Annotated in this window: 75 protein-coding genes and 2 pseudogenes (1 of these 77 running past the window's edge); 38 read left to right on the top strand and 39 right to left on the bottom strand. The window is 54.0% G+C overall.

Annotation, left to right across the window (positions count from 1 at the left end; genetic code table 11):
* Window positions 1-1,198 carry the 5' portion of a DNA polymerase II gene (locus QWJ10_RS11415; RefSeq protein ID WP_219653163.1) on the bottom strand. It extends 1,166 nt beyond the left edge of the window, so the window shows 1,198 of its 2,364 coding nt (coding positions 1-1,198); it begins with the start codon at window positions 1,196-1,198; its stop codon lies beyond the left edge, outside the window.
* Window positions 1,199-1,477: 279 nt separating this feature from the next.
* Between QWJ10_RS11415 and ppnN the strand changes: the two genes are divergently transcribed.
* Together ppnN and QWJ10_RS11425 are read left to right on the top strand one after the other, a co-directional pair.
* Entirely contained in the window at window positions 1,478-2,851 is a 1,374-nt protein-coding gene (gene ppnN, locus QWJ10_RS11420) for a nucleotide 5'-monophosphate nucleosidase PpnN (protein ID WP_010798949.1), read from the top strand.
* 135 nt (window positions 2,852-2,986) lie between these two features.
* Window positions 2,987-4,006: a transporter gene (locus QWJ10_RS11425; RefSeq protein ID WP_010798948.1), complete on the top strand. Its 1,020-nt coding sequence runs from the start codon at window positions 2,987-2,989 to the stop codon at window positions 4,004-4,006.
* Window positions 4,007-4,014: 8 nt separating this feature from the next.
* Here the strand turns inward: QWJ10_RS11425 and QWJ10_RS11430 are convergent, their stop codons facing one another.
* From QWJ10_RS11430 to QWJ10_RS11470, 9 genes and pseudogenes are all read right to left on the bottom strand, one after another.
* Entirely contained in the window at window positions 4,015-4,839 is an 825-nt protein-coding gene (locus tag QWJ10_RS11430) for an ABC transporter ATP-binding protein (protein WP_289926401.1), read from the bottom strand.
* A complete protein-coding gene (locus tag QWJ10_RS11435) occupies window positions 4,836-5,897 on the bottom strand; it encodes an iron ABC transporter permease (RefSeq protein ID WP_289926402.1) in 1,062 nt (353 codons plus the stop codon). The genes QWJ10_RS11430 and QWJ10_RS11435 overlap by 4 nt, the downstream gene beginning before the upstream one ends.
* Entirely contained in the window at window positions 5,894-6,898 is a 1,005-nt protein-coding gene (locus tag QWJ10_RS11440; RefSeq protein WP_122043865.1) for an iron ABC transporter permease, read from the bottom strand. The genes QWJ10_RS11435 and QWJ10_RS11440 overlap by 4 nt, the downstream gene beginning before the upstream one ends.
* Window positions 6,895-7,815 carry an iron-siderophore ABC transporter substrate-binding protein gene (locus tag QWJ10_RS11445; RefSeq protein WP_289926405.1) on the bottom strand — a complete coding sequence of 307 codons (921 nt, stop codon included), beginning with the start codon at window positions 7,813-7,815 and terminating at the stop codon, window positions 6,895-6,897. The genes QWJ10_RS11440 and QWJ10_RS11445 overlap by 4 nt, the downstream gene beginning before the upstream one ends.
* Before the next feature lie 66 nt (window positions 7,816-7,881).
* Window positions 7,882-10,098, bottom strand: a complete 2,217-nt coding sequence (locus QWJ10_RS11450) for a TonB-dependent siderophore receptor (protein WP_289926407.1) — start codon at window positions 10,096-10,098, stop codon at window positions 7,882-7,884.
* A gap of 95 nt (window positions 10,099-10,193) precedes the next feature.
* Window positions 10,194-11,545: pseudogene (locus tag QWJ10_RS11455) on the bottom strand (histidine kinase sensor domain-containing protein).
* Window positions 11,542-12,252: a response regulator transcription factor gene (locus tag QWJ10_RS11460; protein ID WP_286786773.1), complete on the bottom strand. Its 711-nt coding sequence runs from the start codon at window positions 12,250-12,252 to the stop codon at window positions 11,542-11,544. Before QWJ10_RS11460 ends, QWJ10_RS11455 begins: the two are co-directional and overlap by 4 nt.
* Before the next feature lie 216 nt (window positions 12,253-12,468).
* Window positions 12,469-13,296 (bottom strand): M48 family metallopeptidase, encoded by an 828-nt coding sequence (locus QWJ10_RS11465; protein ID WP_010798940.1) that lies wholly within the window; start codon window positions 13,294-13,296, stop codon window positions 12,469-12,471.
* A 192-nt stretch (window positions 13,297-13,488) separates the two neighbouring features.
* On the bottom strand, window positions 13,489-14,505 hold the full coding sequence (locus tag QWJ10_RS11470; protein ID WP_289926416.1) for a zinc-binding alcohol dehydrogenase family protein: 1,017 nt from the start codon (window positions 14,503-14,505) through the stop codon (window positions 13,489-13,491).
* 334 nt (window positions 14,506-14,839) lie between these two features.
* Between QWJ10_RS11470 and QWJ10_RS11475 the strand changes: the two genes are divergently transcribed.
* From QWJ10_RS11475 to QWJ10_RS11505, 7 genes are all read left to right on the top strand, one after another.
* Complete coding sequence (locus QWJ10_RS11475) at window positions 14,840-15,097, top strand: hypothetical protein (protein WP_010798938.1); 258 nt, start codon at window positions 14,840-14,842, stop codon at window positions 15,095-15,097.
* Between the two features lie 178 nt (window positions 15,098-15,275).
* Window positions 15,276-17,225, top strand: a complete 1,950-nt coding sequence (locus QWJ10_RS11480) for a DNA topoisomerase III (RefSeq protein ID WP_289926527.1) — start codon at window positions 15,276-15,278, stop codon at window positions 17,223-17,225.
* A 152-nt stretch (window positions 17,226-17,377) separates the two neighbouring features.
* Window positions 17,378-18,292: a DUF2242 domain-containing protein gene (locus tag QWJ10_RS11485; RefSeq protein WP_289926418.1), complete on the top strand. Its 915-nt coding sequence runs from the start codon at window positions 17,378-17,380 to the stop codon at window positions 18,290-18,292.
* 116 nt (window positions 18,293-18,408) lie between these two features.
* Window positions 18,409-18,654, top strand: coding sequence for a hypothetical protein (locus tag QWJ10_RS11490; RefSeq protein WP_010798935.1), 246 nt, complete (start codon window positions 18,409-18,411; stop codon window positions 18,652-18,654).
* A gap of 214 nt (window positions 18,655-18,868) precedes the next feature.
* On the top strand, window positions 18,869-20,593 hold the full coding sequence (gene poxB / locus QWJ10_RS11495) for a ubiquinone-dependent pyruvate dehydrogenase (RefSeq protein ID WP_289926420.1): 1,725 nt from the start codon (window positions 18,869-18,871) through the stop codon (window positions 20,591-20,593).
* Between the two features lie 257 nt (window positions 20,594-20,850).
* Complete coding sequence (locus tag QWJ10_RS11500) at window positions 20,851-21,486, top strand: DUF6348 family protein (protein WP_289926423.1); 636 nt, start codon at window positions 20,851-20,853, stop codon at window positions 21,484-21,486.
* Between the two features lie 340 nt (window positions 21,487-21,826).
* The gene (locus QWJ10_RS11505; protein ID WP_019364552.1) at window positions 21,827-22,390 is read left to right on the top strand and encodes a DedA family protein; all 564 of its coding nucleotides are present in this window, start codon (window positions 21,827-21,829) and stop codon (window positions 22,388-22,390) included.
* Between the two features lie 40 nt (window positions 22,391-22,430).
* On the opposite strand, the gene QWJ10_RS11510 is transcribed toward QWJ10_RS11505, so the two are convergent.
* Window positions 22,431-23,402, bottom strand: coding sequence for a dienelactone hydrolase family protein (locus tag QWJ10_RS11510; protein ID WP_289926427.1), 972 nt, complete (start codon window positions 23,400-23,402; stop codon window positions 22,431-22,433).
* A 332-nt stretch (window positions 23,403-23,734) separates the two neighbouring features.
* Here QWJ10_RS11510 and QWJ10_RS11515 point away from each other — a divergent pair, with 332 nt between their 5' ends.
* Window positions 23,735-24,469: a FadR/GntR family transcriptional regulator gene (locus tag QWJ10_RS11515; protein WP_289926429.1), complete on the top strand. Its 735-nt coding sequence runs from the start codon at window positions 23,735-23,737 to the stop codon at window positions 24,467-24,469.
* Between the two features lie 41 nt (window positions 24,470-24,510).
* Here the strand turns inward: QWJ10_RS11515 and QWJ10_RS11520 are convergent, their stop codons facing one another.
* From QWJ10_RS11520 to QWJ10_RS11545, 6 genes are all read right to left on the bottom strand, one after another.
* Window positions 24,511-25,677, bottom strand: a complete 1,167-nt coding sequence (locus QWJ10_RS11520; protein WP_074828362.1) for an oligogalacturonate lyase family protein — start codon at window positions 25,675-25,677, stop codon at window positions 24,511-24,513.
* Window positions 25,678-25,804: 127 nt separating this feature from the next.
* Window positions 25,805-27,535 carry a transporter gene (locus QWJ10_RS11525; protein ID WP_289926432.1) on the bottom strand — a complete coding sequence of 577 codons (1,731 nt, stop codon included), beginning with the start codon at window positions 27,533-27,535 and terminating at the stop codon, window positions 25,805-25,807.
* 133 nt (window positions 27,536-27,668) lie between these two features.
* The gene (locus QWJ10_RS11530; protein ID WP_289926434.1) at window positions 27,669-29,231 is read right to left on the bottom strand and encodes an MFS transporter; all 1,563 of its coding nucleotides are present in this window, start codon (window positions 29,229-29,231) and stop codon (window positions 27,669-27,671) included.
* A 185-nt stretch (window positions 29,232-29,416) separates the two neighbouring features.
* Window positions 29,417-30,151: an oligogalacturonate-specific porin KdgM family protein gene (locus QWJ10_RS11535; protein WP_289926436.1), complete on the bottom strand. Its 735-nt coding sequence runs from the start codon at window positions 30,149-30,151 to the stop codon at window positions 29,417-29,419.
* Window positions 30,152-30,304: 153 nt separating this feature from the next.
* A complete protein-coding gene (locus tag QWJ10_RS11540) occupies window positions 30,305-30,568 on the bottom strand; it encodes a hypothetical protein (protein WP_289926438.1) in 264 nt (87 codons plus the stop codon).
* A gap of 67 nt (window positions 30,569-30,635) precedes the next feature.
* The gene (locus QWJ10_RS11545) at window positions 30,636-31,790 is read right to left on the bottom strand and encodes a mandelate racemase family protein (RefSeq protein ID WP_289926529.1); all 1,155 of its coding nucleotides are present in this window, start codon (window positions 31,788-31,790) and stop codon (window positions 30,636-30,638) included.
* A gap of 779 nt (window positions 31,791-32,569) precedes the next feature.
* Here QWJ10_RS11545 and mqo point away from each other — a divergent pair.
* Complete coding sequence (gene mqo, locus QWJ10_RS11550) at window positions 32,570-34,201, top strand: malate dehydrogenase (quinone) (RefSeq protein ID WP_289926440.1); 1,632 nt, start codon at window positions 32,570-32,572, stop codon at window positions 34,199-34,201.
* A gap of 476 nt (window positions 34,202-34,677) precedes the next feature.
* Here mqo and QWJ10_RS11555 read toward each other — a convergent pair whose 3' ends face one another.
* Window positions 34,678-35,625 carry a LysR family transcriptional regulator gene (locus QWJ10_RS11555; RefSeq protein WP_289926442.1) on the bottom strand — a complete coding sequence of 316 codons (948 nt, stop codon included), beginning with the start codon at window positions 35,623-35,625 and terminating at the stop codon, window positions 34,678-34,680.
* Between the two features lie 86 nt (window positions 35,626-35,711).
* Here QWJ10_RS11555 and QWJ10_RS11560 point away from each other — a divergent pair, with 86 nt between their 5' ends.
* From QWJ10_RS11560 to QWJ10_RS11595, 8 genes are all read left to right on the top strand, one after another.
* The gene (locus tag QWJ10_RS11560) at window positions 35,712-36,140 is read left to right on the top strand and encodes a DMT family transporter (RefSeq protein WP_074828379.1); all 429 of its coding nucleotides are present in this window, start codon (window positions 35,712-35,714) and stop codon (window positions 36,138-36,140) included.
* Between the two features lie 10 nt (window positions 36,141-36,150).
* Window positions 36,151-36,639 carry a DMT family transporter gene (locus tag QWJ10_RS11565; protein ID WP_074828382.1) on the top strand — a complete coding sequence of 163 codons (489 nt, stop codon included), beginning with the start codon at window positions 36,151-36,153 and terminating at the stop codon, window positions 36,637-36,639.
* 374 nt (window positions 36,640-37,013) lie between these two features.
* A complete protein-coding gene (aroQ, locus tag QWJ10_RS11570; protein ID WP_010798918.1) occupies window positions 37,014-37,460 on the top strand; it encodes a type II 3-dehydroquinate dehydratase in 447 nt (148 codons plus the stop codon).
* 5 nt (window positions 37,461-37,465) lie between these two features.
* The gene (locus QWJ10_RS11575; RefSeq protein ID WP_289926448.1) at window positions 37,466-38,326 is read left to right on the top strand and encodes a shikimate dehydrogenase; all 861 of its coding nucleotides are present in this window, start codon (window positions 37,466-37,468) and stop codon (window positions 38,324-38,326) included.
* Window positions 38,327-38,367: 41 nt separating this feature from the next.
* Window positions 38,368-39,696 (top strand): MFS transporter, encoded by a 1,329-nt coding sequence (locus QWJ10_RS11580; protein WP_289926450.1) that lies wholly within the window; start codon window positions 38,368-38,370, stop codon window positions 39,694-39,696.
* 95 nt (window positions 39,697-39,791) lie between these two features.
* Window positions 39,792-40,340 (top strand): TRAP transporter small permease, encoded by a 549-nt coding sequence (locus QWJ10_RS11585; RefSeq protein WP_074828391.1) that lies wholly within the window; start codon window positions 39,792-39,794, stop codon window positions 40,338-40,340.
* On the top strand, window positions 40,340-41,620 hold the full coding sequence (locus tag QWJ10_RS11590; RefSeq protein WP_289926457.1) for a TRAP transporter large permease subunit: 1,281 nt from the start codon (window positions 40,340-40,342) through the stop codon (window positions 41,618-41,620). The genes QWJ10_RS11585 and QWJ10_RS11590 overlap by 1 nt, the downstream gene beginning before the upstream one ends.
* 50 nt (window positions 41,621-41,670) lie before the next feature.
* Window positions 41,671-42,681 (top strand): TRAP transporter substrate-binding protein, encoded by a 1,011-nt coding sequence (locus tag QWJ10_RS11595; protein WP_289926459.1) that lies wholly within the window; start codon window positions 41,671-41,673, stop codon window positions 42,679-42,681.
* Between the two features lie 57 nt (window positions 42,682-42,738).
* Here the strand turns inward: QWJ10_RS11595 and QWJ10_RS11600 are convergent, their stop codons facing one another.
* The 3 genes from QWJ10_RS11600 to QWJ10_RS11610 all read right to left on the bottom strand — a co-directional run bounded on the left by QWJ10_RS11600 (window position 42,739) and on the right by QWJ10_RS11610 (window position 46,645).
* A complete protein-coding gene (locus QWJ10_RS11600) occupies window positions 42,739-43,413 on the bottom strand; it encodes a TetR/AcrR family transcriptional regulator (protein ID WP_019364568.1) in 675 nt (224 codons plus the stop codon).
* 94 nt (window positions 43,414-43,507) lie between these two features.
* Window positions 43,508-45,418, bottom strand: a complete 1,911-nt coding sequence (gene quiC / locus QWJ10_RS11605) for a 3-dehydroshikimate dehydratase QuiC (protein WP_289926460.1) — start codon at window positions 45,416-45,418, stop codon at window positions 43,508-43,510.
* Between the two features lie 453 nt (window positions 45,419-45,871).
* Window positions 45,872-46,645, bottom strand: coding sequence for a glucose 1-dehydrogenase (locus tag QWJ10_RS11610; protein WP_289926464.1), 774 nt, complete (start codon window positions 46,643-46,645; stop codon window positions 45,872-45,874).
* Window positions 46,646-46,833: 188 nt separating this feature from the next.
* Here QWJ10_RS11610 and QWJ10_RS11615 point away from each other — a divergent pair, with 188 nt between their 5' ends.
* Window positions 46,834-49,092, top strand: a complete 2,259-nt coding sequence (locus QWJ10_RS11615) for a xanthine dehydrogenase family protein molybdopterin-binding subunit (protein ID WP_289926466.1) — start codon at window positions 46,834-46,836, stop codon at window positions 49,090-49,092.
* Between the two features lie 43 nt (window positions 49,093-49,135).
* On the opposite strand, the gene QWJ10_RS11620 is transcribed toward QWJ10_RS11615, so the two are convergent.
* Together QWJ10_RS11620 and QWJ10_RS11625 are read right to left on the bottom strand one after the other, a co-directional pair.
* Complete coding sequence (locus tag QWJ10_RS11620) at window positions 49,136-49,348, bottom strand: hypothetical protein (RefSeq protein ID WP_197871525.1); 213 nt, start codon at window positions 49,346-49,348, stop codon at window positions 49,136-49,138.
* Between the two features lie 162 nt (window positions 49,349-49,510).
* Window positions 49,511-51,724 carry a TonB-dependent hemoglobin/transferrin/lactoferrin family receptor gene (locus QWJ10_RS11625; protein WP_289926469.1) on the bottom strand — a complete coding sequence of 738 codons (2,214 nt, stop codon included), beginning with the start codon at window positions 51,722-51,724 and terminating at the stop codon, window positions 49,511-49,513.
* Between the two features lie 183 nt (window positions 51,725-51,907).
* Here QWJ10_RS11625 and QWJ10_RS11630 point away from each other — a divergent pair, with 183 nt between their 5' ends.
* Genes QWJ10_RS11630 through QWJ10_RS11645 form a run of 4 tightly spaced genes read left to right on the top strand, consistent with a single transcriptional unit; the run spans window position 51,908 to window position 55,645 of the window.
* Window positions 51,908-52,966 carry a ChuX/HutX family heme-like substrate-binding protein gene (locus QWJ10_RS11630; protein WP_289926470.1) on the top strand — a complete coding sequence of 353 codons (1,059 nt, stop codon included), beginning with the start codon at window positions 51,908-51,910 and terminating at the stop codon, window positions 52,964-52,966.
* Window positions 52,963-53,850, top strand: coding sequence for an ABC transporter substrate-binding protein (locus QWJ10_RS11635; RefSeq protein ID WP_289926473.1), 888 nt, complete (start codon window positions 52,963-52,965; stop codon window positions 53,848-53,850). Before QWJ10_RS11630 ends, QWJ10_RS11635 begins: the two co-directional genes overlap by 4 nt.
* Before the next feature lie 50 nt (window positions 53,851-53,900).
* Window positions 53,901-54,878 (top strand): iron ABC transporter permease, encoded by a 978-nt coding sequence (locus QWJ10_RS11640; RefSeq protein ID WP_289926531.1) that lies wholly within the window; start codon window positions 53,901-53,903, stop codon window positions 54,876-54,878.
* Complete coding sequence (locus QWJ10_RS11645) at window positions 54,878-55,645, top strand: heme ABC transporter ATP-binding protein (protein WP_289926475.1); 768 nt, start codon at window positions 54,878-54,880, stop codon at window positions 55,643-55,645. Before QWJ10_RS11640 ends, QWJ10_RS11645 begins: the two co-directional genes overlap by 1 nt.
* A 47-nt stretch (window positions 55,646-55,692) precedes the next feature.
* Here the strand turns inward: QWJ10_RS11645 and hemB are convergent, their stop codons facing one another.
* The gene (gene hemB / locus QWJ10_RS11650) at window positions 55,693-56,667 is read right to left on the bottom strand and encodes a porphobilinogen synthase (RefSeq protein WP_122043891.1); all 975 of its coding nucleotides are present in this window, start codon (window positions 56,665-56,667) and stop codon (window positions 55,693-55,695) included.
* 337 nt (window positions 56,668-57,004) lie between these two features.
* Here hemB and QWJ10_RS11655 point away from each other — a divergent pair, with 337 nt between their 5' ends.
* Window positions 57,005-57,328, top strand: a complete 324-nt coding sequence (locus QWJ10_RS11655; protein WP_019364224.1) for a DUF6482 family protein — start codon at window positions 57,005-57,007, stop codon at window positions 57,326-57,328.
* A 179-nt stretch (window positions 57,329-57,507) separates the two neighbouring features.
* On the opposite strand, the gene QWJ10_RS11660 is transcribed toward QWJ10_RS11655, so the two are convergent.
* The 4 genes from QWJ10_RS11660 to QWJ10_RS11675 all read right to left on the bottom strand — a co-directional run bounded on the left by QWJ10_RS11660 (window position 57,508) and on the right by QWJ10_RS11675 (window position 60,623).
* Complete coding sequence (locus tag QWJ10_RS11660; RefSeq protein WP_197871517.1) at window positions 57,508-57,717, bottom strand: hypothetical protein; 210 nt, start codon at window positions 57,715-57,717, stop codon at window positions 57,508-57,510.
* A gap of 215 nt (window positions 57,718-57,932) precedes the next feature.
* Window positions 57,933-58,520 carry an SIS domain-containing protein gene (locus QWJ10_RS11665; protein WP_019364226.1) on the bottom strand — a complete coding sequence of 196 codons (588 nt, stop codon included), beginning with the start codon at window positions 58,518-58,520 and terminating at the stop codon, window positions 57,933-57,935.
* A 123-nt stretch (window positions 58,521-58,643) separates the two neighbouring features.
* Window positions 58,644-59,315 carry an HAD family phosphatase gene (locus QWJ10_RS11670; RefSeq protein ID WP_019364227.1) on the bottom strand — a complete coding sequence of 224 codons (672 nt, stop codon included), beginning with the start codon at window positions 59,313-59,315 and terminating at the stop codon, window positions 58,644-58,646.
* A gap of 69 nt (window positions 59,316-59,384) precedes the next feature.
* Window positions 59,385-60,623: a hypothetical protein gene (locus QWJ10_RS11675; RefSeq protein WP_289926479.1), complete on the bottom strand. Its 1,239-nt coding sequence runs from the start codon at window positions 60,621-60,623 to the stop codon at window positions 59,385-59,387.
* 1,001 nt (window positions 60,624-61,624) lie between these two features.
* On the opposite strand from QWJ10_RS11675, the gene QWJ10_RS11680 reads away from it, so the two are divergent.
* A complete protein-coding gene (locus QWJ10_RS11680) occupies window positions 61,625-61,867 on the top strand; it encodes a hypothetical protein (RefSeq protein ID WP_074828458.1) in 243 nt (80 codons plus the stop codon).
* Window positions 61,868-62,065: 198 nt separating this feature from the next.
* On the opposite strand, the gene QWJ10_RS11685 is transcribed toward QWJ10_RS11680, so the two are convergent.
* Both QWJ10_RS11685 and QWJ10_RS11690 read right to left on the bottom strand, forming a co-directional pair.
* Window positions 62,066-63,373 (bottom strand): sugar ABC transporter substrate-binding protein, encoded by a 1,308-nt coding sequence (locus QWJ10_RS11685; RefSeq protein ID WP_289926480.1) that lies wholly within the window; start codon window positions 63,371-63,373, stop codon window positions 62,066-62,068.
* 353 nt (window positions 63,374-63,726) lie between these two features.
* Complete coding sequence (locus QWJ10_RS11690) at window positions 63,727-64,704, bottom strand: L,D-transpeptidase family protein (RefSeq protein ID WP_289926481.1); 978 nt, start codon at window positions 64,702-64,704, stop codon at window positions 63,727-63,729.
* A gap of 261 nt (window positions 64,705-64,965) precedes the next feature.
* On the opposite strand from QWJ10_RS11690, the gene mrdA reads away from it, so the two are divergent.
* Window positions 64,966-66,858, top strand: a complete 1,893-nt coding sequence (mrdA, locus tag QWJ10_RS11695) for a penicillin-binding protein 2 (protein ID WP_289926482.1) — start codon at window positions 64,966-64,968, stop codon at window positions 66,856-66,858.
* 37 nt (window positions 66,859-66,895) lie between these two features.
* On the opposite strand, the gene QWJ10_RS11700 is transcribed toward mrdA, so the two are convergent.
* Complete coding sequence (locus QWJ10_RS11700; protein WP_197871505.1) at window positions 66,896-67,822, bottom strand: TIGR03571 family LLM class oxidoreductase; 927 nt, start codon at window positions 67,820-67,822, stop codon at window positions 66,896-66,898.
* A gap of 12 nt (window positions 67,823-67,834) precedes the next feature.
* Window positions 67,835-69,040, bottom strand: coding sequence for an MFS transporter (locus tag QWJ10_RS11705; RefSeq protein WP_289926483.1), 1,206 nt, complete (start codon window positions 69,038-69,040; stop codon window positions 67,835-67,837).
* A 98-nt stretch (window positions 69,041-69,138) separates the two neighbouring features.
* On the opposite strand from QWJ10_RS11705, the gene QWJ10_RS11710 reads away from it, so the two are divergent.
* The 3 genes from QWJ10_RS11710 (at window position 69,139) to QWJ10_RS11720 (ending at window position 72,345) form a co-directional block, all read left to right on the top strand.
* Window positions 69,139-70,056, top strand: coding sequence for a LysR substrate-binding domain-containing protein (locus tag QWJ10_RS11710; protein ID WP_289926484.1), 918 nt, complete (start codon window positions 69,139-69,141; stop codon window positions 70,054-70,056).
* 287 nt (window positions 70,057-70,343) lie between these two features.
* On the top strand, window positions 70,344-72,050 hold the full coding sequence (locus tag QWJ10_RS11715) for an EAL domain-containing protein (RefSeq protein WP_286786747.1): 1,707 nt from the start codon (window positions 70,344-70,346) through the stop codon (window positions 72,048-72,050).
* Between the two features lie 142 nt (window positions 72,051-72,192).
* Window positions 72,193-72,345 (top strand): hypothetical protein, encoded by a 153-nt coding sequence (locus QWJ10_RS11720; protein ID WP_232235467.1) that lies wholly within the window; start codon window positions 72,193-72,195, stop codon window positions 72,343-72,345.
* An 83-nt stretch (window positions 72,346-72,428) separates the two neighbouring features.
* On the opposite strand, the gene QWJ10_RS11725 is transcribed toward QWJ10_RS11720, so the two are convergent.
* The gene (locus tag QWJ10_RS11725; RefSeq protein ID WP_289926485.1) at window positions 72,429-73,835 is read right to left on the bottom strand and encodes an APC family permease; all 1,407 of its coding nucleotides are present in this window, start codon (window positions 73,833-73,835) and stop codon (window positions 72,429-72,431) included.
* A 507-nt stretch (window positions 73,836-74,342) separates the two neighbouring features.
* Between QWJ10_RS11725 and QWJ10_RS11730 the strand changes: the two genes are divergently transcribed.
* Both QWJ10_RS11730 and QWJ10_RS11735 read left to right on the top strand, forming a co-directional pair.
* Complete coding sequence (locus tag QWJ10_RS11730) at window positions 74,343-75,128, top strand: hypothetical protein (protein WP_289926487.1); 786 nt, start codon at window positions 74,343-74,345, stop codon at window positions 75,126-75,128.
* A 106-nt stretch (window positions 75,129-75,234) separates the two neighbouring features.
* A pseudogene (locus QWJ10_RS11735) lies at window positions 75,235-75,408 on the top strand (hybrid sensor histidine kinase/response regulator); the annotation flags it as partial.
* Between the two features lie 119 nt (window positions 75,409-75,527).
* Here the strand turns inward: QWJ10_RS11735 and QWJ10_RS11740 are convergent.
* Entirely contained in the window at window positions 75,528-75,899 is a 372-nt protein-coding gene (locus QWJ10_RS11740; RefSeq protein ID WP_150346235.1) for a hypothetical protein, read from the bottom strand.
* Window positions 75,900-76,168: 269 nt separating this feature from the next.
* Complete coding sequence (locus tag QWJ10_RS11745) at window positions 76,169-77,047, bottom strand: glycoside hydrolase family protein (protein WP_289926491.1); 879 nt, start codon at window positions 77,045-77,047, stop codon at window positions 76,169-76,171.
* Window positions 77,048-77,734: 687 nt separating this feature from the next.
* On the opposite strand from QWJ10_RS11745, the gene yghU reads away from it, so the two are divergent.
* Window positions 77,735-78,574 carry a glutathione-dependent disulfide-bond oxidoreductase gene (gene yghU / locus QWJ10_RS11750; protein ID WP_026004143.1) on the top strand — a complete coding sequence of 280 codons (840 nt, stop codon included), beginning with the start codon at window positions 77,735-77,737 and terminating at the stop codon, window positions 78,572-78,574.
* Between the two features lie 145 nt (window positions 78,575-78,719).
* Here yghU and QWJ10_RS11755 read toward each other — a convergent pair whose 3' ends face one another.
* Window positions 78,720-79,151 carry a carboxymuconolactone decarboxylase family protein gene (locus QWJ10_RS11755; RefSeq protein WP_010798870.1) on the bottom strand — a complete coding sequence of 144 codons (432 nt, stop codon included), beginning with the start codon at window positions 79,149-79,151 and terminating at the stop codon, window positions 78,720-78,722.
* An 812-nt stretch (window positions 79,152-79,963) separates the two neighbouring features.
* Here QWJ10_RS11755 and QWJ10_RS11760 point away from each other — a divergent pair.
* Entirely contained in the window at window positions 79,964-80,539 is a 576-nt protein-coding gene (locus QWJ10_RS11760) for a GAF domain-containing protein (protein ID WP_232235466.1), read from the top strand.
* Window positions 80,526-80,813, top strand: a complete 288-nt coding sequence (locus QWJ10_RS23175) for a hypothetical protein (RefSeq protein ID WP_354669628.1) — start codon at window positions 80,526-80,528, stop codon at window positions 80,811-80,813. Before QWJ10_RS11760 ends, QWJ10_RS23175 begins: the two co-directional genes overlap by 14 nt.
* A gap of 248 nt (window positions 80,814-81,061) precedes the next feature.
* On the opposite strand, the gene QWJ10_RS11765 is transcribed toward QWJ10_RS23175, so the two are convergent.
* Entirely contained in the window at window positions 81,062-81,313 is a 252-nt protein-coding gene (locus QWJ10_RS11765) for a DUF1654 domain-containing protein (protein WP_019367167.1), read from the bottom strand.
* A gap of 175 nt (window positions 81,314-81,488) precedes the next feature.
* Window positions 81,489-82,550: a LacI family DNA-binding transcriptional regulator gene (locus QWJ10_RS11770; RefSeq protein WP_289926499.1), complete on the bottom strand. Its 1,062-nt coding sequence runs from the start codon at window positions 82,548-82,550 to the stop codon at window positions 81,489-81,491.
* 371 nt (window positions 82,551-82,921) lie between these two features.
* Here QWJ10_RS11770 and QWJ10_RS11775 point away from each other — a divergent pair, with 371 nt between their 5' ends.
* Window positions 82,922-83,845 (top strand): TIM barrel protein, encoded by a 924-nt coding sequence (locus QWJ10_RS11775; protein WP_289926501.1) that lies wholly within the window; start codon window positions 82,922-82,924, stop codon window positions 83,843-83,845.
* Window positions 83,846-83,870: 25 nt separating this feature from the next.
* Window positions 83,871-85,040, top strand: a complete 1,170-nt coding sequence (locus QWJ10_RS11780; RefSeq protein WP_289926504.1) for a Gfo/Idh/MocA family oxidoreductase — start codon at window positions 83,871-83,873, stop codon at window positions 85,038-85,040.
* A 948-nt stretch (window positions 85,041-85,988) separates the two neighbouring features.
* Here the strand turns inward: QWJ10_RS11780 and QWJ10_RS11785 are convergent.
* Complete coding sequence (locus QWJ10_RS11785) at window positions 85,989-87,917, bottom strand: EAL domain-containing protein (protein ID WP_289926508.1); 1,929 nt, start codon at window positions 87,915-87,917, stop codon at window positions 85,989-85,991.
* 519 nt (window positions 87,918-88,436) lie between these two features.
* Between QWJ10_RS11785 and QWJ10_RS11790 the strand changes: the two genes are divergently transcribed.
* The coding region (locus QWJ10_RS11790; protein ID WP_289926509.1) for a cellulase family glycosylhydrolase at window positions 88,437-88,863 on the top strand (427 nt) is incomplete at its 3' end.

Genomic DNA, 88,863 nt, shown 5'->3' on the forward strand with positions numbered 1-88,863 from the left:
CCTCCGGCACCTTTTCGCCCAGATTGGGCGCCACGAAACCCTGCCGGTGCATGAGTGGCAGGTAAAGGTGCGTAAAGGCTGCCACCGAACCCCCGCTACGGTCTACCGGCAGGCCCGTTACGCTGGCTCGCTCCAACAGGAAAGGCAGAAGCTCCGTCTTTTCAAAGATGCGGGTAACCAGCTCGCAGTCCTTGAGGTTGTAGCGTGCAAGCGAAGGTTTATCCTGCGCGAACATGCGATTGATCGATGCCATCCGTTGATAGGGATTATCGATGGCCTTGCCTTCGCCCAAGAGGCTCTGGGCAACATTCTCCAGGCTGAATGAGGAAAAGGACCACGTAGCTGAACGCAACGCTTCAATTCCATCGAGTATCAACCGTCCCGGTGCTGATACGAAATAGTGCCTATGCTCGCTCCCCTGCTCCCTCCATTCGACGGCCTCGTTGCCACGCCCCAGCATGAGTGGCATTCCGAAGCGTTGCGCATGTTCCCGCAGGATGCGTAGGTCGAACTGTACGAGGTTCCACCCAATAATGGCGTCGGGATCATGCAAGGTGAGCCAGCCATTGAGCCGCTCAATCAGCTCGGCACGTGTCTGGCAGTATTCCAGACAGAAATCAACGGCCTCGGTGTCACCGTTGGCGGGTCCGAGCATATAGACCTGCCGCTGGCCACACCCGTGCAGACCTATGCAATACAGATCGCCTCGTTCGTTGGTTTCGATATCCAGGGAGACCAGTTTTAAATGCGGTCGGTAGTCAGGCGCGGGCTTGAGCTGGGCCTGCAGGACTGCGCCGTGCGCGTCAGGAGTACCGGTGAACCAGACAGGTGCTGTAATGAAGCGCTCCATCAGATATCGCTCGGGTGGCCGGATGTCCGCTTCGTAGATATCCAGCCCGGCGTCCTTGATCTGTCTGGCAAGCTGGATCAGCTGTCGATGCTGGTGGCAATAAAGCCCCAGGACTGGCCGATGACGAAAATCGGACAGCGCCAGCGGGCGTAGTTCCACCTCCCGCTCGTGCTCAATCAGTCGACGAATCGGCTCAACCTGTTCCAGCGGCACAAATGCCACGGAACGCTGCATGGCCAGGCGTACCCGCCGTGGTCCCTGATCGGTCGCCAACCAGAACTCTACTTCCGTACCGGCCGCTGTATCACGCCAATGGCGGGTCAGGACGAAACCCTGTTGTAGATCCACCGCTACTTCCTCAGTACTAACCGCCGCATTCTACCCAGTTGCCGCGTCATGCCTGTATTGGTAACTCACGTGAACAAGGGATAGAGTGGGATACATGCGCCACTTGCGTTGGGAATCTTTTCGCGTCAGGGAGAAGCCAATGATACAAATTGCTGTGATTTCATAGCTCGCCGGTGGTCAGTACCGAAGAGAACACCCTGCACTACACGATCGCCTCGGCGATCATCATCCTGATGTTACACGCGTTAGCGTGGTGGTATTCGTCATAAGGAATCAAGCATGGCTCCAAGACACGTTATCAATGCCTCCGTCAGCCCCAAGGGGAGCCTGGAAACACTTTCGCAACGCGAAGTACAACAACTGAGTGCTGCCGGTTCAGGAAGCGTCTACACCCTGTTCCGCCAATGCGCCTTGGCGATCCTCAACACAGGCGCCCATAGCGATAATGCCAAGACCATTCTTGAGGCTTATCAGGATTTTGAGGTTCGCATCCATCAGCAGGATCGAGGCGTACGGCTGGAGCTGATCAACGCACCGGCAGATGCCTTCGTCGACGGCGAAATGATTGCCAGCACTCGTGAGATGCTGTTCAGTGCACTACGGGATATCGTCTACACCGAAAGCGAGCTGGAAAGCGTTCGGATCGACCTGAATACCTCGCAAGGCATTACCGATTACGTATTCCACCTGCTACGTAATGCCCGCACCCTGCGACCCGGTGTAGAGCCTAAGATGGTTGTCTGTTGGGGCGGCCATTCAATCAGCACCGAGGAATATAAGTACACCAAGCGGGTCGGTCATGAATTGGGCCTACGCAGCCTCGATATCTGTACTGGTTGCGGCCCGGGCGTGATGAAAGGACCGATGAAGGGCGCCACGATTGCCCATGCCAAGCAGCGGATCTCGGGCGGTCGCTATCTGGGTCTGACCGAGCCAGGCATCATTGCCGCCGAAGCCCCCAACCCGATCGTTAACGAGCTGGTGATCCTGCCGGACATTGAAAAGCGTCTGGAGGCTTTCGTACGGGTTGGCCACGGCATCATCATCTTTCCAGGTGGAGCAGGCACGGCGGAAGAGTTTCTCTACCTGCTCGGTATTCTCATGCATCCCGAAAATGCCGGCCTACCATTTCCGGTGATCCTGACCGGCCCAAGCAGCGCTGCACCGTACCTGGAACAGCTACATGCCTTCATTGGCGCCACATTGGGCGAAGCGGCGCAAAAGCATTACAAGATCATCATCGATGATCCCTCTGAAGTGGCGCGTGAAATGGCCAAAGGTCTCAAGGCCGTCAAACAGTTCCGTCGCGAGCGTAACGATGCCTTTCACTTCAACTGGATGCTCAAGATTGAAGAGGGCTTCCAGCGCCCCTTCGATCCAACCCATGAAAATATGGCGAGCCTCACCTTGAGCCGCGAGATACCGCCCCATGAGCTGGCCGCCAATCTGCGTCGGGCGTTCTCAGGCATTGTGGCAGGTAACGTCAAGGACAAGGGTATCCGGCTGATCGAGCAATACGGTCCCTACACAATTCATGGTGACCCGGCCATCATGAAACCGCTGGATCATCTGTTGCAGGCCTTTGTGGACCAGCATCGGATGAAGCTGCCCGGTGGCGCGCCCTATGTACCCTGCTACCGTGTCGTCACCTGAGCCGAATCTGGGAGAGCAGCCCATGCTCTCCCAATCCTCGAACAACAGGATGTTCCACATCCGCTCACCCGTCATCCTTTTGTCATATTCTTTGGTTTTACTCAGCGATTTATTACTCCTCCGTTTTGGGCTGGCATGGATCAATCGCTGCTTTCAGGCGTGCAATACTCTGACCTTTCCGGAATCCTTTATGGATTCATATTCCGCCCCGGCGAGCCTGGCGAACAGATCGACACACTTCGAGTAACGGAGGCACTTGAGCGACTAGAGGAGCGAGACGAGTTTGTCTGGTTGCATCTGAACCTGGCCCATGCCGCTTGCAAACGCTGGATGATGACCCACCTGGATCTGCCCGACTACTTTTTTGAAATCCTGAGTGAAGGGTCACGCTCTACTCGTCTTGAACATGTCGATGCAACCCTGCTCGCGGTTGTCAACGATGTCGTCCTGAACTTCGGACAGGCTTCCTATGATGTAGCCACGCTGTATGTCTGTGCCAACCGGCGCATGCTGATCAGCGTACGGCATCAACCGCTTCGTTCGGTGGACCGCCTGCGCGCGGCGGTCAAGAAGGGCGAGGGTTTTCGCTCCCCGCTGGAACTCCTGATCCACCTGCTGCGCGACCAAGAAGAGGTACTTACCCAGATCGTTCGAGAAACCAACCTGAGTGTTGATCGTATCGAAGACCGCCTACTTTCTACCCGACTTGCCGACAACCGCGCCGAGCTTGGCAACATGCGTCGTACCCTGGTGCGAATCCAACGCCTGCTGGCCCTAGAGCCCAACTCCCTGATGCGGCTGCTCAATCGCCCGCCGCGCTTTCTCATGGAGGAGGATGTAAGGGAGCTGCGAGCAGCGACCGACGAGTTTTCACTGGTTATCAGCGACTTGGCCGTGCTGATAGAGCGGATCAAACTCATTCAGGAAGAAATCGCCGCACAGATCAACGAACAAACCAGCCGCACCCTGTTCACCCTGACACTGGTCACGGTGCTGGCCTTGCCGATCAATATCGTGGCAGGTTTCTTTGGAATGAACGTGGGCGGCATCCCCCTCGCCGATGCGCCTCACGGCTTCTGGATATTGGTCATCCTGGTTGCCAGCTTTACCTTATTGGCAGGGCGCTGGGCCTTCAGGAAAAGAAACGACTATTGAGCGTCCCATTAGCGCTGGCTGACCCCGGCGATCAAGGGTGTTCCGCTAACCGGATCCTTCAATAGAACACAGCGGACGCCATATAAGGTCTCAACAAGCTCAGGGGTGACAATGTCGGCCGGGACACCTTCAGCAATAATACGACCAGACTGCATGGCGACCAGATGATCGGCGTAGCGGCAGGCCTGAGAGAGGTCATGCACCACCATGACCACCGTCTTGCCCGCATTAGCTAGCATGCGAATCAGCTCAAATACCTCCAGTTGATGCCCAAGATCCAGTGCAGAGGTTGGCTCATCAAGCAGGAGTAGCGGTGTCTGCTGAGCAATGGCCATGGCAATCCAGGCACGCTGGCGCTGCCCACCCGACATCGAATCAAGCGGCCGCTCGGCCAGTTCAATCAGATCCGCTGCTTTTAATGCCGCATCAACAACAGCTTCGTCATCTGTAGACCATTGCCTTAGCAAGCCCTGATGAGGCTGCCGGCCAAAGCGGATGAGGTCAGATACGGTCAATCCATCCGGTGCGCTGGCATCTTGGGGCAGCAGTGCAAGCTGTCGGGCGACCTGCCGGGAAGGCAGCTCACCGATGGCCTTCCCATCGAGTAGAACCGCACCCGCACGCGGCTTGAGCAGTCGAGCAAGACCCGCCAGAAGCGTAGACTTCCCGCATCCATTGGGCCCTACAATAGCGGTTACCCGCCCCGGCTGGACCCTAAGATTAAGCCCATTGATAATGGTCGTCTGACCATGAGAAAGCTCGAGAAGACGGGTCTCCAAAATAACCGAATGCTCGTTAGTCGCCATCAGCAACGGTGAAACAGTACTACTCATAACGACTTCCGGACAGGTTGACGCAATAAAATCCAGAGCAGGTAAGGTCCGCCGATGACAGCAGTCACTACACCTACTGGAATTTCGATAGGAGCAAACCAGGTTCTTCCCACCCAGTCTGCCAGGATCATCAGAAGGGCTCCTGCTAATGCAGAGGTCACGATAGGGACACCACGCTGTCCGACCAGATAGCGGGCCGCTTCGGGTGCCAGCAAGGCGATAAGCCCAACAGGACCGGCAACCGCGACCGCTAATGCCGTGAGCAGAACGGTCAGGATGAGGATCTGTACTCGAGCCAGGCGTATACGCACGCCCAGCCCGATGGCGACCGAATCGGAAAACCTGAGAACCTCTAGGGTGCGTCCCAAGATCTTGGCTAGCGGTAAACCTATCAGCAAACCAATAGCCAACAGTTGAATCGAGGCTGGGGAGCGCGCGTTAAGACTGCCAACCGTCCAGGGATAGGCCTGGTTGGCCGCATCGATGGACGAACGTGCCAGCATCAGATTGGTCAAGGCGCCAAACAATGCACCAACTCCGATTCCAACAACAATGAAGCGATACCCACGTGCGCCTGCACCACCGCCCAAGGCAAACGCTATGGCCGCTGCGGTTGCCGCACCACTCAAGGCAAGGGCTGATGGCGCAAGGCTTGTCGAGACAGCAACGATGGAAGCGACAGCAAAGGCCGTTGCACCATTGTCGATACCAATAACCCCGGGCGTTGCAAGCCGATTACGTGCCAGGGTTTGTAACATGCACCCTCCCAACCCGAATGCGGCCCCTGTCAAAAGTCCAGCCAGGAGCCGGGGAAAGCGAAGCTCTTGAATCAAAAATAAATGCATGGGATCGCCGTGCCCGATGACAGCCTTCAGCGCCAGCCAGGGATTAAGCCCGGTTACGCCATACGCCAGGCTGATACCGCTCATGAGGATCAACAGCACTGTCAGGCACAGCGCAACGACACTGCCTCTCCGCGATACCAGTACACTCACCTGACGGCCTGCCTGTAGCCACCAAAACCGAGCTGTTACCGGAGATGAAAAAGGTTTAGTCATAATGAAGGCAGGCGATGTTGACGGACGACTATCATCAGGATTGGCGCACCGATGAAGGCAGTCACAACACCAATGGGAAGTTCGTAAGGTTTGACCAAAAGGCGCGACAAGATATCAGCTAATAGCAGCACCGCGGGCCCCAGGACAAGTGATAATGGAAGGACACGGCGGACATCAGGCCCAACCATTCTCCGCGCCAGGAACGGCACAACCAATCCGACAAAGCCAATAGGCCCAGCTACTGCAGTGGCGGTCCCTACTAAAATGGCAACGCCTAGTAGTGCGATCAATCGGGTCAATTGAGGGTGATGCCCTAATCCAATGGCCATACGTTCTCCCAAGCTCAAGGCGGCCAGGGGTCTGACCAAAGGGGCCACGACCAACAGGCCTGCCAGTGTGCCCGGCAGCGCCCAGGACAGGGTATCTGCGGGCCTGCCTGCCAAGGCGCCAATGACCCAAAACCGAATTTCATCGGCAGTACGCTGGTCATACAGGAGCAGTAAGGTACTGGCGGCGCCCAGAATTCCTGTGAGCGCCATTCCCGCCAGGATCAAGCGAACAGGGTCGGCGTCAAATCCGCGCACTTGAGTCACTGCCACAACGAGCAGGCATCCAAGCATGGCTCCAGTAATGGCCATGCCCAGATTGACAGTAGCTGCGCTGGCGCCGAGCGCAATGGCAACCACCATGGCAAAGGATGCACCAGCGCTGACACCCAGGAGTCCGGGCTCCGCAAGCGGATTGCGGGTTGCCGTTTGCAAAACGGCTCCACCAACGCCAAGGGCCATACCCACCAGAAGGCCCAATAACGTGCGCGCCCCACGCAGTTCGAGGACAACAAAGCGAGCTTCATCGTCCCCACCCCCAAGCAAGACATTGATGCTACGGAGTACGGAAACCTCCCCGGCACCAAGCAGCAAACTGGTGAGCAAAATCACCAGCAGCGTTAGACAGCAGGCAATGAACGGACCACCCAAACGAGGCGAAGCGGACACCTTCATTTGAGAACGATACGCTCCACGTCATCCAGTACATGCTCAGCAGCCAGCGGACCTGACCCGCTGCTCCACACCTGCCCATCAACCGTGGCCACCTGCTTCGCCTGAACGGCCTTCAAGCGAGTAAAGGCAGGCTGCTTGCGAGCAGCCTCCAAGGCCTCATCACCCTTCTCATTCAAGGTAGCCAGGAAAATCCAGTCTCCATCAGCGCTTGACAGATTCTCAAGGCTCAAGATATCGCTATGAGGACGATCTTTGAGCTCTGAGGCCAGTTGCGTACTGGCAAAGCCTAGTTGCTCCAGTAACTGGCCTGCAAAGAGATGGCTCGACATGACCATCGGTCCCTGTGGATTCCAACGAACAACCGATAACACTTGCCCTGGTTTGACTTGCGTCTTCAATTTGGCAATACGCTGATCTATCTGGTCGAACTGCTTTTTCAATTCATCACTACGGTTGAGCGCCTGGGCATAAAGCTCTGCGTTGGCTCGCCAGTCAGCTAACGACTCCCCTCCTTTTGGTACTACCGTCGGAGCAATCAGGCTAAGTTTGGCGTATTGTTCTTGCGGTAGATCCTGTCGCGCCAGGATAAGGTCCGGCTTCTGGTTGAAAACCGCCTCCAGATTAATTTCACGTGCCGTACCCACGATAGCGGGCTGCCCCGCCTGATCCTGCAGATAGTTTGATACGCTGGTGCCACCACGACTTGCCAGCGTAGCGACTGGTTTAATACCTACTGCCAGCGCGGTATCCATAGCAGCCTCATCCAGCACCACGACCCGCTTAGGTGTATCCGGGGTTTTCAGCTCGCCGTGGGCAGTGGAAACAGTAGCCGCCAAAGCCGAACCTGCCGTGGTAGTTAGCACGAGACTGCACAAAAGAACACTAAGACGGAAAATACTGGAATCAACACGCTTCATGACACAACTCCACAATAGAAATACGGCACGGGCAGCGGGTTAGCCAGGCGGCCCGATTTAATAACATTAAAACGAGGCGGTAAAGGAAGCAAAATACGCACGACCCGGCTCGTTGTATGTAACCGCACCGGCGCTCGAAGCGTTGCCCTCTCGATAGATGCGCTTGTCGAAAAGATTATTCACACCAAAACGCACTTTGTAATGCTCGTTAAACTCATAACCACTGCTAACGCCTACCAACGTATACGGATCAATGCTCTTCTGGGCAGCAGCCTCATAATCCGTATTGGTACGCCGAGAGTATGAAGGAGCCTCCTGCTTTCCGTAATGGGTAACATTAAGCTGTGCAGAGAGTTTTTCAGTGACGTACCAGTCCAGCGTACTGTTGATGGTGTATTTGGGAATAATGCTTAAGGGATCGCCTGTCTGCTTATCCTTGGATTCGATCATATAGGTAAAGTTGGTGTTCCAATCCACGGTATCAGTCAGCGGAATGAACAGGTTGCCTTCAACCCCTTGGACAACCGCCTTACCGGTGTTCTCCCACTCCAGTACACGAGGCCCGGTGTCGCCCAATCGATAGATAAATTCGTTTCCGCCCACGATTTTGTTTTTGTAATCGTTACGGAAATAGGTCGCACTGGCTCTCCATGTTCCGGCGTCATAAGCCAGACCCAGCTCCTTGTTAATGCTGATCTCAGGCCTTAAGCTTTCATTACCGACCAGATAGCAGCCTCCGTTTCCAGACGTAATCGCTGTACAGCCGTTACCACGGCTGTACAGAAGATAGTTTGGATTGCTCTGATACAGATTCGGTGTTTTGTAAGCACGCGCGATCCCACCCTTGAACGTCAGTCGGTCCGTGATCTCATGGGACAAGTTAAGACTTGGGCTCCAATTATCACCATAGGTCTGATGGTCATCGAAGCGTAGTCCAGGGGTCAGCACCGTCCGGTCTGTAACCTGCACATTATCTTCGACATAAAAGGCGTAGCTGTTGGCTGTCGTCTTGGTCTGGGTGCGATCAAAACCTGCTATCTGGCCAGGCTCAGGATCAGAAGACTGAGCGCGCAGAGAACCAGGGTCACTTAGCGACTCGTGTAAATACTCGGCGCCAATGGTTAAGACCTGAGGCATTGCGCTGTCGATAGGCAGATCAAGATTGCCAAAGGCGCGGGTATTGCGCAGGCGCGACATAAACGCGCCATCCCCCTCACTTGGCCCACCCTCTGTACGGCCTGAAAGTCCCTCGTTCAGACGCCAGTTGCGGGTGTAATCATAGGAAAGGCCCAGTGTGGAATTACCCCAATCCCACGTTCCCTTATGCTTCAACGTAAAGCTGGAGCGCTGCAATACATTGGTTTCATGAGCATACAGACTTCGAACAAAGGCATCGTTGCCGCCAGAGTTATTGAGCATCGTGTCGCCGGCATAAATGTTGCCCTGGCGGCTATAGGAAGTTTCAAAATCGAGGACTTGCTGCGGATCAAGTTGCCAGCTGAGTAGCGCATTGATGTCCTTGTTGCGTACGCCTTCCCGACCCGCCGTGACACTGCCTTCCGAGGCCTGATGTCCTTCATTGATGCTCAAAGCATCTGCATCAGTCCTGGCGATATTGCCATAGACTCGAAATGCCAGAGCTTCTGTCAGCGGACCGCTCAGGTTAAAATTGGCACGGCGTCCGTTGCCTTCGTCGCCGCTTTCAGGCTCCAGGGCATAAAACGTCATCGAGCCATGCCATTGCTCCGTAGGACGCTTGGTAATGATGTTGATGACCCCACCCATGGCACCGGAGCCATAACGGGCCGCCGCCGGGCCACGCAGGATTTCGATACGCTCGACTTCTTCAGCTGGAACCCAGTTCGTCTCACCCCGCGTATCACGGTCACCGTCCCAACCATAGCGGACGGCATTTCGGGAGGTACTGGGCAGGCCATCGATCAGAATCAGCGTGTTCTCAGGCCCCATACCTCGCAAGTCGATTTGCCGATTGTTACCGCGCGCGCCACTGGCACTGTTGCCTGTGAGATTGACACCGGGCTGGCGCCGAATAATCTCCGACAGATCATTGGCCGGTGGTTGCCTGGCAATATCCTCTGCAGTAATCACTGAGGAACCCAAGGCCTGCCTGGCCTCTTCCTCGGCGGTACCCATAACCGTGGTAGCTTCCATCTCAACCGGCTCGCTGGAGCCATACTGGGCAAGCGCAAGGCCGGAATGACTGGCAAGAGCCCCACACAGTACGATGCTCAGTCGCGTGGATGAATGGGGAATACGCAGCATGACCAACTCCTGTTCTACAAATCTCGAAACGAGACCGCTCCAAAGTTGGCGCAAATGCTATTCATTCCCATTTGAGAAGAAAGCTTTTTTACAATCTATACAATTTCAGCAGCAGGCAAGCGCACGGTCACACGAAGCCCTGGATTGCAGTTTTCAGCCCAGATAGCGCCGCCCTGGATCATCAGTGCCGATCGGGCGATGGAAAGACCCAGGCCGAATCCGTCACCGCCAGGCCGGGCACCATTGAGCCGGGTAAACGGCTCGAAGATGTAGTCGAGCGCACCTTCTGCAACCCCTGGACCTTGGTCTTGTATCCACAGCAACCACTCGCTGCCCTCACAATGCCCCCCAGAATCACATCTCCTCCTTCCGGTGAGTGACGAATCGCGTTGCGCAAGAGGTTTTCCAGGGCACGGGCCAGACTATTCAAATGAGCCTGTACACAGCAATTGTCTGGTAAGCGATATACAAAAGCGTCTCGTGACCAACCCGTCTCGAAACAGGCATCCTCAATGAGGATATTCCAGAGCGACTGCATGCTGATCGGCTCGCATAGCAGCGAGGGTCTATCCGTATCCAGCCAGGCCAGCTCTAGTGTGGTCTCGACCAGCTCCTGCATACCGGCTAACTCACGCTCAAGGCGGGCACGCAACGTATTCGCATCCTCGGAGGACTCGCACAGCACACGCAGCCGTGACAGCGGAGTGCGCAGCTCATGGGACATATCTCGCAGAAGTCGTTGCTGGTACTCGACATGACCTTCCAGCCGCTCCGCCATGTGATCAAAGGCGCGTCCCAGCTCACCCAGCTCATCGCTGCGAGCGCTTACGCCGATTGTAGGCTTTCTGCCTGAGCGACAAGCAGAGGATGCCTGCTCTTGGAGCCATCTCAAAGGCACCATGAGCTGACGATAGAGCAGAATACATAACAGAAACATGGTAGCCATGGGAAACAGCCCATGGATCACCAGACGGCCCAGAACGGAAGGCTTGCCGGACCACATGCGCTCGGGCAATTCCATTGCCAGACGGCCCGCTTCAGGGTGTTGAGGAAATGGAATATCCATTACAGGCAATTCGGTAGCACGGCCACTCAACGGCCAATCCAGACGGCGCATAAAGCTGAACCGATCGGCATCACCAGGCGTCAGGGCGCGCTGACCTAACGGCTGATAAAGACGATCAACTGCTACAGCCCAAACCTGTTCTCCCTCTCGGATACGTCGTAATGCAGTTTCAACGCCCTCCTTGCCTTGTGTCCTCCATGCCTGTTCAACGGAAGCAGCATAACTCAGCAGTTCCTCTTTATCGGCTTGTGCCAGTTCGTAATGACTGTGCTCCATGCTGCGTCCCCAGCTTAAGCTCAGCCAGACGATGACCAGACAGGCGGCGATGGTAAGACCAGACAGCTTCCAGAAGAGGGAATGCCGATACGGGAGTCGTATCATGAAGACGAACACACCAGCACGTAGCCTTTCCCCCAGGCTGTACGAACTTCGCAAGCCGAGTAATCAATGCTCTGGAGCTTGCGGCGAATATGGCTGACATGCATGTCAAGACTACGATCGTAGCGTGAGTAGGCACGTTGCAGAGCTTCCTGATACAACACTGGTTTGCTGAGTACCTCTCCAGCGTGCCGGTTCAATAGCTCGAGAATACGAAATTCCGTTGCGGTCAGTTCCGCCCATTGCCCCTTATAAACCACATCGGTCCGGATAAGATCGAAGTACAGCTCTCCCTGCACGGTTGGCGCTGTCTCCATGGCCGAGCGCTCAAACGCAATGCGCCGGAGCAGCGCTCCGATTCGCACATCCAGCTCCGCCATGCTAAAGGGCTTGGGTAGATAATCATCTGCTCCCTTTTGAAAGCCGACGATACGATCAGACTCGCTACCCAGCGCCGAGACCAGGATAACCGGCACGGCACTATAGGAACGAATCTGCTCCAGTAGGTGAAGCCCATTGCCATTGGGTAACAGAATATCCAGTACTACCAGATCGAACACCTGCTCTTTCAACAATGCGGCGACTCGACAGGCATCACTGCATAGCACTACCGCATATCCCCTCGCCGATAGCTGAGCCTGCAGGTGCATACCCAACACCGGATCGTCTTCAACGACAAGAATATTGAGCAGGGAAACAAAGGAATTCATAGCGTTTGGGGAACAGCCAAAGGGTTTCAAAAGTACCCGTCCGAGGCTTTTTTCACGTAGACAGGTGTTAACACTGATGTTAACTCGAAAGCAGAAGAAGGGTATTGCTGCTCGTTAAGATACCCGGGCGGATCTTAATTAATGTCTTAAAATCGCCTGGATAAGGATATCGCAGTGCATATCCTTATCCATATAAGCCCTGGATAAAGATCGAACTCAAGACTTGCGGCTGGCTTGGTACAAGGGCATCACCTTGGGGACGGCTGCTTGAATCGAGGCCATGCGGCTCTCATCAGAGGGATGCGTGCTCAGAAGCTCAGGTGTCTTATTGCCCATCCTGGCTGAGGCTTGTGCAAATTTCTGCCAGAGGCTCAACGCCGCATTGGGGTTATAGCCCGCCCGGGCAGCCAACTCCAGGCCAATCAGATCTGCTTCATTTTCATTTGATCGACTGAACGGGAGAGATAAACCAACCTCCGTTACCTTATTCGCAATTTGCATTGACGATTGGTTAAGGCCCAGCAAGGCGCCACCAAGGCTTTGGCCTAGTTGCAATGCATACGCCCGAGACATTTTTTCCCTGCTGTGCTCACGGAGCGCATGGGCAATTTCATGCCCCATTACCGCTGCAAGCTCATCATCGGTAAGTTTTAGCTGTTGGATCAGACCGGTATAAACAAAGATCTTGCCGCCCGGACCGCAGTTGGCATTGAGTTCATCATTTTTGACCAAGTTGACCTGCCAATCCCAGGCAGCAGCATCGGGACGGAAGTAGCTAACCCTATCGATCAGCCGCTTGGCAATCGTACGGACACGCTTGCCCTCTGCTGTCTCGTTGGCGAGCGCACCGGATGATTTGGCCTTGTTGACTGAACTGGAATACGACTCTGCGTACATCTGATCAACCTGCTGGGCAGACAGCATGCTGAACATGTATTGCTTACGCTCGACCCCTACTGCTCCGCCACTGGTTGTATTGACTACCTGGCAGCCAGTAAGAAAAAGCGAAAACGAAAGACCCGTTATGAATAAGACACGACGCATATGCTTTCCCTAGCGTATGTTGAGCCGACGTACTTGTCAGCACGATAAATTAATCAAAAACAGCCTATGGCTGGTACGTTAGTGTAATCGATTTAAATTTTAGAAACCTATACCACCGCCTGATGAATAATTGACGCAGGCGCAAGCGAGGCCGTAAAGCAGAAGCGATACGGCGTCGTGGTATCGGAAAGGTTATCGCTCGATCAAAATCTTCAAGGTTGAAGCGCGCTCCGCATCCCAGTACGGCAGGGCCTGCTCGGCATCCTGGAAGGGAAACACCTTGGAAATCAGATCATCTGGAGAGTGATCCAAGGTCTCCAGATAGCGAACGACGGCTGTAAAGTCTTCGGCTGTTGCATTACGGGAGCCCATGATGTCCAGCTCCTTCAGGTTGAACAGTTGCGTCTTGTAGGAAACTGGCTCCTTGGCATACCCCACGTACACCACACGTCCAGAAAAGGACACGATATCGATCGCCTGGGTAAACGTGGCCGGCAGGCCCACACATTCGATGACGACATCAGCCCCGTCACCGTCAGTCAGTGCTTCGATCTGCTTGTCCACATGACCAGACGAGGCCACGATAGTATGTGAAGCACCGTATTTACGCGCCATTTCGGTCTTGGTCTCGGAGACATCCATCGCGATGACTGTTGCACCCCGTGACACAGCTCCGGCCACGGCGCCCATGCCTATCATTCCACAGCCAATGACCACCACTCTGTCCCCCTTGGCAACCCGCCCGCGTCTCGCGGCATGGAAACCTACCGATAGTGGTTCAACCAGCGCCAGGTGCCGTGCTGGCAAGGTATCGTTCAGGATGAGCTTCTCGTAGGACAGTACGATCTGCTCGGCCAACCCGCCGTTCTGCTGAACGCCGAGTGTCCGGTTCGTCTTGCAGGCATTCACGCGTCCCTGACGGCACGAGGTGCAGTGACCACATGCAGTGTAGGGCACCACAATGACGCGCCGCCCTGCACGATAGTCCAGCGGTACGCCCGGTCCTGCCTTGATGATTTCTCCACCGATCTCATGGCCAGGAATACGAGGCAGTGCCACTAACGGATTCAACCCTTTATAGGTATTGAGATCGCTACCGCAGAGTCCTACATGGCGAACCGCTACCTGAACCTCTCCAGGCCCTGGCTCGATGGTCTCGACCTCATGGAAGCGGCACTGCAACTCCTGTTCGATCATGAGAGCTTTCATAGGGATCCTTTCATTGTTGTGATTATTAAAGGTTTCGCCATTGTGAAACGACGTTTCATTTTAGAGTCTACTGTTAGGGGTCGGATCGTCAAGGTGCATATAGCGTTTACATTCAGCCAGGAATATCACCCTGCCTTGCAACATAGTCGTCAAGTTCTGGTCACATGAGTCGATTACCTTCAAGGTAGATCCAAGGGACTGCTGACTTGCCGGGTTGACCTGGCTCAACTTCCGACGAAGTAAGCGACAAATATGCGTTTTTGTAATACGGCCATCATTGAATCGTCATGCATATCGCATTACGCTCAGATGGTCGAAATCACTGGATTAACTCATGCGTGACGAAGCGTGCTCAGAAGGGCTAACGCGACTGGCTACCTCAGCGGTAATGAGAGGACGGCCTGAAAATGAAATTCTGGGTTGGATGCTGAACAACGGTATTCGCCCCTCTGCAGCCATCAAGGCGTTAACAAAGGCCAAGCGCCAGCGTCAGGAGTCGGGCTTGAAAAAGCTTAAACTCTCACTGGTATGCCTTTTTACCCTGATGTTCTCCACTGCCATTCTTAACATGGTGGATCTCTTGAAGTTCTAATGCAGAACCGGTTGGGCCGAATGACAGCATGATCGACGGCCCACCTCGTGTTATATCGATTCGTCCCGCCAGATAAAGCTGGCAGCGTGCATTATCTGTATGCATATACAGATTTCGATTGCCTCTGCGCTGCGGTTTAAGCATGCTTACGCTATTGTTGATTTGAATGACGATAGCTATGCGGCTCTTCCTGTGCGAAAAACCTTCCCAAGCCAAAGACATTGCCAAGGTGCTGGGCGCTACTCGCCGTGGCGAAGGCTGCTGGACAGGCCCACAGGCCACTGTAACCTGGTGCATTGGCCACCTGCTTGAAACAGCCCCGCCAGATGCCTATGACGATCGGTATAAGCGGTGGAATCTGCAAGATCTGCCTATCATCCCGGAAAAGTGGAAAATGCTCGTCAAACCCAAGACCGCAAGCCAGTTCAAGGCGGTCAAAAGGCTGCTTGGCGAAGCCCGGGAATTGATCATTGCAACGGACGCTGATCGCGAAGGCGAGATGATTGCCCGCGAACTGGTCGAACATTGTCGCTACAAAGGACCTATCCAGCGTCTGTGGTTGTCGGCACTGGACGATGCTTCCATTCGCAAGGCGCTGGCCACGCTCAAACCCGGCGCCGATACCTTCAGCCTCTATCATTCGGCATTGGGTCGCTCGCGTGCCGACTGGCTGATCGGCATGAACATGAGTCGTCTGTTTACATTACTGGGCCAACGGTCAGGGTATCAGGGCGTCCTGCCCGTAGGACGTGTGCAAACCCCTACCCTGCGACTGGTAGTCGACCGTGATCGCAGCATTGCCAACTTTGTGCCTGTACCGTTCTGGGCAATCGATGTGCTGTTGTCTGCCGAGGGCCATCAGTTTACGGCCCAATGGAAGGCTCCTGAGGATGTCTGCGACGATCAGGGCCGCTGCCTGCGTCAGGATATCGCCCAGAGTGCAGCAGAGGCGATGCGCCAGACAGACACTGCTCAGGTGATGAAGGTACAGACCGAACGCATGCGTGAGCTTGCTCCATTGCCGTTTGATCTGGGCACGCTGCAAGAGGTGTGCTCGAAAAAGCTTGGCCTGGGCGCCCAGGAAACGCTGGATATTGCCCAGGCGCTATACGAAACCCATAAGGTCATTACCTATCCGCGCAGCGATTGCGGCTATCTTCCCTTGAGCCAGCATGGCGAAGCCCCAGCCATCATGGCGGCGCTTGAGCGCTCCGACTCCTCCCTTCTGCCTCTCAAGGCGCACCTGGACCTGAGGCGTCGCTCGCGGGCCTGGAATGATGCAAAAGTCAGCGCACACCACGGCATCATTCCAACCGCAGCTATCAGCAGCCTGGATCGGCTGACGAGCAAGCACAAGGCAGTCTATACCTTGATCCGCGCCCGCTACCTGGCGCAATTTCTCCCAAACCATGAGTACGACCGTACTCAAGCCGATTTTGACTGCGCAGGACAGTTGCTCAGGGCTGTAGGCAAGCGCATCGTCGAGCCAGGCTGGAAGCGAGCCCTGCCGGAAGCACTTACGCCAGCAAAGGGAAAGGAAGCGCCAGCACCACAGCCGCTGCCCATGCTTTCCAAAGACCAGTTATGCGCTGTGGTGGATGTTCAGCTCAAAGACCTTTGGACACAACCGCCCAAGCCCTTCACAGAAGGTGACCTGATCAAGGCCATGAAGAATGTAGCCAAACTGGTGGACGACCCCAAGCTCAAGCAAAAGCTGAAGGACACCACAGGTATTGGGACGGAGGCGACACGCGCTGGGATTATTCAAGGGCTGCTGGACCGCGGTTATCTGACCAAGCAGGGTAAGGCTCTGCTCGCCACGCCTGCTGCCTTCAGTCTGATCGACGCTGTGCCTCGGGCTATTGCCGATCCCGGTACGACCGCTATCTGGGAGCAAGCGCTGGATATGGTTCAAACCGGAGAGATGAGCCTTGAAGAGTTCGTGACCAAGCAATCCGCCTGGATGAGCAAACAGGTCGAGCGCTGCATGGGGTTGAACCTGACCTTTAGCGGGCCGGCTATTCCAGCGGGGCGTAAGTCCACGCCGTTCAAGAAAAAGCGCAAGGCCTCAACCAAGACGGCATCAGGTAATGGCAAGCGGTCACGCCAGCCTGTCAGTCCGGCTTGATAAGAGGACACATCCGGTCACCTAGCACCCAATTGATATCTTTTTAGCCTTACTCTTCCGTAGTAGCATTGCATTCTGTTTAATGCGTTCTCTTCATGCCCGTTGTACGCCAAGCGTTTCTTGTCTGGCGTTGGCTGTTTTCAGGATCTGCAATGTCAAAATCGATTGGTATCGGCGCACTGGCACTGGCCACTATGCTGACCGGCCTGGCTGGCTGCTCGAACAACAAGCCTGCCGTGTACGAACACGAAAATTTCGATGACTCGGGTACGTTTTCGCGTAGCTATCCGGTAAACGATACGGCTGCCTGCGAAGCAGCTCGACGCGCGCTGCTCAGTCAGGGCTATATCATTACCAGCAATGATCCAAAGCTCGTCAGTGGCCGTAAGAGCTTTCAGCAGACCGGAGAGAACCACCTCGAAATCAGCTTTAATGTTGTCTGCACGGCCAATCCCCCCAACGATCATGGTTCAACCATCTTTGCCAACGCGCTTCAGGACCGTTATGCGCTGAAAAAGCTCAATAACTCGGCGAGCCTGGGAGTAGGTGTGCTCGGCTCGGTCTCGATGCCTATCGGCTCGACAAACGACTCCATGGTCAAGGTCGCCAGCGAGACGGTTACGTCAGGCAAGTTCTATAGCCGCTATTTCTCCCTGGTAGAAAGCTTCTTGCCGACTCAGGCCCAAAAGGCCAACAAAGGAATACATCAAACAAAAGCAGCGCCCGCGCCGAGCCCACTCGCCAGCACGCCCTCTTCTGCACAGCCCAGCCAACCTGCACAGGCGCTGGCACCCAAGCCAGCCTCAGCGGCACCTGCTTCAGAGACACGCCCGGATCATGATGCGGGGTTTTCTTCTGTACCCGTACCATTGCCGCCCCAAGCGCCGCCCATTACACCTATCGACACGTCAGCCTTCGAGCAATTTACTGCGCCAGCCGCCGCTCCAGCCTCGCCCACAACCGAGCCCGCCGCTTCGCCAGCGTCGGCTGACACGCCCACTCCATCAAGTCAGCCTGAAAACGCCACGGCACCCTCGGATGACTTGCTGGAGCTGCTTGAAGAGTGAGGGTCGGGTATGACTCTGGATTGCCGAAAGCCTGCAAGGCGTTGAGGTCAAGAACTCTAACCAGGCGCGCTACGTCTATAGCGTAACGCCGTGCAGGCAGTCGATAGAGTGACACCATGAAACAACGCACCGTTCAGGACGAAGGCAATACCACGTGGACCTGTGTAGAGGCTTTCTCGGGAGGAAGCCAGAAAACGGCCAAAGCGGCCAAGAGTCTTACCAAAGATGCCGAAGGCAACGTTACCGTGGTATGTACGCCTAGTGGTGGTGAGCAGTCAGTACGCGTGAGCTTGCCTGAAGCATGGATTGACAAGACGTCTGACCAAGCCCTGCTGGACGCCATTCAATCCGCCAAGGGTTAGTCCTGCCCTATCGTCCTCCAGAAATCGATTGAACTTAGCCTGGAACGCCTGCTTCGAAAGAGCTTCGATGGCAGGCTGATCTAGAGCGTACTTGTTTGCAGCATCGCCATCTCATCATCTGGATGGCTGCAATCCCTGGCGTTAAACCGAACCCAGCCACGTCCTATGCTGCCTTGAGCCATCGATCATTTACTTTGTCAAAGGACGAATCGTTATGGCTAAGATCACCATTGCCCAGCAGTTGGCTACCACACTGGAGCAGGCAGGCGTACAGCGTATCTGGGGCGTCACCGGAGACAGTCTGAATGGCCTGAACGATGCCTTGCGTAAGATGGAAACCGTCGACTGGATGCATGTACGCCATGAGGAAACCGCAGCCTTTGCGGCCGGGGCGGAAGCAGCAGCTACGGGCAAGCTGGCTGTATGTGCAGGCAGTTGTGGGCCAGGCAACCTGCACCTGATCAACGGACTTTATGATTGCCACCGAAACCACGTACCGGTCCTGGCAATCGCTGCGCACATTCCCTCATCGGAAATTGGCCTTTCCTACTTTCAGGAAACCCATCCTCAGGAGCTTTTCAAGGAATGCAGTCATTTCGTTGAGCTCGTCAGTAACCCGGCACAAATGCCCGAAGTCCTGCATCGTGCCATGCGGGCAGCCATCCTCCAGCGCGGCGTTGCGGTCATCGTGATTCCCGGCGATGTGGCGCTGCTGGAAGTGGACGCCGGGAAGACCGCCTGGCCGGTTCTCAATCCGCCTCGCCTGATGCCTTCGGAGCAGGATATCAACAGACTCGCCACCCTGCTTGCGGATAGCAAAGCCGTAACACTGATGTGCGGTAGCGGCTGTGCGGGCTACCACGACGAAGTCGTTGCGCTGGCCGATACGCTCGGTGCACCTGTCGTTCATGCGTTACGGGGTAAAGAGCATGTCGAATGGGATAACCCGTTCGACGTTGGCATGACGGGCCTGATCGGCTTCAGTTCCGGCTACCATGCGATGCTCAATTGTGACACGCTGATTTTGCTCGGTACTGATTTTCCCTATCGTCAGTTCTACCCAATCAATGCCAGGATTGTACAGGTCGACATCAACCCTCAGGCATTAGGCCGCCGAACCGCCCTGGACTTGGGAATCGCCGCCGATGTAGGCGAAACCATTCGTGAGCTTTTGCCACGACTGGAGCGTCGTACCGATCGGCACTTCCTTGAGGATTCGCTCAAGCACTACGCCAAGGCCCGTGAGGGACTGGATGATCTGGCCAAACCCTCCCAACCCGGTCGACCTATTCATCCGCAGTATCTGACCCGGGTCCTGAGTGAGCTGGCGGATGAGGATGCCATTTTCACGGCAGACGTCGGAACCCCAACGGTATGGGCTGCCCGATATCTGAAAATGAACGGCAAACGCCGCCTGATCGGCTCGTTCAATCATGGCTCCATGGCCAATGCCATGCCTCAGGCGATAGGGGCTCAGGCAGCTTATCCCACGCGCCAGGTTATCTCGCTGTCTGGTGACGGTGGTTTCGCCATGCTCATGGGTGATTTCATCTCGCTGGTCCAATTGGGTCTCCCGGTCAAAGTGGTGGTTTATGACAATGCCACATTGGGTTTTGTCGCCATGGAAATGAAAGCCAGCGGTTATCTGGATACTGGTACCCAGTTGCAGAACCCGGATTTTGCAGCGATGGCTAATGCGATGGGCGTCAAGGGAATTCGTGTCGACAGTGCCGAACAGCTGGAACCTGCTTTACGGGAGGCCCTGGCCCATGACGGCCCGGTACTGGTCGATGTCGTGACGGCTACGCAGGAGCTTGCCATGCCGCCCGCCATCAAGCTCGAGCAGGCCAAAGGCTTCAGCCTTTATCTGTTACGAGCGGTTATGAATGGCCGTGGCGATGAAGTCCTGGAGCTGGCACGTACCAATCTGGTGCGCTAGCGCCGCTGTGCAAAAAAGTTCACCACGCACACCGTGTGGTGAACTTGAATGTTTCAAAAGATGAGCGAGAACTCAGATCCAATAATGTAAAGGCATTTGGATTGCTCATTGCCGCTGCGCTCCCTATGATCCGCGCTTTTATGAGCCACGCGTGATCGCCGGCAGGTTTTACTCTGCGGCCCGGCCTATTGACTCTCGTCAGTTCTGAGCCCCGGCAAACTTGGCATGCTCTTCCTTATTTACTGACGGCTACTCCTATGACGACCTTGAACCCAATCGACGCACTCAAACTGATTCTGGAAAAACACGGCCTGACCGGTGCTGTATATGATGGCTGGGTAGCGCCCAACAATCAGCTCCCGGCCATACGTGCCCGCTGGTATCCCGGCGAAGGCAGCGGGCGCCTGGATATTCATGTGATGGTCGAAGAGGGCGTGCTGGTCGAAGAGATTTTTGCAGGTATCGGTGAGGGTGATGAGGGGCTGGCAAATGCCTTCGAAAACTTTATCGCCAACTCATTGCATGTCTTGTTGGCAGCGTTCTGGGAAGTCGATGCAGCCGAACACGTTTCGGTTGAAAACTGGCTGATCAATGAGCGCCGCTACCGGGCCTATGTAGGCAACCTCGGAATCCGCGCCGCCAAAGGAAGCACCAGCGAGCTGCCGGAGAATCTGGTGCCGTCGATTCATACCACCATTCAAAACATGCCGTTAAAAGGCAACACCCACTGGTTTCGTACGTTCTTCTGCAACTACAACCAGGAGCACCGCTTTGAGGCACTCAGTGACAATATTCATTGGGAAGAAGGTGCTTCGAACCTGCAGGCGCTTCCGTGGAGCCGTGACGATGGCTACTTCAGCGTACGCAATTTCGTGGTGCTGCGGGCAGTCTAACTCAACAGCCTAGCGCCAGAGCGGTTTATCCCATGAACCGCTTTGGCGCTATCGGCAGTATCGGTGAATCATACCTGTAAGCCATCAAGAATCTCGCTAAGTGATCATCAATGGCGCTTTCCTTAATCAGGCGCTAGTAACTCTCGCCAGCCAGCGGGGCAAAATGGCGACCCGTTTGCGAAATCCTTTCGTGGAGCGATACGCATAGGGGTCAGTTGCCCTTTCGAAAGGCGGTTATGCCAAAATTCCCGGATCGCTATCTCAACGAGGCCTGGTACGCGCGACCAACGCCTGGACGGTATTGTTTTTGAGACAATACCTGGATTATCAGGACCGCAACATGCTTGAACCGAACGAATGGATAACCCACTACGGCTACCTGGCCGTCATGGTCGGGCCGCTTATCGAAGGCGACGGCTTGGCCATATTGGCAGGTGTGGCTGCCCGCCATGGTTATCTGAATTTTTTCCTGACCATCCTGATGACGGCCATTGGCGCAATGATCAGTGATCAGTTCCTCTTCTTCATCGGAAGGCGATATGGTGATCCCGTCCTGAAGAAGTTTCACCGTCATCAGCATCGAATCGAGCGAGCACGCCAACTGATTCAGCGCTACCCATCGCTATGGGTGATCGGGACGCGGTTTGCGTATGGCTTCAGAACCATTGGCCCAATCATCATCGGCACCAGCGGCATCCCTGCCAGACGCTTCGTACCACTGAATATCGTTGGCGCCTTTCTCTGGGCAACCATCATGGTCAGTATTGGCTACGGTGTAGGAGAGTTTGTGCAACGGCTTTTTGCAACCCAGCCACATGCCGGACTATGGCTGGCAGGAATAGCCGCCACCTTACTGGCTATCGTTGCCGCAATCTGGTTCTTCCGTCGGCGTCGCCACGCCTGATCCTGTCACCCAGCCTTGGCAAGAGGCTGGGTAATTCGTCTTACGGTTTATCCAATACGGTTTTCAGAAACGCCAATACATCCTCTGTAGCTTGCCGTGTGGCATCGGCATTGGGCCCTACATGGGGATCATGCGCGACGCAGGCGTCGGTATAGCGGAACGGCTCCCCCGTTTCCTGATTGATCAGCGCGCCCTGCTCACCCTCGACAATCTGGCATGCCCGTACCGTCTGACTGCCTTGTGCTACACGTACAGGCTGCGAGGCAGGACTGTCGAAACCATGGTGGGCCTCAGGATAGCGAAACACCTTTACATCGGCGCCTGCCTTGGCTAGGCGATCCAGGTAAGGAGTGCACCGGGACAAGGGATCGTAGTCATCTGCCTCGCCATGAAAGACCCGAATGGGTTTGTTTACCACCTTGTCTTCATCCTTGAAGGAAATGGAGCAGTCAGGATAGAAGGCAATATAGGCCGCGAAGCGGGCGTCTCCCGCCATCCATTCCTTCTGGAAGCGAGCAAGGCTGGCATAAAGCGACGCCTGGCCGCCTCGAGAGAAGCCCATCAATACGATACGGGAGGCATCGATACGAGGTTGACTGGCCAACAGCGCCAAGGCTCGGTATTCATCCAGAATGAAATTGAGCCGTCCCAGCTGAGCTTGGTCCTTACCGGTACCGATCAGCTCGCGGCCGGTGAATCCATCGAGCACAAACGTGGCGATTCCCTGCTGGTTAAGGGTGCGCTGCCAATAGGCAATGTTATCGCCAATACCACCGGAGCCATGTTGGAGAATGACCGCCGGAAACGGCCCCTCCCCAGCTGGCAGGCTCAATCCGGCAGTTAAGGTAACAGGCCTGCCTGACTGCCCGGTAAGAAATTGGGTATCACTCAGGGTCTGGGAGGCATAGGCATAAAACTCCTGGCGCGCGGGAATATCCGAGTGCTCCTGGGCCTGGGCAACTGCCACCAGACTTCCAAGTACCGCCAGGGTGGCAAGGGCGGAACGTTTCATTCTTGTTGTCTCGCTTATGGCTATGGCTTGCACCTGACCATAACAAAACAACCCGGTAGGTTTATACCCTGCTCTGCCTTACGGTCCGAGCAGCTTGACTGATCAGTCAATAACCGAGACCGTCAATTTTCATGTGACGCAGATCGCTCTGATACCAACGTGCCTTCAGGCATGTTTCAGGCATCAAAGCTCAATAGCATCGAAAGCCATCTTCCTTGCACAACGGCACACAAAGGTGTTCGGTTTGCCATGCTTTTCTTCTGAGCGGATCAGCCGAAATGTGTATGCTTGCTGCGGAAGTCATCGAGCCCAGAAAAATAAATGAGCCCTTTATGATCGACAGGCCTTCCCAAAAGCCAAAACGTCTAGCTGAAGAACTGGTTGCCCGTTTGTCGCAGTACATTCGCGATGGGGTTTTCAAGCGGGGAGAAAAATTGCCTTCGGAACTGGAAATTTCCAGTAGCGAAGGATTCAGTCGCAGCGTGGTGCGAGAGGCGCTGCTGCGTCTGCAAGCGGCGGGTCTGGTCGAAACACGCCGCAGTGTCGGCACCTTTATTGTTGATATGCCGCCCCCGCCTACTCTGCAATTGGGACCGGAAACCATTTCCACGCTGCAGGATGTGTTGAGCCTGCTGGAGCTACGCATGAGCCTGGAAGTCGAGGCGGCTGGGCTGGCAGCGCAGAATCGCAGCCCGCAGGATCTCAAGGAGATCGAGCTGGCCCTGCTTTCCATGAAAGACAGTGGCCCGAAAACAGGCATTGCCATCCATGCGGACTCACAGTTTCATCTGCGCATTGCCAAGGCATCCGGCAACGCCTATATGTTCGACATCATGAAGCATCTGGGTACAAAGCTCATTCCACGTACCAAGATGAATTCGGCCTATGCCGCTCAGAAGGATCGCGTCGCGTATCTTGATCTGGTGTATCGCGAACACGAAAAGATTTACAGCGCCATTGCGCTGCAGAGCCCTGATTCGGCACGGGCGGCCATGTACCTGCATTTAAGCAACAGTCGTGTACGCCTCTATCAGGCTCACGAGGCTCGCCATACACTTTACGAGTAAGGGCGCTCATGCCCAGCCACTGGCTGGGCATGACATGTCAATCAGGTAAACAACGTGTCGGGCAGCGTTGCCAGATACACGGCGGGCTTGCCTTCGAAATCGGAGCTGAATAACACCTTGCGATTATCCGGCGTGAACGATGGATGTGGATGGGTCACTTGTCTGTCGCCATCCAGTACCCGCCAGGAGCTATTGTGCGCAGCCAGGCGCGCAGTTTGCTGGCGTTTCACGTCGAAGACATAAAGCCAGGGGTCGTTCTCGATTGTATATCCCTGAGTGTCCTTTACATCGACAGGCGTACCGGAACCGTCACCTACCAGCATCGTGCCGTCTTCATTGCTCATCAGGTGCGAGCAGGCCGGCATCTCCATCAGCATCTCATTGGTTTCGGTGTCAGGATCAAATCGCCAGATCTGCCGCGCCTGCTGGCCCTTTGGATAGATGACATAGATCATGGCGGAGCCATCCGGCACCCAGAACTCGTGGGTACAACTCTCCCCCGGCTTCTGCTCCCGCACCTTGCGTACATTGGAGCCGTCCTCATCGACCAGCCACATCCGGGCATCCACCATGTCATGAGGACCTTCATGGCAGAACGCAACAGTATGATCGTGATAGGGGCGATAAATGGGATGCCCGAGCCAGATCGTGTTTTCGTGAACGACACGAGCCTCTCCTGTGCCCAAATCGACGCGAATCAGTCGGCAATGGGGGTTACTGGTAAAGAATGTCCGGAACACTTCCCAGTCGGTCAGCGGCGTCCAGTCCGAGCGGGCGATCTCGATTCCAACCAGGCTTGTGCAGGCACTGTTCGCTACCCATGTACCATACCCAACCCAATCACCGGCTACCTGATAGACCGTTGTTTCCTCCAGCGTTGCCAACTCCACACGGCGTAACTGACGCTCGTTTTTCACATAATAGAGATAACGGTCATCTTGAGATAAAAAGCCTCCAAAAGTATTATCACCAGCGCCTTCCGTTAGCTGTACCGCCTGTTTTTTCTGAATATCGAGTAGATAATAATTACGGTTATTATCAAACTCGGCTGCAAATAACAGCTTGGCACCATCATTAGTAAAACATTTCTGATAAAAATAGTTTCGGTGACACACTGTATCGGTGGGTGTAAGGCGTGTTACTTCAGCACCAGTACCTTCATCACTATACGTATGGTAATCCAGTTCAATATGGGAACCCTTTGCCATAACACACCTCTGTTGTTTTCAATGATGTTCTATTGGACTGTTTATGAGCCGCGCAACAATATGGATTCGCCCTCTTCGCTATCGATAACGAAGTCTTAATTCTGAGCGTTAAACACTTATTATCTGCTTATGTTCTACTACTGCCTGCCCAATGTCGCAGTGCTAATCCTGATATCAGTACCGTTCCTACAATAGCGGCATGCAACCAGCGCCCCTGGGGAGCCTCAGCCAATAGCAGAAGTGGAAGTAAAAGCAGCCCCATACCTGTTACCAGGGCGCCTAGCCTCCTGGCTTGGGAAGGATCGACGCAGGCAATCTCATCGGGCTGCAGGGGACGATACATATTGCGAAAGAATAGCGTGAGCTGTTGCCGCCTCTCGGTGTTACGGGTAGGGCTATACCAGACGCGGGTCCCGATAAAAAAACCACCCGTGAAAACCACATGCGCCAGAACCGTCACCCCAAACTTCAGATCGCTCGCCTCACGTTCGGTGAGCGTATACCCACCCAACCATGCAGGAAGCGCCACGGGGTTGAAGCCAACATAAAAGATCAGCGATACCGCTGCGCCGACCAGCACCGTACTCCAACCCGCCCAATCCGGGGTCTGTCGTACGACCACGGCCAACAGAGCAGGAATGGAAAGGGGCAGAAGAAATAGGGAGCTGACCATCATTGCCAGCTCGAAGAGCCCTATGCCTTCCTGCTCGGCCATCCACCACGCTGTCAGGGTGGCCAGGGCGCCATTGAGCAGCGTCACCCAGCGGCCCATGGCAAGCAAGTGGGCCTCCCCATGGGCAGGACGCTGATAGACGTTACGAATAAAGATCCCCGCATTGCGATTGAGCGCAGTGCTCATGGGAGCAATGGTCGCAGCCACCATTGCCGCTAATGTAAGCCCAACCGTACCGGCTGGCATTGCCTGTTGAACAAAGTAGAGATAGGCCGCGTTTCCTGCCTGCTCGCCCAGTTGAGGGTACTGCCCCGCGAGGTCTGCACCCTGCGTGGCGGCTACCCACGGCGGAATAAACCATAGGACAGGACCAACCACAAAAAGAACCCCAGCCAGAAAGGCTGCCCGCCGAGCCTCATGCTCGTTTCGAGTAACCAGAAAGCGATAGCAGGTAATCGCGTTGTTGGTCGACAGCACCTGCTGCATCAGGATCATGGCAATCCAGAACAACAGGATCTGCCACAGGTTCATGTCGTGCCCCTGCCAAAAATCCACAGGAAAGCGCTCGACGATATTGCCTGGTCCACCGCCTGTGTATAGCGCAAAGCAACCGGTTACCAGGGTAATTGCCAAGATCAGAACCAGCTGGATGACGTTGGTTGCGTTGACTGTCCAGGCACCGCCACTGGCGGAAATGAAGGTAATGACCGTACCGGTGATGAGCAGGGTCGGTACCATGCCAAAGCCGGTCATCGACGCGAGGATATAGGCCAATCCATTAAGCCAGATGGCGGCCGTAAGGATTGAGAGCGGAAACTGCAGCCAGGTAAAGAGTTGCTCGGTCGGCTTGCCAAAACGCAGAGCAATCACCTGCATCGAGGTTTCAACCCGAAGCTTGCGGTAACGTGCCGCAAAGAACAGACAGGCGATGAAAAATCCCAGAGCATTGCCCCAGAACAGGACCAGAACGGGAAAACCATCGGTAAAGGCCTTTCCTGCGGCGCCGGTAAACGTCCAGGCGCTGAACTGCGTCATAAAGGCAGTCGCTCCGGCCATCCACCAGGGCATGGAGCCACCGCCATTGATGAACTGACTGCTGCTCTGTGCGTAACGACGAAAGCACCAGGCTGCCCATACGATGAACAGCAGATACAGAGCAATAACGGTGATATCCAAAGCATTCATCTAGACAGTCCAGTTGCAAGGATCAGCACTGCTTACATTTCGGCCCACCAAGCGGAATAGTCTTTTTATGGCGGGCGAATGCCTTGTCAGAAGAGTAAGCAGGCACCGGCACTGAGTACCGGTGCCATAGCGGTTACATGACTGTCTTGGGCGTTGGTGCGAATTCTGGCGTAATCTGCATCTTCCTGCAGAGTGCATTGTTACCCCAGCACTCTTCGTAAGGATGTCCTACCAGATCTTCAATCACCGCACGGGCATCAGGCTTGATGTCCATAGGGTTGCCACCTGCCTTCACACGAGCCACTTCATCCAGGACCACTTTGTGCGTCTGACGGTTCAGACGCATCTGCGTGCTATAGACGATTGCGATCAAGGCAAGACTGACAACACCGATACAGAACACCAGGGCGATGGCCGTCACAGCCGTTTCCGGCTGGGTCTGAGCCTTGGACTGGAACCCGTAGTAGCTCAGGATAGCTCCCATAATGAAGACAATGATGGAGCGGACGATCTTGCCGCAGAATGTCATCGAACCTGCATAGATGCCCTCGCGACGACGGCCGGTATAGATTTCGTCCACATCCGCCAGGAAGGTATAGACCGTCCACGGGATGTAATACACACCGCCCGTGCCGATACCGAAAATAACGGTGATAGTGAAGATCGCAATGGTGGCGACATGGGTTGGCAGGTCAAAGAAGTGCAACAGGCTGTAGCAGCCAACGGCAAACATCACGACGGACAAGGCAAGAATGTACGGCTTGCTGAAGCCCCACTTTACACAAAACGCTATGAAAAGTGCGGTGGAGAACAGCTGCATGATCGAACTCAAGCTGTTGAGTCCTGCAACGATAGTTGGGTCGTACTGCAAAACAAAGATCACGAAGTACGTGAATACCGTAGCAAACAGCCACTCTGCGCCAAATCCAAACAGATACATGCCAAGGTGCTTACGGAAAATCCTCAGCGCAAAGGTCGAGTACGTGTCCTGCACCAGTGACAGCAGCGTACGGCCCAAGGATTGCTTGGCCTTGCGGATCTGGGTTTCTTCGCTACTGCGTTCCCATGTTGAGAAATATAGACAGGCCACTGCACCCATGAGAATCGCGCCGTAGGTTAATCCAGTCAGGAAAAATGGCTCAGCGGAGTTCTTTCCATAGATCAGGATGTATTGGCCGGGGATGAAGGCGGCCAGAAAGTTGGCAATCTTTCCGAAGATGGCCTTATAACCTGTCAGCTTCGAACGAACAGCGAAGTCGTCCGTCATCTCGGTCGCCAGGGTTTCATAGGGGACCATGATGGAGGTATAGATCAGCTCAAAAATTACATATGTGCTGAGGTAATACCAAAAGCCGAATCCCTCTACCCAAAGCAGTGGGTAGAACACCATCAGCGGTACGCCAATCAACAGGAAAAAGCGGCGACGTCCAAAACGCCTGCCCAGCCAGGTGTTACCGAAGTTATCGGTGAGATAACCCATCAAAGGATTACTGATTGCATCGATAACGGTTGCAATGGAAAAGATCAGTGACGCTTGGATCATCGATAGACCACAGAACGTCGTATAAAAATACAATAACCAGGCGCCGCTGATAGCAAGTGCTCCGCTACCTAGTAAGTTGCCTCCTCCATACGCCAATTGATGCCTTAGCGTGATTTTCCGCCCTACGTGGTGCCCAGCAGTATCGCTTCTCATATTATTCACCGAATAAAAGAGAACATGACTTCGTTGTTCTGAAATGATGTTCTTGTTGTTTCAGAAGCACGAATGAAGGCAACGTCAATGAGTTACTTGAGATGCAAACCCGTGGGGTCTGTATTTCAAATCATCTTCATTGCGACTTCACGATTATTTATTTTGCGTTTTATAGCGATTACTTTTTAAAAGCTGTAATGCACCCCTACACGTAAGCGCATTTGGCGATCACTATCAGTAGAATTAACTTTTACATCACCCACTTCGAAGAACGGTTGCCAGCGTTTATCTAATTTATATTTAAAAGCCAATGCCTGTTCATAATCATTTTTCTTACCGTTATAACGGGTATAGTCGGCTTTGAAGTAAACCAAGTTATATTCATATGACCATTTCCCGCCCGGGGCATAGCCCAGCCAGCCATCGAAGCGATGAACGTGCTGATCACGCTTGGCTCTATCAGGCACGGAGTTGTCGACCTGATTGCGATCCAGCTTGCGGGCCTCGTAGCGGTAGCGTCCGCTGATTGTCCACTGATTGTTTACCTTGTAACCCAGGCGCGCGCCGGTTCGATAAGTCGTTGCGTTTTCCACTGCAACCAAACTTATAAAGGGTGCAATCGTCCATTGAGGAGTGAGGGAGTACCGATAATCAGCCGTAAATTCGTGACCATCCCCTACGGTGTTATCAAACGCGACGTCCTTACGGCTGCCTCCAGTCTTGTACTTCAGTTCCCCTTCGAAACCGAGTCCATTGTCCAAACGTATACCGATCAGAACGCGATCAGAGTGAAGTTTGGAGTCTTCTAGATACTGGTGCCGATAGTTGATATAACCCGAATCGGCAGCCTGAACATTGCCTGCCAAAACGGTGATTCCCAGAGAGGTCGCAACAGCTAGCGTCTTTATTGTTATCTTCATGATCTTATTCTTGTTAATAACGTACAGAGAGATTGAATAGGCTTAAGCGGTAACAGCCCGGCATTCAGGGGTGTACGGCTCCCGATCTATTCGGCGGCACGATTGGTTCAGATGGATAACACGCGAACGGCAAGCCAGGCCTGCCAGCGGCGCTTAGGCAGGACTTTTGGCCCGGCCGCGCCGACCATTACATCGGCCGGTCATCGCCAGAGGTAATGGCAGAGCAACAAGAGAACAGGAGCGGAAAGCCTGTAGCCGGTTGATACGGCAGGGTATCGAGGCGATGCACGAGGAAGACTGAGCATGAATGTGCGCTGTACCAGCCAGCCCCAGGTTATACAGTTCCGGTACTCGCCTAGAGAGACGGGCCAGGCACTCGAAGAAGACATGCGAGAGGCGAAAGGTGTTCAGGTTCATAGCTCAGTCCTTTTTTATAATTGTTCAAGACCTGCCTGGGCATGATTAGCCCAGGCACAACCGTGGATCAGTGCTGGCTCACGATATGGGCTTCGATATAGGCAAAGTTGATGTCCTCACCCAGGCCAGGACGGTCAGGCAGGTGGACGTAACCGTCCTTGTCCATGGGGTCGACGATACTGTTGAGATAGGCAGGTACGTCGTCATACTCCAAGAATGGATGCAATAGCCCGCGCTCGTACCAGGAGCAGTTCTTGATTCCACCCACGACAGCCAGATTGGGTGCACCATTACCATGAACTTCACAATCCAATCCGAACGCCTCAGCCAGGTGAGCGACTTTGACGCATGGGCCAATACCGCCTACGCCAGCTACCCCGGCGCGTAGAATGTCGCAGGACTTTCCACTCACCCACCCCGCACGGCTGTGATACTTGCCGCCCAGGCTTTCAGGCCCCAATACAGGAATGGTGAGGTTTTCAGCCAGCCAGGCATACGACTCTGCGGACTCCTCCATCATAGGCTCTTCAAACCAAGCAAAACCCAGCTTTTCAATTTCACGTCCGATGTAGAGGGCATCAGTACGGTTGTACCAGTGGTAGCCATCAAGCATCAGGGCAATATCCGGGCCTACTGCTTCACGTACAGCGGCACAAGCTTTTACGTCCATCTTGGCATCGGGTGCGAAGGAAATGGGCGGCATCCAGGTATGCAGCTTGATACCCTTGTAACCACGGGCTACGAGCTTTTCGGCAAAACGCGCATATTCGTCAGGTGTTGACAGGCCATCAGGCAAATCATCGCCACACATGGTAGAACCATAGGCCAAGACCTTGTCTCGGTAGCCACCCAACAGCTTGTAGACTGGGACCTGGAACTTGCGGCCAGCCCAATCCCAGAGCGCTTGCTCCACCAGGGCCAGGCTGCGGTCGGTAAGTTGACCTGCACTTCCCCGCTGCCAATGCGCTAGATCCTGCCAGAGTCGTTCACGGTCAAGCGCGTTCTGTCCAACCAGTACCTTGCGTACAAAATTGTCAATGATGTATGGGCGAAGCAATTCCGGAGTGCCAAAGGCATAACCTTCGCAACCGTCCTCCGTGGTGATCTTCAACAATGCCATACGGGCCTGGACTTCATCTCCCGGATGGGAATGCCCTGCGCTATCGACAGCACGGCGAGTGGGATAGGAAAACACATCGACACTGACACGGGAGATATTCATAAGAGGAAGGCTGTCCATGACTATTGTTCTTTTTGGAGCAATTTCCGGTATGTCGTCATACCACGTGACACAGTATTTTTCTTGAGCGCCATTTTGTCAAGGAGGTTACAGCTTCCAGCTTGAGACTTTAATAGAATTGAAGAATGACGCCAAATTGGCTCTAAAAAGCGAATCCTGGCGGAGAAATAACTTCATCAAGCTTATAAGCAGCTCAAATAAATTATTTTTCAAATCTGAAAAAGTGATGACTGACCGGTCAGCCTCTTATGCAAAAGACAACATAGTCGTCTTACTACACAAGGATAGGAAGACTAGGTGTTGATTGCAGGCAGGTACAGGAGAAAGGACAGAACGAGCAGAGCAATACCGGACGACGCTGCGCGTGTCGATGATAATGTCTTGCCGACTCTCTGCCAGACATTAAACTTTAGTCTTATTGACCGGAACTTTAAGGTGTGACTTTCCGTCGCGGCTTTTTCGCGATATTCTACTGGACACGTTTCATTGAGCGCTTAGATAAGCTTCTCATGATATCTCCGCTACACCCAACGCAATGTAGTGGCAGTATTGAGTGGATATCTTGCCCCCTCTTGATCCGGACCTTGAATTTTTTTGGCTGTGCGCATGCTTCATGTCGAGTCGACCTAACTTTATTCGACCTGATGCGTTACATAACCAAAAAGAAGTGTGCCTTGCCCACTCAAGCAAACCTGTAGATGGCCGATAAGATAGCGCTATCTGATTTCATTTGCTTGTATGCCTAACTAGAGAAAATCTGCATGAAAAAGCGTGTTCTCGCTGCTCTGTGCTCCAGTATGTTCGCGATGTCCGGACACAGCTGGGCCGATGATAATGCTCCTGTCGATGTTGTAATGATCGGTGGCGGTATCATGAGCGCTACCCTGGCTACCTACCTGGAAGAGCTTGAGCCCACCTGGACGATCAACATGTACGAGCGTCTGGACAAGGTAGCCGAAGAAAGTTCCAACGGCTGGAACAATGCCGGAACGGGCCATTCTGCCTTCGCGGAAATGAACTATACGCCCGAACTCAAGGACGGCACCATCGATGTCACCAAGCCTCCGAAGATTACTGAAGGCTTTGAGATTTCCCGTCAGTTCTGGTCTTTCCAAGTCAAGAACGGTGTATTGAAAAACCCTAGATCGTTCATCAATACCACGCCGCACATGAGCTTTGTCTGGGGTGACGACAACGTCAACTACCTGCACAAGCGTTATGAAGCCATGCAGAAAAACGCGCTGTATGCGGGCATGCAGTACTCGGAAGACCACAGCCAGATCAAGCAGTGGGCACCGCTAATCATGGAAGGTCGTGACCCTGCGCAGAAAGTGGCAGCGACCTGGATGCCAGCAGGGACTGACGTAAACTTCGGTGAAATCACTCGCCAGCTGGTAGGTTCGCTGGAAAATCATTCGCAGTTCAAGCTTTCAGTGAACAGCGAAGTTCGTGATATCAAGCGCAACCCCGATAACACCTGGAAAGTAACCGTTGCAGACCTGGCCAATGGCGGCAAGGAAACCTCGGTGAACACCCGCTTCGTCTTCATTGGTGCAGGCGGCGCTTCTCTGATGCTGCTGCAGAAAACAGGTATTCCTGAAGCCAATGGCTATGCTGGTTTCCCGGTTGGCGGCCAGTTTCTGGTAACTGAAAATCAGGAAATCGCCAAACGTCACGAGGTAAAAGCCTACGGCTTGGCATCTGTGGGCTCGCCGCCCATGTCCGTGCCGCACATTGATAGCCGTACGCTGGATGGCAAGCGCGTTATTCTGTTCGGACCGTTCGCAACGTTCTCAACCAAGTTTCTGAAGAACGGCTCGCTGATGGACCTCATGCATTCCATGACCAGCAACAACACCTGGCCCATGATGCAGGTGGGGATGGATAACTTCGATCTGGTCAAGTACCTGGTCGGTCAGTTGATGCAGTCTGATGAAGACCGCTTCGCTGCACTGAAGGACTACTACCCGAACGCTCGCAAGGAAGACTGGAAGCTCTGGACCGCTGGCCAGCGTGTACAGATCATCAAGAAAGATGCGAACGGCAATGGCAAATTGCAGTTTGGTACCGAAGTGGTTTCCTCACAGGACGGCTCCATTGCTGCACTGCTGGGTGCCTCGCCTGGCGCTTCAACTGCCGCCCCTATCATGCTTCATCTGTTAGAAAAAGTGTTCAAGGACAAGGTTGCGACGTCAGAATGGCAGGGCAAGCTTAAGGAAATCATTCCGTCCTACGGTCAGTCGCTGGATAACAATGCTCCGCTGATTAAGGAAGTCCGCAGCTACACGGCTGGTGTACTCCAGCTTAAAGATGCTACCGCTACCCAGCAGGCAGCGTCTGAGAACAAGGCTGAAGAAAATCAGCCGACTGAGGCAAAAACGGCTGCGCTTTAAACAGCTCGTTTACCTTGGTTAAGACGGCACCTTCGGGTGCCGTTTTTTATGTCCGTCTGCAAGCGTCTTCATGGCGCATTCCGCCTAGCGTTAGGGCCATCAACCATAGCCCAGACTGAATAGTACAATCCGCGCAAAAAGAATGAGTCCCAGCCAGGAAGCAATGAACTCGATATCGTCTTCGCTCATCTTGAAAACCTTACTTGAAGCCTTTAACGAGATGCATATACAAGCTTGGTAAGACGAACGATAAATGAGTTCGCCTGCGAACGGGCTTTTAGGCTGAAAGGGCGTTGTAGAGCATCTATATCAGACTACTGGTACAGGATTAGATACTTGTAACGCGACTGAAGCGTTAAGTGGTCGTGAAGTAGATTAACAGTATCGCGTTATCCGACATAGCCAACGTCTGCCAAGCTTTTCACGCGCATCCCAAAGTCAGTCGTGCTGTTACAGGCATCGAGGATTAAGCGCTCTCAACGCTGAACGGGCAAGCCATTGTCCCAGTAGGGTGGCTGACCGACGTGATGAAATAGGAAATCCAGAAAAACCTTCACCTTGGCTGAGCGCATGCGGTTTTCCGGATAGATCACATGCACTGCGTGGGTTTCGAGATCCTCTGACGCTTCCCAGTCCGTCAACACTGCTACCAGTGCACCGCTGCTTAGCGCTTGATGCACAAGCCATGTCGGGAACAGTACGATCCCCTCCCCAAGCACCGCCGCCTCAAGCAGGCATTCGGCATTATTGCTTCTAAAGCTACCTTTGGCCTGATAGGCCTGAAAGGGTGTCTGGCTTGTAGAGCGGAAATACCACTGACGCACACCGCGCATTCCCTTGTAGACTAGGCAGTTGTGATGCTCAAGCGCCCCGGGACTTTGCGGTATACCCTGCCGTTCCAGATACACCGGCGCAGCACACACCACGAACCGTTGCTCTCCTAAACTGCGCGCCACCAGGCTGGAATCTTCCAGGCGTCCTACTCGGAAAGTAATGTCAGCCCCTTCCTGCACAGGATCAATAAACGCATCCGTTAATGTCAGCTCGACGTCTATTTTTGGATATCGCTTTTGAAACTCTACCAGCAATGGAACCAGATGCAGACGCCCCAGCGCGACGGCAGCATTGAGCCGAAGTGTTCCCTGCGGCTCTGAAGTGTCTCCACCAATCTGCTCCGCCGCCATATCCAGCTGAAGCAGGGCGGCCCGAACATGTTGGTAATAGCGCTCCCCTGCCTCGGTCAATCGGACTGCCCGAGTGTGGCGATACAAGAGCCGCTGCCCCAACGTCGCCTCCAACGCAGAGATATGGCGCGAAACGGATGAGGCAGGCAAATTGAACTCTGCGCCTGTCTGCGTAAAGCTCTTGACCGACGCGACCCTGACGAACAGCCGCAAGGCCAGCATGGAAGGCGAGTTGCTCATAAAACAATAGTTATTTGTCTGAAAGCCGATTGTTCCAATTATGACAACTTACTAGCGTAGCGCATTGTTTTTTCTTGAGGATAAACATGCAACACGCTCTGATTCTGTTAGTTGTGCTGATTGCCGGCATGGGTCTGTCGATGGAGGCGGGCCTGTTAGGGCCGCTGGGAGGGGAAATAGGTCACTTCTCCGCTACCTTGTCGATTTTTCTCGTTGGCGCCGCACTGCTCACATTTGCGCTGATTTTTGCGCGCCCGAAAATGGCCCAATTATTCAGTCAGCCACGCTGGCTGCTGGTGGGCGGCATTCTGGGTCCTATCTATGTCGTCGTACTGACCATTGCCACGCCGCTGATTGGTGTCGGGATGACCATGGTGGGCATCCTGTGCGGCCAGGTAGGAGCCAGTCTGGTTATCGATCATTTTGGTCTGCTAGGCAGCACACGCCGTCCCGTCGACCGGTATCGCGTAATGGCGTTCCTATTGATCTTGGTCGCTCTCTGGCTGATTCACTGAGGTATATCCTATGCTCCAGTTTCTGGTTCTTTTTGCCGTATTGGGTAGTGGCGCCGTACTCAGTGCCCAGTCCTCTATCAACGGCCGGCTTGGCGCGCAGGTAGGCGTGCTGGAAAGCGCCTGGCTGACTTTTACCAGCGGTGCCCTGCTTACATTTTTGCTGGTGTTTTTCTTCGAACCCCCTCATCCCATGACACTTTTCACTGCTCCAAAATGGCAGCTGATCGGTGCGCTGTTTGGCGTTGTGTATATGCTCGCGATGGTGTTTTCCATCCCTCGCGTTGGCACCGCTGCCGCTACGGTAGCCGTCATTACTGGTCAGCTGCTGATGAGTCTTCTCATCGATCACTTTGCTTGGCTGGGGAATGCCGAGCGACCCTTGGATGTGTCTCGCCTGGTTGCTATCGCACTGCTGTTTGGCGCTCTGGCGCTGATTTACCAGAGTAATCGGATACAGGAATGTTCGCCTCAGGCTGATCCTGTGGAGGAGCGTACCTGACAAACTGGCAGGAGGTGTCTTGAGTGATGCCTTCTGCCATCCGCTCCTCCTTCCCTAGAGTTATAGGGATGCTTGTTCTTTGGGTAAGCGCCTAGGGCAGGCTTCCCTCTTTCGTCATCATGGACGATAACCGCACGTTTTTGCATCCCAGCACACTATCTCCTTCTCGACAGAGAAATTCGCCCCCCATCAAGAACCTTTTGATTTTTCAGACTTTTTTCCGACCCCTTTTGATGATGCTGTCTTTGGTAAGTCGATTCCCCCCAAGCAATAGATAAAAAGCACCTTCTAGGCGGATTGACTGTATTAACCAGTTAGTACACTTTGTTGTTCAGCGTGCCCAAACATCATAAGAACAACACGGAGTGCTCTGGATGACCTGCTCTCTTCTCATCCTCAACGGCCCAAACCTTAACCTGCTGGGAACCCGTGAACCACAGATCTATGGTTACGAGACCCTCAACGATGTCGCTCAGCTTTGTCATGAAGCAGCCGACACGCTCGGCCTACAGATCGATTTCCGCCAAACCAACCACGAAGGTGAGCTGATCGACTGGATTCACCAGGCGCGAACCGCCCATGCTGGAATTATCATCAATCCCGCGGCCTGGACTCATACCTCCGTTGCGATCCGAGATGCCCTGACAGCGGTAGCGCTGCCCGTGGTGGAAGTCCATCTCTCCAACGTTCATCAGCGCGAAGCCTTCAGGCATCACTCCTTTGTCTCACCCATTGCCGTAGGCGTCCTATGCGGCTTTGGTGTGGCGGGCTATCGCATGGCCATCGAGTACTTCGCTCACGTCTTCACGAACAAGAAGTAACCATTATGTCCACTCTATTTTCTCCTTCTGTCCTGGCCGGTCTGATTGGCTCGGGTATTCAATCCTCCCGTACGCCTTCCATGCATGAGCATGAGGGTGATGCCCAAGGCATTCGCTACCTCTATCGGCTGATCGACCTCGATGCGCTTGGCCTTGAGGCGTCCGCTCTGCCTGAACTACTCACAGCAGCCGAGCGCATGGGATTCACAGGTCTGAATGTCACCTTTCCCTGCAAGCAGGCCATTATCCCACTGCTGGATGAGCTTTCAGAGGAGGCCTTGGGTATTGGCGCCGTCAATACCGTAGTGCTCAAAGCGGGCAAGCGGATAGGTCATAACACTGATTGTCTCGGGTTTGCGGAAGGATTTCGCCGTGGGCTGCCAGACGTCTCGCGCGAGCGCGTTGCGCAGATGGGAGCTGGCGGTGCCGGAGCAGCCGTTGCTCATGCCTTACTCCGCGAGGGGGTAGCTGAATTGACGGTTTTTGATGTCGATAAGGACAAAGCCCACGCGCTCGTCGACAACCTCAAGGCTATTTTCGGTCTTGATCGTGCGTGCGTGGGAACAGACCTGACCGCCGCCATGCAGGCGACTCAAGGGCTGGTCAACACGACACCGGTGGGTATGGCCAAGCTGCCAGGCATGCCGCTACCGGCCAAACTGCTCAGGCCCGAGGTGTGGGTAGCTGAGATCATTTATTTTCCACTGGAAACCGAACTGCTCAAGCACGCCCGCGAGATCGGTTGCCAGACGCTGGACGGTAGCCGCATGGCGGTCTTCCAGGCTGCGAAGGCGTTTGAGCTCTTTACCGGGCAGCACGCTGATTCCCAGAGAATGCAGGCGCATTTCGCCAGCCTGGGTGACTGACAAGCCTTCTATTTCGTGCCAAGCGACACAGGACAATAACAATGCATGCCGATAGTAAACTAGGCCAGATAGTGCAGGCCCCTTCTTACGCTGGAACCACATCCCAAAAGCCAACCCGGGCACGCTTCGTGATTCTTGCCCTGCTAGCGGTCGGAACCATGATCAATTACCTGGACCGGACCATTCTGGGTATCTCGGCGCCGGTCATGACCCAAGAGCTTGGGATTGATGCGGCGGTCATGGGTGTGATCTTCTCTGCTTTTTCCTGGACGTATGTGCTGGCTCAGGTACCCGGTGGCGTGTTTCTCGATCGGTTCGGATCGAAATTCACCTATTTTGCCTCGATCACCTCCTGGTCGTTCGCTACGCTGCTGCACGGATTTGCTTCAGGCTTCTATACCCTGCTGGGATTGCGCCTGATGCTGGGGTTTGCCGAAGCACCGTGCTTTCCCACCAACAGCCGAGTGGTCAGTACCTGGTTCCCTCAGCAAGAGCGTGCCCGCGCCACGAGTATTTATACCGTGGGTGAATACATCGGCTTGGCCTTTCTCAGTCCGGTACTGTTCATGATTCTCGCGCACTTTGGCTGGCGCGCGCTGTTCATGATCATCGGAGGCATTGGCATCGCCTTCGGCCTGCTCTGGTGGAAGCGCTACCGTGAGCCCCATGAAGACCCTGCCATGAATCAGGCGGAGCGGGAGCACATCAAGGCTGGCGGTGGCTTATCAGCCCCCTCGCAGGAACGCGTTCCCTTTACGTGGAGCAATGTCAGCCAGTTGCTCAAATACCGGCAGATCTGGGGAGCGTGCATCGGTCAGTTTGCCGGTAACGCCACCCTGGTTTTCTTTCTGACCTGGTTCCCCACCTATCTGGCCACCGAGCGCCATATGGGTTGGGTAAAGATCGGGTTCTTTGCAGTACTGCCGTTCATTGCCGCGGCCGTAGGTGTGATGTTTGGTGGCTGGTTGTCCGACTGGATCATCAAGCGCACCGGTAACGCCAGCGTAGGCCGCAAGCTACCCATTATCAGCGGGCTATTGCTGGCTTCTACCATCATCGCGGCGAACTATGTCGACAATGACACTCTAGTCATCGCGATTCTCTCCATCGCCTTCTTTGGACAAGGCATGGTGGGCCTGGGGTGGGCAGTCATTTCTGACATCGCGCCCAAGAAGTTCATGGGCCTTACCGGCGGCATCTTCAATCTGGCGGCCAATCTGGCCGGCATCATTACGCCGCTGGTGGTCGGCTTTATCGTAGCCACCACGGGTTCGTTTGTGGGAGCACTGCTGTTTATTGGTGTTCTTGCCCTAATCGGTGCATTTTCGTACATCTTCATTTTAGGAGAGGTGAAGCGTATAGAACTTTAAAAGGCCCGGCGCAGGGACGCGTGGGGCCTGGCTGTCGTTGTTTCTCGTGATTCATAACAAACACAACACACGCAGAGAAACCTAAAGGCATGGTCATGAAAACAATAATCGACCTGTACTTTCGCTTCATCAAACTTCTACTGGTGCTGTGCATGCTTGGCATGGTGGCTCTGGTGTTCGGCAACGTCGTCTTGAGGTACGCCTTCAATTCCGGCATCAGCGTATCGGAAGAACTGTCGCGCTGGCTGTTTGTATTCATGGTGTTCCTTGGGGCTATTATCGGCCTCAAGGAGCGCTCGCATATCGGCATGGGTAGCCTGCTCGCAGCCCTGCCAGCCCGCGGCAAGCGCCTGTGTCTCACCCTTTCTCACCTGATCGTGCTGTACATGCTGTGGCTGATAATCCAGGGCAGCTGGCAACAGGCGGTCATCAATAAAGACGTACTGGCGCCAGCATCGGGACTGTCCATGGCAGTGTTCTATTCGGCTGGGCTCGTCTTTGGGATCACCTCGGTCGGCATCATGGTGTACGAACTCTATGCCGCACTGTTCCTTCCCCTGCCGTCTGTATCCTCGCCCTCCTCCAAGGACAAGCAGACACCGTTCGTAACCCCGCCCAAGACAGCCTCAGGGGAGCGCAGCTGATGATTCTTTTCGTTTTCCTGGGCTCTCTGGTCGGCAGTATGGTCATCGGCATGCCGATCGCCTTTGCGCTGCTCGTCGCAAGCGCCGCCATGATGTATTACCTGGATCTGTTTGACGCTCAGATCATTGCGCAAAACCTGCTTAACGGTGCCGACAGTTTTCCATTGATGGCGGTACCGTTTTTCATGCTCGCAGGCGAGATCATGAATGCAGGTGGCCTGTCTCGCCGGATTGTAAACATTGCGATGTCCATGGTAGGGCACAAGCGAGGTGGACTTGGCTACGTGGCGATTATCGCCTCGTGCCTTCTGGCTTCGCTGTCCGGTTCTGCCGTCGCCGATGCCGCCGCCCTCGCCGCCCTTCTGGTACCGATGATGGTCTCGGCTGGACACAGCCGCGAACGGTCGGCAGGCCTGATCGCAGCAGGGGGCATCATTGCACCCATCATTCCTCCTAGCATTGGTTTCATCATTTTCGGTGTCGCCTCCGGTGTCTCCATTTCCAAGCTGTTTCTGGCCGGTATTGTGCCGGGGCTCATGCTCGGTGCGGCTCTGGCGGTTGCCTGGTGGTGGATCGCTCGCAAGGAGGTCGTAGAAACCTCACCCAAGTGTTCCGGCCGGGAAATTGCGCAGGCGCTCATTGAAGGCAGCTGGGCATTGGGTCTGCCCCTGATCATCGTGTTTGGCTTGAAGTTCGGCGTCTTTACACCGACCGAGGCCGCCGTGGTTGCTGCTGTCTATGCGTTATTCGTGGCAACGGTGATCTACAAGGAACTGAAGCTCAGCGACCTATATGAACTCATCCTGAGTGCGGCAAAAACCACCTCGGTCGTCATGCTATTGGTCGCTGCTGCCATGGTTTCGTCCTGGCTGGTGACCATAGCCGACCTCCCCGGCCAGCTGGTTGACCTGCTCGATCCGTTCATGGGCAACCCCACCGTACTGCTGCTGATGATCATGCTGCTGATTATTATTGTCGGCACCGTCATGGACATGACGCCCACCATCCTGATCCTGACGCCTGTGCTGATGCCAACCGTTGTTCAAGCGGGTATCGACCCTGTGTATTTTGGCGTGCTCTTTTTGATCAACACCGCCATCGGACTCATTACACCTCCGGTCGGAACCGTCCTGAACGTCGTATGTGGCGTCTCCGGGATCCAGATGAATGAAATCATCCGCGGTGTCTGGCCCTTTCTCCTGGCGCAGTTGCTGGTACTGCTCCTGCTGGTCATTTTCCCAGTGCTGGTGACAGGCCCAATGAAATTCCTGGCTAGCTAAGTCACTGCACCCCGTTTCGCAAACAACAAAAACAAGATGGAGCTTTCAAGATGACGATGATTAAAACAGCTTTGGCTACCGCCTGCGCAATCGGTGTGTTGTATGCCGGCACGGTAGCTGCCGAGGTGCGTAACCAGACCTTACGGTTTGCCTTCCAGAATGTGAAGGAACATCCTCAGGGTCAGGGCGCACAGAAATTTGCAGATCTGGTGAAGGAAAAGAGCGAGGGCAAGATCAAGGTGCGGCTCTTTCCAGGCGGCACGCTCGGCGGTGATCTGCAAACCGTATCGGCCATTCAGGGCGGCACACTGGACCTGACCGTCCTCAATGCCGGTATCCTGGCGGCCCAGGTAAAGGACTTCGCGATTCTGGATTTCCCCTTCCTCTTCAATGATGCTCAGGAGGCTCAGCAGGTCATGGATGGTCCGGTGGGCCAGGCACTGGCCACACGCCTGGAAGGCAAGGGCCTGCATACCCTGGGATATTGGGATCTGGGCTTTCGCAACATAACCAACAGCAAGAAGCCCATCGCCCGCTGGGAGGATCTGCAAGGCTTGAAGATCCGTGTCATACAGTCACCCAGCTATCTGGAGACATTTTCCGCATTGGGTGCAAACCCCGTTCCGATGCCCTTCCCCGAAGTGTATACGGGCCTTGAGCAGCGAACCGTTGATGGACAGGAAAACCCTAATACCGTGATTCTGGGCAGCAAGTTCTACGAGGTGCAGAAATACCTATCGGTGACACGCCACGTGTACAACCCGCAATCGTTCATCATAGGCGAAAAGTCATGGAACAAGCTGAACGAGGATGAGCGCAAGGTCATTACCGAGGCCGCCGCTGAGGCTCAGGCCTATCAGCGCATGGTCTCCGGGCAGGCTCAGGACAGTGCCTATCAAACCTTGACAGGCCACATGGCCGTCAATGAAATCACGCCGGAAGAGATGGACCGATTCAGGGAAAAGACCAAGCCAGTCATTGAAAAACTGTCGAAGGATGTCGACCCCGCTCTGGTCAAGATGCTGGATGACGAAATACAAAAAGCGCGGAAGTCACGGTAAGCCCGCCTCTCGATACCGCTGCATGAATTGATGCAGCGGTATTCGCGTTCCAACCAGTCATTTGCAGACATAGCGCAGCACCACATCGCAAATGAGTTCCTTGTGCCGCTCCCGGTTATCTGCATCCGTCAGGTCGATCTGGTGGATCGATGAAAAGGTATAGCGGTTGGACACCCGATAGAAGCAGAACGAGCTCATCATCATGTGCAACTCAAGTGGATCCAGCCCCTCCCGAAAAACACCCTGTTCTACGCCACGCACCAGAATCCTAGAGATGGTCTGAACAATCGACGAGTTGACTGAGGTAATGGCCTGTGACTGGCGAATGTAATTTCCCTGATGGATATTCTCGATACACACGATCCGAACGAAATCGACATTCAGATCGTGGTAGTCAAACGTGAACTCGACCAGTCGCCGAATGGCTTCTACCGGTTCGAGCGCATCCAGATGCATCTGGGACTCGGTCGAGCGGATTTCCCCGTAGAGCTTTTCCAGTACCGCAGAGTAGAGCTGATCCTTACTCTCGAAGTAGTAATAGATCATGCGCTTCGATGTTCGGGTGCGCTCGGCAATGGCATCGACTCTCGCCCCGCTCAGGCCGTTTTCCGCAAACTCGGCAACCGCCGCCAGGAGGATTTCCTGCTTGGTTTCTTCGGGGTTGTTCTTTCGTGGCAGTCGGGGAACAGACTGCGTTTTTACAGCATCGGGGCTAAGGGATTCGGCAGCCATTATTGGTTGTGTCATTGGCAGGTTCAAAAACCTTATGGTAGTTGTTGTTATTGGATTAAGGTAGGGCTATGCCACGTAGGGCACAGCCCTACCTTCAAAGACGTCCGGCCGTCTTTCGGATGCGCGCCTGAGCCATGGCCGCCAGGCGGACCGGCGTATTGGCAGCACCATAGCCACTGTAACTGCTTTTGCGTTGTAGAACTTCGAAAAAGAAGCGATCCGCGAACGGCTCCGTATAAACATGGAACAGCTCGCCTCCCTGTGCGTCCCGATCATAGAGCACATTGTAATAGGCCAACCGGCTCAGGTAGTCATCGTCAAAGCCGTACCGCGCCGAGAGGTCGTCGTAGTAGTTATACGGAATCTCCAATAACGGCACTCCGGCCTCCTTGGCCTGGGCAGCGGCCGCAAAGATGTCATCACATTCGAATGCGATATGGTGGACGCCTGATCCACGGTAGCTCGATAAGGCTCGGGAGATGGCCGTATTACGATTTTCCGAAATGTTGAGCGCCATACGTATCGACCCGCAGGGACTGCGCAGCGCACGGCTTTTCACCAGACCATAGGGATCCGGCAGCACAACTTCATCGTCAGCCTTGAAATTAAGCAGGCTCTTGTAGAACAGTACCCAGGTGTCGAGGCTGTCTGCGGGCAGCGCCATGGCCACATGATCGATGGTGTTGAGTACATCGTCCGTGGACGAGGTTGCGCTCAGGTTGAAGTCTGTATCGTAGATCGAGCGCCCATCCGTGCCAGAGGCGACAAAGTAGATCAGGCCTCCATCCGGTGCACGTACCGCAGGAATCTCACGCTCGTTCGGGCCTACCAGGCCGCGATATGGCTGCGCACCATACTGGCAGGCACGTTCCATGGCCTTTGCGCTATCACTGACCCGCAGGGCCTTGGCACACAGCGAAGGTCCATGAACTTCGAAAAAGTTATGGGCAAACGAATAAGGCTCGGCATTGAGGACGAGATTGGTGCTTCCTTGCCTGAGCAAGGTAACGTTCTTAGAGCGATGCTGCCCGGCCTGAGCAAAACCCAGACGGGTTAGCCATTGCGTAAGTTCTGCACGAAGTGGCTCGTCTACGGCAAACTCCAGAAATTCGATACCGTTAAATTCGAGCGGCGGCACCGGATCGAACAACAGCTCCGGCGCAACCGGATCGGCAGGCGGTTCATTGGCCAGGCGGTTGCGGGTTTGTTCCTCCAGGTAAAGCAAGGAACGGAAACCATCAGCTGCATTGGCCCGTGGAGGTGCTGCGCGAAAACCATCGTTGAATACTTCAAGTGAGAGCGGACCGGTATACCCCGAGCGCAGAATCGGCGCCAGGAAACCGGCTAGATCAAATTCGCCCTGCCCCGGGAAACAACGGAAGTGCCGGCTCCACTCCAGTACATCCATATTGAGAATCGGTGCATCAGCCATTTGCACAAAAAAGATCTTGTCACCCGGAATACTGGCGATACCGGCAGGATCATCCCTCAATGACAGGGTATGAAAACTGTCCAGCAACACACCCACGCTGGGGTAATCGACCTGTTGCACAATCGACCAGACCTGATGCCAGGTCTTGACGTGCCGCCCCCATGCGAGGGCTTCGTATCCTATGCGCATGCCGCGTGCACCCGCCCGCTCACCCAGCAGGCGAAGGTCATCCGCCAGAATAGCCTCCTCGCCTATCGAGTCGACCGCTACATTGCTGCACACCAGCATCAGATCCGTACCGAGCTCCTGCATCAGGTCAAACTTGCGCTCGGCCCGGTCCAGGTTACGGGGCAAACGGTCACGCGGACACCCCTCGAAATCGCGGAAAGGTTGGAACAATGTGATAGCGAGTCCCAGGTCAGCGCATATTCGACGGATTTCTCGCGGCGTTCCGCCGTAAGTGAGCAGATCGTTTTCAAAAATCTCCACACCGTCGAAGCCTGCGGCAGCAATGGCTTCCAGTTTTTCAGGCAGGGTTCCACTCAAGGAAACCGTGGCGATCGAGCGCTGCATAATCAGTCCCTCTTGGCAGGCATATTGTAGGACCCAGGCCGCTCGGCTGCCCGGATCGGTTTTCTTTGCGCCTACAGCGGTGATAGGTATCAACTCTGGATAGCTTTCACCTTCATAGTGCCCCTTTTACAAATTATTTTGTACTCACTGGTTAGTTTATGTTCGATAAACGAACATATCTGCCTTTCTGCCTCAGGTAGTATTGGCTTTCTGTCGGAAGTCAAGACAGCTCTACTATGAGTGTCAGTCTGAAGACTGTTTCGAAAGCTCATCAGCCTGAACACTACTGTCGGCGGGAGATCATACGAAGGGCAGTTCTAAATGCCTGTGCAAGGGATCGCGGAGGGAAACGTTTTGGAGCAAACGCCATGAAAAGGGGCCTTCCTGAAAAGAAAACAGCGGCAGGCCTGATCAGTACAGCATCACCGATCTGACCTGCTGGTGCCTTCTACACTAAGCGCCTTGCCCCCAATTCATTTCCAGCCCGCCATCAATCGTAAAGTTCTGACCGGTGACGTAGTCGGACTCAGGGCTGACCAGATATAGCGCCAGCTCGGCAATCTCCTCAGGATAGCCGGGACGCTTCCAGGGAATATTGGGCAGCTCTTCCTCGCGCTTTTGCGGATCGTCGACTCGAGCCTCTGTCATCGGGGTTCGGATAAGCCCTGGCGCAATAGCGTTCACATTGATCTTGAGCGGCGCAAGCTCCAACGCAAGGCTGCGCGTCATGGTAAGAAGCCCACCTTTGGCAGCGCCGTAAGGCACATTGTTGGGGCTGGGGATTGAGTCATGAACAGACGTGATATTGATGATCTTTCCTTGCCCACCGGCCTGCTGGCGGCGCCGGATGAACTCACGGGCACAGAAAAACGGCCCGTATAGATCGGTTTTGATCACCAGATCGAATTCTTCAGTAGTCAGTTCGGTAATGGGTTTGCTTTTGCCCGTACCGGCGTTATTAACCAGAATATCGGGTGTCCCCAGCTCCTCGTCCACTGCCTTGAACAGGGCCGACACACTGTGTTCGTCTCTGACATCCACTTGCCTTACCAGACCGCGGCCCCCTGCGTTGCGGACTTGCTCGAGGGTGTCCTGAGCACCTTGCTGATCGGAGTGATACGTAATCGCCACATGAGCACCTTCCCGCGCGAACACGGCTGCCATGGCCTTTCCCATACCCGAATCAGCACCGGTTATAACCGCGATTTTACCTGCCAGCTTGCTCATATCGTCTCCTTATGGGTGGGTTGAGATGTATGAGGGCCATACCCTCACGGTTATTACGATGGACCGTGTGTATCCCACCTCTACTGCCCCACTCGTCAGGCAGAGGAACAAGGCACCTACTGGAACCGCCTTTTTGACCATGGTGTCCTCATTAGAGAGAGGCTGGCTTCTGTTATGAGGTTTCTGCAATGAAAGCGCCCCACCGTCTCGAAGCGTATGACAAAGTCACCGGCAAGGCCTGCTACACGGCGGATCTTGCCCATGGGCCGGGAGACGGACCACTGGCTCATGCAACCGTGGTTCAAAGTATGCAAGCAACAGGGCGCATTGAGGCTATCGATACGGCCGCCGCGCTCGCACTGGAAGGGGTGCACTGTGTGATGACGCACCTGGACGCGCCAAAACTCAAACCCGTTCATACCCTGCCAGGTGGAGAGCTGACGCGTTTTCAGCCACTCCAGGATGACCGGCTGCATTACAGCGGGCAGCCTATTGCGCTGGTGATCGCTGACACTGCTGAGCAGGCACAGCGCGCCGCTGCCTGTATAACAATACGTTATGCAGCCCCCGAGCAGCCGCCCTTACTGGTTTTGGACGAACAAAAGGCCGAACGGCCACAAATGGTGGGGGCCGGTGAGCCTGGCACAACGGAGCGAGGCGATCCTGATACCGCCTTTGCAATGGCCGAGCAGACATTCGAGCAGGTCTACGAGACGGCTTCTCACCATCACAACGCCCTGGAGCCTGGCGCCGCAATCGCTGCGTGGGATAGCCATGGGCGACTGACACTGTACCTCGGCACGCAATATTCCTATGGCGATGCATATGGCTTGGCTCAGGCCTTTGACATGGGCCTGCAAAAGGATTTCATGGAGGTCATGAAAACTGGCTCACCTGAAGAGGCATTACGCGACAAGGTCCGGATAATCGTGCCTTTCGTGGGTGGCGCCTTTGGAGGCAAAAAGGGTAACGTCCACCCGCTCCTGGTGGCCATGGCGGCAAAGCGGACCGGGCGACCCGTCAAGCTTGCCCTGACACGACGCCAGACCTTTTCCATGATGCCCTATCGCGGGGCCACACGGCAGCGGGTCCGTCTGGGCGGCGGGAAGGATGGTCGATTACAGGTACTGATGCAGGACGCCTTGATCCAAAACTCCACCACATCCAACTTCATCGAACCCGTTGGCGAAATGACGCCCAAGCTCTACGCCTCCAAGCATCTGCGTACGCAGCATAAAACCGCACGGCTCGACGTTAATGCCCCCAGCTGGATGCGTGCGCCCGGTGTGGCGGTAAGCCAGTTCGCGATCGAAAGCGCTATGGATGAATGGGCTTATCAGCAGGGTATCGATCCTCTGGAGGCCCGCCTACGTAATTATGCTGACCAGGAACCGCAGAGCGGTCATGAGTGGTCAAGCAAATCCCTCAAGGACTGCTATCAGGCGGCGGCTGAACGTATTGGCTGGCAATCACGCGATCCTCGTCCGGGTGCACAGCAGGAGGGCCGATTCAAGGTCGGCTACGGCATGGCGACGTCCATTTACCATGTCGCGCAGATGGCCGCTTGCGCCCGTATGCGGATAAGGGCAGACGGAACAGCGGTCGCCTCCTCGTCAACCCATGAGATCGGTCAGGGCAGCGCCACGGCCCTGTCACAACTTGCCACCGAAGCGCTGGGGCTGCCGTTGGGCAGTGTCACACTGGAATGGGGAGACACACGACTGCCCTACAGCTCATTGACGGCCAGCTCGTCGACAACCCTGAGTCTTGGCGCAGCGCTTCACGCCGCAGCCGATGCGTTGCGCCTGAAGCTGGGTACGCTGGCCAGTACAGATCCCGCCTCGACGCTTTATAAGACAAACCCGGCAGAACTGAAGCTCCAGGAAAGCGGCCTTGTTTCACAGACAGGTCGCCAGGAATCATTCGTATCGTTACTGACGCGTCACCAACTGGATTACCTTGAAGCCGAGGCCGGAACCGCAGATCAGATCAATCCACCCGAGGTAGGACGCGCCGCGTTTGGCGCACAATTCGTCAAAGTGCTGGTAGATCCGCAACTGGGTACTCTCAGGATTGAGCGTCTGGTAGGCGCCTTTGGCTGTGGTCGCATCGTGAATCCAACCCTTGCCCATAGTCAGCTCTTGGGCGGAATGGTATGGGGGCTGGGACAGGCATTGATGGAAGAGACGCGTCTTGACCGGCACAACGGCCGCTGGATGAATGCAGACCTCTCCGAGGCTTTGATTCCCACTCAGGCAGATGTGCCGGATCTGGATATCATCATGATTGAGGAAGATGACCGCCGCGGCCATCCCCTTGGCATCAAGGGTCTTGGCGAGATTGCCGTCGTTGGCGTAGCCGCTGCTGTCGCCAACGCCATTTTCCATGCAACGGGACAGCGGATTCGAACCTTACCCCTAACCTTGGATAAGCGGCTTATTCTGTAAACAAGTTACCAGCCGATAACACTGTTAGGCTTGTCATAGGCGCTCAGACTTGCCCTGCCGGCGTATCAGCAACCGCACGAGGGGGCGTCGTATCAATCACGGGAGAGAATCCACGCACTCGTGTCGGCGCAGGCTTGAAGAACAAGGCAACCAACCAGCTGGCCATGAGACTTAGAACGGCAGGAAGCGCATGATCCGCTTGCATAAAGGCAAAGCAGGCGGCGATACCCAGCCAGATAATAACGTAGTAACGCATAATGACTTCCTCACCAAAGTGGACTTCGAGGCCATAAGCAACAAGGCGAGCGGATTTTTCCCTAAAGTGAGACTTATGTCCAAAGATATTTGTAGACCCGCCTCCAATTCGAAGCTAGAGGCGGTCAGCTCCTGTTTTACTGATGCCCCTTACCCCAAATGCTCAAATTTCCCAGACAATATTCATCGATACATTTCGGCCAGGTTGACTCAGGCGGTCAATATTGGCTGGCGCCAGCATTCCGCCTTCTCCGGTCGTGTCATAACCTCGCAGATCATCCCACAGCCAGTATTTCTTGTCGGTGAGGTTGTAGAGTCCAGCGTTGACCGTGAGATCGCGGGTGAGCTTGTAGTAAGCCGTAAGATCCAGTACGCCAAACCCCGGCGTGCGAAACTGCGTCCTACCGTCGGCAGCGTGATAGCTGGCGTCATCGACACGCCTCTTGCGTTGTACCAGTGTCCAGTCGAGACGACCGCCATATTGAACTGCACGATCGTCGTATCCGAGGCTGAAGACCCCTGTCAGCGGATTCACGCTATTGAGCGGCTGACCTGTGTCATCGTTGCGGCCCCAGGCGTAGGCGATGGTGCCTTCGCTGTAGACGCCCTCAGGCAGGCCAACGGTGTCCAGTTCTAGATGCCCTTTGGCTTCGGCGCCTTTGATCGTGGCATGACTGATATTGCTGGACTGGAAAACAGCATAACTGCCCCCTCCGCCTAGGGCATCCTCTTCAATAAAATCGCGATATTTGTTATAGAACACCGCGACACTGAAACTGCCCTGATCGAAGTGTCCTCTAAACCCCAACTCAACGCCACGGCTGGTTTCCGGATCAAGGTTGGCATTGCCCACCACCTGGTAACCTGCGCTTTCATTGGTGAAGTTGCCATATAACGCTTTGGGTGTTGGTGTGCGGAAGCCCTCGGCGTACTGGCCGAAGACACTGTAATGATCATTGAAGCGATAGGTCACGCCTAGTTTTGGTGAAACGTGGTGCCAGCTCTTTTCGCTATCATCGAAAGCCGTACTGCTGGCCAACCCGGCGAGATAGGCTTTATTGGTATCCGGCTTCAGCGTCGTATGGTCATAGCGTAATGCTGGCAGAAAGGTCCAGGCCCCTATATCGATCTGGTCCTGAACAAACGTTCCCCAGGTGTCCACCGCAGGCGATGGAAAATCGCTGGCATAAAGATTAGCCACACCACGGTTGGATGTCCCTGTCCGCAAACCGTTGACCTCCTGGTGCTCATAACGCAGTCCATAAGTCACCAGATGCTCGCTCTCGCCCATGGCGAAATGCTTGTCGAATTTGTTATCGAATGCCCATGTACGCTCTTCATACGTCGTCTTACGGTAATAGCTGGCGCTGCTATTGGGCTGGTAAGTGCGCTGATCCGTCCCACCGTTTTGGTAGCTGAGCAACGTGGTCCAACGATCAGCGAAGCCGGTAGTCAGGCTCAGTGCGTTTTCCAGACTGAAGCGCTCTCGTTCCTCTACATCAACGACATTACGTCCCAGATAACTACGCGTCTGTACGCCGAAAATACGGGTCGGTGCACTTTTGATATCACCGTCCAAACGTGAGCGATAATGCTCATAGGTCAATTGCAAACGGCTGTCGTCACCGTAGTGATAGCCTAGTTTCGCCAGCACGTTGTAGCTGTCGTGATCCTCTGGGTTGGCTGCGGTACGGCTGCTACCGAGTCCATGATGGTCACCATACGACTCCGCTTCGTGCCCGCTGCGCTTGCCATAATGCACCAGCGCATCGAAATCGCCGGTCCGGCCTGCCACTGTACCGGAGGTCAACCAACTACGATCAGCGGAGCTGTATCCTGTCTTGAACCGGGCACCATAGTTCCTACCCTCTCTGAGCAGATCTTCTGGATCAAGCGTGAAGTAGCTGACAGCACCACCGATGGCATCACTTCCATACAGAGCAGAAGCCGGGCCACGCAGAATCTCTACCCGCTTGACAAGGTCGGGATCAACATAATTTCGCCGGGTATTAGCATAAGGGCCAAACGCATACGCGTCCGGTACCGTCACGCCATCAATCTGGGTCAAGACTCGGTTGCCGTCGATCCCCCGGATATTGAAACCGTTAATGCCAGCTGCGTGCCCTGTACCTCCTACACTGACACCCGGCTCATGCCGCACCAGATCCCTGATGGTATTGATATTTTCCCGGTCTATATCCGTCTGTTCCTTGACCGTGACGGTAGTGGGAACGGCGGTGATTGGCTGTTCGGTAAAGGTTGCAGTGATGGTAGTGGCTGGAAGAGCGCTGGCGCTTTCGGCGGCGGCTGTAAAGCCAGGTGTCAGGCACAGCAGGACAATCCACGGGCGAAGCGGAAACGGCGGAGATATATTCATAGAGGGCTCGGTGTTATTTAATGCATTTGATAATCATTACTATCCGCGCGATATCTGTAAAGCCAAAGATGAGAATTAATATCATCTTTATTGTAAATGATTATCGTTTTAATATACTCGCACTGGTTCGCTAGACGGATGTCTAGCCATGCCGCTCTACCCTAACCTTCAAGGAAATCCCCTATGAGCCTGTCTACGTTAGAGCCTGCCGTTGCGTGCGATCTCTTCAAGGAGTGGCAACGTCTGCGCCTGGAAAAACCCTCTATACGTGCACGTGATGCCGCCCAACAGCTGAAGGTCAGCGAGGCGGAGCTTGTAGCCAGTCGGATTGGGAACGATGTGATCCGCCTGCGTCCTGAATGGAAAGCGCTACTGGGAGAGCTTGCCAACTTGGGACCTGTCATGGCGCTTACGCGCAATGAATACTGCGTCCATGAGCGCCAGGGGCCGTACCGCGAACTGGCCATATCAGGAAATGGTCGTATGGGGCTGGTCGTCTCGCCCGATATCGATTTACGGCTGTTTCTCTCAGGCTGGACATTTGCGTTTGCGGTAGACGAAGTGACTTCGCGCGGCCTGTTACATAGCCTTCAGGTCTTTGATGCACAAGGAATGGCGATTCATAAAGTCTATCTGACTGAGAACAGTCATGAGGATGCCTGGGAAGCGCTGAAGACACGCTTTAAGGAAACTGAGCAAAGCTGCGAATTGACACGGGTACCGTTGAAAGCGCGCATACCGCCCTGTTCCGATCAGAAGGTTGATATCGAGGCCCTGCGCTCAGGGTGGGCGGAGCTAAAGGACACCCATCACTTTCATGCGCTCCTACAGCGACTGGGCATCGCCAGAACCCAGGCCTTACGACTGGCGGGCAAGGAGTGGGCTGAATCATTGAATGTGGACGCGCTGCCCCAGGTCATGAACGCTGCAGCGGCACAGCAATTACCCATCATGATATTTGTGGGCAACCAACACTGTATCCAGATCCATACCGGAACCCTCACAACACTCAAGTGGGTAGACACTTGGTTCAATGTATTGGACAGTGCCTTCAATCTGCACCTGCAAACGTCGGGTATCCGTACACTCTGGCGCGTGCGTAAACCGAGTGTGGACGGCATCATTACCAGCCTTGAGGCGTATGACCACAACGGAGAACTGATCATGCAGATGTTTGGCGCACGTAAACCTGGCCAACCCGAACGTGCACAATGGACAGCCCTGGCGGAGTCTGCTCAGTGAAAAAGATTCGTCTTGCCATCGGACTTCTGCTCTGGGCTACCGCCGTGGTCGTTTTATCTGCCGAGCAGTCCCAACGCTGGGTCAGTGCAGGCGGCTCGCTGACTGAATGGATCGCCGTACTGGGCGGTCAATCCCGACTGGTTGGCGTAGACACTACAAGCCAGCACCCCGAGTCGCTTCAAACGCTGCCCAGGATAGGTTATCAACGCCAGCTCAGCGCTGAAGGCATTCTTACTTTGCGGCCAGACATACTGGTAGGCAGCGAAGAGATGGGGCCGCCTCCCGTGCTTGATCAACTGCGCAGAACAGGAGTGCGAGTAGAGACCTTGTCGGCCGACGCCAGTCTGGACACTCTGCACCGTACCCTGGAAGCACTAGGTACCTGGCTGGGGAAACCGGAAGAGGCCCAAAGGCAATTTACCCGCTACAGTGATACGTTGCACAGTCTGGAATCCCGCATTCATGCAGCTCAGGCGCATCACGCCAGCCCTGGCGTGCTTCTACTGATTGGAGGCACGGGAGATCGGCCGTTGATCGCAGGGCCCGGTACACTCGGCGATTGGCTGATCAAGCAGGCAGGAGGTATAAACCTGGCTACGCAGCCAGGATACAAGGCGCTCTCCAGCGAAGTGCTGGCTGGGCTTGACCCGGCGTATATCATTATTGCCGACCGCCGCCTTGAGGGCGCTGCTGCTGCGCAGGCGCTGTTAAAGCAGAATCCTGCCCTAGAGCAAAGTCAGGCCGTGCGTGAAGGACACTTACTGCCTATTGATGCCACCGTACTGGTAGGCGGACTGGGACCTCGTCTGCCGGAAGTAGCGGAGCACCTAGCCGGACAGTTTTACCTGCAAGATCTTCCAGAGCTGGCAGCTGGACAACCATGAGCCTGCGCGCGTCGCCTCGGTTATTGCTTATAGGGCTGATCGGCTTGACCCTGCTCAGCCTATGGCTGTCACTGGCGCTGGGGCCGCTTCGCCTCCCCCTGGGCGAAACGTTGCGCGCGCTGGCTCATCTTTCCGGTCTACCTGTTACCGCCAGTGACCAGGCTCTGTTGGTAGTTGGGCAGATTCGTTTGCCCCGTACCCTGATGGGTTTGATGGTTGGTGCGGTACTGGCATTGACAGGCGTTGCCATGCAAGGGCTTTTCCGCAATCCCCTTGCAGACCCTGGTCTGATTGGGGTGTCCAGTGGAGCGGCGTTGGGCGCAGCCCTGGCAATTGTCGGCGACGAGTACCTCTTCATCCTGCCGATTGGGCTCCAGCCTTATCTGCTGTCATTGTTTGCCTTCATGGGCGGCCTGGTGATCACTGCCATCGTTTACCGGCTGGGTTGCCGGCACGGTCAGGCACACGTCGCCACCATGCTCCTGGCAGGTATTGCGTTAACGGCCATGGCAGGTGCTGCCATAGGTCTGCTCACCTATCTGGCTGATGACACCACGCTGCGCCTGTTGACGTCCTGGAACCTGGGGAGCCTGAACGGTGCCAGCTATGCCCGGCTATGGCCGCTGGTGGGGATTGGCTTGGCCGTAGCGCTATGGTTGCCCCGGCGTGCCGACGCCCTGAATGCGTTGCTTCTTGGAGAGTCCGAGGCACGACACTTGGGTATCGATGTAGAGCGACTCAAGGGCGAACTGATCCTGTGTACTGCCTTGGGTGTAGGTGCCGCAGTCGCAGCAGCAGGCCTGATCGGCTTCGTAGGACTGGTCGTGCCCCACCTGCTGCGCTTGATTACAGGGCCCGACCATCGGGTACTCTTACCCAGCGCACTGTTTGGCGGCGCCAGCCTGTTGCTTCTGGCCGATATCATTGCACGCCTGTTGCTGGCGCCCGCCGAATTGCCAATAGGGATCGTGACTGCTTTTATCGGGGCGCCCTTCTTTTTGTTCCTGCTGTTGCGACGGGCCATGTAATGCTCAAGGCAACAGAATTAAGCGTTCAGCATGCCACCGGGTGGCGTATTCGTGACATTGATCTGGAGCTGCGCAGCGGCGAAATCCTGGGAGTTATCGGTCCCAACGGCGCGGGGAAAAGCACACTCTTTGGCGCGTTATGTGGAGACATACGTCCGACCTCAGGCGATATCATGCTTGGAGCAACGCCCCTGGCAGCATGGTCGTCCGAGGCGAGGGCTCTTAATCTGGCTGTACTGCCTCAAGCCTCGACGTTAAGTTTTGCGTTTACGGTAAGACAAGTTGCAGGTTTTGGCAGACTACCCCACGCAACAGGCCTCCATACCGATACCCGAATCGTCGATACGGTACTTGATCTTTGCGACCTGACCGAGCTTGCGCAACGCCACTATACTACCCTGTCCGGCGGGGAGCGCCAGCGAACCCATTTGGCCCGCATATTCGCGCAGCTATGGCCTGCCACCTCTGACAAGGTGCTCTTACTGGATGAGCCGACGTCAGCCCTCGACCCCCATCACCAGCACAGCATTCTGAAGGTGATCAGGCAGATGGCCAATCAAGGGTTAGCCGTAGCCGTCGTGCTGCACGACATGAACCTGGCGGCCCGCTACTGCGACAGGCTGCTTCTGCTCAAGCAGGGTCAAATGGAGGGCTTGGGCAGCCCTGAAGAAGTCTTATGCCCCGAGCGCCTCAAGGCAGTGTTTGACCTGGACGTCCTGATTCAGGAGCACCCAGTGCATGGCCATCCGTTGGTGATCTACCTGTAGCCTTGAGCGGAGCCGGCGAAAGGAGTGCCGGCTCGCTATTCGCAGTGTTAGATACCGTCTTTGGCCAGATCCATGGCGAAATAGGTAAAGATCAGATCGGCACCGGCACGCTTGATTGAACCCAGGCTTTCCCGTACCACACGGTGTTCGTCAATCGCCCCGGCGGCGGCCGCAAACTTGATCATAGCGTATTCACCGCTGACCTGATAGGCGCCCAGCGGTAGCCTCGAGGCCTCACGAATGTCTCGAATGATATCCAGGTAGGCACCAGCAGGCTTCACCATCAGCGCATCCGCGCCTTCCTGCTCATCCATCAGAGATTCACGGATCGCTTCACGGCGGTTCATGGGATTCATCTGGTAGGCATTGCGATTGCCCTTGAGCGCGCTACCACCGGCCTCGCGGAACGGGCCATACATTGCCGACGCAAATTTGGTGGAGTAGGACATGATTGAAGTATTAATAAAGCCTGCCTCATCCAAAGCGCTGCGGATCGCATGCACCTGTCCATCCATGGCTGCCGACGGCGCAATGAAGTCTGCACCGGCCTGAGCCGCAGCAACTGCTTGCTTGCCCAGATTGATCAGCGTGGCATCGTTATCGATGTGGTCATCATGAACGATGCCACAATGACCATGGGTGGTGTACTCGCAGAAACAGGTATCGGACATGACGATCATTTCCGGTACCGCGTCCTTGCAGATACGCGCCATACGTGAAACCAGGCCGTCCTCATGCCATGTATCGCTTCCGTCATGGGACAGGTGATGAGACACACCGAAGGTCATGACCGACTTGATACCGGCGCGGGCATAACGCTCGATTTCGCTGGCCAGCCTGGATTCGGGGATACGCATGACACCCGGCATGGCTTTGATCGGGACGAAATCATCGATTTCTTCCTCGACGAAGATCGGCAGTACCAGATCATTGAGGCTCAGCTCAGTTTCCTGAAACATCGAGCGAAGCTGATCGGACCGACGAAGACGGCGTGGGCGAGAAAGAGGGAAAGAACTGGGCACTTGAAACCTCGCAATAAACAAAATCTGTAGCAGATTCGACGTCTGACGAGCGGAGGGATGGCCACGGCAATAGGAAGGATTCTGAAAGTCGAGCCGAAGGACTCAGCGGATCGTCATTTCATTAGCATACTACTGAACAGACGTTTTATGTCGCCCCTTCAGCGCGTCACGTTGCCGCGCATCGTTTTCATCGTAGCAAGGTAGATGATGGGCACCACAAGGCTGTGCAGATATCACAAGACGGACGTTCCTCTATTGAACTCGCCCACCCACCACGTTTCAAAGAACGATAGCGAAACGCTTATTTGAACAACAACCCCAGCACTGGAGAACCTTCATGAAAGTGGCAGAATTGACCAAGCATGTGAAGGACGGAGATGTTAAGGAAATCCATTTCGTTTCCATGGAGGGCGGCTCTTTCGTCATACATGCGTTAATGAATAATGAATCCCATCCCGTTGTGAACGATCACGGTGAAACGCTACATATCGCCTCGGTCGAAGAAGGCCGAAAAACACTGGTTAATCTGAAGGGAGACGTTCAGCTGTTCCTGGTTCAGCCTGCAGTCTACGAAGAGATGGTCGGGCAAGACAGCACGCCCCAGGCTTCCAAGGAGCCCATTCCCCTGCATGGCAATTCAATGGGCCAAAGAAACAACTAGGACTGCTGAGCCTGATGTATTCAGGCTCTGTCGTTCCATCCTAGCGACGGACACCACCAGCCAAACAGTTCTTTACGGCCTTAGCATCACCCCTCTTAAATACACACATAGGGTTAAATATTCTTTTGGCTGCAATGCAGAAGTTCTAACCCGGACGCCTCATCTGTCAGGTTCATACATCACAGATATTGCTTGCGAAAGCGCTCATACAACTCATGCAGCTCTCGTGTACAGGCGTCTGCATCATCGAGTTGATATAGCTGCGTTCTGGCAGCGTCTACGGCAGCATCATGGAGCTTTCGTGCAAACGCCAGATAGTCCGCCCGCTCCATATCATCCGTCTTTTCCAACACATCACCAACCGCTCCGCTGGCGTTGTCCGTAGGCATCTGCGCTCCTTAATTTCACTACTTCATTGAATTAAGACACGCTGATTCTAACCATAGCACTTTGCTATTAAGCAACGTTTACGTGACCTTTACGAACGGATACATTGACGTAAGGCAAGGGATGCTGTGCTTAACCATAGAGAAGCCTTTGAGTAGGATTACACGTCACGGCATGGCATGCTCAACATGCCGTTAAGCATGAGCTGCGTATTGCTTCACGCATAATTGTCAGGAAACAGCCCCCGTTCCACTAGCTCAATCAAGATATGAACAACTTTGATGTGCAGCTCTTGAACACGGTCAGCATACCTCCCCCCAGGCGCACAGATTTCTATATCGGCTAGCGCTCCTAGTGGTGAGCCTTGCCGCCCCGTCAGAGCCACCAGCAATATGCCGTTTGCTTTGGCATATTCCGCCGCAGCCACCACGTTGGCACTTGTTCCGCTCGTACTAAAAGCCAGCAGACAGTCTCCGGCTCGTCCATGTGCCTCCAGATAGCGCGAAAAGACCTGGCTGTAGCCCATATCATTCGCAACGCAGCTCAGGTGGCTAGGATCACTGATTGAAACTGCCGGCAGACCTCTTCTATCTTCACGATAGCGGCCTGACAATTCTTCGGCAAAATGCATGGCATCACACATAGAACCACCATTGCCACAACTAAAGACGCGGCCGCCCTTAGTAAACGTATCAACCAGGAGCTGCCCGGCCTGGGCAATGGCCGAAACCGCAAGCTCATCCCGCATGAACGCGTCTAATGCCGAGCGGGACTCGGTCAGGCTTGCGACAACGTGCTTCTCCATTGTTACCTCTCTTGTCTATCTAAATTGTGTAATAGTGGCTTCTATAGGAGCACAAGAGATCTATCTTGACGGCGCTCCTTTAAAGAGAACTCAAGTAGTAAACCTACCCACATGGGTCATGCATTAAACCGGGGCGTTTAAATTTTTGATCAAGGATGGCATTTCGCTCATATCGCAAAAGACAGCGGAAGCGCCCGCGTCCAGCAACCGCTGTCGATGACCTGCGTCACAATGAGCGCCGCCTGCAAAACCGAGCACATGCATTCCAGCACGCACTCCAGCGGTTACACCCGCTACGCTATCTTCCAGAACCAGACACTTCTTCGGGCTGGTCTTCATCCACCCGGCGGCAAACAGAAAAACATCCGGCTCCGGCTTTCCGCGTGCAACTAAGGTTGCGCTGACTACATTGGGCATGAACCGCTCATACAGCCCAACCGTCTCCAACCCTAAACGGAGCTTTTCAGGAAAACTGCTCGAAGCGACACAGACTGGCAGATCGATCTGATCCAGGGCCTCCATAAGCCGCGGCATGATCTTGAGCTCTGTTGCATACGACTCAACCGTCCGCGCATTGACACTTTCGCGGTAGCCCTCCGGAATAGGCCTGCCCCACTCGTGCTCGATCTCAGCTCGCATTTCGTGGTCAGGCCGACCCGCGAAGCGTTGAATGACTTGCTCCGTTGTAATGGAATAGCCAAGTTTGGTCAGCTCCTCCGCCGCAATGCGGCACACCAATATTTCGCTATCGATCAGCACTCCATCACAATCAAAAATCAACGCCTCAAATTTCATTCCGCTAAGTCTCCTCTTCATGTTTGGTTCGAGGCTTCAAAGCGCCCCAGGTAAAAGGTTGGACTTCGACTAGCTGGCTTTGTCCTGCTCGACAGGGTGGGAATCGATATAAGTACCCGAGGCTTGCAGACGAAACAGGTTGAACAGCCCTTGTGATGCACTTTTAGCAGGTAGCCCCTTTTGCTCCTGATACGCCTGTAACGGCTCTTCGATGCGGTGCAGAAAGCGATCGATGAACTTCTGTACCGTTGTTACCTCATCAGGGCATGGGGCGCGAAAGCGGGCCAGAATCCGATTGATCGTGTCAGAGTTTGCCTCGAAACGGCTCAGGATGGATTTGGCGGCCCCATCCAGATATGCCGTCACGTCAACATCCCGGACAAAGTCGGCATACTTGGGTTTGGAGCGCAGCAACGCTTCAACCCCATCGCGCATCTCATTTATGACCTCCGAGGCGTAAAGCCGATGGTTATCGGTCTCTTGAATGAACTCGTTGAGCTTGATTTCCGGCCTGCCACCTGTTTCCTGAAAGGCTGTTAGTGCGATAAGCCAATGGGAGCCATTGAGCAGTGAATTTTTGATTTCCTTTTCGATATCGAGATAACGACTGAACTGTATCCGGCTACCCTCGAGAATCTGGGGCAACTGCTCGGTACGGGGGCACAGTTCAACTTTTAATGCGCCGTACTCTTCCGCTCGTACCACCAGCGTAGGTTCATTATCGAGTACGGCCTCCTCCAGCTCGACACACACGCGATCCACTAAAGCGGGTACACAGCGAACACACTGGCGAATATCGTCGGAAATAATCCCCTGCAGACTTTCATGATCCAGCACTTCGCAAGCACTTACGGTGTTTTCACAGGCAATAAGATAAATATTGCCTATCGAGCCCTCTTCATCAATCTTTGCCTTGCAGATCAGATTGAGTGCTTCGATAACCGGGCTATAGTTTTCTGCTGCCAATACGGACGCTGTGACAATGACGCCCTTGGACTTTCCCTCGGAACGATCGAGAATATCCCGAATCGGCCTCTCAATACTCTTATCTTCATAAGTGAAGAAATCGTTGTAGATTACTCGCTCTCTTGGCTTCATCTCGCCTTCTGGTGTCGCGATGACATATTCTTTTCGAGAGTGGGTGAGAAGGAGCTCATTACGGCGCTCGGGACTAACGGCCGTAGAGCCTGTTGCGCTACCCCCAGAAACGGCACGATTGAAGAGATAGAGTTCTGAGCCTGGAGCCTGAAAAAAAGGAGCGACCAGACCCAGCCCGAGTCGGCCCGTACCAAAATGAATATGCAGCATGATTATTCTGTACTCCGCTTATACATGAAGATCGTGTTTCAACCCTCCATGGCTACTAGCAGGAATCCACAGATAAATAATTGGTGAGACGCGAACCTACTTAAATAGCCACATAATGATGCAGCTATTCTTAAAAACTGATAATCCTCACAACATATACTTCAATGACCTTCACACTTTAATATAGTAATGCAACATTATTAAGTCTCGCCTCCTCTTTCTCAGGCAAAGCCATTCCTCTGCTATGGTTTTTTACCATGCACTTAAATCATGATTTGCGCAAATAAAGCAGTACCCGAGAAAAGATATAAAGTTACAGCAGAAAACCCAAAAGCTTGTATAGACTCACCGAAAGCGTAACCGTAGCGGAATAACCTCTATTATCATCCCTTTTTCGAAAGGCATTATAAGAACATCCCTCACACTATTCTGATATTAAGAAGTTGTAATAGTTTCACAATGCAGACGAACGGACAACAACAAAAACAACATACAGGTCTAACTTATAGTGCCGCCGGCTCGTTTGTATAACTTATTCGCAGCCAGGTTAACCGTTGCTAAAGGCCGATTACTTTGCTTTTGTACAACATACCAATACCTGTACAGTTTGTATGTAGGTTTATCAAAAACCTACAGTCGTCTATATTCAGGTCTCCACCGCTATGGACCTAGTGCCTAGGCAGCCAATGAATGCAAAAGCAACGGCCCTTCTAGTGGGTCAGTCTCGATAAAAGCAAATCGACTTGAATAAAGTGTGCTCCTCTGTAGCTGTACCTGCCGAATGGTCATCATGACAAGAAACCTCTTTATCAGAATACAATCCATATTTATGCAAGAGGTGCATTCCAAACACTCGACACTGCCAATCTAGCTTTTCATGATAACTCCTATGACTGCATCTTTTACTCCGACATTATTCGTAGTTCCTATATTGCCACAGGTTTTGAACTGTTGAGCGCACAAACCTAAAGCAATGTATTCACTTTTAAGAGGATTCAGACATGACTGTAAGCGAACTTATAAAAGAACTTGAAAAACTGAATCCTGATCTTTTTATCGTAGCAACCTGTGAAGACCGTGAGATCTTGGAGCCTGAGCAGACTATACGTATCCTGGGGCCTATTTCCGTATCCAGCGAGTTTGTTGAGATTTACAGAGATGCCAAAGGGAAAACCCGCATAACACATCAAACCATCGGCGAGGCGCAAGAAGTAGCATTTATTAAATTGACGACAACTCTTTAATAAGTAGTTGTATTAATTAATAACCTTATTAACGGGTAAGCCTGTAGTGCAAGGCTTACGCTTAATCTCGGATAATGGTTTACCTGGACGGCTGGATAAACGTTAAGTAGGTGCCTGAGGTTACCAGCATTTACTAGTAACCTCTTTGGGTCTCCTCTGTCACGACTTCATGAAGAGCTATTGCACCTACCATAGCGCTTATTTGGGATAACCTGCCCGTTTCATCTCGCGGGTCGCAACCTGTTGGGCTGCCTGCAAGGCCTGTTGAACTGGCATATGGCCGGTCAGCGCTCCCGAGAAGACAGTACCCACCTGGGTACCAAGCGATTGAAATTCCGGAATCAGGACATACTGTACACCGCGGTATGGCACTGTCTTCAACGTTGGGTGGGCCGGATCGGCTTGCTCCATCATCTCCAGTGTGACACCTGCAAAAGGCGCGGCTTTCAAATAGGCCTCGCTGTACGTTGATTTACGCGTCCCCGGCGGTACATTGGCAACGCCATCTTTTTTGGCTACCAATTGTATGTACTGCTTTGAGGTAGCCCAGGTTATAAAGCTCAATGCGCTCTGTTTGTGCTGTGAGCTGGTCGGGATCGCAAGAGACCACGCCCATAGCCATGAAGAGCCTTTGGTTGTGACTTGCTTCGGCGAAGCTGCAAAGCCCACGCTGTCTACAACAGTACTTTGGGTACGGTCCGTTACGGTGGAGCCCGCCACACTGGCATCCACCCATATTGCACATTTCCCCGTGCTAAACAGTGCGAGATTCTCATTGAAGCCGTTACTGGACACCCCTGGTGGACCGTATTTCTTCATCGTGTCCACATAGAAAGTGATGGCCTTGGTCCACTCTGGACCTGTAAATTCAGGCTGCCATTGCTCGTTGAACCAGCGCGCGCCGAATGAGTTGGCCATGGTTGTGATAATTCCCATGTTTTCTCCCCATCCTGCCTTACCGCGTAAACAGAGGCCATACTGGTCCTTATCGGGTTGATGCAGTTTGGAAGCCAGCTCCCCAAGCTGCTCCCAAGTAGGCTGTTCCGGCATCTGAAGACCCGCCTGTTTGAATAGGTCAGACCGGTAATAGGTAATGGAACTCTCTGCATAAAAGGGCAGCGCGTATAGGGTATTGTCGACGGACAGTCCTTCACGCACCGAGGGAAAAAGATCTTCCACATCGTAATCCGTCGGTAGGTCTTTGATGGGGGTCAACCAGCCCCTTGCTCCCCACAGCGATGCCTCGTACGCACCAATGCTGACAACATCAAACTGGGCACCCTGCGTAGCGATGTCGGTAGTCAGTCGCTGTCGAAGTGTATTCTCTTCCAGCAAAACCCAATCCAGCGTGATGTCAGGATTCCGCTCTTCGAAAACCTTCGACAGTTGCTGCATACGCACCAAATCATGGTTGTTGACGGCTGCAATCGTCAGGGTTTCGGCATGAGCTGTGATAGTCACACAGAGGCAGGCCGTAACCATCAGCACCTTAGGATATCTATTCATTGAAATGCCCTGCTCCCATGCCTTTTGCAGCACAGGTTTATTATTGTTGCCTAAAGGAATGAGAACGTGCCGGATCGATTGTTTCCAGCAACCAAGGTGTACGCCTTAACCGCCAGGAAACAGTAATGACTGGAGTCGTTTCCAGTAATTAGACCGACTATCAAAGAGAAGTTACGGCTTAGAGCAGTGCCGGCTGTCAGACCCAGCCAGTTTCAAAGCTCCTTCTGCGGGCACTGTGTAAGCAGCTCCCGCAGTGGGTAGACCATAACCGGATCGATTGCTCAACCGAGCATGAGTGGTATGGAAGGCCTTGCTAACGCTGGCAATCCAGGTGCCTCTATCAATGCTTACTGCTAATACGTAGTAGAGGTTGCCGTTGTTACCTGAGAGGTCTGTACACCAGGCTGGCCTAGCGTCGCAATCTCGACCGGCACGCCGCTCAAGGTTTTTACAGCCTCATCAATTCTGGTCCAGTCCACTTGGGCGTTCGGCCCCAGATCCGTACGCTGAATGAGCGTATTGACCAAGGCAGTTTTCTGATCGATCACCGCTGGCTGCCCTGTTTTTGTCAATAACGGCTGGTGGGCTTGGATATAGAGCTTTCCGCCGCTGACACCAAACTCATAGGGCTCATTGATGAAGCGCACTGGGGTTCCTACAGGAACTATGCCTACCAGTTCCGTTACGTCCTTGTTGAGCAAGTGAATGCACCCATGGCTGACCTGCATGCCAATCCCGAATTTCTGATTGGAACCATGGATGAGATAGCCCGGCAGGCCCAGGGTCAGCTTGTAGGGCCCCAGCGGGTTGTCCGGCCCGGGCGGTACAACCGTAGGCAGGATGTCGCCCTCCGCTGCGTGTTCCGCGCGGATGGACGCGGGCGGATACCAGCTCGGGTCCTTGATCTTGCCGGTGATCTTCGTTGTGGTTACGGGCGATCCCCATCCCTCGCGGCCGATACCAATAGGATAAGTAAAGACCGTATGACCGTCTTTGGGGAAGTAGTAAAGACGATACTCCGCCAGGTTTATTACGATGCCTTCACGAGGCCCCGGCGGCAGAATGAAACGGGTAGGCAGTACAATCTTGGTACCTGCCCCCGGCAGCCAGGCATCGACGCCCGGGTTGGCAGCGACCATTGCGTTGTAGCCCAGATCATAGGTGTCATCCAGATCAGCGAACGTGTCTTCGTACTTGGCCTCGATCACCTGAACCTGCCCGATGATGTCTTCACCCGGCGGAGGCAGAGGAAACTCAAGCGCCATAAGCGGGCTGGAAAACAGGCTGACCACCCACGTCATCCCGACCACAGACAAGGCACGTGTCCACATAGGAAGATCCTTCGATAGTACTCGATCAATGAGATGACTATTAGATTGAGCCGGCACGACTTAAGACACACTTAGTAAACAAACATTACTTGACGCTCTTCTACTAAGACCGTCCAGGTGCATCATTTGCACCCCTGTCATTTCATTAATCGGCTCGCGAAGCCGTTTCGCCGGTACACTAGGGCAGTTATTACGCCAGTACGCCTTCATCTTCTCACTCTGTGGCTGGCCGGTCTTAATTCTTTAGCTCAGCGTTTATTCATGTTCTCAAAAATTCCGCTTCAGGATCACGAGCGCAACGCCAAGATGGCGAACCGCCGCGTATTCATTTTTTCGGTAATCACGTTCTTTCTGTTTCTCGTCCTGATGGGCCGAATGTATTACCTGCAGGTCATCACCTATGGCTACAACACAACCCTTTCGGAAAATAACCGTGTTCATGTTCTTCCTATCCCTCCGGCTCGGGGCTTGATCTATGATCGCAACGGTGTCGTGATCGCGGACAACAAGCCAAGCTTTGACCTCACCCTGACCAAAGAGCGTGCCGGAAAGTTGGATGAGGTCCTGCATAACGTCATCAAGACGCTGGATCTTCCTGAGGAAGACCTGGAAGATTTCGAACACGTTGTGCATCAGGTTCATCGCCCCTACCAGCCCATCACGCTGATTTCCGATCTGTCGGAGGAGCAGATTGCCAAGCTGGCCGTCAATCAGTTCATGCTGCCCGGTACGGATGTCGAAGCGCACTTCATTCGCCATTACCCCTACGGTGATGACTTTGCCCATGTAATTGGTTATGTCGGGCGCATCAATGATGCAGAGCAGAAGAAACTCGACGAGACCAATTACAGCGGCACCGATATCATCGGCAAGACGGGTGTAGAACACTTCTATGAAGACGAACTGCACGGGCAGGTTGGCTACGAAGAGGTTGAAACCAATGCCCGTGGTCGCATCCTGCGTACCTTGAGCCGCACCAATCCAATACCGGGCAAAGACATCACGCTGAGTCTAGATATCAACCTGCAAAAGGCCGCTGAACACGCCCTGGGTGATCGCCGAGGCGCCATCGTGGCCCTCGACCCCAACACAGGCGAGGTTCTTGCCATGGTGAGCAAGCCCAGCTTCGACCCCAACCTGTTCGTCAAAGGCATCAGCTTCAAGGATTATGCCCAGCTGCGGGACTCCATCGACCGTCCCCTCTACAACCGGGTGCTGCGCGGACTTTATGCTCCCGGCTCGACCATCAAGCCGGAAGTCGCCATCGCAGGGCTGGATACAGGCGTAATCACACCGGCCACACGTATCTTCGATCCCGGTTATTACGAGTTGCCCAATTACGATCACAAATATCGGAACTGGAACCGTAATGGCGACGGCTGGGTGGATCTGGATGCCGCCATCATGCGCTCCAACGACACCTACTTTTATGAGGTGGCCCATCGTCTGGGTATCGATAACCTGCACGACTATCTGTCGCACTTTGGATTAGGACAGCGTGTGTCCATCGACATGGATAGCGAGGCGACTGGCCTGATGCCCTCCCGGGAATGGAAGCGCGCCACACGTCGGCAGATGTGGTATCCCGGTGAGACGCTTATCCTGGGAATTGGCCAGGGCTATATGCAGGTCACACCGCTTCAGCTCGCCCAGGCTACATCGCTGATTGCCAGCAAAGGCGTATGGCATCGACCTCACCTGGCCAAGCTCATAGGTGACTCGCCGATACAGGACCCAAACCCGATGCCCAACATCAAGCTGCATGACCCGCGCGAGTGGGATGCCGTGAACGAAGGCATGCAGATGGTGATGCATGCCCCTCGAGGCATCGCACGACAGGCTGCTCAGGGGGCGCAGTACCGTATCGCCGGCAAGAGTGGTACGGCGCAGGTGGTCGCCATACGGCAGGGTGAACGGTACGACCGCACCAAAGTCAAGGAACGTAACCGTGACAATGCGCTGTTTGTAGGGTTTGCCCCGGCAGAAGATCCGAAGATCGTGGTGGCGGTCATGATCGAGAACGGTGAGGCGGGAGGCCGTGTAGCAGGCCCTGTGGTGCGGGAGGTCATGGACGCCTGGCTTCTCAATGCAGACGGTCATCTGAAGGAGCAGTACGCGCACAGCCCCAAAAACTCCTCGGATGTTCACGGCTAAATCTGGAGTGACCGGGCCGGCTTACGGCCCGGTTTTCTTATTTAGCGTGAAAAACCGGCAGAACGTACTCTGCAATCTCCTCCATCGTCTGGGCTACAGGCCGCTGATTACGCCGGAAATGCAGGCCGATATGCTGCACACCGGCCGCCTTCATGGCCTCAAGCTCTTTGATCAGCTCCCGACGCCCCGCCGCAATACCGAAGCGATGTCGCACCAGGGAGGCGTTCGGGTCCGCCAGCAGGTCTAGATGGATAAAGCTTATGTATGGCTTGTCACCGGCAACGCTGCGCCAGAGTGCGCTGCGCTGTACATGCTCAACGGGTGTTCCAGGATAAGCCAGCAAGCCATCCATCTGCTCACCGATCCAGTCTGGCCGCTGCTGGGCCATACCGGCGACTAACAGCGGTAACGGCTCTGCCGGACGAGGTAGCAACCGTATACCCGCAGGCAGTTTGGTCGCGCCCCAATCGCGGAACATACCGATCTGGGTTCGAAACGCATGGCTGCGGCTGTCATAGCTTTTGCCAAACACCGGATACTCCACTGGCCTGTCGCCGCTGGCGACACCTAATAGCAGCCGTCCCTTGCTCAGTTGGTGAATGGTTGCGGCGGACTTCATGGTCAGCATCGGCTCACGCAGCGGCAACACAATGGCGGCCGTACCAAGCAGAATGCGCTCCGTAATACCGGCCAGATAACCCAGATAACTAAACGCCTCGAATACCTGGGCGGCATCGCCAAACTCCGGATCGTATAGCGGCACATCGCGTATCCACAGGGTCCGGTATCCTAGCCGATCCGCCAGCCTTGCCAGTTCAGCATGCGCCTCAAGGTCAGGCTCGCCGGGTAGGCGGCCGGCGTGCTGCCGTGCCAGCCCACCCGCTGCCGTCCAGTCATTATCCAGAGGAAGCTCGATCCCAATGCTGAAGCCTTCGGCAGTCAATGCTCTCAATGCAGACGACATACAAGACTCCTATCAGTGACTTGGCGTGAGTGTAGTGCGGGATGGCATCGCTGCACTCGAGTTACGCTGATCCAATCGGCCACTGAATAGGGTCAGCCCCAATGCAACCAAGACCACCAGCCCGCCGATCCAGGCAGTATGAATAAGCCCGACCTGCGCAACGATATGCCCACCCAACCAAGCGCCCCCGGCAATGCCTAGGTTGAACGCGGCAATGTTAAGACCGGAGGCCACATCCACCGCCTGCGGCGTATGCTGCTCCGCCTGCTGGACAACATATACCTGCAGACCCGGCACGTTGCCAAACGCCACCGCTCCCCAGACCAGCACGGTTGCCAATGCCAGCCAGATATGGCTTGCAGTAAAGGTCAATACGAACAACACCGCAGCCAACAGTGCAAAGATAATCATCAGCGCACGGATAGGACCACGTTTATCGGCCAGCTTACCGCCCCAGATATTACCGATAGCCACCGAAATACCGTATATCAGCAATACCAGGCTGACCGCATTCGCACCAAGCCCGGTGATGTCTTGCAGTATCGGCGCCAGGAACGTAAAGGCAATGAAGGAGCCACCGTAACCCACCGCGGTCATGGCATATACCAGCAATAGCCGAGGGGCTTTCAGTACTTGCAGCTGTTGTAGCAAAGACGCAGGCTTGCTGTGCTTGATGTCTGAAGGAACAAACATCAGGCTCCCAATAAAAGCCATTATTCCCAACGCCGAAACAGCCAGAAATGTTTCTCGCCAACCCACATGCTGACCAATGAATGTGCCCAGCGGGACACCTGTCACCAGCGCAACCGTAAGGCCGGTAAACATGATGGCAATGGCGCTTGCCGCTTTCTCTTTCGGCACCAGACTAGTCGCGATGGTCGAGCCGATGGAGAAGAACACACCGTGGGCCAGGCCCGTCACGATACGAGCCAGAATCAGCGACTCATATCCAGGTGCCCGCCACGCCAGAAGGTTACCCAGCGTGAATAACACCATCAGCGCCAGCAGGAGAAACTTACGTGGAACCCGGCCGGTCAGCGCAGTCAATACAGGCGCCCCTACCGCAACACCTAAAGCGTACAGACTGACCAGCAGCCCCGCTGACGGCAACGTAACCTGTAGATCAGCCGCAATGGTAGGAATAAGACCGACAATAACAAATTCAGTGGTCCCAATGGCAAAGGCGCTAAGCGTTAGCGCCAACAAGGCAATAGGCATGAAAAAGACTCCGTTGAAGTAGATGAAGCCAGTCTGCGCGTCTTATTCATGCCTAAAAATAGGGTTTCAAGCATATTATTTTTGATTAAAATTCACGAATGAAAACGACCCTCGATGAATTACTTGCGTTTACCACCGTAGTGGATACCGGTTCCATTACCGCAGCCGCCGACCATTTGGACCAAACGGCCTCTGGTGTCAGCCGGGCTCTCAGCCGACTCGAGGAAAAGCTCGACGTCACCCTGCTCAGGCGGACGACGCGCCGGCTTGAGTTGACGGAGGAAGGCGAGACGTTGCTGACTCAGGCGCGCAAGATCCTGGCGGCCGTTGAAGAAACCGAAGAGCAGATGGCCATACGGCGGCAACGCCCAGCGGGACGTTTGCGCGTGAATGCCGCCTCGCCCTTCATGCTGCATGCACTGGTCCCGCTTGTAGAAGGGTTTCACAAGCGTTATCCCGAAATCGAACTGGAGCTGCACAGCAGTGACCAAATCATCGACCTGATCGAACACCGTACGGACATCGCCATCCGGATTGGTACGTTGAAGGATTCAACTCTACATGCTCGACCGCTTGGCAGCAGCCGGTTGCGGATACTGGCCAGCCCAATTTACTTGAAAGCGAACGGCCAGCCTCATTCCGTTGACGAGCTGGATCATCACCAGCTGCTCGGCTTTACCCAACCCGAAAGTCTAAATCAGTGGCCCCTGCGTCACCCACTGGGAGACAGCCTCTCTGTTAACCCTGCGCTCAAGGCCTCCAGCGGCGAGACGCTCCGTCATATGGCCTTGCAAGGCATAGGGATCGTTTGCCTGTCCGATTTCATGACGCAGCGCGACCGAGTCTCCGGTGAGCTGATAGAGCTGCTCACCCGGGAAACGGTCGAGGTGCGACAACCGATTCATGCAGTTTATTATCGCAACACCGCCCTCGCCTCCCGCATCACATGCTTTCTGGATTACGTGACCACTGCGCTGGGCCAGGAGCCTTGGGCTCAGGTGGGCACACCGCCTTAGAAAGGCTCTAACTCCAGCTGGCAAAGCAGCACCCATAACCAAGAACACAAATCGTGTTCTTCTGGTCCCACATGTTCTAGAGCCAGGCACTTCCGCCATGGCCGTCCTAGAACAGCGATTATCGGATCAACGGTGTGCTTGCAGCGGGCACAAACCGCCGAGCCAGTGCTAACGTCGCTGTAAGCCCGGATCGTACTCCAATCTCTAGTCCTGGCTTCGGTAGGCGGGAAGCGCTTCGATAGATCAAGCTGCTTGAATATCATTCTTTGCGGTAGTTGCTATCTAACATGACCGATAAATACAGGACTGCGGTAGACGCGGCTGCCATTTTCTCCGAAACCGATCCAGACGGGACCATTACCTACGTCAACGATCAGTTCTGTGCCGTGTCGGGTTACAGCAAAGAGGAGCTTCTAGGCTCCAACCATCGTATTCTGAACTCGGGCCAGCATCCGCAGGAGTTCTACGATAGCATCTGGGCCACCATCACCCGGGGTGAGATCTGGAAGGGAGAGATCTGCAATCGCCGCAAGGATGGCTCCCTGTACTGGGTAAACAGCACTATCGTGCCGATTACGGACGACGAAACCCAGGAAGTCGTCAAATACATCTCAATCCGCTTCGATGTGACCGAGCATCAGGAGCTGCTTCAAGCACTGCAGTGGCGGGCGTCCCACGACGTGTTGACCGGCCTGCCTAATCGGGCATTGCTGCATGAACGCCTGGGTATGGCTATTTCCTCAGCTCGCCGCCATCACCGCCTACTCGCGCTGGGCATGCTTGATCTGGATGGGTTCAAAATCATCAATGATACCTACGGGCATGCCATCGGGGATCGCCTGCTGGTAGAAGTGGCCAATCGATTGCACGAAACGCTCCGTGAGGAGGATACATTGGCCCGAATGGGGGGCGACGAGTTTGTCCTGATCCTCAACGACATCCAACTGCAAACACTCCCCATCAGCCTGCGCCGCCTACTCGAAACGCTTTCCCAGCCCTACGAGATTGATGGCCAGAGTCTGGAGATTGCCGGCAGCATCGGCGTTACTATCTACCCCAATGATAACGAGGATCCAGATACCCTTTTGCGCCATGCCGACCAGGCCATGTATCAGGCCAAGCAAGACGGACGAAACCGCTTTCAGATTTTTGATGTGCCAACCAACAACGAAGCGCGGGCAGCCTCCCTGATGCTGGCACGCCTGGAGCAGGCCCTAATGAGGCAGGAACTGCGCTTGTATTACCAACCTAAGGTCAACTTGCAGACCGGCAAGGTTATCGGATTCGAAGCCCTGCTACGCTGGCAGAGCCCCTATGAGGGATTGGTTCCTCCGCTTCAATTCCTGCCTTTCGTCGAACGCAATGACCTCATTGTGGAGATTGGTGAATGGGTCATCGATCAAGCCCTGCGTCAAATCAAGCAGTGGAGTCTCCTGGGTCATAGCTGGCCGGTGAGTGTCAATATCGCTGCCCGGCACTTTCAGAAACCCAACTTTGTCGAGCGCCTGCGGACGATACTGGACCGGCATCCGGAAGTCTCACCAAACCTGCTAGATATCGAGATCGTTGAGTCGACTGCCATCGAGAACATGGAGCATGTCACGCATTGCCTGATGGCCTGCCAAGCCATGGGTGTGACATTCTCACTGGATGACTTTGGGACGGGCTACTCCTCCCTGAGCTACCTCAAGCGCTTGCCCGCCCAGACCATTAAAATTGATCAATCGTTCGTGCGCGACATTTTGACTGACAAGGAAGACCTGGCCCTTTCCGAAGCCATTATCGGTCTGTCCAAGGCCTTTGACCGAGAGGTACTGGCCGAGGGCGTCGAAACGCGCTCTCAAGGCAAAATGCTGCTTGAGATAGGATGCCAGCTGGCCCAGGGATATGGCATCGCCCGGCCCATGCCTGCCGATCAGGTCTTGAAATGGGTCGAACATTATTCCCGGTCGCCTTCCTGGGAAGGTGAGAGCCAGCAAGATTTGAGTCCATAAACAGACCGTACGCTTTTCCAGCAGTCAATGTATCGGAACGTGTTTCACCTCTATGACACACTTCATCAGAACAGCATGGCACACGCAGTTGAGATACTGGCTTGATAGTTTTCAAAATCGAAGCCCTACCGAAGGCGATCTGGTGTATCTGCACGTACATTCCACTAACGGGACGAATGATCGAGGCCAGGCGGTGGTAGATATATTCAAGGTCGAGAAAGGCAAGATCGTCGAGCATTGGGATGTCATTCAGGATGTCCCTGAGCAGGCTGCCAACGAAAACACCATGTTCTAGCGACCGCTAATAGCCGTTGATTCTTTTATCAACGGCCTGCTTGACGAAAAGGGCGCATTCTTGCCCTTTTCTACATCGCTGGCTCAGGAAAGATCAGGCTCGAACAGCTTGCGCTTCATGTAGACCCTTACCCAGAACGCCGCAACAAGGCTGACCACTAGCAGAATACCACCGGTAATCTTGTAGACCTGCTCGGTTATCTCTGGCGAAGGTGAGTTATGGAGCGCGACATAGCCCATCCCCAGAATGCCCAGCAATTGAGGCAACGGGTAAAACGGTGTCTTGTAAGGGCGAGCGTGCTCAGGCATGCGCCAGCGAAGAACGATCACATTGATATGAGCTACCATGTAAGCCAGCAACCAACTGGTAGAGGCAGCAATGACCAGGGTAATGAGCGATTCAATGCTGCCGAGTAATACTGGCAGGGAAACAATTGCAGAGAGAAAAAGAATCGCCACCCACGGCGTTCCAAAGCGCTTGCTCACACACTTGAACTGCGGAAAAACCTGGCCGTTCTCAGCCATCCCCTGCAGCATACGTGCAACCGCGGCAAGAACCGTGTTGATGGTACTGCACGTTGCGGCACAAGCCATGACTGTCGCAATCAGCAGACCTGCCTTGCCAAATACCGCATTCGCATAGTCAAGATAAGGCAGCGGTGAAGTAGTCAATGTCTCGACGCCGAGATAGTAGGACGCACCGATGGCAAAGGTCAGAAAGATCGCCAGCATTACCATCAGCGACAGGAACATTGCACGAGGAATATTGCGTTCAGGTCGATGGACTTCTGCAATCATGGGACAGATGAATTCGACGCCTACCATCAACCACATGGCCAGCGCGACTAATCCCAGAAAGCTTCCATCCCGGATAGAGATAAAGCTCCAATCCACTCCGGTTTCCGTAATATCCGGGTGCGGTGCCACAAAACCCGTTACGGCAGACAAGCCAATCAGGACCAGGGCGCCTACCAAAATAAAGGCCAGCATGTTCTGCACCCGAGCAAACACATCGGCCCCTACCAGATTGGTAACTGTCAGAATGATCAGAATGGCGATAGGCACTACCTTGGGCGGAAACAGGCCAGGCAGCAATTGACTGACAATGGCATCCACCAGAAACATCTCCACAGGCAGTGCCAGCATTGCAACCACGACATAACCAGCAAATACCGCCACGATAGCGGGAAAATGACCAATCGCCTTTTGCGTGTACGTAGCCAACGTCCCGGCCTGAGGATACATCAGGGACAATTCGGAGAACGTCATAGCATTGAATAGCGCAAGCGTAAATGCAATGAGCATGGCGGCAATGAACCCCATCCCGCCCAAGCCAATCCCCTGCGTCGCTGAAATCATCGAACCCTGCACGATGACCACACCGACGCAGATCGACATCATGGTGAGAAAGCCCAGCTTTTTCCTTATGGGTACTGTTGTTCCGGTAGAAACATTGGCGTTCGCAAGCACTGAAGCACTTTTCGAATTCATAGTGTCACCCTCTCCGCATCATGGCGTTGAGCATTAACTGCTGCGCTGCAGGACGATGTGCCTACAGATGCCTGCTACTGTGAGGCGCAGCCGCCAGGATTACTTGTCTCTGGATGCCGCCCTTTTTGCATGAGGGTGTCAGCTTGATCGTACAGCCGTTGACACGGCCATGAGCCATTACTACGCCTTCAGCGAATCGATGGTGAGCGCGCACGGGCAGCAATCTGAAAATGGCCTGGGAGATAGAAGATGCTAAAGAATCGACCTGCCTGTTACAGACTGGTCATGCAGCGTCTTGCGGCCGTTCTCATGCCGAACCTTATTTTGGTAAGTCACGGTCAGCACAAGTGCTATTGAAACATTTGCATTAAGGCCTAGAGCTAATTCTTTAAACCAGTAAACCGCATCGTTTCCACCCTTTAGAGCGATAGCCTGATCCTGGCTACGGGCAGAGAATCAGAATTCAGTTCGTCCCGGTCAACTTTCATGGAAAGGATGGAACGCGCTATGTTTGGCCATAAACCACTTGTCGTCACTGCCCTATTGTCAGTCAGCATTAGTGCTTTAGCGGAAATGAATACAGCAGAACTTACTCAGGAAGGGGATTATCTTTCTGCATCAATCGAACAAACGGCAACCAACAGCCAAGCCACTGTTTATCAGCAAGGCTCAGATAGCACTGTCACTCTTCGGCAATTACAAGGCGACGGCAATCAAGCCGTAATTGTGGCACAGCAGTTCTACTATAGTCAGGTCGACCTGCTTCAGAGTGGCGATAACAACCGGGCCAATATCCAAAACATCCGCTCTGACAATCGTTTAACTGCATCACAAGTAGGCGCTAATAACCAGCTCCTCATACCTTCAGCTAAATATATTTATGGATACGGGTCCACAATACGTAGCGATACTCAAGGCGATGACAACAACGTCACTATCGAGCAAGGTGCCGAACAAAGCAGTATCGACTACGATGTGATTGGCAATGCCAATACCGTTCATGTTGATCAAGCCACCATATCTGAGACCATTACCGGCACTATGATTGGCAATGGTAATGCTGCCGATATCCAGCAAAGCGGGCAATATAATGGATCGATAAGGCTGGACCAAGAGGGCGATTTCAATGCCGCCTTCATAAACCAGGCCTCGTACGAAGGCGCCAGCCACACAGTCGTGTCTCAAACCGGGACATTTAATGATGCCCACGTGGAACAGTTACGGCACTTTGCGGGCAGTAACACGACGCTGACCCAGACAGGAGTCGGCAATAGCGCCCGTGTCATTCAATAAGCTGGTCACCCAAGCAGACGCTCAAGTTACTACCGCTGAGCATGGCCATAAGCAAAACGGCCATGCTCATATTCATTCAATTAATACTCCCCTATCTGTGTCAGCAATTACCGATGCAGGGCGAGAAGTTCGCCCCACGCTGAAAACCCTGTTCATCACGGGATACGCCGAAAACGCAGCTATTGGTAACGGTCACCTTGATCCTGGCATGCAGATACTGACCAAACCTTTTGCAATCGACATGCTTGCTGCCCGGGTAAACGAACTGATGAACGCCTGACGTTTGCAGGTACTGATAGCGCACCGTTCAGTAGTGCTAGCCCCATCTCTCCAGGTTCTCTTCGCACGATGCAGGCGAACCCTTTCCTCTACAAAGCCGCTTTGAATAGCCGTCAGGTCTCAAGAGGAGCGCTCCAGGGATGATCTGTGTGGCAGCAGGCCTACACGCCACGAGATCTGATGACCATTACATTGAACGAGCATGCTGCGCTCACGATACGCTTCGCGGGAGGAAAGGGTTTCCGCCTCTTCCTCTGTGATGCCATCCAGACGGTTGCGGCTGATCACACGATAACTCTCATCTCCACACAGTAGCGCCGCTTCCGAATGGCAGGACGACCAATGACCTAACAAGCCGTTGCACTCCACGGCGTATCCAGCTGTTCCGTCCTGCAGATAAGCCGTCTGGGAAGTGGCACAGCCTGACAACAGGATCAGTCCGGACAGCAAGGCGCCCATGCTGGCGTTATGAAAGAGAGATGAGAGAGTCATGGCTGAGTGCTCAGGTGGGTATGAGCACTATGGTAGGAGGCAACCTGACACTCAAAAAATTGTTTGCCGAGATACCTTCTATTACGTTGAAAGATAGTTATCTCTCAAGTCCGGCCCCTGCGTCAGTCACCTCATTCAATCTGGCACCTGCTGAAGGAGTTGCTCAGAATAAACCGCAACAGCTCTCTTACTAAGCTAGCTGCTTACCGGACGAGCAAGCGTCGAAGCGGCCTGTCCACACATTGTTATAACGGCTATAAAGACGATATTTACTGGGCGCCCTGATTGAATGGAAGCGATATATAGTGTCGGCCCAGCTCCGTCAGCGTGCCGTCATTGGCCAGGAGACTCGAGTGATGCACATCATTATCGACTCGACCGGAAAACCAGGCATAACGAAATACATCGGAACGGGATTCTAACAGCGCGACCATTTCGGTCATCTGCTGCTTCTGTTTTTCTACGGAGTCGATCTGCGCTCCGTCAGGCAAGGAATGCCAATTCGCAAATTCAGTAACCCAGAACGGCCGACCATAGCGGGCAAGGCGATCAAGCATTCCAGGCAGCCCATAGTCGTACCAATGAAATGCCAGATAATCGATTTGCGGATCTCGACCCGCGTGGGCCGAACTGTACGCAGCAAAAAAGGCGTCGAGCCACGCAACCGGGTCTGAATAGCCTGAAAGAGTGCCCCAATTCATTGCCGGACCCACCAGCTTGACGCCCGTGTTGCGGGAGATAGCCTCGAGGCGAGGCCACAGGGCGGCTGCTGCCTGGGGCGTCAAATTAGCTTGATCCACTAGATTGGGTTCGTTGATCACAAGCAGATAACGTATAGTGGGATGAGCTGTCAGATACATCTGCAACTCTCCATCATTAAAGTTTCCATTCCATACCATGGGAATGAAATCCATTTTATATACGTCCGCATAGTTATAAGCACTTACGGCATCACTAGGACGGGGGCTCCAGTTGTACCACCAACTTATGCCCGAGGATAACGCACTCATATCCTTTCCAGAGGTTAGATCATATGCAATGCCCCGTTTAGGACTTTTACTAGATGGGTCCGCTTGAATCAATGGTGAACCTACAAGCGTAACGAGTATGCCCAGCGTTACCGCTAGTCGCCGTATAAAAGATCTCATCCCCTCTCCTTGTACAAATGCCTCAGGAGTGCCGTTTCAGACGGTATCTATGGAGCGTAGGCGACTATAATTCTCTGTCAACCTGACGCTCAACTGGTCAATTTCAGTAGATTACGGTGAGACTTTTATAGTCTAGTCACCTTACCTATCCAAAGTAGGTCCAAGTCTCGCTATAGCACAACCAAGTTTAATCATTACAACGGCATACCTGTATAAATAGTTGACTAAAGCCGCCATTCTATTAAATCAAGAATATATCAAGCAGTAGCCTTTATATATTTTATACCGATTGAATATACGCTCTTAAAAGATATGCCCTTAAACATCGATATACATGATCCTAAGCGAATACCGAGTCTATTCGTTGTATCCAGTACCGATGGGCAGGTATCTTGATCTTCGTTGACTTATGCTCGATTACTGCATCATGAAAGAGCAGATACGGTTTCATCATAAAGCTACTGTTCTGTCATACTCGGTTGAAACGCTTTAAAGCGGTTGAGTCAGTCTGATGCAGTCATACCCGCGGCTGTCCCTCAGTCAGGGCGTTGATTTCCAGCCATGCCGAGTGCCTCTGCTCTTTCGCTAGCCTATAGCCTGGCGCAACTGGAAACGTACTGCTGGTCAGGCGGTCCCATCATCACATTTGACGACCGCACTTTATTAGCTCCGGCCAAGGAAACTGTCATGAGTGATACCACTTACGTCCCACCCAAGATCTGGAAACCTACCACTGCCTCAGGTGGTACCTTTGCCAATATCAATCGCCCCGTAGCCGGGCCAACACATGAAAAGGCTCTTCCGGTTGGTAAGCACCCCCTGCAGTTGTATTCGCTGGCTACGCCAAACGGCGTAAAAGTCACCATCATGCTGGAGGAATTGCTTGCCTTGGGCCATACCGGCGCCGAATACGATGCCTGGCTGATCAAGATTGGCGAGGGCGACCAGTTCTCCAGCGGCTTTGTCGAGGTCAATCCTAATTCAAAAATTCCTGCTCTCGCCGATCACAGCGGTGACGCGCCTGTTCGAGTATTCGAATCGGGCTCCATTCTTGTGTATCTGGCCGAAAAGTTCGGTGCCTTTCTACCAACCGACACACTGGCACGCACCGAAACCCTGAACTGGCTGTTCTGGCAAATGGGTTCGGCCCCTTTCGTAGGCGGCGGCTTCGGGCATTTTTATGCCTATGCTCCAGAAAAGCTCGAATATCCTATCAACCGTTATGCCATGGAAACCAAGCGCCAGCTCGACGTGCTGGATCGGCAGCTGGCCGAACGTCGTTACATTGCGGGCGATGAGTACACCATTGCCGACATGGCCATTTGGCCCTGGTACGGCGTTCTTGTACAGGGTGGTCTATACAATGCCGCCGAGTTTCTCTCGGTGCAGGACTACACTCATGTACAGCGCTGGGCAGCTGACATTGCCAAACGCCCCGCCGTGATTCGCGGACGTAAGGTCAATCGCACATGGGGTGAAGAGACAGACCAAGTACCCGAGCGGCACGACGCGTCGGATCTGGACTGATCGTCAGCAGCGTCGGCCATCTGATGGCCGACGCCACACGCAAGCAAACGGCTCTGCTTTCAGTCACCGTCCTGCTTGTTTTGCGTTAAACACCGCTCGCCGAAATGTTGCACAGTTAAGCCCAACACATTATCAAGTGCTTCTGCTAGAGCTGCATCCCTACCGCCAGTCGGTTGAACGCATTCATCAGCGAAATGGCAAAGGTTAGATCGGAAATTTGCGCATCGCTAAAATGTTCTTTCAGCGGCTGGTATACAGCATCGGGCGCGCCCTGGCTGGAGACATGGGTAAGGATCTCCGCCCAGGCAAGGGCGGCCTTTTCCCGCGCATCAAAGTGCTCGCTGATACGCCACCCGGCCAGGCAATCAAGCTTGGCCTGAGCCATGCCTGCTTCACGTAGCGCTTTGGCATGTTTACCTAGGCAATAGGCGCAGCCGTTAATCTGTGAAACACGTAAATAGACAAGCTCCACCAGCGAAATGCCAAGTGAACCCTTGACCAGGGCATTATTGGTAGTCAGTAAACCTTCATAGGCGGCTGGCGATAAGGTAGCGAAAGGAAGACGCATCTGGCTCATGAAACTCTCCTGCCATGAACTATAGATCGAGTTAATTTTCAATTGGCGATGACGCTAACGTGTGAAACAAAGGCTCCCGAGCTAGCTGCTGGCGCGCGTTGATCAAGGCTTCACGTGCAGTGTCAGCACCCGATGCCAGCCCCTCGAGATAATAAAGTGCACATCGAATAAGCCAATGGTATTCAGGACGTGACGCAGATAAGGACTCAGAAAATCTGGCTGACGCGCCCGGGAGCCTTGATGAAAGCCTCCAGAGCTGACCCATCCTCCCCCTACGTCAGCTGCATCGCCGCCCCAGGACAGGCCTGCCCAGATTCTTTGACCAACCCGCCTATCGTAAGCGTAATGCTATCGAGCAGCTCTTTAACTGGCTTAAGAAGCATTGTCGAACAGTCACCCTTTTCGAGAAGCTCACCAGCAGCTTCTAGGCCATGATTTCTCTGGCTTGCTTATGGATTTGCTTGAGAAAATCTTTTTCAGACAGAGCCTACAAGCCACATGGTTTGCTCACGCCTGAATTCGACCCGTTCACTGGTTCCAAATACATGCGATAACTGCATCAAACAGCTATTCATCAGTTGTTTTTTACCTTTGAGAACCCAGGAGTAGATTTAAAGCACGCCTGGAATAATGTGACATCTATCACATTATATATTGACTACATCGAGCTTATCCATTTTCGTTCAATCAGCCTCCTGGTTAGTTGCGCCTTTCTTGGCTGTATCTAACTGGCTTCGCAAGGTCAGACTGCCATGCCACTTTTACGACCCAGGCCCTTAGACACAACAGGCAAGCCCTCGGATATAAAAACTATGAAAACTCCTCAACTTCACCCTGTTGAAAAGGAACGCCTAGAGGCGCTTCATTCACTTGGCCTGCTCGATAGTCAAAAGGATGAGCGTTTTGAGCGGTTTGTTCGGCTTGCCAAAGCCTTGTGCGATGTGCCTATCGCAGCGGTGTCGCTGGTAGATGTAAATCGGCAGTGGTTCTTAGGGTGCGCTGGACTTGGAGTCAGTGAAACGTCTCGCGAAATTTCATTTTGTGGCCACGCAATTTTAGAAAAGTCAGTTCTTTATATCCCTGATACCAAAGCCGACTTGCGTTTCGCCGATAATCCCTTGGTCACCGGAGACCCCTACATTCGGTTTTATGCAGGTTGTCCCTTGTATATGCCAGGTTATCTACCTATCGGCACGCTCTGCATTATTGATACTCATGCCAGAACATTAAAACACGACCAAATGATGCGCTTACGGGATCTGGCTAACTGTCTCCAGCGTGAAATTATAATGCACAAGCTCATACAAGACATTAGTCTACTAACCAATAGTCCGGCGTTGGCTGCATTGAGCGAGCCTGCTTATAACTTGAATGATGCGAGATATTAGCTGCGCGTTCGACCAGCGCCAATACACCTGTTCCGCCCTGGCCGTGTCATTGGCCAGCTGCACGGCTCGGGCTGCGGAAAGGCTCAGGGCGCAACAGTTACTCTGCCAGATCCTAAGCAGACCGGCATGCATGGCCCCGCCAGAGCACCGTTACTCGAAAAGGGCCATTTTGAACCTGCCCTATTCCATCGATGACACGCGCGTGCTGATCCAGTACGCCCTGCACGGACTGAAGCACATCTATCAGGATGGGCTATGCCTACGCCAAGTTTGAAATCCTCCTGACAGGCCTTAAGCAACGTGACGAATATTCCATGGGGTTATTCCAGCCCGAGCAGTCAGCAGGTGCCGACCGGCTCGAAGCGAGTTACGGCTGATCCCGGCTGAGCCATGCGGCACCAGCTGATAAGCCAGAACTACACCACACGGCTGGATCAATCATGGACGGTGCGCAGCTAGGTGATGTTTATACATAGGTGATCACTTTGAATCGAGCCGCAGAGAAACCGAGAGGGCTTCAGATCACCCCTCCTGCGGAACGGTCCAAAAAATCTGGACGTTCCCATCATCACGAAAAGCCAAGGTTACGTTGTCGGTTTCCTCAAGCTCCGCCATGATCTGCTCCCACACCTCATCCGGATCGCTTTCGAGCCGCTCAAGCAGGGCTGTTTTTGCGCGCTGTGCGGCTGGACTGTTGATAACCCGCTGAAGACGCAGAGCAAGTAAGTCATAGGGTTTTGGGGTAGGTGGAGAGGACGTGGTTTTCTTAGCCATACGCATAGCTCAATACTGTATGCATTTACAGTATTATATCTGTGGTGTGGAGATCAAGCCGTTTCATGAACCAGCTTCCGAGCGTATGTAGTTACGCGACTGATGCTCATCCTGTATGTGGCTGTCCTCTCACAGGACGTTCGGCCCTCCAGGAAGTTATTAACTTAAGGAGTGATTACACACTTTCGGGTGTACTGATATACGGCGCAAGCGAATTTCGCCTCATTGGCAGTTGCTCCGGTGCAGCAAGAGCCGCCTTTACCAATTCATGCACAGCATCCTGCGCCATGACGCCGAGCGGATGCGACAATACCGCCTGGACGAGACCATCCTTCAAGGCAGCCTGGGTAAGAGGCGTCAGATCATGACAGACCACTACGGGTAAGCATCCTTGCCGCTCGCGTACCTCCCCGAGCGCACGCAGTACCCCTTCTATCCCTCCTCCCGCCACGTACAGCCCTGCCAGATCAGGCTGGCCTCTTAATAAATCCAAGGTGTTCTCATAAGCGAACATTTCATCTTCCAGCGTAAGCCTGGGTACCAGAAGTTCCCACTCCCCGGCCCGCTCGCTCAAATAACTTCGAAAGCTCATTTCACACAGCTCCTGACACTGGAAGCGCTGAGTGCCGATCAATAGCGCTACCGCCCCTGGCTGGCGAGCCAGCTGGGTAATGAACCAGCCGGCTGTACGTCCCGCCCGGCGGCTATCAAGCCCTACATAACCTGCACCCGCTGAGGCTGCCAAATCAGACACTAGAGCGATTACAGGCATACCCTCTGCACGCAAGGAGGCCACCGCTTCGCATACCTCACGGTGATCGGCTGCAACGACACCTAGTGCATCTACCTGACCACGCAACGCTAGAATCCGCTGCGCCGTGGTAGAAGGGTCAAAGTCATCCAGATAGGTAATCACAACCCTTACCTGTGCCTTGAGCGTGGTGGCGGCTGCCTCGGCCAGCGCTTCGGCTAACCCTTGGTAAAACGCCACGCCCTGCTTCATGAGCAGAAAGCCCAGCCGCACGATGGGCCGCTGCCCTGCCAGATGCTGTTCGATAATGCCCCGTGCATGAAAACCCAGTTGAGATGCGGCATCGGCGATACGCCGCGCTGTGTCTGCACGCACTCTGGCTCTCAGATTGATGACCCGGTCCACTGTTGACAGGCTGACCCCTGCCAGACGGGCTACATCTTCCATAGTAGGGCGACGCGACGCGACACTAGAAGGCTCTGACATGCGTGGATTACCTAAGCCGCTTGTTTGACAGGTTTTGATAGGTTCCGTCGCGACTATAGCACCTGCTACTAGCAAAGAGGCCCTGCGCTGCAGGCTACTCCATTACAAATGGATTGGCTTACAGGCTATTTGTAGCATAGCTGTCTTAAGACTTATGCGTTCTCTTTTCGATAGTTAAGTCCACCAGAAAAACTTCAACGTCTTCCTAAATGGCATGCGTGCGCTTTTGACAGGAAATGAAAGTCTGTTTTACCTGTTTGAAAGGTTTTGACAGATAACGCCATCCCTTCTCTAGCTTTACTTTTCTAAGCCTTCTAGCCTTTCGATCACGTGCTACAGCCCCGTTATAACAACAAGCCTCGGAGCGCAACATGGCCATAAAAATATCCACTGCCCCTTGCTGTTGGGGTGTTGATGACGTCAACAATCCTTTTCTTCCCCCTTGGCAGCATGTACTGCACGAAGCCTCGCAGGCCGGTTACCGTGGGATTGAACTAGGTCCTTATGGATATCTTCCGCTAGACGTTCACACAGTCGGTGATGTTCTGACCGCACATGATCTGCATGTGGTTGCCGGAACTATCTTCGATAACCTTGTCGACCCTCGAAACCTGTCAACTCTTCTGGAGCAGACGCACTCTATTTGCTCCTTACTTACGCACCTACCCATTATCGAGCAGGAGCCCGGCCAACGTTTCCGTATGCCCTATCTGGTTGTAATCGACTGGGGACATGAAGAACGCGACTATAACGCCGGCCATTCTGACCGGGCTCCGCGTCTCCCCCAGCAGGACTGGCAGCACATGATGAGTCACATCCGTACCATAGCCGACCTCAGCTGGAAGGAATACGGCGTGCGAACAGTGATTCACCCGCACGCCGGTGGCTATATCGAGTTCGCCGATGAGTTGGCGCAGCTGGTGGAAGATATTTCCGACGATGTTGCGGGTCTGTGCCTGGATACAGGCCATTTGTATTACGCCGGCATGGACCCGGTAACGACGCTCCGCCAGTACGGAAGTCGCCTTGACTACCTGCATTTCAAAGATATCGACCAGGCGATATTCGATCAGGTCATGGATGAACGCATTAGCTTCTTTGATGCCTGTGCCAAAGGCGTCATGTGCCCAATTGGACGCGGCGTCATCAACTACCCCGCCCTATACGACCTCATTCAAACACTGGGTTATCAGGGCTACATCACCGTCGAACAGGAGCGCGACCCACGCAACGCCAAGGGCACCCTGCACGATGTTGCGGCCAGCCGCAGCTACCTCTCTACGATCGGTTTCTAACCCACTCTGCTAAAGGACAATAACAATGATTAATGGCAGCAAGCGTATCCCCCACCCCATCCGCTGGGCCATGGTAGGAGGCGGTCGTGATAGCCAGATCGGCTATATTCATCGTTCGGCCGCCTTGCGTGATCAGAACTTTGCCTTGGTAGCTGGTGCATTCGATATCAATCCTGAACGCGGCCTCGAATTTGGCATAACACTAGGTGTCGATCCTGAACGCTGTTACCCGGACTACCTCAGTCTGTTTGAACAGGAGGCCCAGCGACCAGATGGTATTCAGGCGGTATCCATCGCCACACCCAATGGCACGCATTACGCTATTACCAAGGCGGCTCTGGAGGCAGGCTTGCACGTAATCTGCGAAAAGCCCCTGTGCTTTACAGTGGCGGAAGCTGAAACATTGCGTGAAGTAGCTTTGGCGAAAAACAGGATCGTAGGCGTGACCTATGGTTACGCCGGCCATCAACTGATCGAGCAGGCCCGCCAAATGATTGCCCAAGGCGAACTGGGCGAAATTCGGATGGTACACATGCAATTTGCCCACGGTTTTCACAGTGACTCCGTAGAGTCACAAAACGGGGCCGCCCTATGGCGTATGGACCCGCGCATAGCGGGCCCTAGCTACGTACTAGGCGATATAGGTACCCATCCGCTGTATATTTCAGAAGTTGTGCTGCCTGATCTGAAGATCAAGCGCTTGATGTGCTCGCGCCAGAGCTTTGTCAAAAGCCGTGCCCCGCTGGAGGACAATGCCTATACTCTCATGGAATATGACAGTGGTGCCATGGGCATGGTCTGGTCCAGTGCTGTAAACGCAGGTTCCATGCATGGTCAGAAGGTCCGCGTGATCGGCTCCAGGGCCAGTCTTGAATGGTGGGATGAACGTCCTAACCAGCTTTCATTCGAAATCCAGGGTCAACCAGCTCAAGTGCTGGAGCGCGGCATGGCCTACCTCCACGCCAACGCCCTGATCGACGACCGCATCGGCGCAGGTCACCCCGAGGGGCTCTTCGAGGCGTGGGCCAATCTCTACTACCGCTTCGCCCTGGCTATGGACGCGACGGACCGTAACGATAGCACGCTATTAAAAACGCTTCGTTACCCAGACATCCATGCTGGCGTCGAGGGAGTGCGTTGGGTTGAGCGCTGCGTACAGTCTGCAGATCAGGGCGGCGCATGGGTTGACTATTGACGGTAAATTGCCGTCCTCCTTGCCTTGTAAAGGACGGGGAGAACGGCTACTCCCAATCCAGGCCACAGCATGGACACCGCGCCACTGGCTTTATAAGGCACGCTTCAACCAGTGCCGCTATTATTAGCAGGTCCATAGCCTGGGTCACAGCCACCACAGTACTAGCAACCGCAAAAACCACCCCTACCCATGCAGACACGTCTGGACGGATTTCTCTTGGCTTGGTCCTTAGCTGCAAGCAGGAGCTCTTATGTCACCACTTATTAGCCAGCCTTCATGGATGTGGCACAGGTTCTTTTTTATATTTCCTTCAGGCTTACTGTTCTGCAGACATAGAATCACCCTATTAAAGGCTGCTAATAGATTGATCACGAACAAAGTAGTAGGAACGCTTTTACTTACTGGCACCATCATAACTGTCAGTGGCTGCTTCGAAGGGAAAGAGGTGCTGAAACCAAAATATAGGGATGGCGAGTACAACCTGCGCTGAGTGGCGTGATTCCAGCTAACCCCGCTGCAACGTGCGAGGTCAAGAACTTCGTAGATGTGTTTGTGCTGACCAACACGTGTCACCAACTCGGTCACCTCAAACCTGCTTACGCTGCTTCAGCATTAAGGGGCTCTGCTTGCAGCCTAGCCTGCATCTATGCTCATGCTGCTGCGCGTGAAGCGATTATCTGCAAGGTAAGCAGCTCGCTTGGAGACGAGGTTGTTAAGTGGCGGCAAAACCACTCTCGATTACCTCACTAACTGGAGCCGGGGGCTTGTCCTGGTGCAGTTAGTTGACTGTAGTCAGACAAACCAAAGTACTGCTGACAACACTCAGATTCCTTTATTTATCTCAGTAGCCCGTATTAGCCAGCGCTGCCTTGGGTGGGTTTGTATTTAATGAAATTGTCGCGCCTTGCCCTAACCTCAAAGGACCATCCCTTACGGCTGAGTCTGCTTTTAGGCTTCCTCTTTTTTCAACCACTCTAATGAGTCTTCAAAAGAAACTGGGCGGCTGAATAGATAGCCCTGCACCAGGGTTCCTCCTAGATCGGCAAGCACCGCCATCTCCTCTTGTGTCTCGACACCTTCGATAATGCAATCCAGCTGCATATCCTGGCTTAGGCCAATCAGAGATTTCACTATTTTGTAACCCGCAGGATTGTCCTGGATGTTGGTCACAAAGCTGCGATCAATCTTCAGCTTCGTAAAGGGAAGCGCATGAAGCTGGCTCAGGCTCGAATAGCCTGTACCGAAGTCATCCATAGAGATCCCGCAACCCAATCTGCGAAACTGCTCAATGGCCTGCTTCATTTGAACGACATCCTGCACGATTGCCGTTTCAGTAATCTCCAGATCAAGTCTGGATGGATTAAAACCGCTTCCCCTAATTACATCTATGATGCGTTGGACACTCTCACAGGTTCCACAGTCATGAGCTGACAGGTTGAATGACAAGCGTATCTCACCAGGCCATGAACATGCCTTATGCAATGCCTGGTTTAACAGCGCCAGGGTCAAACGGTTGATCAAGCCAGTGCGCTCAGCAACTGGAATGAACCGGTTGGGCGGCACAAAACCGAGTTCTGGACTTTGCCATCTGGCCAATGCTTCAAAGGCTACGGTCGTGCGAGTGGACCAGTCGATAATCGGCTGAAACAGCACGTATATTTCAAGGTCGAAATTAGCTCTCCGTAACGCCTGCTCCACCTCAACTGCAGAGTGCAGCTCTTCATAGTGGCTCTCTGAAAAGAGGCATACCGTGCCAGGGCTATGGCGCTTGCCTTGATACAGCGCATAGTCTGCAAACTCGTATAACTGAATTGCGCTACCAGCCATTCGTGGAAAGGTGGCGATACCAACCGTTGCTCCTATCTGGATAGACACATCGGCCAGCATGAACTCGGCGCGTAATGCCTGACAGACCCTCTGACCAAACGTGTTTAACTCCTCATCGCTTAGCGGATCATTAATCACTGCCGCAAACTCATCCCCTCCCAAACGCGCAATATGTACCGTCTCGCTGGCTAAGCCTTGAAGCCGCTGTGCAACCATCGCCAGAAGCCTGTCGCCTGTGCTGTGACCATACAGATCATTAACTGGCTTAAACCCATCAAGATCGATAATGCCTACTGCAAGGGATCTCCGCTTACGGGTTGCCTCGGCTAGCGCACTCTCAAGCGTGTTGAAAAACTGACGGCGATTGGGTAGTCCGGTCAGACTATCCTTATTGGCCAGGCGCAGGTTTTCATTGCTTAGCTCTTCAGTCTTTTCCTGAACATCAATCAGGTTGGTGAAATCCCGGTAATTGTTTTGCAGCACCACCAACATGGCTATGGATACGAGCAGAATGTTTATGGAGGTGGCAACAAAGGTAGGATTACCGGTCGCTGCAAAAAAAATGATGAAAGCAAGATCCACCACTGCCGTCACGATGAGCGCTGAGGAGCGCAGATGCATCAGACAAAAGATACAGACAATCACGGTAATACCCATGAAGAAGGCAACATGTGCCTGGCTGTAGGCATCACCATAGGGATACAGAGCCAACGACCAGAGCGTGAACCCTCCAGCGATCAAAGGTGCTAGCCGGTTCGTTCGCCTGAGCGTCGCTACGATAGCTTCGGTTGGGGGGATGGCTTTGACGCGCCACCAGTTTATGGCCCGTATTCCACATATAACTGTCAGAAGTGTCGGCACAAGAAGAGTCAGCCAGTAGGGCGCAGCCGCAACGTGAGTGATAGCCAAGACCCAAGAGTTGACCAACAGTACGAAATACATGAGTGGTAACTGCCGGGCTAACGCAACGTATTGGGCCTTTAGTAACCCTGGGTGGTGCTCTGGAACAGACAGGAGCTTAACCAGATAACCCATTAAGGATTTATTCATCACATGGTTCTCTGACGCGACAGTGACATCAAGATGATCTATTCAACACCAATATCTGGCGTAAGCGGATCTGCCATGAGCAGATCTCTAAGGGAGCAAAAAACCTCTTGTCTGCAGGTTGGACAGCTGCTAACCGGCAGGAGTTACCGATCAATTCATAAGACGGTTTTCAGGCGTCAGGTATAGGCCGGCGAGGAAAATGTCAAATATATGGCCTCAATTATTTGACTGACCAGCCAGCTCTTTTTCTTTGGTGCGCCACGCTGCCACGAAGAATAGCTAGCCGATAGATATTGAAAACTCTTTAGCAGGCAAATACTTAGCGAACCCAAAAAATAATGAGTTTGCCACGCCTCACTTGAGCATGTCTTGGCACGCTAGTTGTATTAGGTACTGCATGCCCGGAAGCGCTTCAGCCGTAACCCACACGACTGAAACACTTATTTTTCAAGTTCTGGCCTCACGGATACGGATAGAAGACGCCTTTACCTGACTACTTGCAGTATGGTGAATATCAGTATGTCCGTTCGTTTCTCCAAGCGTCTTTTAAAAAGTCTTCCCTTCATCGCTGCCCTGGCTTTTGGCAGTGCAGCGGCCCAAGCCGAACCGGTCGATCTGGTTAGTCTGAATCTGTCCGGTGCGGGATTTGCTCCCCATGTTCTACCTGGAATCAATGGCACCAACTATATTTTTCCAGTGGAATCCTACTTCCAGCAGTGGAGCGCCAGGGGTATCAAGACATTCCGCTTCCCCATCATCTGGGAGCGCCTGCAACCCAAGCTGGGTGGCCCGCTGGATCCTACCTATGTAGCCCTGATAGACCGCACCTTTGGTTATGCGCAAAAGCACAACATCAAGATCATTCTGGACCTGCATAACTATGCACGCTATCGCGGCCAGGTGATTGGGACCAGTGGCGTTCCGTATGCGCGCTACCAGGAAATCA

Origin of the sequence: Pseudomonas sp. WAC2, from assembly GCF_030403525.1 — a bacterium.
Taxonomy (GTDB): domain Bacteria; phylum Pseudomonadota; class Gammaproteobacteria; order Pseudomonadales; family Pseudomonadaceae; genus Chryseomonas; species Chryseomonas luteola.

What these genes read in the sequence shown, in the direction of transcription:
- QWJ10_RS11630 (WP_289926470.1), top strand. Translation starts at nt 51,908, where the DNA reads ATGAGCCTGTCTACGTTAGAGCCTGCCGTTGCGTGCGATCTCTTCAAG.
- QWJ10_RS11610 (WP_289926464.1), bottom strand. Translation starts at nt 46,645, where the DNA reads ATGAGCAAGCTGGCAGGTAAAATCGCGGTTATAACCGGTGCTGATTCG.
- QWJ10_RS11535 (WP_289926436.1), bottom strand. Translation starts at nt 30,151, where the DNA reads ATGAAGATAACAATAAAGACGCTAGCTGTTGCGACCTCTCTGGGAATC.
- mqo (WP_289926440.1), top strand. Translation starts at nt 32,570, where the DNA reads ATGAAAAAGCGTGTTCTCGCTGCTCTGTGCTCCAGTATGTTCGCGATG.
- QWJ10_RS11740 (WP_150346235.1), bottom strand. Translation starts at nt 75,899, where the DNA reads ATGACTCTCTCATCTCTCTTTCATAACGCCAGCATGGGCGCCTTGCTG.
- QWJ10_RS11675 (WP_289926479.1), bottom strand. Translation starts at nt 60,623, where the DNA reads ATGCTGCATATTCATTTTGGTACGGGCCGACTCGGGCTGGGTCTGGTC.
- QWJ10_RS11510 (WP_289926427.1), bottom strand. Translation starts at nt 23,402, where the DNA reads ATGAAACGTTCCGCCCTTGCCACCCTGGCGGTACTTGGAAGTCTGGTG.
- poxB (WP_289926420.1), top strand. Translation starts at nt 18,869, where the DNA reads ATGGCTAAGATCACCATTGCCCAGCAGTTGGCTACCACACTGGAGCAG.
- QWJ10_RS11700 (WP_197871505.1), bottom strand. Translation starts at nt 67,822, where the DNA reads ATGTCGTCTGCATTGAGAGCATTGACTGCCGAAGGCTTCAGCATTGGG.
- QWJ10_RS11545 (WP_289926529.1), bottom strand. Translation starts at nt 31,790, where the DNA reads ATGAATATCTCCCGTGTCAGTGTCGATGTGTTTTCCTATCCCACTCGC.
- yghU (WP_026004143.1), top strand. Translation starts at nt 77,735, where the DNA reads ATGAGTGATACCACTTACGTCCCACCCAAGATCTGGAAACCTACCACT.
- QWJ10_RS11625 (WP_289926469.1), bottom strand. Translation starts at nt 51,724, where the DNA reads ATGAATATATCTCCGCCGTTTCCGCTTCGCCCGTGGATTGTCCTGCTG.
- QWJ10_RS11560 (WP_074828379.1), top strand. Translation starts at nt 35,712, where the DNA reads ATGCAACACGCTCTGATTCTGTTAGTTGTGCTGATTGCCGGCATGGGT.
- QWJ10_RS11770 (WP_289926499.1), bottom strand. Translation starts at nt 82,550, where the DNA reads ATGTCAGAGCCTTCTAGTGTCGCGTCGCGTCGCCCTACTATGGAAGAT.
- QWJ10_RS11525 (WP_289926432.1), bottom strand. Translation starts at nt 27,535, where the DNA reads ATGAATGCTTTGGATATCACCGTTATTGCTCTGTATCTGCTGTTCATC.
- QWJ10_RS11450 (WP_289926407.1), bottom strand. Translation starts at nt 10,098, where the DNA reads ATGCTGCGTATTCCCCATTCATCCACGCGACTGAGCATCGTACTGTGT.
- QWJ10_RS11785 (WP_289926508.1), bottom strand. Translation starts at nt 87,917, where the DNA reads ATGAATAAATCCTTAATGGGTTATCTGGTTAAGCTCCTGTCTGTTCCA.
- QWJ10_RS11520 (WP_074828362.1), bottom strand. Translation starts at nt 25,677, where the DNA reads ATGGCAAAGGGTTCCCATATTGAACTGGATTACCATACGTATAGTGAT.
- QWJ10_RS11620 (WP_197871525.1), bottom strand. Translation starts at nt 49,348, where the DNA reads ATGCGTTACTACGTTATTATCTGGCTGGGTATCGCCGCCTGCTTTGCC.
- QWJ10_RS11670 (WP_019364227.1), bottom strand. Translation starts at nt 59,315, where the DNA reads ATGAAATTTGAGGCGTTGATTTTTGATTGTGATGGAGTGCTGATCGAT.
- QWJ10_RS11655 (WP_019364224.1), top strand. Translation starts at nt 57,005, where the DNA reads ATGAAAGTGGCAGAATTGACCAAGCATGTGAAGGACGGAGATGTTAAG.
- QWJ10_RS11725 (WP_289926485.1), bottom strand. Translation starts at nt 73,835, where the DNA reads ATGAATTCGAAAAGTGCTTCAGTGCTTGCGAACGCCAATGTTTCTACC.
- QWJ10_RS11555 (WP_289926442.1), bottom strand. Translation starts at nt 35,625, where the DNA reads ATGAGCAACTCGCCTTCCATGCTGGCCTTGCGGCTGTTCGTCAGGGTC.
- QWJ10_RS11715 (WP_286786747.1), top strand. Translation starts at nt 70,344, where the DNA reads ATGACCGATAAATACAGGACTGCGGTAGACGCGGCTGCCATTTTCTCC.
- QWJ10_RS11425 (WP_010798948.1), top strand. Translation starts at nt 2,987, where the DNA reads ATGGATCAATCGCTGCTTTCAGGCGTGCAATACTCTGACCTTTCCGGA.
- QWJ10_RS11440 (WP_122043865.1), bottom strand. Translation starts at nt 6,898, where the DNA reads ATGAAGGTGTCCGCTTCGCCTCGTTTGGGTGGTCCGTTCATTGCCTGC.
- QWJ10_RS11585 (WP_074828391.1), top strand. Translation starts at nt 39,792, where the DNA reads ATGAAAACAATAATCGACCTGTACTTTCGCTTCATCAAACTTCTACTG.
- QWJ10_RS11690 (WP_289926481.1), bottom strand. Translation starts at nt 64,704, where the DNA reads ATGTGGACACGTGCCTTGTCTGTGGTCGGGATGACGTGGGTGGTCAGC.
- QWJ10_RS11600 (WP_019364568.1), bottom strand. Translation starts at nt 43,413, where the DNA reads ATGGCTGCCGAATCCCTTAGCCCCGATGCTGTAAAAACGCAGTCTGTT.
- QWJ10_RS11505 (WP_019364552.1), top strand. Translation starts at nt 21,827, where the DNA reads ATGCTTGAACCGAACGAATGGATAACCCACTACGGCTACCTGGCCGTC.
- QWJ10_RS11645 (WP_289926475.1), top strand. Translation starts at nt 54,878, where the DNA reads ATGCTCAAGGCAACAGAATTAAGCGTTCAGCATGCCACCGGGTGGCGT.
- QWJ10_RS11775 (WP_289926501.1), top strand. Translation starts at nt 82,922, where the DNA reads ATGGCCATAAAAATATCCACTGCCCCTTGCTGTTGGGGTGTTGATGAC.
- QWJ10_RS11745 (WP_289926491.1), bottom strand. Translation starts at nt 77,047, where the DNA reads ATGAGATCTTTTATACGGCGACTAGCGGTAACGCTGGGCATACTCGTT.
- QWJ10_RS11530 (WP_289926434.1), bottom strand. Translation starts at nt 29,231, where the DNA reads ATGAGAAGCGATACTGCTGGGCACCACGTAGGGCGGAAAATCACGCTA.
- QWJ10_RS11575 (WP_289926448.1), top strand. Translation starts at nt 37,466, where the DNA reads ATGTCCACTCTATTTTCTCCTTCTGTCCTGGCCGGTCTGATTGGCTCG.
- QWJ10_RS11705 (WP_289926483.1), bottom strand. Translation starts at nt 69,040, where the DNA reads ATGCCTATTGCCTTGTTGGCGCTAACGCTTAGCGCCTTTGCCATTGGG.
- ppnN (WP_010798949.1), top strand. Translation starts at nt 1,478, where the DNA reads ATGGCTCCAAGACACGTTATCAATGCCTCCGTCAGCCCCAAGGGGAGC.
- QWJ10_RS11730 (WP_289926487.1), top strand. Translation starts at nt 74,343, where the DNA reads ATGTTTGGCCATAAACCACTTGTCGTCACTGCCCTATTGTCAGTCAGC.
- quiC (WP_289926460.1), bottom strand. Translation starts at nt 45,418, where the DNA reads ATGCAGCGCTCGATCGCCACGGTTTCCTTGAGTGGAACCCTGCCTGAA.
- QWJ10_RS11595 (WP_289926459.1), top strand. Translation starts at nt 41,671, where the DNA reads ATGACGATGATTAAAACAGCTTTGGCTACCGCCTGCGCAATCGGTGTG.
- QWJ10_RS11465 (WP_010798940.1), bottom strand. Translation starts at nt 13,296, where the DNA reads ATGCGTCGTGTCTTATTCATAACGGGTCTTTCGTTTTCGCTTTTTCTT.
- QWJ10_RS11680 (WP_074828458.1), top strand. Translation starts at nt 61,625, where the DNA reads ATGACTGTAAGCGAACTTATAAAAGAACTTGAAAAACTGAATCCTGAT.
- QWJ10_RS11765 (WP_019367167.1), bottom strand. Translation starts at nt 81,313, where the DNA reads ATGGCTAAGAAAACCACGTCCTCTCCACCTACCCCAAAACCCTATGAC.
- QWJ10_RS11500 (WP_289926423.1), top strand. Translation starts at nt 20,851, where the DNA reads ATGACGACCTTGAACCCAATCGACGCACTCAAACTGATTCTGGAAAAA.
- QWJ10_RS11475 (WP_010798938.1), top strand. Translation starts at nt 14,840, where the DNA reads ATGCGTGACGAAGCGTGCTCAGAAGGGCTAACGCGACTGGCTACCTCA.
- QWJ10_RS11755 (WP_010798870.1), bottom strand. Translation starts at nt 79,151, where the DNA reads ATGAGCCAGATGCGTCTTCCTTTCGCTACCTTATCGCCAGCCGCCTAT.
- QWJ10_RS11665 (WP_019364226.1), bottom strand. Translation starts at nt 58,520, where the DNA reads ATGGAGAAGCACGTTGTCGCAAGCCTGACCGAGTCCCGCTCGGCATTA.
- QWJ10_RS11490 (WP_010798935.1), top strand. Translation starts at nt 18,409, where the DNA reads ATGAAACAACGCACCGTTCAGGACGAAGGCAATACCACGTGGACCTGT.
- QWJ10_RS11470 (WP_289926416.1), bottom strand. Translation starts at nt 14,505, where the DNA reads ATGAAAGCTCTCATGATCGAACAGGAGTTGCAGTGCCGCTTCCATGAG.
- QWJ10_RS11430 (WP_289926401.1), bottom strand. Translation starts at nt 4,839, where the DNA reads ATGAGTAGTACTGTTTCACCGTTGCTGATGGCGACTAACGAGCATTCG.
- QWJ10_RS11580 (WP_289926450.1), top strand. Translation starts at nt 38,368, where the DNA reads ATGCATGCCGATAGTAAACTAGGCCAGATAGTGCAGGCCCCTTCTTAC.
- QWJ10_RS23175 (WP_354669628.1), top strand. Translation starts at nt 80,526, where the DNA reads ATGCGAGATATTAGCTGCGCGTTCGACCAGCGCCAATACACCTGTTCC.
- QWJ10_RS11460 (WP_286786773.1), bottom strand. Translation starts at nt 12,252, where the DNA reads ATGAATTCCTTTGTTTCCCTGCTCAATATTCTTGTCGTTGAAGACGAT.
- QWJ10_RS11480 (WP_289926527.1), top strand. Translation starts at nt 15,276, where the DNA reads ATGCGGCTCTTCCTGTGCGAAAAACCTTCCCAAGCCAAAGACATTGCC.
- QWJ10_RS11710 (WP_289926484.1), top strand. Translation starts at nt 69,139, where the DNA reads ATGAAAACGACCCTCGATGAATTACTTGCGTTTACCACCGTAGTGGAT.
- QWJ10_RS11540 (WP_289926438.1), bottom strand. Translation starts at nt 30,568, where the DNA reads ATGAACCTGAACACCTTTCGCCTCTCGCATGTCTTCTTCGAGTGCCTG.
- QWJ10_RS11760 (WP_232235466.1), top strand. Translation starts at nt 79,964, where the DNA reads ATGAAAACTCCTCAACTTCACCCTGTTGAAAAGGAACGCCTAGAGGCG.
- QWJ10_RS11615 (WP_289926466.1), top strand. Translation starts at nt 46,834, where the DNA reads ATGAAAGCGCCCCACCGTCTCGAAGCGTATGACAAAGTCACCGGCAAG.
- aroQ (WP_010798918.1), top strand. Translation starts at nt 37,014, where the DNA reads ATGACCTGCTCTCTTCTCATCCTCAACGGCCCAAACCTTAACCTGCTG.
- QWJ10_RS11660 (WP_197871517.1), bottom strand. Translation starts at nt 57,717, where the DNA reads ATGCCTACGGACAACGCCAGCGGAGCGGTTGGTGATGTGTTGGAAAAG.
- QWJ10_RS11445 (WP_289926405.1), bottom strand. Translation starts at nt 7,815, where the DNA reads ATGAAGCGTGTTGATTCCAGTATTTTCCGTCTTAGTGTTCTTTTGTGC.
- QWJ10_RS11565 (WP_074828382.1), top strand. Translation starts at nt 36,151, where the DNA reads ATGCTCCAGTTTCTGGTTCTTTTTGCCGTATTGGGTAGTGGCGCCGTA.
- QWJ10_RS11685 (WP_289926480.1), bottom strand. Translation starts at nt 63,373, where the DNA reads ATGAATAGATATCCTAAGGTGCTGATGGTTACGGCCTGCCTCTGTGTG.
- QWJ10_RS11485 (WP_289926418.1), top strand. Translation starts at nt 17,378, where the DNA reads ATGTCAAAATCGATTGGTATCGGCGCACTGGCACTGGCCACTATGCTG.
- QWJ10_RS11435 (WP_289926402.1), bottom strand. Translation starts at nt 5,897, where the DNA reads ATGACTAAACCTTTTTCATCTCCGGTAACAGCTCGGTTTTGGTGGCTA.
- QWJ10_RS11780 (WP_289926504.1), top strand. Translation starts at nt 83,871, where the DNA reads ATGATTAATGGCAGCAAGCGTATCCCCCACCCCATCCGCTGGGCCATG.
- mrdA (WP_289926482.1), top strand. Translation starts at nt 64,966, where the DNA reads ATGTTCTCAAAAATTCCGCTTCAGGATCACGAGCGCAACGCCAAGATG.
- QWJ10_RS11515 (WP_289926429.1), top strand. Translation starts at nt 23,735, where the DNA reads ATGATCGACAGGCCTTCCCAAAAGCCAAAACGTCTAGCTGAAGAACTG.
- QWJ10_RS11590 (WP_289926457.1), top strand. Translation starts at nt 40,340, where the DNA reads ATGATTCTTTTCGTTTTCCTGGGCTCTCTGGTCGGCAGTATGGTCATC.